The sequence below is a fragment of the Mycobacterium cajalii genome (genome assembly GCF_045809005.2).
Classification (GTDB): Bacteria; Actinomycetota; Actinomycetes; order Mycobacteriales; family Mycobacteriaceae; genus Mycobacterium.
Window position 1 is genome coordinate 2276451 of the sequence record NZ_CM141436.1, and the last position, 115343, is coordinate 2391793.

The following is a 115343-nucleotide window of genomic DNA, read 5'->3' on the forward strand; positions in this document are numbered from 1 at the left end:
GCCCCGGCGAGTGCCCCAGGCGTGCCTGCGTGCGGCTTGTCACACTGACAAGGGCAGACTGGACCCCGGGTCAACACACCGACGAAAGACGGGCGCCGCGATGGAGAGTTTGGTTCTGTTCCTGCCTTTCCTGCTCATCATGGGCGGGTTCATGTACTTTGCGTCGCGGCGCCAGAAACGCGCGATGCAGGCGACCATCGACCTGCAGGAGTCGCTGCGTCCCGGCGACCGGGTGCATACCACCTCGGGGATGGAAGCCACCATCGTCGCGATCGCCGACGACACCGTCGACCTCGAGATCGCGCCCGGCGTGGTGACCAGGTGGATGAAACTGGCCGTCCGCGACCGGATCCTGCCTGACGACGACATCGACGACCTCGACGAAGCCGAGCGGGCCGACGGGCTGCCGGCACCCGGGGAACCGGGGGACGCCGCCGATTCATCCGGTGAGAGCCGGCTGCGCAAGGATTTCTGAGTTGGAATTTCCGGGGCAGGGTGGCGGCGACCCGGACCGCTTGCGCGATGCACGGGAGCGTGACACGTAGTCTTTGTGCCGGGCAAGGAAGTCCTGGCTAACAAACCGATTCTCGAGGAGACAGAAGGAACGTGGCATCGTCTTCGGCGCCGGTGCGCCCTGCCCGCTACCTGTCGGTTTTCTTGATCTTGCTCGTGGGCCTGTACCTGCTGGTGTTCCTGACCGGCAACAAGCGGGCCGCCCCCAAGCTCGGCATCGACCTGCAGGGCGGCACGCGCGTCACCCTGACCGCGCGCACCCCGGACGGCTCGGCCCCCAGCCGGGAGGCCCTGGCGCAGGCACAGCAGATCATCAGCGCGCGGGTCAACGGGCTGGGCGTCTCCGGCTCCGAGGTCGTTGTCGACGGCGACAACCTGGTCATCACGGTCCCGGGGAAGGACGGCAGCGAGGCCCGCAACCTGGGGCAGACCGCACGGCTGTACATCCGGCCGGTGCTCAACTCGATGCCGGCGCAGAGCGTGGAACCCAAGCCACCTCAGCAGGGTGAGCCCAAGCCCCAGGGCGACAACGGCGCGCCCGCCGGGACCCCGGGCCAGCCGGCCCCCGCGCCGCCGGGGCCGAACCCGCCGCCGGGCCAGCCCGCGCCGGGCCAGCCCGCGCCGGGCGCCCAGCCCCGCCCCTACCCGCAGGACCCGCCGCCGTCACCGAGCCCGGCGCCGCCCGCGCCGGCACCCGCGCCCGGTGCCCCCGCCGAAGGGCCCGCGCCGGGGGAGCAGCCCGCGCCGGCGGACCCACGCAAAGACCTCGCCGAGCGCATCGCCGAGGAGAAGAAGTGGCGGCAGAGCACCAAGCAGGGCATCCAGTTCCTCGCCCTGCAGTTCGAGGCCACCCGCTGCGACAAGGACGACATCCTCGCCGGCAACGACGATCCCAACCTGCCGCTGGTGACCTGCTCCGCCGACCACAAGACGGCCTACCTGCTGGCGCCGTCGATCATCAGCGGTGACCAGATCGCCAACGCCACCTCGGGCATGAACCAGCACGGCATCGGCTACGTCGTGGACCTGCAGTTCAAGCCCGCCGCGGCCAGCGTCTGGGCCGACTTCACCGCGTCCCACATCGGCACCCAGACCGCGTTCACGCTGGACTCCCAGGTGGTCAGCGCGCCGATGATCCAGGAGGCCATCCCCGGCGGCCGCACCCAGATCACCGGCGGCGACCCCCCGTTCACCGCCGCGTCGGCGCGCCAGCTGGCCAACGTCCTCAAGTACGGGTCGCTGCCGCTGTCCTTCGAGTCGTCGGAGGCCCAGACCGTGTCGGCCACCCTGGGGCTGACCTCGCTGCGGGCGGGCCTGATCGCGGGTGCCATCGGCCTGATCCTGGTGCTGCTGTACTCGCTGCTCTACTACCGGGTGCTGGGGTTGCTGACGGCGTTGTCGCTGATCGCCTCGGGCGCAATGGTGTTCGCGATCCTGGTGCTGCTGGGGCGGTATATCAACTACACCCTGGACCTGGCCGGCATCGCGGGTCTGATCATCGGTATCGGCACCACCGCCGACTCGTTCGTGGTGTTCTTCGAGCGGATCAAGGACGAGATCCGGGAGGGCCGCTCGTTCCGGTCGGCGGTGCCGCGAGGCTGGGTGCGGGCCCGCAAGACCATCGTGTCGGGCAACGCCGTCACGTTCCTGGCCGCGGCGGTGCTCTACTTCCTGGCGATCGGCCAGGTGAAGGGATTCGCGTTCACGTTGGGCCTGACCACAATCCTCGACCTGGTGGTGGTGTTCCTGGTGACCTGGCCGCTGGTGTACCTGGCCTCCAAGTCCCCGACGCTGGCCAAGCCGGCCTACAACGGCCTGGGCGCGGTCCAGCAGGTCGCCCGCGAACGCCGGGCCGCCACGCAGGTGAAGACGGGACGGGCGTAACGCGATGGCTTCCCGGGACAAGACCGAAACGACCGAGGCGTCCACGAGTGCGGTCGAGCCGACCGGCGGCACCTCCGGGCCGGCCCGCCGCGGCTTCGTCACGCGGCTCTACACCGGCACCGGGGCGTTCGAGGTGGTGGGCCGGCGCCGGCTGTGGTTCGGCATCAGCGGCGCGATCGTCGCGGTGGCGATCGTCAGCATCCTGGTGCGCGGGTTCACCTTCGGCATCGACTTCAACGGCGGCACGACGGTGTCTTTTCCCGCGGCAGGTGGGAAAGGCACGGCGCAGACCTCCCAGGTCGCCGAGGTCTTCAACAAGGCCATCGGCAAGGACCCCGAGTCGGTGGTGACCGTCGGCAGCGGCGCCGGCGCGACGGTGCAGATCCGCTCGGAGACGCTGTCCAACGACCAGACCAGCCGGCTGCGCAACGCGCTGTTCGACGCCTTCGGACCGAAGGGCGCCGACGGCAAGCCCAGCAAGCAGGCCATCAGCGACTCCGCGGTGTCGGAGACCTGGGGCGGCCAGATCACCAACAAGGCGCTGATCGCGCTGGTGGTGTTCCTGGCCCTGGTCTCGCTCTACATCACCGTGCGCTACGAGCGCTACATGACGCTGTCGGCGATCGCGGCCATGTTCTTCGACCTGACCGTCACCGCGGGCGTGTACTCCCTGGTCGGCTTCGAGGTCACCCCCGCCACGGTCATCGGCCTGCTGACGATCCTCGGGTTCTCCCTCTACGACACCGTCATCGTGTTCGACAAGGTCGAGGAGAACACCCACGGCTTCCAGCACACCACCCGGCGCACCTTCGCCGAGCAGGCCAACCTGGCGATCAACCAGACCTTCATGCGCTCGATCAACACCAGCCTGATCGGCGTGCTGCCCGTCCTGTCGCTGATGGTGGTCGCGGTGTGGCTGCTGGGCGTGGGCACCCTGAAGGACCTGGCGCTGGTGCAGCTGATCGGCATCGTGATCGGCACCTACTCCTCGATCTTCTTCGCGACGCCGCTGCTGGTCACCCTGCGGGAGCGCACGGAGCTGGTGCGCACCCACACCCGCCGGGTGATGCGCCGCCGCGGCGGCGCCGTGGACGAAGCCGAGACGACCGAGCAGGCGGAGTCCGCCGGCGACACCGAACCCGCGCAGGACGCCACCCAAGCCGGCACCGAGGCCGCCACCGAAGCCGACGCGTCCGGCAAGCCGGCCCCGAGCAAGCCCGCCCCGGGCGCCCGGCCCGTGCGGCCCACCGGCACCAGGCGTCCGAGCGGCAAGCGAAACGCCGGCCGGCGGTAGTCGGCATGGCCGGCTGGCGCGGATGGGCGATCGTCGCTCTGGCCGCGGTGCTGGCGGGGGCAGCCACCCTCACCGGGTGCTCCGGCAGCGCGGCCTCGCAGGTGGACTACGTCGTCGACGGCCCGCTGGTCACCTACAACGCCAACACCGTCGTGGGCGCCGCGTCGGCCGGCGCGCAGGCCTTCGCCCGCACCCTCACCGGCTTCGGCTACCACGGGCCGGACGGGCAGGTCGTCGCCGACCACGACTTCGGCACCGTCTCGGTCGTGGACGGGGCGCCGCTGGTGCTCGACTATCAGATCGCCGACAAGGCCGTCTACTCCGACGGCAAGCCGGTGACCTGCGACGACCTCGTCCTGGCCTGGGCGGCCCAGTCCGGCCGGTTTCCGGGCTTCGACGCGGCCACCCGGGGCGGCTACGTCGACATCGCCAACGTCGAGTGCAAGCCGGGCCAGAAGAAGGCGCGCGTGTCCTTCGCCCCCGACCGCGGCGTCGTCGACTACACGCAGCTGTTCACCGCGACCTCGATGATGCCGTCGCACGTCATCGCCGACCAGTTGCACGCCGACGTGACCGCGGCCCTGCTGAACAACGACGAGCCCGTGGTGGAACAGATCGCGCGGCTGTGGAACACCACCTGGGATCTCAAGCCGGGGCTCGATCTCCGGCGTTTCCCGGCGTCGGGGCCGTACAAGATCGAATCGGTGCTGGACCGCGGCGCGGTGGTGCTCGTCGCCAACGACCGGTGGTGGGGGTCCCGGGCGATCACCAAGCGGGTCATCGTGCGGCCGCAGGGCGCCGACATCCAGGATCGGGTCAACAGCCGCAGCGTCGACGTGGTCGACGTAGCGGCCGGTTCGGCCGGGGCGCTGGTCACCCCGGACGACTACGAGCGCGACGACTCGCCGTCCGACGGCATCGAGCAGCTCATCTTCGCGCCGGCGGGGCCGCTCGCGCTGACCAGCGTGCGCCGCGCGTTCGCGCTGTGCACGCCGCGCGACACGATCGCGCGCGACGCGGGGGTGCCGATCGCCAACTCGCGGCTGCAGCCGGCCACCGACGACGCGGTCGCCCGGGGCGAGGCCGGTGCCGACGCCGAGCGCTTCAGCAGGGCCGATCCCGGCGCCGCCCGCGACGAGCTGCACGGGGCCGGCCCCGTGACGGTGCGGATCGGCTACCACGGGCCCAACGCGCGGCTCGCGGTCACCGTCGGGACGATCACCAAATCGTGCGCCGCGGCCGGTATCACCGTCACGAACGTCACCCTGGACTCGCCGGGGCCGCAGGCGCTGCGGGACGGCAAGATCGACGTACTGCTTGCCGGCACCGGCGGGGCCAGCGGCAGCGGATCGACCGGGTCGTCGGCGATGGACGCCTACGACCTGCACAGCGGTAACGGCAACAACCTGTCCGGGTTCGCGAACGATCAGGTCGACGGCATCATCGGCGCGCTGGCCGTGTCGGCCGACCCCGCCGAGCGGGTCAGGCTGGTGGGGGAGGCGGCGCCGGTACTCTGGAGGGACATGCCGACTCTGCCCCTCTATCGACAGCAACGCACGCTGCTGAGGTCGAAGAAGATGTACGCGGTGACCAGGAATCCAACCCGCTGGGGCGCGGGGTGGAACATGGACCGATGGGCCCTAGTGCAATGAGGTTTCAGTGACTCGTGCCGGTACGACCGCTTCCCTGGGTTCCCAGGCTTCCCTGGCCGACCTCATCGCGTCGCTGACCCGTAAGGTGGCCGATTTTCCCAAGCTCGGGGTGCAGTTCAAGGACCTCACCCCGCTGTTCGCCGACCGGGCCGCGCTGGTGGCGGTGACGGACGCGCTGGCGGGCATGGCGTCGGGCGCAGACCTGGTCGCGGGCCTCGACTCGAGGGGCTTCCTGGTGGGGGCGGCCGTGGCCACCCGGCTGGGGACCGGCGTGCTGGCGATCCGCAAGAGCGGCAAGCTGCCGCCACCGGTGCTCAGCGAGAGCTACACCAGGGAGTACGGTGACGCCTGCATCGAAATCCCCGCCGACGGGCTCCACCTGCGGGACCGCAGCGTCTTCCTCGTCGACGACGTGCTGGCCACCGGCGGCACGCTCGCCGCGGCGGCCCGGCTGATGGAACGCGCCGGGGCCCGCGTGACCGGCGCGGGGGTGGTGGTGGAACTTGCCGCGCTGGGCGGGCGCGCGGCGGTGGCGCCGCTGCCGGTGCACAGCCTGAGCTGCGCCTAGCGGGACCACCGTGGCGATATCCTCGGAACCGGAGGTGACCACCGTGGCCGAAGACCACACGGCGCAGGCCGTCGCGCCGCCGGCCGACGACCCGTTGGCCGTGCCGGCCGAGGGCCCGGCTGCGCCGACGCCGACGCCGGGGGGGCCGATCGAAGCCCCGAAGACCGGCAGCCGCGCGTCGCGCCGGGTCCGGGCCCGGCTGGCCCGCCGGATGACCGCCCAGCGCAGCACCCTCAACCCCGTGCTGGAGCCGCTGGTGGCGGTGCACCGGGAGGTCTATCCCAAGGCGAACATTCAGCTGCTGCAGCGGGCCTTCGAGGTGGCCGACCAGCGGCACGCCACGCAGTTCCGGCATTCCGGTGACCCGTACATCACCCACCCGCTGGCCGTCGCCAACATCCTGGCCGAGCTGGGCATGGACACCACGACGTTGGTGGCCGCGCTGTTGCACGACACCGTCGAGGACACCGGTTACGCGATCGAGGCCCTCAGCGAGGAATTCGGTGACGAGGTCGGCCACCTCGTCGACGGCGTGACCAAGCTGGACCGGGTGGTGCTGGGCAGCGCCGCCGAGGGCGAGACCATCCGCAAGATGATCACCGCGATGGCCCGCGATCCGCGGGTGCTGGTGATCAAGGTCGCCGACCGGCTGCACAACATGCGCACGATGCGTTTCCTGCCGCCGGAAAAGCAGGCGCGCAAGGCCCGCGAGACGCTGGAAGTGATTGCGCCGCTTGCCCATCGGCTGGGTATGGCCAGCGTCAAGTGGGAGCTGGAAGACCTGGCGTTCGCGATCCTGCATCCCAAGAAGTACGAGGAGATCGTCCGTCTCGTCGCCGGCCGCGCGCCGTCCCGCGACACCTACCTGGCCAAGGTGCGCGCCGAGATCACCAACACGCTCAATGCCTCGAAGATCAAGGCGACGGTGGAAGGACGCCCCAAGCACTACTGGTCGATCTACCAGAAGATGATCGTCAAGGGTCGCGACTTCGACGACATCCACGACCTGGTCGGCATCCGCATCCTGTGTGACGAGATCCGCGACTGCTACGCCGCGGTGGGCGTGGTCCACTCGCTGTGGCAGCCGATGGCCGGTCGTTTCAAGGACTACATCGCCCAGCCGCGCTACGGGGTCTACCAGTCGTTGCACACCACCGTCGTCGGGCCGGAGGGCAAGCCGCTGGAGGTGCAGATCCGCACCCGCGACATGCACCGCACCGCCGAATACGGCATCGCCGCGCACTGGCGCTACAAGGAAGCCAAGGGCCGCAACGGCGTTCCGCATCCGCACGCGGCCGCCGAGATCGACGACATGGCCTGGATGCGTCAGTTGCTCGACTGGCAGCGTGAGGCCGCGGACCCGGGCGAGTTCCTGGAGTCCTTGCGTTACGACCTTGCGGTGCAGGAGATCTTCGTCTTCACCCCCAAGGGCGACGTCATCACGCTGCCGACGGGGTCGACACCGGTGGACTTCGCCTACGCCGTGCACACCGAGGTCGGTCACCGCTGCATCGGCGCCAGGGTCAACGGGCGACTGGTGGCGCTGGAACGCAAGCTCGAAAACGGCGAGGTCGTCGAGGTTTTCACCTCCAAGGCGCCCAACGCGGGGCCGTCGCGAGACTGGCAGCAGTTCGTGGTGTCGCCGCGGGCCAAGGCGAAGATCCGGCAGTGGTTCGCCAAGGAGCGCCGCGAGGAAGCCCTGGAGGCCGGCAAGGAGGCCATCGCCCGCGAGGTGCGCCGGGGTGGACTTCCGTTGCAGCGCTTGGTGAACGGCGGCTCCATGGCGGCGGTGGCCCGCGAGCTGCATTACGCCGACGTGTCCGCGCTGTACACGGCGATCGGCGAGGGGCACTTATCGGCCAAGCACGCGACGCAGCGGCTGCTGGCCGAACTCGGCGGCATCGACCAGGCCGAAGAGGACCTCGCCGAACGGTCCACACCGGCGACCATGCTGTGCCGCCCGCGCAGCAACGACGACGTCGGCGTCTCGGTCCCGGGCGCCCCGGGCGTGCTGACCAAGCTGGCCAAGTGCTGCACCCCGGTGCCGGGCGACGCGATCATGGGCTTCGTCACCCGCGGCGGCGGGGTCAGCGTGCACCGCACCGACTGCACCAACGCCGCCTCGCTGCAGCAGCAGTCCGAGCGCATCATCGAGGTGCTGTGGGCGCCGTCGGCGTCGTCGGTGTTTTTGGTGGCCATCCAGGTCGAGGCGCTCGACCGGCACCGGTTGCTCTCCGACATCACGCGGGTGCTGGCCGACGAGAAGGTCAACATCCTCTCGGCGTCGGTCACCACCTCGTCGGGCGACCGGGTGGCGATCAGCCGGTTCACCTTCGAGATGGGCGACCCCAAGCATCTCGGGCACCTGCTCAACGTCGTGCGCAACGTCGAGGGTGTGTACGACGTATACCGGGTGACGTCCGCGGCCTGAGGTCGGCGCCTCAGTCGAGCATGATCGACTTGATCGTGACCTCGGTGGCCGGTGGCCCGTCCTCGCCGCCGCCGGCGACGCCGTCCTTGGCGATCTTGTCCAGCGTGGCCAGCCCGTCGGACTGGATCGTGCCGAACACGGTGTACTGGGGCGGCAGCTCGGAGTCCTTGTAGACCAGGAAGAACTGGCTGCCGTTGGTGCCCGGGCCGGCGTTGGCCATCGCCAGCGTGCCGCGCGGATACAGCACCGGCTCGTCGAGCTTGGGGTCGTTGGGCGGGTACTGGTCGGTGGGGTACTCGTTGGCGAACTGATAGCCGGGGCCGCCGGTGCCCTTGGCCGTCGGGTCGCCGCACTGCAGGACGCCCAGCGTCGGGGACGTGGTCAGCCGGTGGCACCGGGTCCCGTCGAAGTACTTCTGGCCGGCCAGGCTGGCGAAGCTGTTGACGGTGCAGGGGGATTCGTTGTTGGCCAGCAGCAGGCCGACGGGCCCCTGGTTGGTCATCATGCTGGCGCTCACCTGGGCGGGGTCGGTGGGCACTTTGCCGGTGCGCGGCGCCTTGACCGGCTTGGCGGCGGCTTCCTTCGTCGCCGGGTACTGGCAGTCGGCGCCCAGGTTGGCCGACGGTTTGAACGGCGGCAGCGGCGGAACCGCCCCGGGCTGCGGAGCCGCGGCCGTCGTCGTCTGCGGCGAGCTGCTGCTGGTGGTGGTCGTGGCCGGTGTGGCGGTGTTGCCCGCGTGGTCATGGCGGTTGTTCATGACCGCGATGGCGACCGCGGCGATCACGGCCACCGCCACGATCGCGCCGGCGGCGATCACGAAGATCCGGCGCATTCGGGCCTGCTTCGCGCGGCGCTCGAGTTGCCGCTCCAATTTGCGTTTGGCTGTGGCACGTCGCTGTTCGTTGGTCGGCACGACCGGTTTGCCTCCGTGGTTGGTGATGAGCGGCCCAGTAGAAAGCTCAGGCTAATGTGGGCGCCGCGACCGGTGACACGCGGCCCCATGGGAAACTGGGAACCGTGTTGGTCACCGGATTTCCCGCCGGGATGTTGCAGTGCAACTGCTACGTCCTGGCCGAGCGGCCCGGAAGCGACGCCGTCGTCGTGGATCCGGGGCAGCGTGCGATGGGCCCGTTGCGCCGCATCCTCGACAAGCATCGGCTGACGCCGTCGGCGGTGCTGCTCACCCACGGGCACATCGACCACATGTGGTCGGCGCAGAAGGTCTCCGACACCTTCGGCTGCCCCACCTACATCCATCCCGAGGACCGGTTCATGCTCAAGGACCCGATCTACGGCCTGGGGCCGCGGGTGGCGCAGGTGGTCGCGGGGGCGTTCTTCCGCGAGCCCAGGCAGGTGGTCGAGCTGGACCGCGACGGCGACAAGCTCGATTTGGGCGGCGTCAGCGTCAACGTCGACCACACCCCCGGGCACACCCGCGGCTCGGTCGTCTTCCGGGTCCCGCGGGCGGGCGCCTCCGATGCCGACGTGGTGTTCACCGGCGACACGCTGTTCGAGCGCTCCGTGGGCCGCACCGACCTGCACGGCGGCAGCGGTCGCGACCTGCTGACCTCCATCGCCGGCAAGCTGCTGGTGCTCGACGACAAGACCGTGGTGCTGCCCGGGCACGGCAACGCCACCACGATCGGCGCCGAACGCCGGCACAACCCGTTCATCGAGGGCCTGAGCCCGTGACGGAATTCTCGGCGTTCTCCGCGCCCAAGGGGGTGCCCGACTATCTCCCGCCGGAGTCGGCGCAGTTCGTGGCCGTGCGTTCCGGCCTGCTCGGCGCCGCGCGCCGGGCCGGGTACGGCGACATCGAGCTGCCCATCTTCGAGGACACCGCCCTGTTCGCGCGCGGCGTCGGGGAGTCCACCGACGTGGTGTCCAAGGAGATGTACACCTTCGCCGACCGCGGTGACCGCTCGGTGACGCTGCGGCCCGAGGGGACCGCCGGGGTGGTGCGCGCGGTGATCGAGCACGGTCTGGACCGCGGCGCGCTGCCGGTCAAGCTCTGTTACGCCGGGCCGTTCTTCCGCTACGAGCGCCCGCAGGCCGGCCGCTACCGGCAACTGCAGCAGGTCGGCGTGGAGGCGATCGGCGTCGACGACCCGGCGCTGGACGCCGAGGTGATCGCCGTCGCCGACGCCGGCTTCCGCGCGCTGGGCCTGGACGGGTTCCGGCTGGAGATCACCTCCCTGGGCGATGAGACCTGCCGCCCGCAGTACCGGGAATTGTTGCAGGAGTTCCTGTTCGGGCTCGACCTCGACGAGGACACCCGCAGGCGCGCCGAGATCAACCCGCTGCGCGTGCTCGACGACAAACGCCCCGAGGTGCGGGCGATGACGGCCGACGCCCCGGTGCTGCTCGACCATCTGTCCGACGTCGCCAAGGCGCACTTCGAGACCGTGCTGGCCCACCTGGACGCGCTCGGGGTGCCCTACGTGATCAGCCCGCGCATGGTGCGCGGGCTGGACTACTACACCAAGACCACCTTCGAGTTCGTGCACGACGGGCTGGGCGCGCAGTCGGGCATCGGCGGCGGCGGTCGCTACGACGGCCTGATGCACCGGCTCGGCGGCCAGGGCCTGTCCGGCATCGGCTTCGGGCTCGGTGTCGACCGGACCCTGCTGGCGCTGCGCGCCGAGGGCAAGAGCGCGGGGGAGACGACGCGCTGCGACGTGTTCGGTGTGCCGTTGAGCGAGGCCGCCAAGTTGCGGCTGGCGGTGCTGGCGGCACGGCTGCGCGCCTGCGGTGTGCGCGTCGACCTGGCCTACGGCGACCGGGGGCTCAAGGGCGCGATGCGCGCGGCCGACCGTTCCGGTGCGCGTTTCGCGCTGGTCGCCGGGGACCGCGACCTCGAGGCCGGCACGGTCGGGGTGAAGGACCTGACGACCGGCGAGCAGGTGCCGGTGGCCACGGATTCGGTCGTCGACGAGGTGCTTTCCGGGCTGCGCGCCGTTTAGTCGGGCCGCCACCGACACGCGCCTGCCGACCGGTCATGCCCACGGGCCTCAGCGATCCGGCTGCAAAACGTTACAGGCGCCGGTAACTGGTACGGCTGTTACGCGTCGCAGCGTTGGTTGTCCGGTGATACTCGAGTTGTTGACTGCAAGCAAGCGCAACATGTGCATGGCATGCGCATGTGATAGTTTGTGGCCATGGCAGTTGCGATTCAGATCAAAGATGTCCCAGAAGAAGTTCGCGACGCGCTGGCGGCCCGCGCCGAGGCGCGCGGCCAGTCCACCCAAACGTATCTGCGATCACTGTTGGAACGGGAGTACCAGGCGGGGCGCAACCGGCAGCTCTTGGAGGCGTTGGCCAGTCATCGCAGCCTCACCATGACAGCCGAGGAAGTGGCGACCGTCATCCGCGCCGACCGCGACGGGTGAGTTTCCTCCTGTGATCGTGGTGGACGCAGGCGTGCTGGTGTTGGCGCTCACGAGCAGCACTCCCAAAGGCCACGCGGCACGCGCAGTCCTGAACGGCGACGACGGCTGGCTCGCGCCGGCCCACATGCCGGGCGAGGTGCTACGCACCCTGCACAAGGCCGTATCGCGCAAGCAATTGGAACCCGAGGACGCCGAGGCCGCCGCCGACGCCGTCACCGCACTCGCCATCGAATACGTGATTCCTGATGCACTGCTCCTGCGCACCGCCTGGGCCTGGCGGCACACCATCTCGATCTACGACGGCTTGTATGTGGCTGTCGCCGCCGAACACTCCGCCGCCGTGATCACCGTCGACAGCCGCTTGGCCAGTGCCACTGATCAGCTCGGTATATCTGTCGCGATCACTCTGCTCTAGAGATCAGTCCGCCGTTTCGCTGACTGTCGGCAACAAAAGGGCTGGTAGGAGGCTGGCTTACCGGTTTGAGCTTTGCGGAATCGCTGAGACAGACCGGCGATGCTGTTTGCGAACGAACAATGTAGACAAAAGTAGATAATTCGCTGGTATCGTGGCTGCATGAAGTCGATCTCCGTCGGTGAACTGCGCCAGAATCCTGCCCCAATGATCGCCGGCCTCGAAGGGGGCGAGCCATACGCGCTGACCCGCCATAACCGCCGGATCGGCACGATACTTCCCGCGGTCTCATCGGCAGCCCTTATTCCCCGGAAGGCAACCGGACCCGCACGTACCCGCACAATCGCCCGGCACGACCTCACCACGGCATCGACAATCGATGAGCTTCTCGACGAAGAAAAGGGCCTGTGGTGACTTACCACTACCTCGACAGCTCGGTCGCGGTACGCATCATGTTCGCCCATTCGCCGTCAGCGGCCCGATGGTTCGACAGCACGACCGGCAGGGACGATGATCGCGTCGTTTCCTCACGCATCCTCCGCACCGAGATCACTCGCGTATTGCGACGGGAGAGCTTGCCGGTCGCCGACCGCGACCAGATTCTGGACTACATCGACACGATCCCGCTCGACCACGCCGTTTTGCAGGAAGCGGAAGCAATCATCCCTCACATTCGCACGCTCGACGCCATTCATCTCGCGTCGGCGTTGCGTTCCGGCCTCGATGACCTCGTTATCACCACGCACGACATGACCATGAAATCAGTGGCGGTGAGGCTTGGGTTCCGTATCACCGATCCGGTGGAATAGCGATCGCCAAGTCATGACCAGACCACCCGCGCCACCGGGTCGCACAGCCTAATCGGCTCGCGGCAGGCTCGACGCACGTCGCGGGTTAGATTACTGGCGTGTCACCAAGGTGAGGTGTCTATGCCGCTCCGCTTGACTGGTCGGCAACAAAAGGGCTGGTAAACGCCGCCGATGCGGCCTGGGGTGTTTGTTTGCGACATCTGAGACAGTCCACATCGGTGGGCCGGACAGTGATCGCCAGGCATGGGCTCGGAGGCGACGATCGTCCGTTTCCCCGCGCGCCCGAGGCGGTGGCGGCGCCGGTGCAGCCGACCCTGTTCTAAGTCCTGTCGCCGCGGGGCTTGGTGAGGGTGAACTCGTCGACGACGGTCATCGCGCCGAACGGCCCGCTCAGCGCGTAATGCGTCGCCTTGATCGAGGTGTTGCCGCCGGGACGGCCGGGATCGACCTGGAAGGCCGCGAAGCCGTGCGGGTAGTCGCGGTCGCGAAACGCCGACCACGGCGCCTCCTCGGTCACATAGATCGGCGCCTTGCGCCCGATCGCGGGATCGAACGGGCCGACGCCCATCACCACCCGGCACCGCCGGTCGGGAAAGAACATCCCGTTGGACGGCAGCGAGGTGCCGCCCCCGCCGATGACGACGTGCACCGTGCCCTTGGTCGCGTCGATCACCCCGTCGCCGGTTTCGACCGGCTTGGGCGTGCGGGTGTCGGTGCCGAGCGTGCCGCGCACCGGGTGCGACCGTTCGTAGTGGTGCTCGTGGCCGCACACCACCAGGTCGACCCCGTACTGGTCGAACAACGGCAGCCACTGCTCGCGGATGCCCAGGTCGGCGCCGTTGGTGTGGTCGGCGGTCGAGATCGCGGTCTGGTGCATGCACACCACCACCCAGTCGACATCCGGGTCGTGCCGCGCGGCGGCCAATTCGCTTGCGAGCCAGCGCTTCTGCTCCCCGCCCGAATAGCCGTGCACGTAGGAGTTGCCGCCGTCCTGAAAGCACACGTCGTCGTTGCTGAGGCTGATCACCCGCACCGAGCCCGCGGTGAACGAGTACCACAGGCCGCGCAGTTCCCCGGTGGCGCCCGACTCGGGCACCGCGAAGTACGTCTGGTAGGCGGCGTAGCCGACGGGCCCGTTGCCCAGTTCGTTCTCGTGGTTGCCCGCCGCGGGCATCCACGGCCGGTAGCGCGCCGAGCGGGTGTTGTTCTCGAACCAGTTCGACCAGGTGCGGATGCGGTCGTGGGCGAGGTTGGCATAGCACAGGTCGCCGTTGACCAGGTTGAACAGCGGCCCGACCCGCTCGATCGCCAGCGTGGTGTCGGCCGCCGCCGGCGAACCGATGTTGTCCGTCCCGTAGCCGCCGTCGGCCAACTTGTCCAGCGCCGGAGTCGACTGGTCACCGAAGCTGGTGAAACACAACGGCTTTCGCCCGGACGGCGCCGTTCGCACCGTCCCGGTGACCGGATCGGCGCCGTCGTGCACCGCGGCGTAGACGTAGTCGGAATCCGGGGTCAGGCCGGTCAGGCGGGCGTGGTTGACCCGCACCTCGGTGCCGGACTTGGCGTCGCGGTAGGTGCGGGTCTCGGCCGCCACGGTGCGCCCGAGGCCCGCAGCCGGGGTGCCCAGCAGCACGCGCGGATTGCGGACGGCCTCGGTGGTGTGCCAGGACACCACCACCTCCGTGCCGGCGTTCCTGCCGAACTGCAGGTGCAGCCCGGACACCGGCGGCGCGCCGGTGCGGTCCGGCTGATACCAGACGCCCGGTCCGTGCGGGTGCGACCACAACAGCGCGCCGGCTCCCAGCCCGACGCCCGCGCCGACACCGGCCCCGGCCGCCGCGACGGCGCTCGTCGTCAACAACCTGCGGCGGCTGATGGTGCGGGGCCGCTCCGCTGCGTCGGTCATGCATGCTTCATACCGGACGCGGGCGACGGTGGGCATATCCACCGGTGAACACCGGTTTCGGCGGAGCCGTCCGTAACGGATTCGGTACCGTCTCCGACATGATCAACGTGCGAGAAGCGATCAGCGTATTCGGGGCGGCGGTGGCCGCGGTGGCTTTCGCCGCAGCCGTCACGCCCGCGACTTCCCAGGCGGACCCGGCCGCCGGCCATCAGGTGACCTACACGGTCAGCGCCACCGGCAACCTGACCGGCCAGGTGCGGTACATGAACAGCGACCCGCCCAGCCAGTCCGCCTTCGACGACAACTCGTCGAAGTACATGAACACCGTGCAGGCGACGTTCAGCGCGGACCAGCCGCTGGTGTACACGACCACGTTGGCGAACCCGAACCAGTGGGCGTTCGTCAACGCCAGCGGCGGGTGTCACTGGCCGGACTGCGGCTCCGGGTCCACCCCGCAGCTGCACTGCGAGATCGCCGTGGACGGCAAGGTCGTGGTGACCCAGAACGCCACCACCGGCGTCACCTGCTCGACGCGTCCCTGGTAGCGACCACGACGACCTCGGCCGGTTCGCCGCCCACCGCCCGGAGGGTGTGGCCGATCGCCGCGTCGAAGTAGGCGCTGTCGCCGGTGCCGAGCGCGAGGGTCGTGTCCCCGTATTCGAGTTCGACGGCCCCGGAGTGCACGAACACGAACTCCTGACCCGCGTGCACGGGATGTGGATCGTCGGCGGCGTGCTCGCTCGGGCGAACGACGAAGGGCGACATCGATTTTCCGAGCAGCGCGGCCCCCAGCGCCCGATAGCGCTCGCCGGGCTGACGCCCGGCCCGGTCGACGGCGATCTTCTCGGAGGCCGCCTCGTCGGAGAACAGCCGCCCGACGTCGACGTCGAGCGCCCGCGCGACCTTGAGCGCCACCGCGATCGACGGCGTGCTGAGCCCGCGCTCGACCTTGGACAGGTAGCTCTTGGTCAGTCCGGCGGCGGCGGCGAGCCCCTCGAGGGTGAGGCCGCGTTCCCGGCGGACCGCGCGCAGCAGTGCCGTCATCGGCGCCCCTTTCATGACACCAAGTTTCCTATGGTGCTACATTGTGTCAGATGGCGAGTACGTTCACCGACTCCAAATCCGACCTGATGCGCCGGGCCGCCGAACAGCTCAGCGCCCACGTCGACGATCCGCAGTTGACCACCCGCCAGAAGCTGGCGCTGACGTGCCGCGCGCTGTTCGACGCCGGGCACGACTCGGGGCTGACCGGGCAGATCACCGCGCGGGCCGAAGCGGCGGGAACCTACTACACCCAGCGGCTCGGACTCGGGTTCGACGAGATCACCGACGACAACCTGCTGCTGGTCGACGAAGACCTCAACGTCCTCGATGGGGACGGAATACCCAACCCCGCCAACCGTTTTCACAGCTGGATCTATCGTGCGCGACCCGACGTCCACTGCATCGTGCACACCCACGCCTTCCACGTCGCCGCGCTGTCGATGCTCGGGGTGCCGCTGGTCGTCTCCCACATGGACACCACGCCCCTCTACGACGACTGCGCGTTCCTGGCCGACTGGCCCGGCGTGCCGGTGGGCAACGAGGAGGGCGAGATCATCACCGCCGCCCTCGGCGCCAAGAAGGCGGTCCTGCTGGCCCATCACGGCCAGGTGGTGGCCGGGGCCAGCGTCGAGGAGGCGTGCTCGTTGGGCATCCTGATCGAGCGCGCCGCCAGGCTGCAGCTGGCCGCCATGGCCGCCGGCAGCGTCCGGCAACTGCCCGAGCAACTCGCCCGCGAGGCCCACGACTGGACGCTGACCCCGCAGCGCAGCCGCGCCAACTTCGCCTACTACGCCCGCCGCGCGCTTTCCCGGCATCCCGACGCGCTGACCACCTCGGGGGTCCGGCGGTGATCCACGGCATCATCGCCTACCCGGTGACCCCGTTCGCCGACACCGGGGTCGACACGGCGCGGCTGGCCGCACTGGTCGACAAGCTGGTCGCCGACGGCGTGCATGCGATCGCCCCGCTGGGCAGCACCGGTGAGTTGGCGTACCTCGAGGAACCCGAGTTCGACAGCGTGGTCGACACCACCCTCGCCACCGTCGCCGGCCGGGTGCCCGTGGTCGTGGGCGTGTCGGACGTGACGACCGCCAAGACCGTCCGGCGCGCCGCGTACGCGCAACGCGCCGGCGCCGCCGCGGTGATGGTCCTGCCGGTCTCCTACTGGAAGCTCACCGAACGCGAGATCGTCGAACACTACCGCCGCATCGGCGAGGCCATCGAGATCCCGATCATGGCCTACAACAACCCGGCCACCAGCGGGGTGGACATGCGCCCCGAGTTGCTGGTGGCCATGTTCGAGGCCATCGAAAACCTCACGATGGTCAAGGAATCCACCGGCGACCTGTCCCGGATGCGGCGAATCGCCGAACTGTCGGACGGCCGGCTGCCGTTCTACAACGGCAGCAACCCCCTGGTGCTCGACGCGCTGGTGGCCGGCGCGTCCGGATGGTGCACGGCCGCACCGAATCTGCGGCCGCAGCCGTGCATAGACCTCTACGACGCGGTGCGCGCAGGCGATCTCGACACGGCGCGGGCCCGCTACGACGAGCTCAAGGGACTGCTGGAGTTCATCGTCGCCGGGGGCCTGGCCACCACGGTCAAGGCGGGGCTGGAACTGCTCGGCTTCCCGGCCGGTGACCCGCGCCCGCCGTTGCTGCCGCTCGACGGCCAGGGCCGCGCGGCGCTACGGGAGTTGCTGCCCGGCTCCTGAGCGCGACGGGTACGGTGGATTCGTGAGCGGCGGTACGCAAAAACTCTACGTTTTCCCGCACGCCGGCGGATCGGCACAGTACTACGTCCCGTTCGCCAAGACGTTCTCGGACGTCAAATGCGTTGCGGTGCAATATCCCGGACGGCGCGGCGCGCAGGATCTCGCGTCCTTCACCGGCATCGGTGACCTGGCCGACCAGGTCTGCCGGATGCTGCCCCCGGCCGAGCATTCCGAGGACAAGGTCGCGTTCTTCGGTCACAGCATGGGGGCGCTGGTCGCGTTCGAGGTGGCGTGCCGGTTCGAGGCGGCGGGCAATCCCATCGCCGCGCTGTTCGTGTCGGCGTGTGCAGCGCCCGGCCGCAGCGGCTACGACTACATTCCCGACTCCGATCGCGGGCTGCTCGACGCGGTCAGCGAAATGACCGGTGCGAACCCGGAATTTCTGGCCGACGAGCAATTCGCGGCGAAAATCCTGCCGACATTGCGCGGCTTCAAGGCCATCACCAATTACGAATGCGCACCCGACGCGAGCGTGTCGTGTCCGATTTTCGCGTTCCTGGGTGATACCGACGAAGTCGCCACCCCGGAGAAAGTCGCTCCGTGGGCCGAGCGCACCTCGTCGGAGTTCAGTGCGCGGGTGTTTCCCGGCCATCACTTCTATCTCGACGAGCACCTGCCGGAGCTGGTGGGCGACATCGAGGACAAGATGGCCTCGTGGTGCCGGGGCTGACGCCCATCACTCCCGGATGAACGGTGAATTAATTTACGCCGCAACGGCTTAGGAATCAGCTGTGGCTTGCCTGAGTCTTTGCGATGTGTGGAATTCCACAGTGCGCGCCGCGGCGGCGAGATCCCGCCCGCGGGTGGGCGGAGGCCGTCCCGGCGCGGAATCGGATGCGCCGCGGCCGGGCAAATACCGGCAGCAAACCGACGTGGGCGGCAAGCGCCGCGGCGGGGGCGGGTGCGGCGGGCGCCGGTTGGCCTCGCCGTAAACCGGGCGCCACACCGCGGGGTTGGTTTGGGCACTCCGGGGCGGTGTGCCGCGGCCAAAACGGTACGGAAGTACCAGCGGTGCTCGTGGTCGCACGCACGGCCGCAGGGTGGCTGCGGCTATCCCGGCCGCCGCGGCGGGCAAACATACAAAAAGGTCTGTCTCCGTTCGCATTCGTGACGCTGAAAGTCTTTCGGCGCAAAGCGATTAGGTACCGGCCAAACGGGGTAGTGCTCCGGAACCGAGGGGTTTGGTCCGAACGGGCCACGTATGCTCAATTCTGGGTCGGGAAAAAGCAAATCTGTACAGCTGTATTACTGGGGGTTGTTAGTGGGGGATTGGTCCATACCTGCCATCTTGCGCGAGAATGCCTCGCGTGAGCCTGATAAGGCCGCGTTCACGTTCATCGACTACGAACTCGATCCGAGCGGCTATTCGGAGACCCTGACGAGGTCCGAGGTGCAGCGGCGCGTGCAGGCGCTGGCCGGGGAGCTGGCATCCTGCGGATCGCCGGGTGACCGCATCGCGATATGCGCTCCCCAGGGTCTCGACTACATCGTCGGGTTCCTCGGCGCCATGGCGGCCGGCTACATCGCGGTGCCGCTGCCCGTGCCGCAGTTCGGCACGCACGACGAGCGGGTCGCCGCGGCGGTCAACGACAGCGCGCCGGTGGCGGTCCTGACGACGTCGGACTCCGTCGACGACGTCGTTCCCTGTGCGCGCGGCGTCGCGGGCCGTGCGCCGGCCGTGATCGAACTCGACGCCCTGGACCTCGACATGGTCGCCGGCGCCACCACCGGTGAGAGCGCGATGCCGCAGACGAAAGCGGCGCTGCTGCAATACACCTCGGGTTCCACCCGGGCACCGGCCGCGGTCGTGGTGACGCACCGTAACGTCATCGCGAACCTCGACCAGGTGGTCGACGACTACTTCGAGGACAACGGGAAGGTGCCACCGCCGGACATCACGATGGTGTCGTGGCTGCCCTTCTACCACGACATGGGTCTGCTGCTCGGCGTGGTGGCCCCCGTGCTGCGGGGGTTCCCCGCGGTGCTGACCAGCCCGACGGCATTCCTGCAGAAGCCGTCGCGGTGGATGCAGATGCTGGCCGCCCACCACTCCTTTTCCGCCGCACCGAACTTCGCGTTCGAGCTGGCCGCGCGGCGGACCAAGGACGAGGACATGGCCGGCCTCGACCTGGGCAACGTGCACACGATCCTGAGCGGTGCCGAGCGGATTCACGCCGCGACGATCCGGCGCTTCACGCAACGCTTCTCGTCGTTCAACCTGCCGGGCACCGCGCTGAAGCCCTCCTACGGGCTGGCCGAGGCGATGGTGTACGTGGCGTCGTCCACCCCGGGGCGGGCCCCGGTGACGGCCCGATTCGACTACGAGAAGCTGTCGAGCGGCTACGCCGAGCGTCTCGAGAGCGGCGGGGGCTCCGAGCTCGTCGGCCACGGCCGCTCGCGCGCCTGCACAGCGCGGATCGTCGACCCCGAGACGTGCCAGGAGAACCCGGCCGGCAAGGTCGGCGAGATCTGGGTGCACGGTGAGAACGTCGCCGACGGCTACTGGCGCAACCCGGAGCTGACGGAAAGGACTTTCGGGGGACGGATCGCCGATCCGTCGCCGGACACACCGGAGGGTCCCTGGCTGCGCACCGGCGACCTGGGGGTCATCTCCGACGACGAGTTGTTCATCGTGGGCCGCATCAAGGATTTGCTGATCGTGGACGGGCGCAACCATTACCCCGACGACATCGAGGCGACCATCCAGGAGATCACGGCCGGGCGTGCGGCGGCGATCTCGGTGCCCGACGGCCAGCGCGAGCAACTGGTCACGATCATCGAGTTCAAGAAGAAGGGCAATGCGGGCGGCGGCGCGGTGGACATCCGCAGCGTCAAACAACGGGTCAAGACGGCCGTCTCGGAGTCGCACAGCCTGCGGGTCGCCGACGTGGTCGTGGTGCCGCCCGGCTCCATCCCGATCACCACCAGCGGCAAGATCCGCCGCTCCGCCTGCGCCGAGCAATACCTGCAGGACAAGTTCGCCGAAATGCAAATTCCGGCCTGACGTCGTCGTTCGACGGCACCGAATCCTAGGGAAGTCCGAACTATCTGCTGTATGGGGGCGTGGGCATGACGACGACAACCGACCGGGGGGCCTCGGCCGAATCAATCCAGCACCACTATGACGTCAGCGACGCGTTCTACTCGTTGTGGCTGGACGAGTCCATGACATACTCGTGCGGCTTGTGGCAGGCCGACGGCGACTCTTTGTCGGCGGCGCAGACCCGCAAGATCGACTACCTGGCGTCGCTGGCCGGTGCCGGCGCGCGGAAACGTGTGCTGGACATCGGGTGTGGCTGGGGCTCGGCCATGCAAAGGCTGGTCGCCGCGCACGACGTGGAACACGTCACGGGCCTGACCCTGAGCGAGGCGCAGGCCCGCCACATCGAGGAACTCGACGATTCGCGCCTGCAGGTGCGGGTGCAGGACTGGGCCGACTTCGTTCCCGACGAGCCCTACGACGCGCTGATCAGCGTCGGCGCCATGGAACACTTCGTCAAGTTCGGGTGGGAACGGTCGCGCAAGGTCGCCGCGTACCGGGCGTTCTTCGAGAAATGCCACGAGGCGCTCAAGCCGGGAGCGGGCATGGCGTTGCAGACCATCGGCAAGGGCAGCGTCGCGCTCGACGAGCAGGGGCTGAAAGACACCCTGTTCATCGTGCAGCACATATTCCCGGAGTCGGACCTGCCCAGGCTCGCCGAGATCGTGCACGCCTCCGAGAAGCTCTTCGAGGTCAGATCGGTGGTCAACCATCGCGAACACTACGCGCGCACGTGCGCGGCCTGGCTCGACAAACTGCAGGCGAACATGGACGAGGCGGTCGAGATCACCGGCCGCGAGAAGGCGGAGGCCTACGAGACGTACCTCAAGGCATGCATTCGCCAGTTCGTACTGGGCCACGCCAACCTTTACCGTCTCTCTCTCCGAAGGGTGTGAAGCCTTGGGATATACATGCATTCCCGAAGCGCTGCGCGACCAGGCGCGGCAGCAGCCGGATGCGCCGGCCTACACGTTCGTCGACTACGACATCGACCCGGCCGGGCAGTCGCAGACGCTGACGTGGCGCCAGGTGCACGAGCGCGCCCAGATCGTCGCCGCGGAACTCGCATCCTGCGGGTCGCCCGGTGACCGTGCCGCGATCCTCGCCCCGCAGGGCCTGGAGTACGTGATCGCGGTCCTCGGCGCGATGGAGGCCGGTTTCATCGCCGTCCCGCTGTCGGTGCCGATGCTGGGCGCGCACGACGAGCGGGTTTCCAGCGCGCTGAAAGACAGTGCGCCGGCGGCGATCCTGACCACCTCGGTGGCCGCCGGCGACGTCGACGCCTGCGTCCAGGCGCTTCCCGGCCCGCCCCCGGCGGTGATCGAGATCGACGCGCTCGACCTCTACGGCGCGCCGGCCGACCGGCCCGGCGGTACGCCGCAGACCAAATCGGTTCTGCTGCAATACACGTCGGGTTCGACACGGGCGCCGGCCGGTGTCGAGGTGACGCACCAGAACGTCATGGCGAACCTCGAGCAGATCATGTCCGACTACTTCGAGGACCAGGGCGGAATCCCGCCGCGCGACGCCACGCTCGTGTCGTGGCTGCCGTTCTACCACGACATGGGCCTGATGTTCGGCATCTTCATCCCGGTCAGGTTCGGCTTGCAGTCGGTGTTGACCAGCCCGATCGCCTTCCTGCAGAAGCCCGCCCGGTGGATCAAGCTGGTGGCCGGCGCCGGCAAGGCGGTCACGCCCGCTCCCAACTTCGCCTACGAACTCGCGGCGCGGCGCACGTCCGACGACGACATGGCGGGCCTGGACCTGGGCGGCGTGCACACGTTCATCAGCGGCGCCGAACGGGTGAACCCCGCGACGGTCACCCGCTTCCTCGAGCGTTTCTCCCGCTTCAACCTTCCCGCAACGGGTTTGCGGGCGGCATACGGGCTGGCCGAGGCGACGGTCTACGTGACGACGTCGAACCCGGGCCGGCCCGCGCCGATCATCCGGCTCGACTACGAGAAGCTGTCGGCCGGCTACGCGCAGCGTTGCGGGGACGAGGAAGCCGGTTCGGAGCTGGTCAGCCACGGCACCCCGCGCGCGTGCACCGTGCGCATCGTCGATCCCGAGACGTGCACCGAGAACCCGGCCGGCAAGGTGGGCGAGATCTGGGTGCACGGCGACAACGTCGCCAACGGCTACTGGCGCAACCCGCAACTGTCGGAGCCAACCTTCGGCGCCCGGCTCGTCAACGCCTCGCCCGGCACGCCCGAGGACCGTTGGCTGCGCAGCGGAGACCTGGGCGTGATCTTCGAGGGCGAGCTGTTCATCATCGGCCGCATCAAGGACGTCCTGATCGTGGACGGCCGTAACCACTACCCCGACGACATCGAGGCGACCGTCCAGGAGATCACCCGCAGCCGGGTCGCGGCGATCACCGTCGCCGACGAGCGCAGCGAGCAGCTGGTCGTGATCATCGAGCACAAGGCGAGGGGCGGCTCCGACGAGGAGCGGGACAGGGTACGCGGCGTCAAGCGCGAAGTGACATCGACGATTTCGAAGGTGCACGGCCTGCAGGTGAGTGACCTGATGCTGGTCGCGCCGGGATCCATCCCGATCACCACCAGCGGCAAGGTCCGTCGTTCGGCGTGCGTCGAGAACTACCGCCAGGGCGCGTTCCCCCGGCTGGACGGGGACGCATGACGGTTCACGACGAGTCGGCGCTGCGCAACTGGCTGGTCGACTATCTCGTCACCAACGTCGGCTGCAGCCCCGACGACATCGACCTCGACGCCTCGATGAAGGATCTGGGCGTCGGGTCGCGGGACGCGGTGGTGCTGTGCGGCGAGTTGTCCGAGCTGGTCGACCGACCGGTCTCGCCAGTCGAGTTCTGGCAGCACCCGAGCATCAACGCGATGGCCAGATTCCTGACCAGCCCGGAATCCGAGCTGCCCGCGGAGCCCGAGGCTGCGGCGGTGGGTGGTGACGAGCCGATCGCGGTGGTGGGTATGGGGTGTCGGTTGCCCGGTGGGGTGGACGGGCCGGAGGCGTTGTGGCGGTTGCTGGGTGAGGGTCGTTCGGCGGTGGGTGAGGTGCCCGCGGAGCGGTGGGGCTGGTTTGACGATGGTTCGCCGGTGTCGGCGGCGGCGCTGGCGGGCACGACGCGCTTCGGTGGGTTTTTGGACGACATCGAGGGTTTCGACGCGGAGTTCTTCGAGATCTCCCCGCGCGAGGCCGCCAAGATGGATCCCCAGCAGCGGTTGCTGCTGGAGGTGGCCCACGAGGCCCTCGAACATGCCGGCATCCCCGCCGAGTCGTTACGGCAAACGCAGACCGGGGTTTTCGCTGGTGCGTGTGCGGGTGAGTACGGGTATTTGGCGTCGTCGGATTTGAGTCGGGTGGATGCGTGGTCGGGGACGGGTGGTGCGTTGAGCATCATCGCGAATCGGTTGTCGTATTTTCTGGATTTGCGGGGTCCGTCGGTGACGGTGGATACGGCGTGTTCGTCGTCGTTGGTGGCGGTGCATCTGGCGTGTCAGAGTTTGCGCAGTGGTGAGTCGGCGGTGGCGTTGGCCGCGGGGGTGAATCTGTTGTTGTCGCCGGCGATCACGCGCAGTTTCGATGCGGCCGAGGCGATGTCGGCGTCGGGGCGGTGTCATGCCTTTGATGCGGCTGCGGATGGTTTTGTCCGTGGTGAGGGCTGTGGGGTGGTGGTGCTCAAGCGCTTGGGGGATGCGCTGCGTGATGGTGATCGGGTGTGGGCGCTGGTGCGGGGTTCGGCGGTCAATTCCGATGGTCGTTCCAACGGGTTGATGGCGCCGAATCCGGCCGCGCAGATGGCGGTGTTGCGGGCGGCGTATGCCAACGCCGGGGTGCAGGCGCGCGAGGTCGACTACGTCGAAGCCCATGGCACCGGCACGTTGCTCGGCGACCCGATCGAGGCCCGCGCCCTGGGCAAGGTCCTGGGCCGCGGACGGCCCAAAGACGCCCCACTTCTGGTGGGAGCGGTGAAAACCAACCTCGGCCACCTCGAGGCCGCGGCGGGTGTGGCGGGGTTGGTCAAGGCGGTGCTGGCGGTGCAGCGGGGTCGGATTCCGGCGAATTTGGGTTTTGCCGAGCCTAATCCGCATATTCCGTTCGAGCAGTTGGGGTTGCAGGTTGTCGGCGAGCCGCTGGGGTGGCCGGTGACGGGTCGGCCGCGGCGGGCGGGGGTGTCTTCGTTCGGGTTTGGTGGGACCAATGCGCATGTGGTGCTCGAGCAGGGTCCCGAGCCGGTTGCGTTGCCCGAGGTCGCCGAGCCGGTGGTGAGCACGTTGGTGGTTTCGGGGAAGTCCGCGCAGCGGGTGGCGGCCACGGCTGCGGTGTTGGCCGAGTGGATGGATGGTGCCGGCGCCGAGGTGGGGTTGGCGCAGGTGGCGCACGGGCTCAATCATCATCGGGCCCGTTACCCGGTGTTCGCCACGGTGGCTGCGCGTGATCGCCGGGAGGCGGTGGCGGGGTTGGCGGCGTTGGCGGCGGGGCGTTCGGCGCCGGGTGTGGTGGGTCCGCATGCGGGGTCGTGTCGGGCCGGGACGGTGTTTGTGTATTCGGGGCAGGGTTCGCAGTGGCCGGGGATGGGTCGGCGGTTGTTGGCCGATGAGCCGGCGTTTGCGGCTGCGGTGGCCGAGTTGGAGCCGGTGTTCGTTGAGGTGGCGGGGTTTTCGCTGCAGCGGGTGCTGGCCGGTGGTGAGTCGGTGGCCGGTATCGAGCGGATTCAGCCGGTGCTGGTGGGGGTGCAGTTGGCGTTGACCGCGTTGTGGCGGTCCTACGGGATCGAGCCCGATGCGGTGATCGGTCATTCGATGGGGGAGGTCAGCGCGGCGGTGGTCGCCGGCGCCCTGAGCCCCCGCGACGGACTGCGCGTCATCACCACCCGCTCGCGGCTGATGGCCCGGCTGTCAGGGCAGGGCGCGATGGCGCTGCTCGAGCTGGACCCCGACGGCGCCGCCGAACTGATCGCCGAGCACCCGGACCTCACGCTGGCGGTGTACGCCTCGCCCCGGCAGACCGTGATCGCCGGCCCACCCGAACAGGTCGACGCGGTGATCGCCACGGTCGCCGCGCAAGACCGGTTGGCGCGCCGCATCGAGGTGGACGTGGCGTCACACCACCCGATCATCGACCCGGTTCTCCCCGAATTGCGTTCGGCACTGGCCGATCTGGCGCCGCGCCGGCCCGGCATCCCGATCATCACCACGACGGGCGAGACGCCGACGTTCGACGCCGACCACTGGGCGGCCAACCTGCGCAACCCGGTGCGGTTCACCCAGGCGGTGGCCGAGGCGGGAGCCGAGCACGGCACCTTCGTCGAAGTCAGCCCGCACCCGGTGCTGACCTACGCGATCAGCGACACGCTGGCCGACGTCCATCACCACAGCCTGGGGACCCTGGCCCGCGACACCCACGACACGCTGACCTTCCACACCAACCTCAACGCCGCCCACACCGCCGCACCGCCGCGCACCGAGCATCCGGGCGGGCCGGCCCCGGTGCTGCCGACCACCCCCTGGCACCACACCCGGCACTGGGTGACCGCCACCCAACGCGCGGCCAGCGGCGGATCGGCGCCGGCGCCCGGCACCCTGCTCGGGGCGCGCACCGACGTCGCCGCGACCGCGGCCTGCCTGTGGCAGGCGAACCTGGCGCCCGAGGTCAAGCCGTACCCCGGCTGCCACCGCCTGCACGGGGTGGATGTGGTCCCGTTGTCGGTTCTGCTGCAGACGCTTACGGCCGCGGCCCGCGAAGCGGGCGCGGCGGCGGTGTCCGACGTCCGGTTCGAGCACCCGATCGTCGTGGACCGCCCGCGGGCGATCCAGGTGCTCGCCGCCGACGGGTCGGTCACCGTGTCGTCGCGTGCGGGGAGCGACGCGCCCTGGATCAGGCACGCCGGCGGGCGGCTGGCGCCGTGCGCGCCGGACGGCGACCACCCGGCCCCCGCCGCCACCGGCGAGGCGGAAACCCGCTCGATCACCGAGCTCTTCGAGGAGTGGGGCGTCGAGGGGCAGCCGTTCCCCTGGTCGATCGACGCGTTGCGGCACACGCCCGGCGGCGCCGTCGCCGACCTCGCCCTGGCCGGGCCCGCCGAACCGTCGGTGGTGGCGCTGCTGGACGCCGCCGTGCACGCCGCCCGGCTGGTGGATCGCGACAACCCGCGGCTCCTGGTGCCCTCCGGGGTCGGCAGCGCTTGGCTGGCAAGCACTTGCGCCGACCGGCGGGCCGTGGCCGAGCTGCGCCGGCTGCCCGGTGACGCCGGCGAGGTCGTCGTCGACCTCGTCGTCAGGACACCCGACGGCGCAGTCTGCGCGGACGTCCGCGCGCTGCGGTACACCGATGTGGAGTCCGGCGCCGCGCAGGCCGCCGCCCCCGACAGCGACCCCGCATCGGCGTCGCATGCGATCGATTGGGGCCCTTGGCGCGCCGACGGGGAGCAGGCGGGCGCCGCGCCCGGACCGCTCGCCGTCGTCGGCGGCGACGGCGCCGACACGGCGGGGCTGGCCGGCCGGCTCGCCGACGCCGGGTACACCCCGGCCGGGATCGCCGAGGCCCGCTACGTCGTCTACCTCGCCGGCCCGGCGGCCGACGACGCCGACGTCGACGGCGCGGCGCGGCTCACGTCGCAGGTGGCCGAGTTGGTCGGAGAGTTGGCCGGCCGCGACGACCACGCGCCGGTGACGCTGTGGATCGTCACCCGCGGCGTCCGCGAGGCCGACTCCGGCGAGGCGCGGCGCCACAGCGGCCTGTGGGGTCTGGCCGGGGTCATCGGCGCCGAGCATCCCGAACTGTGGGGCGGGCTGGTCGACATCGCGGCCGGCGACGACCTCGGCGCCTGCGCGGCGCGGCTCCCGGAGGTGCTGCCCCATGCGGCCAAGCAGATCCTGGCGCTGCGTGATAGCGCATTCCTCTGTCCCACCATGTGTCCCATCGCCGGGGAACCGGTGCGCGAACCGCTGCGGTGCCGGCCCGACGCGGCCTACCTGATCACCGGCGGCATGGGCGCGCTCGGCCTGCTGATGGCCGACTGGCTCGCGGACCGCGGCGCGCGCCGCCTGGTGCTGGCGGGCCGCACCCCACTGCCGCCCCGGCGTGACTGGGACGGCGCCGACGACCCGGCCGCGCAACACAAGATCACCGCGATCCGGGCCCTGGAGCGCCGCGGCGTCTCGGTCGAGGCCGTCGCGCTCGACGTCGGCTCCCCGGAGGCGGTCCGGGAGTTGCTGGACAGGCGCGACCGGGCCGGGGCGCCCCCGATCCGCGGCATCATCCACGCCGCGGGCATCACCGAGAACAGGCTGCTGACCGAGACGGCACAGGACACGCTGCGGCGGGTCATGTGGCCCAAGATCGCCGGCGCGCAGGCGCTGCATCGGGCCTTCCCGCCGGGACGGCTCGACTTCTTCTTCCTGACCGCCTCGGCCGGAACCGTTTTCGGCGTCCCGGGGCAGGGCGCCTACGCGGCGGCCAACGCCTACCTGGATTGCCTGGCGCGCAGCCGGAGTCGGCAGGGCTGCCACACCGTCAGCCTGGACTGGGTGGCCTGGGAAGGGCTCGGCTTCGCCGCCGACGCGGCGATCACCATCGGAGAGCTCGAACGGCTGGGCTCACGACCGCTGCGCCCGGCCGAGGCCTTCGCCGCGTGGGAATACGTCTCGGCCCACGACATCGCGCAGGCGGTGATCGCGCCGATGACGCCGGCCGAAACCGACGGTGAATCCCCGCCCGCGCCGGCCGCGGCATGGTCGCAGCTGAGCGGCGACGACCTGCTGCGCGAACTCGAGACCGCACTGCGCGCGGTCCTGGCCCGCGAGCTTCGGCTCCCGGAGGCCGAACTCGAACCGGACCGGCCGTTCGCGGAACTGGGGCTCAACTCGGTGATGGCGATGTCGATCCGGCGCGAGGTCGAGCGGGTCGCGGGTATGGAACTTTCGGCGACCATGCTGTGGAACCACCCGACGATCGCGTCGCTTTCGGCATTTCTTGCCAAAAAGGTCGCACCGCAAACTGATTCGACCGAGAGAACGGAGGAGACGGCCGCACCGGCCGACGGCGTGCTCGACGCGCTGTTCGACAGTGTGGAGTCCGCGTGATGACAAGTACTCATTCTGCCGACGAACTGCGGCACTGGCTGGTCGACTATCTCGTCACCAACATCGGCTGCGACCGCGGCGACGTCGACCTGAACGCGTCGTTCGCCGACCTGGGGGTCGGGTCGCGGGACGCGGTGGTGTTGTCGGGCGAACTCGCCGAACTGGCCGGTCGCGCGATATCCCCGGTGGAGATGTGGCAGCACCCGACGATCAACGACCTCGTCGAGTACCTGACCGACCCGGAAGCCCAGAACCGCGCCGCGGAGCCCGAGGCTGCGGCGGTGGGTGGTGACGAGCCGATCGCGGTGGTGGGTATGGGGTGTCGGTTGCCCGGTGGGGTGGACGGGCCGGAGGCGTTGTGGCGGTTGCTGGGTGAGGGTCGTTCGGCGGTGGGTGAGGTGCCCGCGGAGCGGTGGGGCTGGTTTGACGATGGTTCGCCGGTGTCGGCGGCGGCGCTGGCGGGCACGACGCGCTTCGGTGGGTTTTTGGACGACATCGAGGGTTTCGACGCGGAGTTCTTCGAGATCTCCCCGCGCGAGGCCGCCACGATGGATCCCCAGCAGCGGTTGCTGCTGGAGGTGGCCCACGAGGCCCTCGAGCACGCCGGGATCAGGACGGACGCCCTGCGCCGCACCCAGACCGGGGTTTTCGCTGGTGCGTGTGCGGGTGAGTACGGGTATTTGGCGTCGTCGGATTTGAGTCGGGTGGATGCGTGGTCGGGGACTGGTGGTGCGTTGAGCATCATCGCGAATCGGTTGTCGTATTTTCTGGATTTGCGGGGTCCGTCGGTGACGGTGGATACGGCGTGTTCGTCGTCGTTGGTGGCGGTGCATCTGGCGTGTCAGAGTTTGCGCAGTGGTGAGTCGGCGGTGGCGTTGGCCGCGGGGGTGAATCTGTTGTTGTCGCCGGCGATCACGCGCAGTTTCGATGCGGCCGAGGCGATGTCGGCGTCGGGGCGGTGTCATGCCTTTGATGCGGCTGCGGATGGTTTTGTCCGTGGTGAGGGCTGTGGGGTGGTGGTGCTCAAGCGCTTGGGGGATGCGCTGCGTGATGGTGATCGGGTGTGGGCGCTGGTGCGGGGTTCGGCGGTCAATTCCGATGGTCGTTCCAACGGGTTGATGGCGCCGAATCCGGCCGCGCAGATGGCGGTGTTACGGGCGGCGTATGCCAATGCCGGGGTGCAGGCGCGCGAGGTCGACTACGTCGAAGCCAACGCCACGGGCACGTTGCTCGGCGACCCGATCGAGGCCCGCGCGCTGGGGACGGTGCTGGGCCGGGGGCGCCGACCGGAGGAACCGCTGCTGCTCGGCTCCGTCAAGCCCGTCCTCGGCCACCTGGACGCGGCCGCGGGCGTGGCGGGGTTGGTCAAGGCGGTGCTGGCGGTGCAGCGGGGTCGGATTCCGGCGAATTTGGGTTTTGCCGAGCCTAATCCGCATATTCCGTTCGAGCAGTTGGGGTTGCAGGTTGTCGGCGAGCCGCTGGGGTGGCCGGTGACGGGTCGGCCGCGGCGGGCGGGGGTGTCTTCGTTCGGGTTTGGTGGGACCAATGCGCATGTGGTGCTCGAGCAGGGTCCCGAGCCGGTTGCGTTGCCCGAGGTCGCCGAGCCGGTGGTGAGCACGTTGGTGGTTTCGGGGAAGTCCGCGCAGCGGGTGGCGGCCACGGCTGCGGTGTTGGCCGAGTGGATGGATGGTGCCGGCGCCGAGGTGGGGTTGGCGCAGGTGGCGCACGGGCTCAATCATCATCGGGCCCGTTACCCGGTGTTCGCCACGGTGGCTGCGCGTGATCGCCGGGAGGCGGTGGCGGGGTTGGCGGCGTTGGCGGCGGGGCGTTCGGCGCCGGGTGTGGTGGGTCCGCATGCGGGGTCGTGTCGGGCCGGGACGGTGTTTGTGTATTCGGGGCAGGGTTCGCAGTGGCCGGGGATGGGTCGGCGGTTGTTGGCCGATGAGCCGGCGTTTGCGGCTGCGGTGGCCGAGTTGGAGCCGGTGTTCGTTGAGGTGGCGGGGTTTTCGCTGCAGCGGGTGCTGGCCGGTGGTGAGTCGGTGGCCGGTATCGAGCGGATTCAGCCGGTGCTGGTGGGGGTGCAGTTGGCGTTGACCGCGTTGTGGCGGTCCTACGGGATCGAGCCCGATGCGGTGATCGGTCATTCGATGGGGGAGGTCAGCGCGGCGGTGGTCGCCGGCGCCCTGAGCCCCCGCGACGGACTGCGCGTCATCACCACCCTGTCCGGATCCGCTGCCGATTCGGGTGCACCGGATGTCCTTGCGGCGCTTGCGGACCTGACCCCGCGCCGGCCGGTCATCCCGGTCGTCACCGCCGGCGGCACGTCGCCGGACTTCGACGCCGACCACTGGGCAGCCGACCGGCCCGACCTGGTGCAGGTCACCGACGCGGTGGCCGCGGCGGGAGCCGAGCACGGCACGTTCGTCGAAGTCAGCCCGCACCCGCTGCTGACCGACGCCATCAGCGACACGCTGGCCGACGTCCATCACCACAGCCTGGGGACCCTGGCCCGCGACACCCACGACACGCTGACCTTCCACACCAACCTCAACGCCGCCCACACGGCCAAGGCGCCCGACACCGAACACCCGGCCGGGCCCCCGCCGTTGCTGCCGAGCACCCCGTGGCAGCACACCCGCCACTGGGTGAGCCCGCCGAAAACTCGGGCACGCCAAGCGGACCCCGCACCGCACTGGGCCGCGATCCGCGACCGCCTGGAGGCCGCGGTGGCACCACCGCGCCCCGGAACCCTGCTGGGCGAACACGTCACCGTCGCGACCACCCCGCCGGTGCATCTGTGGCAGGCCCGGCTGACACCGGACGGTGCGGCACCCACCGTCCCGGAATCGGTGCTGCTGCAGACGCTGGTGACCGCGGCCACCGAATGCGGTGCATCGGCCGTGTGCGACGTCCGCTTCGAGGAACCCGTCGTCGTCGACGAGCCGCGGGTGATCCACGTGACGGCCGACGGCGAATCCGTCACCGTGTCGTCGGATTCGGCGGTGCACGCCGGTGCCCGGCTCGTCCACGACCCCGACGCCGCGGCCGGGCCGGCTCCCCAGGAACCACCGGTCGACGTCGACCTGCCGGAGGCCTCGACGCTCGCGCTGCTCGACGCCGCCCTCGGCGTCGCGCGCGCCGGTGCGCTGCCGGTGCGCGCCGTTGGCGCCGAAAGTGCCCGGTTCATAGGCGAACTCGCCGAGCCGCGCGGCAGCGTCAGGGTCCGCCGGCGCGGCGGTGGCGCCGCCGGCGACCTAATCGTCGACCTCGTCGCGACGGCGCCCGACGGCGGCGTCTGCATCGACATCCGCGCCCTTCGCTACGCGGCGGCGGAGCCGGCCGCCGGGCAGGAACTGACCGCGCCGGCCTGGGCGGAGCTCTCCGCCGAGGAGGTTGCCGCCGAACTGGGGTCCCGGCTGCGGTCGATCCTGGCCCGGGAGCTCGGGATGCCGGTCTCGGCGCTCGACGTGGAACTGCCGTTCCCCGAACTGGGCCTCGACTCGATGATGGCGATGGCCGTGCTGAAAGACGCTAAGCGCCTGGTCGGCTTCGACGTTTCGGCGACGAAGATGTGGGACCACCCGACTATCGCGGCGATGACCGGATATCTGACGGAACTGATTGTCGCACAACATGGGTTGAAGCGTGACCCGACGGAGCGCGACGGCGGGGCCGGCGCGGACGGCTCGGCGGGCGGCGTGCTGGACGCGCTGTTCGAGAGCGTGGAAAGCGGTATGTGATGAAGACGATCTTCGACAGAGTGGCGGGCATGACCGCCGAGCAGCGCACGGCGCTGGGCGACCAGTTCGACAAGGCGTCCCGGCTGGCGACCGCGGAGCCGGTGGCGGTGGTGGGGATCGGGTGCCGCTTCCCCGGCGCCTCGGCCGGGCCCGAGGCCTACTGGGAGTTCCTGTCCGGCGGCGGGGACGCGATCGGCGAGGTCCCGCCCGACCGCTGGGACGCCGACGCCTACTACGACCCCGACCCGTTCGCGCCCGGCCGGATGGCCTCCAAATGGGGCGGTTTCCTGCCCGACGTGGCCGGCTTCGACGCGGAGTTTTTCGGAATCTCCCCGCGCGAGGCCGAAGCGATGGACCCGCAGCAGCGGGTGCTGCTGGAGGTCGCCTGGGAGGCGCTCGAGAACGCCGGCATGACAGCGGAATCCGTGGGGGAGACCCGCGCCGCGGTGATGATGGGCGTGTACTACAACGAGTACCAGAACTCCTCGGCCGCCGACCCGGACAGCATCGACGCCTACTCGGCGACGGGCAACGCCCACAGCGTCACGGTGGGGCGGATCGCGTACTCGCTCGGGCTGCGCGGGCCCGCGGTGGCGGTGGACACGGCGTGTTCGTCGTCGCTGGTCACCGTGCATCTGGCGTGCCAGAGCCTGCGGCTGCGGGAGAGCGACCTCGCGCTGGCCGGCGGGGTGAACCTCATCTTGCGCCCGGAAACCCAACTCGCGCTGTCCAAGTGGGGCATGTTGTCGCCGCGCGGCCGGTGCCACGCGTTCGACGCGGGCGCCGACGGGTTCGTCCGCGGCGAGGGCGCCGGCGTCGTGGTGCTCAAGCGGCTGACCGACGCGGTCCGCGACGGCGACCGGGTCCTGGCGGTGGTGCGTGGCTCGGCGGTCAACTCCGACGGCCGCTCCAACGGCCTGACCGCGCCCAACGCGCTGGCACAGTCCGACGTGCTCACTCGGGCGCTGCGCAATGCGGATGTGACCGCGGACTCGGTGAACTTCGTCGAGACGCACGGCACCGGAACCTCGCTGGGCGACCCCATCGAGTTCGACGCGCTGGCCGAGGTCTACGGGGGCGGCGGCGGCCCCTGCGCGCTGGGCGCGGTGAAGACCAACATGGGCCACCTGGAGGCGGCCGCCGGGATCGCGGGATTCATCAAGACCGCGTTGGCGGTGCAGCACGGCAAGATCCCCCCCAATCTGCACTTCTCGCAGTGGAATCCGGCGATCGACGCCGCCGCCACCCGCATGTTCATCCCCGGGGAGCTGACCCCGTGGCCGCGCAGCGAGGGGCCGCGGCGGGCCGCGGTGTCCTCGTTCGGGCTGGGCGGCACCAACGCGCACGTGGTGCTGGAGCAGGGCCCGGACCCGGAGCCGGCGGCCCCGGAGCCGGCGGTGGCGACGCTGGTGATCGCGGGCAAGACCGACCAGCGGGTGGCCGCCCGCGCGGCGGCGCTGGCCGATTGGCTGCAGGGCCGCGGCGCCGGGGCGCCGCTGGCCGATGTCGCCCACACCCTGACCCGGCAGCACGGCCGGCACGGCAAGGTCGCCGTCGTGTGCGCGCGCGACCGCGCACAGGCGGTGGCGGGGCTGCGCGCGGTGGCCGCGGGCCGGACGGAACCGGGAGTGGTCCTGCCCGCCGGCAGGCCGTCGGGTCCCGGCACGGTGTTCGTGTACTCCGGTCAGGGCTCCCAATGGCCCGGCATGGGCAAGCGGCTGCTGGCCGACGAGCCGGCGTTCGCCGCCGCGGTGGCCGAGCTGGACCCGGTCTTCGTCGAGCAGGCCGGCTTCTCGCTGCGCGAGGTGCTCGAGGCCGGCGAACCGCTGGCCGGCATCGCCCGCATCCAGCCCACGCTGGTGGGCGTGCAGTTGGCCCTCACCGCGCTGTGGCGCGCGCACGGCGTGGAACCCGATGCGGTCATCGGACATTCGATGGGGGAGGTCACCGCCGCCGTCGTGGCGGGCGCGCTGAGCGCCGTGGACGGCATCCGCGTGATCGCCACCCGCTCCAGGTTGATGTCGGCGCTGTCCGGGCAGGGCGCGATGGCGCTGCTGGAGCTGAGCGCGGCCGCCGCCGAGGAGCTGATCGCCGACTACCCCGGCACCACCGTGGCGGTGTACGCCTCCCCGCAGCAGACGGTGATCGCCGGCCCGCCCGAGCAGGTCGACGCGGCGATCGCCGCGGTCGACGCGCAGGGGCGGCTGGCGCGGCGCGTCGAGGTCGACGTGGCCTCCCACCATCCGACCATCGACCCGATCCTGCCCGAACTGCGCAGCGCCCTGGCGGACCTGGCGCCGCGCACTCCGACGATTCCCGTGCTCAGCACCACCGGCGACGCCGGAGCGGAGCCGGCGTTCGACGCCGACCACTGGGTGGCCAACCTGCGCAACCCGGTCCGGTTCGGCCAGGCGGTGGCCGGCGCCGGCGCCCGGCACGGCACGTTCGTCGAGATCAGCCCGCACCCGTTGCTCACCCACGCCATCGCCGGGAGCCTGGCCGCCGCCGAGTCCGCCGCCCGGACGATGGGCACCGTCACCCGCGACAGCGACGAAACCGTGTCATTCCGAACGCAACTGGCCGCGATCCGGCCGACCGACGGTGCGGGACGGCTGGTGGACCTGCCGCCGACACCGTGGCTGCACTCGCCGTTCTGGGCCGCCCGGCGCGGCGCGAGCCCGGCACCGGCGGGCTCCCACCCGCTGCTGGGGCTGCACGTCGAGATCCCCTCGGGCCGCGACCACGTGTGGCAGGCCGACGTGGGCACCGGTGCGGTCCCGTGGCTGGCCGACCACCGGGTGTACGGACAGGCCGTCATGCCGGCCGCGGCGTTCGCCGAGATCGCGCTCGCTGCGGGCAGCGAGGCCCTGGGACTGCCGGCCGACGGGCTCGCGGTGCATCGACTCGAGGTCGAGCAGATGCTGGCCCTCGACGAACGGACCACGCTGACCACCCAGCTGACCCGGACCGACGAGGGCTCCCGGGTCGAGATCTACACGCGCTCGGCCGAGGGCGACTGGAACCGGCACGCGGTCGCGCGGGTCGACGTCGCCGACCGGGACGGCGCGCCCGAGCCCCCGGGCACCCCGGCCGGGGCGGGCGCACCCTTGGCGCCGGCGGAACTGTACGCGACGCTGCGGCGCAACGGCGCCCACCACGGGCAGGCTTTCGCCGCGCTGACGCGAATCGTCCGCCGGCCCAGCGGTTCCTCGGAGAGCGAGATCGCCCTCCCCGACGAGGCCGCCGCCCATCGCGGCTACCGGATCCATCCCGTCATGCTGGACGCCGCGCTGCAGGGCCTGGCCGCCGCGATGCCCGCCGACCCCGGCGACGACGCCGGCGAAGCCACCTACCTGCCGGTCTCACTGGAGACGGTCCGCGTGTTCGGGGACCCGGGCCGCCGCGCCCGGTGCCACGCCGAGCTGGAGAGCCTGGACGACGACGGCGCCGGCAAGCTCGGGCGGATCACGCTGACCGACGACGCGGGCAACCCGTGTGCGCAGATCACCGGCGTCTACCTGCGCCGCATCGACCGGCGCACGGTGCCGCTGCCGTTGGCGCAGAAGGTGTTCGACACGACGTGGACCGAGAGCGCCGTCGGTGCCGCGCCCGCCGAACCGCCCGCGGGCAGCTGGCTGCTGCTGTCCGCCGGCGAAAGCCCGGACCTGGTCGGCGGTTTCACCGAGCGGTTCGCCGCACCGGCGCGGCGGGTGGTCGGCGCGGACCTCGCCGACGAGCCGGCGCTGCCGGAGGCGTTCGCGAAGACCGCCGCGGACCCCGACCTCCCGCCGCGCGGCGTGGTCGTCTTCCTCGGCCGGCGTCCCGGCGACGGCCTCGACACCGACGCCGCCCTGCGGCGCGGCGAAGACCTGGTCGCGGCCGTCGCGGGCGCCGTGCGCGCAATCGTCGGCGGCTGGCACGGCGCGCTGCCGCGGCTGTGGCTGGTCAGCCGCGACGGCCTGGCGGTCGCCGACGGCGAGGGCGGCGACCCCGCGGTCGGCGCCCTGCGCGGGCTCGTCCGGGTCCTGGCCTACGAGCATCCCGAACTGCGGGCCACCCTCGTCGACCTGGGCACCGCGGAGGAGGCGCCCGCCAGGCTGGTGGCCGAACTGGGCCTGCCGCACGGGGACGACGTGATCGCCTGGCGCGACGGTCGCCGCCACGTGGAGCGGCTCAGGCGGGCCCCCCTGCCCGCGGCGGGCGACTCCGAACCCGTTGTGCGAAAAGACGGTTCGTACATCGTCAGCGGTGGGCTCGGCGGCATCGGGCTGGTGGTCGCGCGCTGGCTGGCCGACCGGGGCGCGGGCCGCATCGTGCTCAACGGGCGCTCGGCGCAACGGCGGGAAGGCCTGTCCGATCTGGAGGGCCGCGCCGACATCGCCGACATCGCCGTCGTGGCCGGCGACATCTCCGCGCCCGGCGTGGCGGAGCGGCTCGTGACGGCCGCCGAGGAGACCGGGCTGCCACTGCGCGGGGTCATCCACTCGGCCGCGGTGATCGCCGACAGCCTCGTGGCCACCCTCGACCGGGACAGCCTGGAACGGGTGTGGGCGCCCAAGGCCGGCGGCGCGCTACGCCTGCACCAGGCCACCTCCGAATGCCGGCTCGACTGGTGGGTCGGCTTCTCGTCGGTGGCGTCGCTGCTCGGCTCGCCGGGTCAGGGCGCGTACGCGGCGGCCAACGCATGGCTCGACGCCCTGGTCGCCTGGCGGCGGGCGGCGGGGCTGCCCGCCACCACGATCAACTGGGGACAGTGGTCGCAGGTGGGCGTCGCGCGCTCCCTGAGCATGGGTGTGCTCGACCCCATCACCCCCGACGAGGGCATCGAGGCGCTGGAGTCCCTGATCGGGGGCGCGGCCACCCAGACCGGTGTGGCGCGCTTGCGGCTCGACCGGGCCGCGGCCGCCTTCCCCGAGATCAGCCGGCTCGGCTACTTCGCCGAACTCGTCGAGGAACTGGGCACGGCCGGCGACAGCGGTGACTGGGCGGGCCCGGAGGCGCTGCGGGAACTCGACCCGGCGGAGGCGAACCGGATCGTCACCGCGCGGCTGCGCCAGCGCATCTCGGCGATCATGGGTCACGCCGGCGACGCCGCCGTCCCGCCCACCCGGCCGTTGACCGAGCTGGGCATGGATTCGCTGATGGCCGTGCGGATCAGGAACACCGTGCGCGGCGACTTCGGCGTGGAGCCGCCGGTGGCGCTGCTGCTGCAGGGGGCCGCGGTCGCCGACCTGGCGGCCGAGCTCATCGAACAACTCGGCCTCACCGGCCAGGACAGCCCCGAGCCCGCGAACGAGCTGCGCGACCGGGCCCAGCGACGCGCCGCGGCGCGCCGGCGGGCCGCCGACCGGCGCCAGCCGCGACAAAGAGTATGACAGGACAACACGTGACAAACAGTACGGAAAGCACCTCGAACACGTTGCCGCCCAACGCGATCGCCGTTGTCGGGATGGCCGGGAGATTCCCCGGCGCCGACTCGGTGTCGCAGTTCTGGGACAACCTGCGCCGCGGCGAGGAGTCGATCGTCTCCTTGTCCGACGACGAGCTCAGCGCCGCCGGCGTCGGTGAGAAGGCGCTGGCCGGCCACGGCTACGTCAAGCGTGCGCCGGTCATGAACGGGATCGAGGAGTTCGACGCCGAGTTCTTCGGCTTCACCCCGCAGAACGCGTCGATGACGGACCCGCAGCACCGCCTCATGCTGCAGTGCGCGTTTCACGCGCTGGAGGACGCCGGCTATGACCCCGAGGGGATCGACGCCTCGGTCGGGATGTTCGGGACCAGTTCGGCCAGCGGCTATCTGCTGCACAACCTGATGTCGCATCACGACCCGCACGCGATCATCGGTCAGGGCGCCACCTTCGAGATGGTCAACCTGTCGCTGCAGAACGACAAGGACCACCTGGCCACGCGGGTCGCGCACCAGCTGAACCTGCGCGGGCCCGCGCTGTCGGTGCAGACGGCGTGCTCGTCCTCGCTGGTGGCGGTCCACCTGGCGTGCCAGAGCATCCTGAACGGGGAGTGCGACATGGCGCTGGCCGGCGGCGCCTCGATCCGCGTCCCGCACCGCGTCGGCTATTGGTACCAGCCCGGTTCGATGGTGTCGCCGACCGGCCGCTGCCGGCCGTTCGACTCCCGCGCCGACGGCACCCTGTTCGGCAGCGGCGTCGGCGTCGTGGTGCTCAAGCCGCTGCAGGACGCCCTGGCCGACGGCGACCGCGTGCACGCGGTCATCAGGGGCTCGGCGATCAACAACGACGGCTCGACGAAGATGACGTACGCCGCGCCCAACGCGGCCGGTCAGGCCGAGGTGATCGCCGAAGCGCACGCGGTGTCCGACGTCGACGCGTCGAGCATCAGCTACGTCGAAACCCACGGCACCGGAACGCCGCTGGGCGATCCCATCGAGATCGAAGGCCTGCGGCAGGCGTTCGGCCTGTCCGAGTCCGCCAGGCCCGGCCCGTGCCAGGTCGGCTCGGTGAAATCCAACATCGGCCACCTGGAGACGGCGGCCGGCATGGCCGGCCTGATCAAGACGATCCTGTGCCTGCAGCACCGGGCGATCCCGGCGACCCTGCATTTCACCCATCCCAACCCCGAATTGCACCTGGAGCGTGGGCCTTTCGCCGTGCGCGGCGAATACGGCCCCTGGGACTGGGACGGCGTGCGGCGCGCGGGGGTCAGCGCGTTCGGCGTGGGCGGCACCAACGCCCACGTCGTCCTCGAGGAGGCGCCGGCGGTGCCCGCCGCGCCGGCCGGCACCGGGCCCGCCCCGCAGGTGCTGGTGCTGTCCGCCCGGACCGGCGAGGCGCTCGCGGACGCGCGCGAGGCCCTGGCCGCCGAGTTGTCCGGCCCGGACGCGCCCGACCTGGCCGACGTCGCCTACACCCTGGCCCGCCGCCGCACGGAGAACGTGCGCATGGCCGCGGTGGTCGACGGCGGCGGGCACGCCGCGGAGGTGCTGCGGACCCCCGAGCACGACAACGTCTTCGTCGCCGAGTCGGCCGGCCCGCCGGCGAGCACCGAAAGCGACTCGGAGCGCGTCGCTTTCCTGTTCCCCGGCCAGGGTTCCCAGCACGTCGGCATGGCGCGGGGCCTGTACGAGACCGAGCCCGTGTTCGCCGAGCACTTCGACCGCTGCGTCGCGGCGTTCGACGCGGAAATGGGCATCGACCTGCGCGCCGAGGTGTTCGACGGCTCCGGGCGCAGCCTGGAGCGCACGGACCGGACCCAGCCCGCCCTGTTCTCCGTGGAATACGCGCTGGCGAAACTGGCCGATTCCCACGGGATCCGGCCGGCCGCCCTGGCCGGTCACAGCATCGGGGAGTACGCGGCGGCGACCATCGCCGGCGTGTTCGACCTGCCGACGGCGGTCAAGGCGGTGTCGATGCGGGCCCGGCTGATGCACGCCGCGCCGCGCGGCGTGATGGTCGCGGTGGCCGCCGGCCCCGACACCGTCGCCGAGCACTTGTCGGCGGACGTCGACCTCGCCGCGGTCAACGAGCCCGGCGGCTGCGTCGTGGCCGGATCCGAGGAGAGCATCCGCGCGTTCACCGAACGCCTCGCGCAACAACAGCTCACGGCACGCCGGGTCCGCACCTCGCACGCATTCCACTCGCGGCTGATGGATTCGGTGGTCCCGGAGTTCCAGAGTTTCCTGGCCCGCCTGACGCTGCGGGAACCGCAGATTCCGCTGCTGTCCAACGTCACCGGGACCTGGATGTCGGCCGCGGAGGCGACCGACCCGGCGACGTGGGCCCGCCAGATCCGCTCCACGGTGCGTTTCGCCGACGAGATCGCCGCGCTGCTGGCCGAACCGGGCCGCGTCCTCGTCGAGGTCGGTCCCGGCGGCACGCTGACGTCCTCGGCGGCGCGACATCCGAGATGGACCGGCGGTCACCGCGCCGTCCGGCTGATGCGCCACCCGGTGCAGAACCGCGACGACCGCGACGCCTTCCTGCTCGGTCTCGGTCAGCTGTGGTCGGCGGGCGTCGACGTCGACTGGACGCCGCGCGCGGCGGGACGCCGGCCGACCCTGGTTTCGCTGCCGGGCTATCCGTTCGTGCGGCAACGGCATTGGGTCGATGCCGCGCAGCGCAGCGCGGCGGCGTACCCGATGAACGGGAACGGCGCCGCGCCCGCGCCGACGTCGGCGAACGGCGCCGGTGCTGCCCGGCCGGCCACCGGCGCCGCGCAGCTGGAAGACGCGCTGCGCGACATCTGGGCGCAGTGCCTGGGCGGCGGACCGGTCGACCGCAACGCCGACTTCTTCGAGCTCGGCGGTGACTCGCTGATCGCGATCAGCGTCGCGATGACCGCCGCCAACCGGGGCCTGGACCTCACCCCGCAGGACCTGTACGAGAACCCCAGCGTGGCCAAGCTCTCGAAGACGCTGAGCGCCCGTTACGAGGCCGGCGGGCTGGCCCGGTTGTCCCCGGACGACGTCGCCCACCCGCCGGTGCCGCCGAACATCGAACACTTCCTGGCGCACGGCCTTTCCGACGGCGGGCACTGGCGGATCCCCCTGATCCTGCGGCTGCGCCCGGACGTGCAAGCCGAGGACATCACGGCGGTGCTGACCGCCGTCACCAACCAGCACGACGCGCTGCGGATGCGCCTGGTGCACCGCGGCGGCACCTGGGAGCAGGACCTCGGCGAACCCGTCGAGACCGTCGAGCTGGGCGCCGAGCCGTTGCCCGGCGGGTTGGCGCCCGGCGGGCCCGAGGAGCGGGAAGCCCTGCTGCAGATCCTGCGCGCGCAAATCCGCGACCAGGACCTGGCCGGCCCGCCCCTGGTGGCCACGCACGTGCGCGGCGGGGACGGCGGGCCGTGCTACCTGGTGCTCAGCGTGCACGGGACGGCCGCCGACACCATGTCCCGCGACATCCTGCTCACCGACGTCTTCACCGCGTTCGGCCAGCGGCTGGCCGGCGAGGAGATCACCTTGGGGCCGGTGACCACGCCGTGGCGGGACTGGTGCCAGCGCTGCGCGGGGCTCGCCGCCCACCCGGCGGTGCTGGAAAGCCGCGAGTACTGGCTCGAAACCGCGGCCAAGGCGAACCTGCGTGTCGCGGAGCCGGCCACCGAACCGCCCACGGTCGACGACCTGGTGCGGCTGCCCTCGGCGCTGACCGTCGCGGAGACCACCGAGATCGACGACGCGCGGCGGCGGCTCGGGGTGCCGCTCGAGCACGTCGTGGTGGCCGCGCTGACGCGGACGGTCGCGGCGGCGGTCGGGGACGGCTGCCTGGCGCTCGACCTCGGCGGGCCGGGGCGCTCGGTGCTCAAACCCGACGTCGACCTGCACCGCACGGTCGGCTCGTTCACCACCGTCCATCCCGTCGCCCTGCCGTGCGCCCAAGACGGAGGCGGCGGCGTGCGGCAACTGTTCGAGGACGTGCACGACACGCTGAAGTCGGTGCCGCACTACGGAATCGGATACGGGCTGCTGCGGTACGTGTACGCGCGCACCGCCGGCCGGCTCGCCGCCACACCACCCGCGGACATCTTCTTCTCGTACGCGGGCACCATCCCCGACCTGCCGTCGGCCGCCGCCGACGAGGCCCCGGTCCAGTTCGACTCCGACACGGCGCTGCCCGTGCGCGAGGCCTACCCGGGCCTCGGTCACGCCGTCGAACTGCGCGTGTACCGCAGCGCCGGGGCCGTGCACCTGGACTGGTGGTACGACTCCCGCCGCATCGACGCGGCGCGGGCGCGGTCGCTGGCCGACGCGTTGTCCGCGACGCTGCTGGACCTCGCCCGCGCGGCGGTGGCCGAGGACGAAAGCGCCTCGGCGGACGAGGAGTTGACCCTCGTGGACTTGTCGTCGAGCGATTCGACCTAGGAGAGAAAGCAATGCCGATAACTGAGAACGCGGTCGTCGTCAACGGGATCAAGAAGTCGTTCGGTTCCGTTGTCGCACTGACCGACATCAGCTTCAAGGTCGGCCGCGGGGAGGTGCTCGGGCTGCTCGGGCCCAACGGAGCCGGCAAGACCACGACGGTCGACATCCTCTCGACGCTGACCCGGCCGGACGGCGGCCACGCGGAGGTTGCCGGGCACGACGTCGTGTCCGACCCGGCCGGCGTGCGCCGCTCGATCATGCTGACCGGCCAGCACGTGGCGCTCGACGAGATGCTGACCGGCCGGGAGAACCTGCTGATGTTCGGCCGCCTGCAGGGCCTGAAGAAATCCCGGGCGCGCTCGCGGGCCACCGAACTGCTGGCCCAGTTCGACCTCGTCGACGCGGCGGACCGCCGGGTCAGCACCTATTCGGGCGGGATGCGCCGCCGGATCGACATCGCCTGCGGCCTGGTGGTGCAGCCCGAGGTGGTGTTCCTCGACGAACCCACCACCGGGCTCGATCCCCGCAGCCGCCAAAGCATCTGGAAACTGGTGTCCGACTTCAAGGAATCGGGCATCGCCACGTTGCTGACCACCCAGTACCTGGAGGAGGCCGACGCGCTGTCCGACCGCATCATCGTGATCAACCACGGCACGATCATCGCGGAGGGCACGGCCGACGAGCTCAAGGAGCGCACCGGGGGGACCTACTGCGAGGTCGTGCCGCGCGACCTGGCGGACCTGCCCGCCGCGGCGCGGGCGCTCGGATCCCTGCTGCCCGAGAAGAACCGGGACGCGCTCACCGGCGCATCCGACCGCATCGCGATGCCCGCCCCCGACGGACCCAACACCCTCACCCAGGTGCTGAGCCGGCTGAACGAGGCGAACATCGACCTGGCCGACATCGCGCTGCGGCGGCCCTCGCTCGACGAGGTGTTCCTCGCGCTGACCAGCCAGGACGCCGGCGAGCGACATCGGGTGGGTGTCTCGTGACCGCCGCCGCGGTCGCCGCCCGCCCGGCGACGTCGCCCGTCCAGCAGTGGTGGGTGCTGACGGCCCGCGTGGTCCGGCCCACGCTGCGCAACGGGGAGCTGGCCACCCAGGTCGCCGCGCCGATCATGTTCACCGTGAACTTCTACCTGCCGCTCAAGCACATCATGGGCGCCTTCACCCAGGGCATGAGCAGCTATGCGCAGTATCTGATGCCGCTGATCGCCCTGGTGGCGATCGCGTTCGCCGCCATCTCGGCCGCCTTCCGGGCGGCGACCGACGCGGTGCTGGGCATCGACCGGCGGTTCAAGGCGATGCCGATCGGCGGGCTGACACCGCTGGCCGCTCGCATGTCGGCCAGCATGTACCGCTGCGGCATCGCGCTGGTGGTCTCGCTGGCGTGCGGTTACGTCATCGGCTTCCGGTTCTACGGCGGCTGGGCTCATGTCCTGGGCTTCTGCGTGCTGGTGCTCGTGATCGGTGCGGCGCTGGCGTTGCTCGGCGACGTGATCGGCGCCTGGAACAAGAACCCGGAGGCCACCATGCCGCTGCTGCTGCCGCCCCTGTTCGTGCTGGGCCTGTTGTCGGTCGGTCTGCAGCCGGTCGAGCGGTTCCCCGGCTGGATACAGGGTTTCGTCCGCGACCAGCCGGCGTCCCAGTTCGTCAACGCGCTACGCGTGCTCGCCGGGGACAGCACGCCGGCGGCCGGGGCGGTGAGCTGGTCCACGATCGGTCCCGCCGTCATCTGGTGCGCCGCCGTCTTCGCGACCCTGCTGCCACTGCACGCGCGCGTGTCGTCGGGGAGGCGATGATGACCGCAGCCGCGCATCGCAAGGCGACGGAGAACTCGCCGCGGGGGCTCGCCCCGCAGACCTGGATCCTGGCCGCGCGTCTGCTGCTGCGGTGGCGCCGCGACCCGGCGACGGTGCTGGAGTCGCTGATCATGCCCGTTGCCCTGCTGGTGACCGTGAACACCGTGCTGGGCAACGGGGTTCAGCAACTCACCGGTCACAGCGCCCTCTACGGCAGCGTCCCCCTCATCGCGATGGTCGGGGCCATGTCTGGGTCGATGGTCGGCGGCATCAACCTGATGCGCGAACGCGGCGAGGGCCTGCTGTCGCGGCTGTGGGTGGTGCCCGTGCACCGTGCGTCGGGCATGCTGTCGCGCCTGATGGCCGACATCGTGCGGATCGTGGTTACCACCGCGGTCATCATGGGCACCGGGTTCGCGCTGGGTTTCCGCTTCCACCAAGGGATTGCGGCGGCGGTGGCCTGGCTGCTGGTCCCGATCGCGTTCGGGGTGGCCTTCACGATGGCCGTGATGACCCTGGCCCTGTACACGGCGAACACCATCGTGGTGGAGGCGACCGAGATCGTCTGGGGACTGATGATGTTCTTCTCCACCGGCTTCGTGCCGGCCGACCAGTACCCGGGCTGGTTGCAGCCGATCGTGCGCCACCAGCCGATCAGCTACGCCGTCGAGACCATGCGCGGCCTGTCGCTCGGCGGGCCGGTGCGGGCGCCGCTGGTCGACATGCTGCTGTGGTCGGCGGGCCTGGCCGCGGCGTGCGCGGTGCCGATGGCGATCGGTTTCCGACGGGCCAGCACCCGCGGTTGAGAGGCTAGGAGTTCGAAAAGTGTTCACCTCATCGATAATTCGCAAGCTGTCGCGCAGCGAGGAGATCTTCGCCGAGACGCAGAGTTACGTGGGTCTCGGCGCGGACGTACGGGGACGGGTCGACCTCGACGCCCTGTCGGCGGCCTTCGACGCGCTGCTGGAGGCCCACCCGGTGCTCGGCGGCCATCTCGAACAGGACCCCGACGGGCGTCACCAGTTCGCCGTCGACGACCTCCTGCATCCGGGGATCGAGGTGCTGGAGAACACCGGCCCGGCAGCCGAAGTCCCGCCCGTGCACCTGGACCAGACCGCGTCGCTGGTGCACCTGCGCGTGGTCTCCCACGCCGGCGGTGTGCAGCTGACCCTGTACGTGCACCACGCCCTCGCCGACGGTCACCACGAGTTCAGCCTCGTCGAGGAGATGTTCTCCTATTACACCGACCTGGTCTGCACCGGCAGCGTCGGCCAGGTCGAGGTGCGGCCCGCACCGGATTCGCTGGAAACCGTGCTGGCCCAACGCGGTATCGGCAAGCAGCAGCGGTCAGGGCTCGAGCGGTTCATGCCCGCCGTGTTCGCCTACGACCTGCCGCCGTCGCGGCGGACCGCCTCCGATGTCACGCCGGCCTCGCCGCTGCGCGTCCCCATGGCGGGGTGCCGGCTGAGCGAGCGCGAGACGCAGGACCTGATCGCCTTCGGCCGGTCCCGGAAGGTCAACCTGAACGGACTCCTGTCGGCGGCCGTCCTGATCGCGGAGTGGAAGCTTCGCGGCGAGACCAACATCCCGGTGCCCTACCTCTACCCGGTCGACCTGCGCTACGTCCTCTCGCCGCCGCTGTCGGCGACCGCGTGCACCAACCCGCTGGGCGTGGCCACCTATCTGGCCGAGATCGACCGCAACACCGACGTGGTGAGCCTGGCCCGCGACATCGCCGAGACGTTCCGGGCGGACCTGGCCGCCGGGGTGGTCCAGCAGTCACTGCTGCACTTCACTCCCCAATACGTCGGCAACCCGCCCGGCATGCCCGACGTCGTCATGCTGACCGACAGCGGGCTGGTGCCCCCGGTGCGCACGCCGCCGGAGGTGGAACTCGTCGCGGCCCACAGCGAGTTCTACTTCGCCGTCAGCGCCGGCATCGACATGTACCTGAGCAAGATCTTCGCCGGCCAACTGGTGGTCGAGTACCACACGCACGCGCCGGGACCGGAGAAGTTCGTCGAGGAGATACATACGGTGCTGCGCAGCGTCGCCGAACAACACGCCGCCAGTGGCGTCAGCTGACGGGCCCGAAGGCATAGCGATGGTACTGCAGGGTGCGGCGCAGCGGCGGGGCGATGCGGCTCAGCCGGCCCGCCACCTGGAAGCCCCTGGGCGCGCCGCGAAAGGTGCTGGCGTCGAACAACGTCGCGGCGATCAGCAGGCGGATGCCGGGCACCCGGCTCAGAACGTCCTGCGGGCTGTCGACCCCCCAGAACAGCTTCGACCCGGTGCGCCGCACCAGCGTGTGCCCCTTCTGCGACCTGATCGCCAACCGGTTGTAGAAGTCGATCTGCAGCTCGCCGGATCCGAAGCGGTCGACGAAGCCGCTCAGCAGCGCCACGCCCTCGTCCTCGGTCAGATACATGCTGATGCCCTCGGCCAGCAGCAGCACGGGCCCGTCCGCGGGGATCTGGTCGAGCCAGGACATGTCGGTCGCCGACGTGGGCAGCAGGCGGTATCCCGGCCGGGACGGAAAAACCTTCTCCCGCAAGGCAATAACCTCGGGGTAGTCCACGTCGAACCACCGCACGTCCGGGCCGGGGTCGAGCCGGAACACCCGGCTGTCCATGCCGCAGCCCAGGTGCACCACCGTGCAGCGCGGGTGGACCGCCAGGAACTGGCGCGCCCAGATGTCGTACTGCGCGGTGCGCACGGTGATCAGCGGGGCCCACTTCGCGGTGATGCCGATGTCGGTGAAGTCGTAGTCGAGGCGTGCGGCCGCGTCCTTGGCGAACCGGTCGCCGAGGATCGGGCGAGCGAAATCGGCGTCCAGCGCCTTGAGGTAGAGCGTCGCCAGCATGGTCTGCGGGGCGCCGCTGAGATCGACCGAAACCTTCTGCGTCACCTCTCCGAGGTTACGGGCCGGTTCGGGGTTCGTGGGCGCGCGGGTCACCCGAGGGCCCCCAGGGTCCCGAGAGTCGCAGCCACACCGCACGCACCTGCCGTCGCCCCCGGAAAGGAGGAACGCCGATGACCGCCATCCGCACCCCGGCGTATCTGGCAGACCAGGCCCGTCGCCGGCTCACGCCGACGCTCAACAACATTCCCGCCATGGGACTGGTGGAGCGCAAGGTGCGCGACCATCCGTGGAAGACCAAGGTGCTGGCCGCACCGCCCGCCGGCAGCGGCCTCGCGCCGGCGCTGGGCGACTCGGGCCTGCCGGTTTTCGGCCACAGCATCGAGATGTTCCGCGGGGGACCCGACTTCGCGCTGCACATGTACCGCAAATACGGTCCGGTGTTCTTCTCCGACGTGCGGATCCTGCGCTCGGTCAACGCGCTGGGGCCCGACGCCACCCGGGCGGTGTTCGCCAACAAGGACAAGGCCTTCTCCCAGAAAGGGTGGTACCCGATCTGCGGGCCGTTCTTCAACCGCGGCCTGATGCTGCTGGACTTCGACGAGCACCTGTATCACCGGCGCATCATGCATGACGCGTTCACCCGCACCCGGTTGTCCGGCTACGTCGAGCACATCGACCGGGTGGTCACCGGCGTCGTCGCCGACTGGCCGACCGACGACGCCCGGTTCCTGTTTCACCCCGCGATGAAGAAGCTCACCCTCGACATCGCGTCGATGGTGTTCATGGGCCACCAACCCGGCACCGACCGTCGACTGGTCACCAAGGTGAACGACGCCTTCACGATCACCACCCGCGCCGGTGGGGCGTTCATCCGCTATCCGGTGCCGCCGTTCAAGTGGTGGCGCGGCCTGCGGGGCCGCAAAATCCTGGAGGACTACTTCACCGAGCGGGTCAGGGAACGCCGCGACACCGACGGCAGCGACCTGCTCACCGTGTTGTGCCACAGCACCGACGAGGACGGCAACAGCTTCACCGACTCCGACATCGTCAACCACATGATCTTCCTGCTGATGGCCGGCCACGACACCTCCACGACGGCCACGACCAACATCGCCTACAACCTTGCCGCGCAACCGGAATGGCAGGAACGATGCCGTGACGAGTCGGCGCGGCTGGGTGACGCACCGCTGGACATCGAGGCGCTGGAGAAGCTGGAGGCGCTGGACCTGGTGATGAACGAGTCGCTGCGGATGGTGACCCCGCTGCCGTTCGTCATGCGCCAGACCGTGCGCGACACCGATCTGGTGGGCCACTACCTGCCGGCCGGCACCCTCATGCTGGTCTGGCCGTCGATGAACCACCGGCTGCCCGAGCTGTGGACGGAACCGGAGAGGTTCGATCCCGCGCGGTTCGCCGAGCCGCGGGCCGAGCACAAGAACCACCACTACGCTTTCGTCCCGTACGGCGGTGGCGCGCACAAGTGCATCGGGCTGGTGTTCGCCCAGCTCGAGGTCAAAGCCGTGATCCACCGGTTGCTGCGCCGCTACCGCCTCGAGCTGGCCCACCCCGGCTACCGGTCGCGCTGGGACTACGGCGGCATGCCCATCCCGGTCGACGGCATGCCCATCGTGCTGCGGCCCCTCGGCGAGGCCGGGCGTTGAACCACAAGGAGACTCACTGATGCGCCCACGGGTCCTGCTGCTGTACTACACCTACACGGGGCAGTCGCTCAAAGTTCTCGAGGCCGCGGCGGAGGTGTTCCGCGAGCGTGGGTGCGAGGTGCGCAAGGCGCAGATCGAGTTCACCGACCCGCGCTTCGCCGAACCGTTCACCCGCTTCCCGATGCGGCGCGTGTGGCCCGACATACTCAGCGTGCTCCCGGCCCAGCTGCGCCGCGCGAGCGGGGAGATCCGCACGCCGGATGCGGTCCGCGACGGGGACTACGACCTGATCTGCATCGGCTCGCCGACCTGGTGGCGCACGGCGAGCATGCCGATGCGGTCGTTCCTGAAGTCCGACGAGGCGCGACAACTGATGGCGGGCAAACCGTTCGCCGTGTTCGTGGTGTGCCGGCGGTACTGGCGGGAGAACCTCACCGCGGTGCGCAAGCTGGCCACCAAGCGGGGCGGCCGCTACGTCGACGGAGTACATTTCGCCTATCCCGGCGACCAGCTCCGCTCCATGCTCTCGCTGACCAGCTACCTGGGCACCGGGGAGTACCGGGACCGGTACCTGGGCGTGCCCATCCCGGCGACCAACGTCGGACCGCAGCAGCTGGAGCAGGCGCGAAAGTTCGCGTCCGCCCTGGCGGACCGCTTGTTCGCCGCCACCCGATAAGGAATCGTCTGCCACATGCCACGCACATTCGACATCGTGACCGAGTCGTCGGCCAGCGTCGGGCAGGTCCATGCGGCGTTCAGCCGCAAGGACTACTGGCTGGCCCGGCACGAGGCTTTCGACGCCTCCACCTCGATGGATTCGCTGACCGTCGACCCCGACGGGACGGTGACGATGCACGCCACCCAGTACCTGGGCCGGCAGCTGTTACCCGGCGCGGTCGCCAAACTGGTCCCGGGGGACATCAAGATCCTGCACAGCGAGACGTGGACGCCCGTCGCGCACGACGAGGTACGCGGCGAGGTCCGGGTCTCGGCCCCCGGCGGATTGGGGTCGGGGCTTGCGAACGCGCGGCTGGTGCCCGCGGGCCCGCCCGGCCACAACGGTTCGCAACTGATCTTCGCGGCGTCGGTCGAGGTCAGGATCCCGTTGTTGGGCGGCAAACTCGAGAACGCCATCGGCGCCAATCTGACCGAGAACATCCCCGTCATCCAGCACTTCACCACGGCGTGGATCGCCGAGCATTCCTAGGGCTTGCCGTCCGCAATCAACGAGTAGACCAGGGGGGACATCGTGGTCACAGTTCCGCGTCGCATACAGGAAGAAACCACCGGGGCGCGGCTGCGCCGCTGGGCCGACGAGTGCCGGCGCACGGCCCGCGTCCTGCTGTCGCACACCGACGGGTCGAAGACCGGCCAGATATACGACATCATCGGCACCCAGAACCTGTTCGGCGAGGAGTCGCTGTTCATCAACTTCGGGTACTGGGAGAACGACCCCGCGACGCTGGACGAGGCGAGCCGGGACCTGGCCCGCCTCGTCGCGCGTAGCGCCGAATTCGCCGCATCCGACGTGGTCGTGGACTGCGGGCCCGGCTACGGCGACCAGGACATCCTGTGGGCCAACGAGTTCGGCGTCAAACACATCACCGGGATCAACGTGGCGACCGAGCAGATCGCCATCTCGGAACGTCGGGTGCGGGAAGCGGGCCTGGCGGAGCGGATCGACTACGTCCACGCGTCCGCCTGCGCGCTGCCCCAGGCAGACGAGTCGGTCGACAAGGTCGTCGCGATGGAGTCGGCCTTCCACTTCCCGTCCCGCGTCGACTTCTTCTCCGAGGCGTTGCGCGTGCTCAAGCCGGGCGGCCTGTTGGTGACCGCCGACATCGTGCCCCGCAAGACGTGCCTCAACGCCCGGCACCGCCGCAAGGTCGCCCGGCTCGGGTGGCGGGGCGCACCGCCGTTGGCGGTGCGCAAGGCGGCGAACGTCGACTCCTATCGGGACCTGTTGCTGCACGTCGGTTTTGCCGAAGCCGAAACGCGCTCCATCGCCGACGAGATCTTCCGGCCGCTGGCCAGGTTCCTGTCCAAGAGCCTGTTCGCGCCCGAACGCAGGTCCGTGAATCCCGTCCTGCGGTGGACGGTGCAGCCCGACAACTTCTGGATCCACGAATGGCACGTCGACTACATCCTGGCGGTCGCCAAAAAAGCCAAGCAGGCGTAGTCCCGCAACGTCAGCCGCCCGCCGTGTGCACCGCCCGCACCTGCTTGAGCATCGTCATCCTGACCGCCCACATCGACAGGGCGGGGGAGAGGCGCTCCAAGTAGCACAACGCCTTCCACCACGCCGGCACCACGATGATCGCGTCGTCGCGCAGCACGGCGCGCAGCGCCCGCTCGGCGAAGGCGTCCGGGGACATCGGCCGCACCCTCTCGGCCAGCCGCAGCAGGTCGGCGTCGCTGACGCCCTCGTTGCGACCGTAGGCGCCGCCGGTGAGGATCGGGGTGCGGATCACCCCCGGGCACAGCACCGACACGCGCACGCCGTGGCGCCGGGCCTCGAGCCGCAACGTCTTGGACAGCGCGACGACGGCGTGCTTGCTCGCGGTGTAGCCGGCCTGGCTGACCGTGGTGACCAGCCCGGCCATCGAGGCGGCGTTGACGATGTGCCCGGAGCGCTGCCGGATCATCGTCGGGTACATCGCCTGGATGCCGTGTACCACCCCGCGCAGGTTCACGTCGAAGACGTCGTACCAGTCGTCGAGCGTGTAGCCGTCCACCTCGCCGCCGACCCCGATGCCGGCGTTGTTGAAGAGGAAGTCGATCCGCCCGGACCGGCGCAGCACGTCGGCGGCGACGCGCTCGAACGAGGAGTGGCTTGCGTTGCACCTCCAGAATCGTCGCGTGCCGCAATTCGGAGCCGCCGGCGTCGGCTTCGTCGGTCAGCCGGGACAGCAACCGCGGATGGCGGCGCACGCGTTCCACGATCCACGCCAACGTCGTCGGCGTCGACTCGTGACCGGCCATCAGCAGGGTCAGCAACTCGTCGGAGATGTGCCGGTCCGGCATCGGCTCGCCGTTGCCGCCGCGGGCCCGCAGCAGCAGCGCCAGCACGTCGTCGCGCCGGCCGGACGCGAGATCGGAACGCGCGTCCGCGATGAGCGACCCGATCACGGCGTCGAGCTGGCGCCGGTACCGCGCAAACCGCCCACCGGGGCTCCACCGGCCGTAGTCGCGCCGTATCGCCGACGGCAGCAGGCCGATACGCGAACCGATCCCCACCGCCGGCGGTATCAGCTCGCAGAGCCGGTCGAGCGCGGCGCCCTCGGCGTCGAACACCGCACGCCGTGTGATGCGTCTCATCGAGGGCAGCGTCGCGAACTCCCGGCCCTGCGGCCAGTCCGCGATCTCGCGCACCACCTCTTCGTCGACGGTCTGCTCGTAGGTCCTTATCCGCTTGCCGTGCAACGGCGGAGCCAGCAGTCTGCGGCGCTCGACGAACGCCTGCCCGTCCAGGCCCCATGTCGATCCGGGACCGATCACCTCGCCGAAGGTGTGCCGGGGCCGCCCGAGCACATCGATGCCGGTGCCGAACAGTTCCTTGACCAGGACGGGGTCGCCCACCACGACCGTCCGGCCGAATATCGGCAACTGCACGGTAAACGCGCCGCCGTGCCGGCGGCAGAGCCGCCCGATGACCTGCTGCCGCGCGGCCAGGAGAGCGACCCCCTGCAATGCGGCCGGTAGTCGCGGTCCCGGCGGCAGGCGCACCGGCTCGGTCGTCAGTGTCCCCATAAATAACCCCGGCAATATCCTTCCCGAAATGTGCGCCGCGAAACGTTCTCCCGCCACTAAGCGGGGTGAACTTCTCGGGTGCTACGTTGCAATGGGTCCTGAAACCGACTGAACCAACGGGGGCTTCGAGTTGCCTAGCTACACCGGCGCGGGCGCGCTCGAGGTGATCGACAAGGGAAGCGTCAGCCAATCCCATCCCGTCCCGCTGCTTTTCGTCCACGGCGCCTGGCACGCGGCCTGGTGCTGGGACGAGCACTTCCTCGACTTCTTCGCCGGCCGGGGCTATCGGGCGCTGGCGGTGAGCCTGCGCGGTCACGGAAAAAGTCCGACGGCGAAGCCGCTGCGCAGCTGTTCGATCGCCGACTACGTCGCGGACGTGGACGCGGTCGCCGGCGGTTTGGCCACCAGCCCCGTCGTGGTCGGCCACTCCCTGGGCGGCTTCATCGTCCAGAAGTACCTGGAGCGCCGCGACGCTCCCGCGGGCGTGCTGCTGTCGTCCATGCCGCCGCGGGGAAATCTCGGTTCCGGACTGCGCTGGCTGCGCCGCCATCCGTGGCACTTCGCGAAGATGGCCGTCACCGGTAGGTCGTTGGCGTACGTCAACACCCTCGAGCTCGCGCGCGAGCGGTTCTTCGCCGCCGGGTTGACCGACGCCGAGGTCCTCGGCTACGCGGCGCGCCTGCAGGAGGAGAGCGCCCGCATCGGGACGGACTGCCTGGTGCTCAACCTGGTTCGGCCGACACGGGTGAGCGCTCCGCTGCTCGTGCTGGGCGCTCGGGAGGACGGCGCCCATACTCGCAGCGAAGTGCACGCCACGGCGCGCGCCTACGGCACCGAGGCGGAGTTCTTCCCCGGCATGGGCCATAACATGATGCTGGAGCCCGGCTGGGCGGCGGTGGCTGAAAGGATCGACGAATGGCTTGGTGGACAAGGCCTTTGAGGTGCACGACATGACGGGGCAGATCCCCAGCGCTGCCGAGGCGCTGGGCCGTCTCGACATGCCGCTCGCCGACGCGATGATGACCCAGCGGGCGGTGCGCCGCGTCCTGCCCGACCCCGTCGACGACGCGGTGGTGCTCAAGTGCATCGAGCTGGCGCTGCGCGCCCCGACCGGCGCCAACGGGCAGAACTGGGAATTCGTCGTCGTCAAGGACCAGCGCGTCAAGGACAGACTGGCCCGGCGCTACCGGCAGGCGTGGTGGATCTACCAAAACGCGATGATCCGGCGGGTGGCCGCCCGCGACGAGTCGATGGCGAAGATCACCCGCGCGGTGCAGTGGCAGGTCGACCACTTCACCGAGATCCCGGTGCTGGTGGTCGCGTGTCTGCGGCTGGGGGTGCGGGACGGCAAGCTGCCGTTGGTGCCGCTGCCGCACGCCGCCGAATCGGGGTACTACGGGTCGATCTACCCGAGCGTGCAGAACCTGTTGCTGGCGGCGCGCGCAATGGGTTTGGGGGCCTCGCTGATCACCCTGCCGCTGTGGAGCGTGGCGTCGGCCCGCCGCGCGCTGGGGTTGCCGCACTCGGTGACGCCGTGCTGCGTCGTCCCGCTGGGGTGGCCGCGCGGGCGCTACGGACCCACGACGCGGCGGCCGGTCGGCGAGGTGACCCACCTCGACACCTACGGCAACCGGGCGTGGCAGGACGGCTGAGGCCCGCGGGTCACAGCTTCTTCAGCCGGCGAAGCAGCTTGAGGTACGGGGCGTTCGACGCCAGGCTCTTGCGAAAGCTCGGGTTCAGCGGTCCGGCGTTGATGATCAGCGCGTAGCGCAGCCCGTGGTCGCGCCACTGCGCCACCTGGTCGACGACTTCCCCGGGCGTGCCGTTGAACGTCAGCTCTTTCATCAGGGACAGCGGGACTTTCGCGGTGTAGGACAACGCCGTCCGCGCGTCGATGGTCTGCGGCACCAGGTCCTGCACCCCGGAGAACCCGGCACCCAGCGGGTGTTCGGCGCCGTGGCGCGCCCAGGCTTCGGCGGGGGCGGCCAGCGCCGAGGCCTTCATGATCACCGAGTCCAGCGCCTCGTCCACGTCGTCGCGACTGCGACCGGTGACCAGGGCGCGGTTCACCGCGGGCACGATCGACATCGGGTCGCGGCCGGCGTCGGACGCCGAGGAGCGCACGGCCTCCAGTGCGCGCGAGTAGTCGTCGGGCCGGGAGATGACGAAGGGCACCCAGGCGTCGGCGTAGCGCCCGGTGATGCGCAGCATCCGCGGCCCGTGGGCCGCCACCCAGATCTCCGGCCACTTCCCGAGATAGGGCGGCAGCGCGAACATGGCGTTGCGCAAAGGGAAATAGGGGGAGTCGCGGGTGACCAGCTCGCCGGCCGAATCCCACAACGCGCGGATCGTGGCCAGGGCCTCCTCGAGTTCGGCCACGGGTTTGCTCCGCCGCACGCCGTAGGGCTCGTTGCCCTCGCGCTCCCCGACGCCGATGCCCAGCATGGCGCGGCCCCGGGTGAGCAGGTGCAGGCTCGCCGCGGCCTGCGCCGTCACCGCCGGGTTGCGGCGGCTGGCGTCGGTCACGCAGATCCCGAGCCGAAGCCGGCGAATGCGGTTGCGGGCAGCCAGGTTTCCCAGCATGGTCCACGGTTCGAGGACCGCGTCGACGTCGGGCACGACCGTGGCTGCCACGCCGAGGTGCTCGCGCGTGGCCAGCGAGCGCGGGATGAACGCGTTCAGGTGATCGCCGACCCAGAACGAGTCGGCTCCCGTGGCCGCGGCGGTCAGGTAACTCGCCTGCGTCAGCGCGGTCGGCGACAGCCGCGAGTTCACGATCCCGTCGAGAATCCCGAACCGGAACCCGTGCTTGTCGACCGAGCGGTTCCCGTTCAGCAGCAGCGCCATGATCTCGACGCTACCCGTGCACTGAGAATGGTTGCCGGAGCACCGATCTCGACTAGCCGAGTCCCAGGTAGCCGGTCAGCGGGGCATCGGCGACCAGGATGCCCGGGTGGGTCAGCACGGTGAGGTCGGTGTTGAGGGCCTGGCCGTAGATCTCGGGGTTGAGGTAGTCGAACAGGCCCTGCTGCAGGTACTGGCCGCCTTCCTGCAGGCCGGGCAGCAGCGACGACGGGCCCGTGGTGTAGCCCGAGATGGGCTCGGCGCCGTAGTTGGCCAGCGGGAACTGGTTCGGGATGTTCGTGAAGTCCTGCAGCGTGCCGCCGAGCGCGGACGGGACGCTGTAGAGGTTCGGGGCCCCCCAGTACAGGAAGCTGCCGGTCTCGAACGGATTGAAATCGTTGATCTCGTCGAACTCGAGCTGGATCGCGCTGGTGGCGACGTTGCCGAGGTTGGGCAGCATGATCGGGTCCTGAGCCGGGGTTGCCGTCAGGTTGGCGCCGATGGCGTTCAGCGGCGCCATCGGCTCCAGGTGCGCCGGCTGGCCCGCCCAGTTGACCAGGTCGCCGTTGGGGCCGACGTTGACGACCCCGGTCGGGCTGTTCATGCCGATGGTGTTCGCAACGGTGTTGGGGAAGGTGGTGCCGGCCAGCAGCGACGAGATCGGGGTGGCGCCGTGCAGCCAGCCCCCCAGGTACGCCAGCGGGTCGGCGGTCATGAACTGGGAACTGACGGCGGTGCCGTCGATGAACTCGGCCTGCGCGAAGGTCTCGAATTGGTAGGCGAGGGATTCGGTGAACGGGAAGGGCAGCGCGAAGTGCAGCAGCGCGTCGACCTGCGGCCAGTTGCCGTCGTCCCAGCCCCACGTGTTGCCCATGGATTCGTACTCCCAGCTGCCGGTCCCGCCCAGGGCGTAGTAGGGCAGCCCGTCGATCATCTTGACCCCGCCGTTCGCGATGGTGGCGCCCGGCGGGATCCAGCCCGGAACGCCGCCGACCGAGCCGGCCGGGCCCAGGGCGTACGCGTACTCCTGCAGCGCCAGCGACTCGTAGTAGGGGATGTTCGCGACGTCGGCGAACAGGTTGTACGGAACGTTGGCCAGGCGGCTGAGGTCGCCGCCGACGTTGAGATTGGCCAGGCCCCCGGTCAGGCCGCCGAGGTTGGCGAGGCCGGCGGGATTGGTCAGGCCGCCCAGATTGGTGATGCCACCGAGATTTCCCAGCCCCCCGAGATTGGTGAGATTTCCGACATTCGCGAGCCCGCCGAGATTGGTCAGGCCACCCAGGCCGGTGAGTCCGACCAGATTTCCGAGGCTCGCTGCACTGCCCAGGCCCGCGAGGTTTCCCAACCCACTCGTGAGGCCCCGGGTGAGACCGCCCAGGTTTGCTCCGGCCAGCGCGCTCCCGAGCTGCGTGGGCGCGTTGACCGCCGCCGAAAGCTCCTGCTGCACGGTCTGCAGCGGGGCGATGTTGGCCGCCTCGGCGGCGGCGTAGGTGCCCCCCGCGGCGGTCATCAGCTGCACGAACTGCTGGTGAAATGCCTCGGCCTGCGCGCTGAGCGCCTGGTAGGCCTGGCCGTATTCGGAGAAGACGGCCGACACCGCGGCCGACACCTCGTCCGCGCCGGCGGCCACCATCGCCGTCGTCGGGCCCGACGCCGACGCGTTGGCCGCCCTGATCGTCGAGCCGATGTTCGCCAGATCCGTTGCCGCTGCCGACACATACTCCGGTGTCGTCACCAAATACGACATGAAAAACCCCCCAAAATTCGGTCTTTTCCGACCCCCCGGAACCGACTGAAAATCGACTTTACCGCAAACCGGTGCGTCCACGAGCAGGAGTCCTGTCGGCAATCGCCGACCGCCGTGCGGCGGCGCCGTCGGGTACGGTTTGGAAAGTATGGGCGTGCAGCAATTCGACGCCGTCATCGTGGGGGCGGGTTTCGGGGGCATCGGTGCGGCGATTCAGCTCAACCGGCTGGGCTACGACAACATCCTGATCGTCGACCGCGAGAGCGACCTGGGCGGGACGTGGCATGTCAACCACTACCCGGGCCTCACCGTCGACGTCCCGTCGACCACCTATTCCTACTGGTTCGAACCCAACCCGTACTGGTCGCGGCTGTTCGCGCCGGGCGCGGAGGTCAAACGGTATGCCGAGCATGTCGCCGACAAGTACGACGTGCGCCGCTACATGCGGTTCAACAGCACCGTCGAGGGCGCGCGCTGGGACGACGAGGCCCGGCGCTGGGAGGTTGCCCTCGCCGGCGGCGAAACGCTCAGTGCGCAGTTCCTGATCGCGGCGACCGGCTTCCTGTGCCAGCCGCGCACCCCGGACATCCCGGGCATCGAGACGTTCGGCGGGCGCATCGTGCACACCGCCGACTGGGACGACGCCTACTCCTTCGCCGGGCGCCGCGCCGCGGTCATCGGAACCGGGTCCACCGGGGTGCAGGTGATCCCGGAGTTGGCCAAGGAGGCCTCCGAGCTGACCGTGTACCAGCGCACCCCGATCTGGGTCATGCCCAAGCTCGACGTCGGGTTCCCGCCCCCGGTGCAGCGGCTGTTCGCCCGGGTGCCGGCCGCGCAGCGCGTCGTGCGGTGGTTCACCGACATGGCCATGGACCTGATGATGGTGATCGCGATGTGGCGGTTCCGCACGTTCCGGTGGGTCAACAAGGCCGCGTCGGATGTCTCGAAGCTGCACCGGCTGCTGGCGGTGCGCAACAGGGACGTGTGGCGAAAGCTGAACCCCGAGTACGACTTCGGATGCAAGCGGCCGACGATCTCCAACTCGTATTACCGGGCCTTCACCAAGCCGCACGTGCACCTGGAGACCAGCGGCATCGAACGCATCGAACCCGACGGCATCGTGGGCCGCGACGGCACCAAACGCACCATCGACACGCTGGTCCTGGCCACCGGGTACGACGTCTGGGAAGCCAACCTGCCCGCGATCGAGGTGATCGGCCGGGACGGCCGCAACCTCGGAAAATGGTGGCGGGAAAACAGGTTTCAGGCCTACGAAGGTATCTCGGTGCCCAACTTCCCGAACTTTCTGACCATGGCCAGCCCCTACGCGTGGGTCGGCCTGTCGTGGTTCAACACCGTCGAATACCAGATGCGGCACATGAACCGGTTGTTCGGGGAACTGCAGCGGCGCGGCGCGGGCACCTTCGAGGTCACCGAGCAGGCCAACGCCCGCTTCCTGGACCGGATGACCGAGCTGCTCGACGACTCGGTCTTCTACGCCGGCAACTGCGCGAACTCGCGGTCGTACTGGTTCTGCCCCAGCGGGGAGGCGCCGCTGTTCCGGCCGACGTCGGTGTACGAGGCCGTCGCCGAGCAGGACCGGTTCCCGTTGAGCGACTACGCGATCGCCTGACGCGCCGCCGGGGTTCTATCCGGTCGTGGCCGCGCAGGCTCCCAGAACGGTGGTGGAGGCGTAGGTCGCGGCGTTGGCCAGATGGTTGTCCGCCGGACTGTAGGTCGGTATCGCCACGACGAACGCGCGCCGGTACTGCGCCGAGAGCACCGCGAAGTCCTGCAGCGTCGGGTTCCCGGCGCGCCGGCCGAGCAGTTCCAGCTTGCCGGCATAGGCGTTCATCACCGGAGCGACGGCGAAATTGGTCGCCTTCTGCTCTTTGTTCCACCACAGGGCGGGGAGGTTGGGGTTGATCTTCTGCCAGTCGGTGGTTTGTTCGCCGAATTCGTCCAGCGCGGATTTCCATTCGGCGCATACGGGATTGGGCTTGGTGAGGAAGCGCTGCGGCTTGGCGATGTTGCCCACCGGTGCGACCTGTGACGGCGGGGCCGGCGGCGGCACGACCGGCCCGCGCTCCGCTGCCGAGCCGTCGGCGACCGCCGCGCAGATCGCCCCGAGCGCCGAGGAGACGCTGTTCGCGGTGCCCGCCAGGGTGTCGTCGGCCGGGGTGTAGTGCGGGATGTGCTCGGCGTAGTCGCGAGCGTAGGCGATGAACTGCTCGTAGAGTTCTCGCACCACCCGATGCGGCGTCAGCTTGACCAGTCCGACGGTCTGCGCGGCGGCGTTGCCCATGGCCTGGCCCGCGGCGAGGAACTGGATGCGTTGTTTGTCGTTCCAGGCCGAAGCCGGAACGGACCGGTCCCGGTCGTTCCACAGGCCCTGCCCGCCGTTCGCGAGGCTGTTGTTGATGGCTGTCCACGCCGGACACGTGGGATCGTCGACGACCACGGTGACCGGGCCGGCGTCCCGCGCGCTGGCGACCTCCGACGTTGTGGCGGGCGCCGGTGCCGACGAAGGAGGCGACGACGAATCGTTGGCCCCGGTGCGGCCGAGCAGCGTCGAGGTGGCCAAAGCGGCGGCCAGCACCGCGACCGCCGTCAGCGCTATCAAGGCCCACTTCGGGCGGTTGCTGCGCCTCGACGCACCGTCATCCGAAGTCATGGGGGCCAAGCCTAGCCAGCGCGTCAGCCGCGGATGGCCGAAACGGCGTCGGTCAGCAGGCGGCGCGCGCGGTCGACGTCGATCGGCGACGGCGGCTGGTTGGGCGCCGCCAGCGGGGCCGCGGTGACCACCACCAACGACCGCCCGAGGTAGGCGGCGAAGTGGTAGACCTCCTGGGACTGCTCCTTCTCGCCGACTTTGGCCTCGACCTGGCGGTACGTGCCCAGCGTGTGGGCGCCCTCGATCTGTGGTGCATCCACCGCGTCGACGACACCGTTGAGGTTGGGACCGCTGAACGTCACGTGTTTGCACTGGTCGGGGATGGCTTCGAAGGGCAACTCGTCGGCGGTCTGGAAGGCGACCGTGACGAACCGGTTGCCCTTGCCGTCGGCGAACACGGCGGCCATCTTGCCCTGCGTGCCCAGCGGCAGCCGCTGTCCGGTGGTGTACTTGCCGCAGTCCGCCGGCTCGAACGTCACGTTGGGCGGGAGGCCCTGCGATCCCTCCAGCTGCGGGTCGATCCCCGAGGGGCCCTTGCCCTTGACGCGGAATTCCGGACCGAACGTCGACTCGACGGTGAAGACCTTCTTGATGTCCGCCGGGTGGGCTGACTCGCCCGACGAGCAGGCCGCGACCAGGCCGGCGCAGGCCAGGCCGAGCAATGCCTTGAGAACGGACACCCAGGCAATGTATCGAAGTGCCGCCGTCGTGCCCAGCCCACCCGCCGAAGAGCCGCCCGATATGGCCGCTGGCCGTGGCTTCCCGCACCCCACCATCGCTGGTCGTATCTCGCGGCGAATGAACGCTATTCGGCTCGCAGACTCTTGCGGCAGCCGGCGTGCAGGCATCGGGGGTGAGCGCGGCCCGTCAGCCGAGATTGGCGGCGGAGAAGGTGTCGCACTTGTTGGGGTTGCCGGTTTGGTAGCCGGTGGTGAACCACTTCTGGCGCTGGGCCGAGGATCCGTGCGTCCACGACTCGGGGTTGATGTGTCCGGTCGCGGCCTTCTGGATCCGGTCGTCGCCCACCGACGCCGCGGCCGACAGGGCGTCACGGATGTCTTTGTCACTCAACGGCTCCAGGTAGGGCACGCCGGTGCTCTCCTGCTTGACGGTGGACGCGTAGTGGGCCCAGACGCCGGCGTAGCAGTCCGCCTGCAACTCGGTGCGCACACCGTTGCCGAGGGCGCCCTGGGCGCCCTGTTGGGCGCGGCCGATGATGCCCTGCAATTGCTGCACGTGATGGCCGTACTCGTGGGCTACCACGTATTCCTGCGCGAACGGCCCTCCGCTGGAACCGAACTGCGTGACGAGGACCTGGAAGAAGTCGGTGTCGAAGTAGGCCGTCTGGTCCACCGGGCAGTAGAACGGGCCGACCGCGCTGGTGGCCGGACCGCAGCCGGTGTCGACGCTGCCGGTGAACAGGCGCATGCGCGGGCGGGTGTAGTCGCGCATCAGCTGATGCCAGACCGCGTCCACCGAATTGCCGGTCGCCACCACGCGGCACTGCACGTACTTGTTGGCGTCGGCCCCGGTGCGGCACTGGCTCAAGTCGAAGCCGCTGGCCACGTCGTCGCGGGTGTCCATCGGCTGCTGGCTGGTGATGCCGCCGGGGTCGACGCCGAAGAACAACGCCGCGAACAGGATCAGCAACCCGCCGATGCCCCCGCCCAGGGCGATCCGCATCCCGCCGACGCCCCCGGACGTGGACGCGGCGCTGGTGTCGATCTGCATCCCCTCGTTGAAGGTCATCGCGCGCTCCTAGCTCGGCCGGGCCGCGTGGGCGTCGGTGTACCGGCGCAGGTTGCTCAGGAACCGGCGCAGGCCCAGGTTCAGCAGCGGGGCGACCGCGAACATCGCCAGCCGCGCCGCCCCGGCGGGCTTCTGCGCCATCGTCCACGTCAGCCGGCAGCCGCCGGGGACGGCCTCGACGCGGTAGTCCTCGGCGAACGCCGCCACCGCCTTTGTCGAGCATTCGTTGAACCGGAATGCCACGTGGGTGAACGGTTCCCACGCGAGGAACTCCTCGTTGCCCACGATGCCGCCGCGCATGTGGACGGTGCGGGTGGTGCCGGCACCGCGCGGCTCGGGGCTGGTCCAGGTCACCTTGGTGATCACCGGCGCCCAGCGCGGCCAGGCCTCGGCGTCGCCGAGCACGTCGAACAGTTGCTCGGGCGTGATGGCCAGGTCGACGCTGTTGCGGAAACGGAACGGTGCGGTGTCGATGAAGGTCAGGTCGACGGGCTCGCAGCGGAACATGGCGATCAATCTAGCCGGGGCCGTCGCTGGCCGCGGCCAGCAGCGGCACCAGCACGTCGCTGATCGGTGTGGCCAGGCCGTGCGCACGCGCCCTGCGCACGACCACGCCGTTGCGGATGTCCCATTCCAACCGCCGACGCTGCTCCCGGTCGGCCAGCATCGAGGTGCCCATGTCCTCGGGGCCGCGACGGAACAGGTCCACCAGCTCCTCGACCACGTCGTCGGCGAGCCGGGCCCCCTCGGCCCGGGCCACGGCGAGGCATTCGGTGACGTAGCGGCGCGACAGCGCGGCGACGTCGTCGCGGCGGTACATGCCCGACCGGCGCCCGGACAGCACCATCAACCCCGCCAGCGCGTTGACGAGCAGCTTGCGCCACGCCGCGGTGAGGAAGTCGGGTTCGCAGTCCACCCGGCAGCCGGCGCCGCGCAACAGCCCGGCGACCGTCTCCGCCGAGGGCCCGCTGGGCAGCACCAGCGCGGGCTCGCCGCGCAGCCGCACCCAGCCGTCGGGCTGGGTCTCGGAGCCGAACCACACGATTCCCGGCACCACCGGCGAGGCCGGGCAGTGCGGCTGCACCTGCTCGACCTGTTCGACGCCGTTCTGCAGCACCGCCACAATGGTGTGTTCGGCGCACAGCCGGGCCAGCCAGCCCGCGGCGACGTCGGTCTGGGTGGCCTTGACCGCCAGGATCAGCACGTCGACCGGGCCGTCGACGTCGGACGGATCGGTGTGCACCGGGCCGGGAACCACGATCGGTTCCGCGCCGTCGGGCCGCAGTTCGATGCGGTCCCGGGTCGTGTGACCGCACAACAGGACCCGGTGCCCGGCCGCATGGAGCAGCGCGGCGACCGTCGTGCCGACGGCGCCGGGACCGACGAGGGCGATGTTGGTGGCGATAGGACAGAAATTACCTCCTCTAGACTGGGCATTCGTTCCAGCCCTTGAAAGCCTTTTGAAAGCCCTTTGAAAGCCCTTGAAAGGCCATCGCAAGAGGAGTGTTTGTGCTGCGCAGCCACGCCGCCGGTTCGCTGCGGAAGACCGATGCCGGCCAGCAGGTGACGCTGGCGGGCTGGGTGGCCCGCCGCCGCGACCACGGCGGCGTCATCTTCATCGACCTGCGCGACGCGTCGGGCGTCGCCCAGGTGGTCTTCCGCGACCCGGCCGTCCTGGAGCAGGCGCACCGGCTGCGCGCCGAGTTCTGCGTCGCGGTCTCCGGGGTCGTCGAGATCCGCCCGGAGGGCAACGCCAACCCGGAGATCGCCACCGGCGACATCGAGGTCAACGCCGCGGAGCTGACTGTGCTGGGCGAGAGCGCGCCGCTGCCCTTCCAGCTCGACGAGCCCGCCGGCGAGGAACTGCGGCTGAAGTACCGCTACCTCGACCTGCGCCGCGGCGGCCCGGCCGCCGCGATGCGGTTGCGCTCCAAGGTGAATGCGGCCGCCCGTGCGGTGCTGGCGGGGCACGACTTCGTCGAGGTCGAGACGCCGACCATCACCCGCTCGACGCCGGAGGGCGCCCGCGACTTCCTGGTTCCGGCCCGCCTGCACCCCGGTTCGTTCTATGCCCTGCCGCAGAGCCCGCAGCTGTTCAAGCAGCTGCTGATGGTGGCCGGGATGGAGCGCTACTACCAGATCGCCCGCTGCTACCGCGACGAGGACTTCCGCGCCGACCGCCAGCCCGAGTTCACCCAGCTCGACATGGAGATGAGCTTCGTCGACGCCGAGGACATCATCGCGGTCTCCGAGGAGATCCTGTCCGCGCTGTGGGCGCTGATCGGCTACGAGCTGCCCACCCCCATCCCGCGGATCAGCTACGCCGACGCGATGCGGCGCTTCGGCTCCGACAAGCCCGACATGCGGTTCGGGCTGGAGCTCGTCGAGTGCGCGGAGTTCTTCAAAGACACCACGTTTCGGGTGTTCCAGGCCCCGTATGTCGGCGCGGTGGTGATGCCCGGCGGGGCGTCGCAGCCGCGGCGCACCCTGGACGGCTGGCAGGAGTGGGCCAAGCAGCGCGGGCACAAGGGGCTGGCCTACGTGCTGGTCGGCGAGGACGGCACCCTGGGCGGCCCGGTGGCCAAGAACCTGACCGACGCCGAACGCGACGGCCTGCCCGCGCACGTCGGGGCGAAGCCGGGGGACTGCGTCTTCTTCTCCGCGGGCCCGGCCAAGCCCTCGCGGGCCCTGCTGGGCGCGGCCCGCGGCGAGATCGCCCACCGGCTGGGCCTGATCGACCCCGACGCCTGGGCGTTCGTCTGGGTGGTGGACCCGCCGCTGTTCGAGCCCGCCGCCGACGCGACCGCAGCCGGGGACGTGGCCGTCGGCTCGGGGACGTGGACCGCTGTGCACCACGCGTTCACCTCGCCCAAGCCCGAGCACGCCGACGCGATCGACTCCGACCCCGGCGCCGTGCTCGCCGACGCCTACGACATCGTCTGCAACGGCAACGAGATCGGCGGCGGCTCAATCCGTATCCACCGCCGTGACATCCAGGAGAAGGTGTTCGCGGTGATGGGCCTGGACCGGGCCGAGGCCGAGGAGAAGTTCGGCTTCCTGTTGGAGGCGTTCACCTTCGGCGCGCCGCCGCACGGCGGCATCGCGTTCGGCTGGGACCGGATCAACGCCCTGCTGTCCGGGGTGGACTCCATCCGCGAGGTGATCGCCTTCCCGAAGACCGGCGGCGGGGTGGACCCGCTGACCGACGCGCCGGCGCCGATCACCGCCCAGCAGCGCAAGGAGTCCGGAATAGACGTCCGGCCCGAGCAGGTTGACCGGGCATGAGCCAAATCCCGGACGCCGAGACGCTCAACGCGTTCAACACGAGCATCATCGACGAGTTCCGCGCCAACGGCGGCAAGGTCGGCGGTGAGTTCGCCGAGGCCGACCTGTTGCTGCTCACCACCACCGGCGCCAAGTCCGGTCGGCCGCGGGTTTCGCCGCTGGCGTACTTCCGCATCGACGGCAGGCTGCTCATCGTCGGATCCTTCGCCGGCGCCCCGGTCAGCCCGGCGTGGGTGCACAACCTGCGGGCCAATCCCGGCGCCCATGTCGAGATCGGCAGCCCCGCCGGCGTGCAGGCGTTCGACGTGACCGCGCGCGAACTGCCGCCCGCCGAACGCGACGAGTTCTTCCCCAGAATCACCGCCGCGTCGACGCGGTTCGCCGAGTACCAGTCCAAGACCAGCCGGGTGATTCCGTTGTTCGAGCTGCACCGCACCTGACCTTCGGCCGTGCGCGCAGGCATCGATCGGCTCCGCGCGGTGTGGTTCACACTGGTGCAGACGTCGGTCGCCGCGGGCCTGTCCTGGTGGCTCGCGCACGACGTGCTCCGCCATCCCCAGCCGTTCTTCGCGCCCATCGCCGCGGCGGTGTCGGTGTCGACCGCGACCCCTCCGGGGCGTGCGCCTACCTGGCCGCCGGACGCCGCTACGCCGCCCGGCTGCCCTCCGACGCCCGCGCCGGCGCCGGGCTGGTGATCACCGACGCCGTCACTTCCTGCATCGACGACCTGCAGACGGTGATCGACCTGCGCCCGGTGTGACGGTCGTCAGGACGAATCGGCCAGGAACTCCTGGACCAGCTTGCGGGGCGCCTGCGTCAGCCAGGCCTCGGTGATCACTTCCTCGAGGTCGCCGGCGTCGATCGCGGCCAGCCTGACCAGCACCGCCGGGTAGCCGTCGAAGTGCGGGGTGGAGAAGTACACCCCCGGCTCGTCGGCGATCAACGCGAACTTCACCCCCTCGTCGGAGACCCGCACCCCCAGGATGTCGCCGTCCGGGGGGTCGATCCCGGCGCGGGCCAGCGCCTCGCGGTCGGACTGGCGCAGCGGACGCTCCCACGCCAGCAGTTTCTTGCCGACGCGCCAGTCGTGCGGCGCCGGCTCAGAGGTCAACGCCAGCCGCCCGACGATGCGGGCGACGTCGTCCCACGTGGCCACGCCCCCGATTGTGCTCCCGGCGCGGCGCGCTTGGCCGCCGGAGTCGCGCGGCATGTGATGTGATCAGCCGTGAGGAGGAGGGGTCTTGCCAGCAGCCGAGGACGGGGTCGCCCGCCGCCATCGCGTCACGCACCGCACCGAGTATCGCTACTCGGACGTGGTGACGAGCTCCTACGGCCGCGGCTTCCTCACGCCGCGGGACTCGCCGCGGCAGCGCTGCGTGGCGCACCGGCTGCTCATCGAGCCGGCGCCCGCCGACGTCTCCACCAGCCAGGACGGCTACGGCAACACCAGCTCCTACTTCCACGTCACCGAGCCGCACCGCACCCTGACGATCACCGGCGACTCCATCGTCGACGTGTACCCGCCGGCGCCGGCGCTCTACAGCAGCGGTCCGGCGCTGCGACCGTGGGAGGCCGCCCGGCCGGCGGCGCCCGCGGGGGCGCTCGCGGCGGAGTTCACCCTCGACCTGGACCCGCCGGAGATCACCGACGAGGTGCGCCGCTACGCCGCACCCAGCTTCGCGCCCGGGCGTCCGCTGGTGGAGGTGCTGCGCGACCTGGCGTCGCGCATCTTCACCGACTTCACCTACCGCTCGGGCTCGACGACGATATCCACCGGGGTGGGTGAGGTTCTGGCCGCCCGGGAAGGGGTATGCCAGGACTTTGCCAGGCTGGCGATCGCCTGCCTGCGAGCCAACGGTTTGGCGGCCTGCTATGTCTCCGGATACCTGGCCACCGACCCGCCCCCGGGGAAGGACCGGATGATCGGAATCGACGCCACACACGCCTGGGCGGCGGTGTGGACTCCGCAGGAGCCCGGCCACCACGAGTGGCTGGGCCTGGACCCCACCAACGACCAGATGGTCGACGAGCGCTACATCGTCGTCGGCCGCGGCCGCGACTACGCGGACGTGCCGCCGCTGCGCGGCATCATCTACACCAACTCCGAGCACAGCGTCATCGACGTCGCGGTCGACGTGGTGCCCTACTCCGGCCCCGTCGAAGGCGACTTCTCACATGCGTGACTTCCACTGCCCCAACTGCGGTCAGCGCCTGACGTTCGAGAACTCCGCGTGCCTGGCGTGCGGCAGCGCGCTGGGGTTCTCCCTCAACCAGATGGCCCTGCTGGTGATCGCCACGGGCAAGCAGGGCGAGCACGCCGGCGCCGTGGACGCCGACGAGTATCAGCTGTGCGCCAATCTTTATCTGGCCGAATGCAATTGGCTGGTATCCAAGAGGTCCGGCGGGCTCTGCGAGTCGTGCGCGCTGACCGTCGAGCGGCCCAACGACGCCGACGCCGACGGCCTGGCCGCGTTCGCCCGCGCCGAGGCGGCCAAGCGGCGGCTCGTCGTCGAGTTGCACGAGCTCAAGCTGCCGATCATCGGGCGTGACCTGGACCCCGACTACGGCCTGGCCTTCCGCCTGCTGTCCAGCGCGCACGAGAAGGTGTTCACCGGGCACGAGAACGGGGTCATCACGCTGGATCTGGCCGAGGGCGACGACGTGCACCGCGAGCGGCTGCGGGTCGAGATGGAGGAGCCGTACCGCACCCTGCTCGGGCATTTCCGCCACGAGGTCGGCCACTACTACTTCTACCGGCTGATCTCCCCGTCCGGCGACCACCTGGCGCGGTTCAACGAGCTGTTCGGCGATCCCGACGCCGACTACTCCGAGGCGCTGGACCGCCATTACAGCGAGGGCGCGCCCGACGGCTGGCAGGAGCGGTTCGTGTCGTCGTATGCGACGATGCATCCCGCCGAGGACTGGGCCGAGACCTTCGCCCACTACCTGCACATCCGCGACACCCTGGACACCTCGGCGTGGTGCGGCTTCGCACCGGCGACGGCGACCTTCGACCGGACCATGTTGGGGCCCAGCGCCTTTCAGACGATCATCGACATGTGGCTGCCGCTGTCGTGGTCGCTGAACATGGTGAACCGGTCGATGGGCCACGACGACCTGTACCCGTTCGTGCTGCCCGCGGCGGTGCTGGAGAAGATGCGGTTCATCCACACCGTGGTCGACGAGGTGGCGTCGGAGTCGGGGGGAGCCGCCGCGATCGCGGGTTAACCCGGTTGGCGGCGCCGGAAAGTGGGCACACTCCCGGCGATGTGCTTCTCGATGACGGCCGATCTGGTGGTGGGCACCGCCCTCGTGCCGGTCGCGGTGTTGACCCTGCGCGAGGTCAAGCAATGGCGCGAAGTGCCGTTCGCGGTGCTCGGCGCCGTCGTCGCGGGCTACCTGGCCGTCGTCGTCCTCACCGAACCCATCGGGGTGACGAGGTGCCCCCACGCGCTGCGCTACCAGACCGGCGTTCACGACGGCTACGTGTGGGCGGTGCTCTACGTGATCGCCGTCATCGGTCCGGCGGTGCTGTCGGGCTATCGCTCCATCGTGGTGTTCGGATGGGCGAACCTGGTGGGGCTGGTCGTGGTCGCCGTCCTCTACGTGCAGGCGTTCGCGTCGCTGTGGTGCGTCTACGCCGCGGTGCTGTCGGTCCTGGTGCTGGTGCACATGGTGCGTCGCCGGCGACTGCCCGACCCGCACCGCTACCACGGTGTCGCCGGCGAGCGGTCGGTGTCGAGCGCCGTCTAGGTGGCTGGTGTTTTGCATCGCTAACGATCTTGCACGGCCAAATATCTCGATTTCCGGCAGAGTGATTTGGTCGGCGGGTAGCTGAAAGTCGCTCAGCGTCCGTTCTGGCGGTGCCGGTTTTGACCGATTTCGTCTTGCCGCATGAAAATGCCCGTTCGACACCAGCCTCCTAGGCCGGCATCACCCGGCGCTCGTCGGGACCCCACAGCGGCTGCATGTGGCCGGGCAGCGCCAGTTGCGTCGCGGTGATCGCCTCGGCCAGGTCGCGTAGCCCGGCGTGTATCCCGGCCAGCAGGCCGGCCAGCTCCGTGCGGCGCCCGTCGTCGCTGACCTGCTCGAGCTCGGCGGGATGGGACCGGCGCAGCAGGGTGCTGACCTCGTCGACCAGCCGCTCCGGGCGCGACGAACCCGACGACCCGGGCAGGGCGCGCAGGTTGGCCCGCAGCCGCTCCACCTGGTGCAGCAACGACCGCGGATTGGTGGCGTCGAACAGCATCAGCTCGGCCATCGCGGCCACGCTCACCGCGCCGGCCGTCCGGCGTCGGTAGATCACCGCCGACTCGCAGGCCACCAGCGCCGCCTCGATGATGATCTGTTCGGCCGCGGCGGGCCGGACAACGGTCAGCGTGGCCCGCAGCAGGGCGGTGAGCCACAGGCCCCGTTCGATGCGCTTGCCGATGTCCATGATCGTCCAGCCCGCGTCGCGCACCATGGACTCGGCGGCCACCCCCGACAGCGTCAGCATCCCGGCCAGCGTCTGCGCCTGCGCAGCCGCCAGCAGCGCGTCGGCCTCGGTCAGCGAGTCCGGCGGCTCGGCGGGGTGGGCGAGCGCGCGCTCCACCCCGGCCAGCACCATCCACGTGTCGTTGGACAGCTGGTCGCGGACCGCCCGGGCGGCCAGCGCCAGGCCCTCCACCGACTGCACCAGCGACCCGGACAGGTCCGGATCCACGGTCAGCGACCACAGCGTCGAGGGCGCGACGGCGATCATCTCGGCCTGGTCGCCGCCGGTTCCGGTGTCGGCCCCGGTGATCGCGCCCAGCGCGGCCATCAGCACCGGCACGCACGCGCTTTCCTCGCTGTCCTGATGATGGCGGTAGACGTGGAAGCGGTCGCGGGTCACGATCAGCAGCCTGGCCATGCTCTCGGCGCGCTCGCCGTAGCGCCCGATCCAGAACAGGTCGGACAGCACCCGCGGCGAGCTGACCGCCCAGGTGCCCGCGCCGGTCTTCGCCGGCTGGACCGCCGGGGCCGTCGGCAACGTCACCGCCTCGGCCCGCGCGCGTTCGGTGGGCCGCACCCAGACATCTTTGGCCGCAACGGTGTTCAGCGTGTACGCCGCGGGCCCGGAAGCCAGCACGTAACCCACGCCGCCGATCATCGGCGCGTAGCCGCTGCGCTGGGCCACCGTGAACAGGCGCATCCCGACACCGGCCGAGGCCATCACCCCGGCATGGTCGGTGGGCGCCGACGAGAACTGCGGCAGCTCCTGGCCCACCCACTGCCAGGGCATGCTCTCGATGCGCGCGGCCAGCTCGGCCAGTTGCTGCGACGAAAGCGTCGGTCCGACAAGGGTTTTCCCGCCGACCGTCGACTTCACCAGCAGCGACGACAGGTTGGCCAGCAGGTGCGAGCGTTCGGCGGCGATGCCGCCCCAGTACACCGGCGCGGTGTCCAGCAACGGGTCCTCGGCGAGCAGCCGCCCGGCCAGCCCGGGCAGGAAGCGCAGCAGCCCGGGGTTTTCCAGGATGCCGCTGCCCAGCGTGTTGACCACGGTCACCGCCCCGCGGTGCTGCGCCTCGACCAGGCCCACCACTCCCAGGCGGGAGTCGGCGCGCAGGTCCAGCGGGTCGCTGTAGAGCGCGTCGACGCGGCGGAGCACCACGTCGACGCGTTTCAGGGTGCCCAGCGAGCGCATCCACAGCTTGCCGTCGCGCACCACCAGGTCCGCGTTCTCCACCAGCGGAAAACCCAGCAGTGTCGCCAGATACGCCTGGTCGAACGCGGTCTCGGAGTAGATGCCCGGGCTGAGCACCACGACCACGGGATCCTGCGCGACGTCGGGTGCCGCGTCGATCAGCGCCAGCCGCAGCGCCTGGGCGAACGGGGTGGTCGGCCGCGGCGCGATCCGCTCGTAGAGGTCCGGAAGCGCGTGCGCGACCACGCGCCGGTCGGCCAGCGCATAGCCGGCGCCCGACGGCGCCTGCGTCCAGTCGGCGTTGACCCGGAAGCTGCCGTCGGGCAGCCGGCTGAGGTCGCACGCGTGCATGAACAGCTGGTGGTGCCCGGGGATCTCGATCCCGTTGGCGGCGCGCACGTAACCGGGATGGGCGAACAGCAGCTCCGGGGGCAGCAGGCCCTCGGTGAGCAGGCGGCGCGGCCCGTAGAGGTCGGCGAGCACCGCGTTGAGCAGGCGCGAGCGCTGCACCAGCCCGGCCTCCAGCGTTTCCCAGTCGGCCGCGGACAGCACGATCGGCAGCGTGTCCAGATGCCAGGGCCGCGGCTCCAGTCCGTGACCGCCCGGGCCCACCTCGGTGTAGGTGATGCCGTCGTTGTCGATCAGGGTGCGCACCACCGAGCGCAGCCGGTCCAGCCCGGCGCGCCCGCGCTCCGTGACCGCGTCGGCCAGCTCGTGCCAGGCCGGGCGCACGGTCCCGTCGGGTTCGACGAATTCGTCGAACCCGATCGCCGGGCCCGTCCCGGGGCCCTCCCGCAGGTCGAACAGCGCCTCCTGGGCGCGGGTGGCGCGGTACCCGTCCAGCAGCCGGTCGGCGTCGTGTCGGCCGCCCGGCGCGGCGGAAGCCGTCGCCGGCCGGCCGTGGGTGCCGAGTGCCATCGCCGTGTCGTCCGCAGCTGCCATTACAGCTGCACGGTACGCACGCGGCGCAGGTCGAGGATGCCGGGCGCGCCGACGTCGGTGAATATGCGGGCCTGCTTCTCCCGCAGGCCGGACAGGTCCAGCTTGCCCGGGGTGAAGCCGGTCGCCTCGAAGCGGCGGGCCCGGCGGGCCTCGGCCTCGACGGCGTTGACGGGTGGCTCGTCGTAGGCGCGCCCGCCCGGGTGCGTGACGTGATAGGTGCAGCCCCCGCGTGACGTCCCGGTGGTCAGGTCGACCAGCTCGAACTGCAGCGGGCCGTCGGCCGAGATGGTCGGGTGCAGCGCGCTGGGCGGCTGCCAGGCCTTGAACCGCACCCCGCCGACGTGCACGTCCGGGTTGTCGGTCGCCAGCAGCGGCACCGGGTAGCCGTTGCAGGTGACCACGTAGCGGTGCCGGTCGGCGCCGATGACGCGGACCTGCAGACGCTCGACCGAGGAGTCGACGTAGCGGGCGGTGCCCGTCGCGCCGGCCTCCTCACCCAGGGTGGTCCACGGCTCGATCGCGCCGCGCAGCTCGATCTCCACGCCGTCGAACACGGCGGTGCCGACGCGCGGGAAGCGGAACTCGGTGAACGGATCCAGCCAGCTGGTCTCGAAGTCGACGCCGTGTGCGCGCAGGTCGGAGGCGACGTCGGCGATATCGTGAATGATGAAGTGTGGCAACAGGTACCGCCCGTGCAGGTTGGCGCCGTGGCGGATCAGGGGGGCGCGCAGCGGTTGCTCCCAGAACCACGCCACCAGCGAGCGCACCAGCAGCGACTGGACCATCGCCATGCGCAGATGCGGCGGCATCTCGAACCCGCGCAGCTCCAGCAGCCCGAGCCGGCCGCGGGGGCTGTCGGGGTTGTAGAGCTTGTCGATGCAGAACTCGGCGCGGTGGGTGTTGCCGGTGATGTCGGTCAGCAGGTGGCGCAGCGCGCGGTCGGCCAGCCACGGTTTGGCGCCGCCGCCGCCGCTCACCCGCGCGATCTCGGCGAAGGCGATCTCGAGTTCGTAGAGCGCCTCGGCGCGGCCCTCGTCGACGCGCGGGGCCTGCGACGTGGTGCCGACGAAGCGCCCGGCGAACAGGTAGGACAGCGCCGGGTGGCGCTGCCAGTACGTCAGCAGCGAGACCAGCAGATCCGGGCGGCGCAGCAGCGGCGAGTCCGCCGGCGTGACCCCGCCCAGCGTGATGTGGTTGCCCCCGCCGGTGCCGCCGTGGGTGCCGTCGACGTCGAACGACTCCGTGGAAAGGCGGGCCAGCCGGGCGTTCTCGTACAGCGATTCCAGCAGCCGGCATTGTTCGGCGAAGCCGGCGGTCGGTGTGACGTTGACCTCGATCACGCCCGGGTCGGGGGTGATCGTGGTCGAGCGCAGGCGGGGATCCGGCGGCGGGCCGTAGCCCTCGATCACGACCGCGCGGCCGGCGCCCGCCGCCGCGGCCTCGACGCGGGCGACGAGGTCGGTGAAGTGTTCCAGCGCCTCGGTGGGCGGCAGGAAGATGTGCACCAGCCCGTCGCGGACCTCGGCGACCATCGCGGTCGGCGGCGCCCCGTCGGGGTCGGTGACCACCGCGCGGGCCGAGTCCGTGGGCGGCGCTCCGGCCACGGTCAGGGGATCGGCGTCGAAGGTGGGGCGCGGCGGTTCCCAGCTGATCGAGTCCAGCGGCAGCCGCAGGCCCGCCAGCGAGTCGCCGTCGACCAGCACGATGCGCCCGCGGCGCAGCCGCCAGTCCGCGCTGGCCCACCCGAGGTCGTCGTCGCGCCGGTGCAGCGGCAGCACGAAAGCCGCAGGCTCGGTGAGGGTTTCGTCGAGTCGGGCCAGCAGCGCGGCCCGCCCGGCGGGGGAGTCGTCGGCGAGGTCGTCGGCCGCTTCCACCGGATCCCCTTCCGGCAGGAGCACTTTGGCCGCCAGCCGGTGCAGCGGGTCCTCGTAGGCGGGTCGCACCTGGGCGGCCGGAAGCCCCAGGCCGTCGGCGACCGCGGCGAGCACCGCGCGGGCCGCGTCGGTCTCGGCGGGCCGGGCGGGCTGGTCTCCCCAGGGATCGGCCAGCAGCGCCGGGTCGGCCCACAGCGGCCGGCCGTCGGTGCGCCAGTAGAGCGCGATCTCCCAGCGCGGCAACGGCTCTCCGGGATACCACCGGCCCTGCTTGTGCTGGATCAGCCCCGCTGGGGCCCACGCCGCCTTCAGCCGGGCGGCCAGGTCGGATGCCCGCAGCCGCTTGTGCGGGCCGTCGGCGGCCGTCGTCCATTCCTCGCTGACCTGGTCGTCGATCGAGACGAACGTCGGTTCCCCGCCCACGGTGAGCCGCACATCGGCGGCGGCCAGCCGCTCGTCGACCCGGCGGCCGACCTCGCAGATCGACCGCCACGCCGCGTCGGTGTAGGGCAGCGTGACGCGCGGGTCCTCGTGCACGCGGGTGACGGTGTTGGAGAACTCCAGCACCGATTCGCACGGTTCGGTGCCGCCGCTGATCGGCGCCGCGCTCGCCGGATGCGGCGTGGCCGCCAGCGGGATGTGCCCCTCGCCGGCGAACAGTCCCGACGTCGGGTCCAGGCCGATCCAGCCCGCACCGGGGATGTACACCTCGGTCCAGGCGTGCAGGTCGGTGAAGTCGGCGGCGGGTCCCGACGGCCCGTCCAGTGCCTCCACGTCGGACGTCAGCTGCACCAGGTAGCCCGACACGAACCGGGCGGCCAGCCCGAACCGGCGCAGGATCGACACCAGCAGCCACGCCGAGTCCCGGCACGAGCCGACCCCGCTGCGCAGCGTGAAATCCGGTGTCTGGACGCCGGGTTCCATGCGCACGTTGTAGGCGACGCGGGCGTTGACCGCGCGGTTGAGGGCGACCAGGAAGTCGATGGTGCGGGTGCCGTCCGGCACCGAGAAGTCGCGCACCCAGGCGCGGACGAGCTCGCCCGGCCCCGACCCTTCGCCGTCCTCGTCGACCGGCCGCAGATAGGGCTCGAGGTCGTCGGCCAGCGCCTTGGGGTAGGCCGGCCCGGCCCCGTGATTCAAGGGCCATGTCTCGGCCCAGTCCTCGATGAAGAAGTCGAACGGGTTGATCACCTTCAGGTCGGCGATCAGCCCGACAGTGATGGTCAGCCGGGTCGTGGGGTTCGGGAACACCAGCCGGGCCAGGAAGTTGCCCACGGCATCCTGCTGCCAGTTGATGAAGTGGTCGTCGGGTTCGACGCGCAGCGAGTAGGCCTCGATCGGTGTTCGGGAGTGGGGCGCCGGGCGCAGCCGCACCACGTGCGGATACACCCGGACCAGCCGGTCAAAGGTGTAGCTGGTGCGGTGCTCCAGCGCAACTTTGATGCTCATAACCGCTGATTGCATCACAGGCGCCACAGCGCCGCAGCGCACCGCGGCGGCGCCCCGCGCGGTTAGCAGTCGCGCGTCAGGACGGCTGGTAGCCCGGTGGCGGCCCCTGCTGGTAGCCCTGGTCGAGCGGCACGACCCGCCCACCGGACAGGGTGCGGTAGGCGTAGATCAGGATCAGCGCCGCGACGGGGACCGCCACCAGCACGCCGACGCCGCACAGCAGCGCGCCGACGACGACCACCGCCACCTGCACCAGCCACGCGAGCAGGGCGTTGCCGAAGTTCGACCAGACCGTCGACATGCTCGACGTCAGTGCGGCGACGGGCGGTAGCGCGCGGTCGATGGCGAACGGGACCGTGAACATCGCGAAGATGCCGAAGATCAGGCCTGGCAGGAAGCACAGGGCCGAGGCCAGCGTGCTGAGGACGCCGACGAGCAGCGCCGCCAGGATCACCGGGCCGAAGTTGCGCGGCTTGAAGAACGAGCCGATGGTCACCGGCCGCCCGTCGGCGATGTCGAGGCATCCGGTCAGGAACGCGGCTTGCGCGAACACCCCCACCGCGAAGACCAGCAGATAGCCGACGGCCATGATGACCCATTCACCCGGGCCGAGGCTGGTTGTGGCGCTGGTGTAGTCGTCGGACGTGGTGATCGTGGTCCCCATGCCGCTGCCCGCGGCGATCAGAGCGTAGGCGGCGCCGAGCAGCAGCGCGTAGACGAGGGCGGCGACGATCAGCGCCACGGCGTTCTGCGTGAACTTCTTCCACGCCCAGCCGAACGCCTCGCCGATGCCGAACGCGGGCTTGGCCGGGCCCCCGAAGCCGGGCCCCCCGCCGTATCCGGGCGGCGGGCCGCCGTAGCCGGGCGGCGGGCCGCCGTAGCCGGGCGGCGGGCCGCCGTAGCCGGGCGGCGGGCCGCCGTAACCCGGTGGCGGGCCGTATCCGGGGGGCGGTCCCGGCGGCGGGCCGTATCCGGGCGGCGGGCCGTAGCCGGGTGGCGGTCCCGGCGGGGGGCCGTATCCGGGCGGTGGTCCGCCGTAGCCGGGTGGTGGGCCGTAGCCGGGCGGCGGGGGAGGAGGTCCGCCATAACCGGGCGGGGGGCCGGGCGGGGGGCCGGCCGGGCCGCCCGCCTGCCCCGGCTCGCCTCGATACTCCGGATTGCCTGGATGCTCTGGGGGCTGGCTCATTTCCGTCCTAGCTGTAGGGGCTCTACGGGCACGCCACACGGACCTTGGCAAACCGGAACTTAGCAAAGATGTGGGCAGGGCGCGCGCATTGGCGGCGCCGGGGCGGGCCCGGCGCACCCGGCCCCGGGGCGTGGTATGCCTGAAGCCGTGTCCGACGGTCTTTTCGACCTTCCCGGCGACCCCCCGACGACCACCCATGACCCGGGCGTGTCGGCCGGCGCGCCGCTGGCGGTGCGGATGCGCCCGGCCACGCTGGACGAGGTGGTGGGGCAGGGCCACCTGCTGGCGCCGGGATCGCCGCTGCGCCGCCTCGTCGAGGGCTCGGGTGTGGCCTCGGCGATCCTCTACGGTCCGCCCGGCAGCGGCAAGACCACGCTGGCGGCGCTGATCTCGCGGGCGACGGGACGCCGGTTCGAGGCGCTGTCGGCGTTGTCGGCCGGTGTCAAGGACGTCCGGGCCGTCATCGACCAGGCGCGCCGGGCGCTCCTGCACGGCGAGCAGACCGTGCTGTTCATCGACGAGGTGCACCGGTTCTCCAAGACCCAGCAGGACGCCCTGCTCTCCGCCGTGGAGAACCGGGTGGTGCTGCTCGTGGCGGCGACCACCGAGAACCCGTCCTTCTCCGTGGTGGCGCCGTTGCTGTCGCGGTCGCTGATTCTGCAGTTGCGGCCGCTGAGCGGCGACGACATCCGCGCGGTGGTGCGGCGCGCCGTCGACGACCCCCGCGGCCTGGGCGGGCGGGTCGGGGTGCACCCCGACGCCGTCGACCTGCTGGTGCGACTGGCGGCCGGCGACGCCCGCCGCGCCCTGACCGCGCTCGAGGTCGCCTCCGAAGGGGCCGCGGCGGCCGGCGACGAGGTCACCGTCGAGACCATCGAGCAGTCGCTGGACAAGGCCGCGGTGCGCTACGACCGCGACGGCGACCAGCACTACGACGTCGTCAGCGCCTTCATCAAGTCGGTGCGCGGCTCCGACGTCGACGCCGCGCTGCACTACCTGGCCCGCATGCTCGTCGCCGGGGAGGACCCGCGCTTCATCGCGCGCCGGCTGGTGATCCTGGCCAGCGAGGACGTCGGCATGGCCGACCCCACCGCGCTGCAGACCGCGGTCGCCGCCGCGCAGACCGTGGCGCTGATCGGCATGCCCGAGGCCCAGCTGACGCTGGCGCACGCCACCGTGTACCTGGCCACCGCGCCCAAGTCGAACGCGGTGACCACCGCGCTGGGCGCGGCGATGGCCGACGTCCGGGCCGGCAAGGCGGGCCTGGTCCCGCCGCACCTGCGCGACGGGCACTACTCCGGCGCGGCGGCCCTGGGCAACGCCCAGGGCTACAAGTACGCGCACGACGCCCCGGACGGTGTTGTGGCCCAGCAATATCCGCCCGACGAACTGGTGGGGGTGGACTACTACCGGCCCAGCGGCCGGGGCGGCGAGCGCGACATGGCGGGCCGGCTGGAGCGGCTGCGCGCGATCATCCGCCGCCGGGGCTGACGGATCCCCAAGCGGCGTCATTCGGCTACGACGCCGAGATCGACGTTTGGCAGAGAAAGCGCGAGTAGAACCCGGCAAAACGTCGATCCCGGCGAACGGCGACCGTCGCGGCGCGCCTCAGACCAGCTCGGGCACCCTCAGGTGGGCGAGCGCCAGCTCGAACTCGGCCACGTCGACGACCTCGGCACCCAGTTCGCGCACCCGACTGCTGCGCAGCTCGGTGGCCCGGTCGCGGTTGCGGGCCATCGCCTCCATGCTGTCGAACGTCGAGCACGACACGGCCCGCCGGCATGCGGGGTGATCGACCAGCAGGCTGGCGCTGCAGAAGCCGTCGAGGGCCTCCATCTCCGGGAGCAGCGACGTGCGGTAGAAGTCCAGGGACCGGCCGAGCTGGTCCGGCACCACCTTGAGCCAGGTCGCCCGCACGCAGGCCCCCTCGCCGGAGCGGTGGTGGCGGTGCAGCGAGGCGATCTCCCACTCCTCGACACGGGCGCTTCCGTCGAACATCAGCGCCGCCCGGTCCCGGATGGGGGCCACCCGCCCGGCCCCGGCGCGCATGGCCTGCACGCTCTCCCAGGAGCTGGTGGCGATGCACTTGCCGGACTGCCGGTCGACCAGCAGCGACAAGCCGACGAACCCGCCGATCTCCGTCAGCGCGGGCATGACGACATCGCGGACGTGCGCGATTCCGATGTCGATGGACAGGGGTTGCGCCTGAATGGTGGTTGAGCGTGCGTACATGACCGACCTCCCATGCCGGGACTTGTCCTGAACCGGGCCCCGGTGGCGCCACCGGGGCCCACCAGCCACTTTCCTCCTGCATGCGAGGGTGTGGCAACCGTCACACGGAATTGGCCGCGTCCTGCGGCCCCGCCGTAGGCTGGACCGGGTGCATACCGATGTGCTGGACGTGGACACCTCCCGGCGCCGCACCGTCGATCTGACCGATGCCGTCCGCAGGTTCTGCTTCAGCTGCGGCGACGGGCTGTGCAACGTGTTCGTCCCCCACGCGACGGCCGGGGTCGCGATCATCGAGACCGGTGCCGGCTCCGACGACGACCTGGTCGACACGCTGGAGCGGCTGTTGCCCCGCGACGACCGGTACCGGCACTCGCACGGCTCCCCGGGCCACGGCGCCGACCATGTGCTGCCGGCGATCGTGGCGCCGTCGGTGACGCTCCCGGTCGCCGGCGGCGAACTGCAGCTGGGCACCTGGCAGAGCATCGTGCTGGTCGACCTCAACCGCGACAACCCGCGGCGGTCGGTGCGGCTGAGCTTTGTGGAGGGCTAGCGGGCCGGTGGCGGAAGCGGCGGACGAGGTACTGTTTGGGCGGTCAAGCCAGTCGTTAGACAGTCTCCCCAAAACCCGGCGAATAAGCTGGTTGACGACTTGAAGGGCCGCAGCGCGCCCATCCCGTCCGGGCCGCGGCAATGCGAGGAAAACAGGAAGAACGGAACACCAGTGCAGACACACGAGATCAGGAAGAGGTTCCTCGATCATTTCGTGAAGGCGGGTCACACCGAGGTGCCGAGTGCGTCGGTGATCCTCGAGGACCCCAACCTGCTGTTCGTCAACGCCGGCATGGTCCAGTTCGTGCCGTTCTTCCTGGGGCAGCGCACGCCGCCCTACTCGAAGGCCACCAGCATCCAGAAGTGCATCCGCACACCCGATATCGATGAGGTCGGGATCACCACCCGGCACAACACGTTCTTCCAGATGGCCGGGAACTTCTCGTTCGGCGACTACTTCAAGCGCGAGGCCATCGAACTGGCGTGGAGCCTGCTGACCGCCGGCGTCGACGCGGGCGGCTACGGCCTGGATCCCGAAAGGATCTGGACGACAGTCTATTTCGATGACGACGAGGCCGTGCGGCTGTGGCAGGAGATCGCCGGGCTGCCGGTCGACCGCATCCAGCGCCGCGGCATGGAAGACAACTACTGGTCGATGGGCATCCCCGGGCCGTGCGGGCCGTCCTCGGAGATCTACTACGACCGCGGCGAGGAGTTCGGCGTGGGCGGCGGGCCGATCGCCAACGAGGACCGCTACATCGAGATCTGGAACCTCGTGTTCATGCAGAACGAGCGCGGCCAGGGCACTTCCAAGACCGACTTCGAGATTCTCGGGCCGTTGCCCCGCAAGAACATCGACACCGGCATGGGCGTCGAGCGGGTCGCGTTCATCCTGCAGGGCGTGCACAACGTCTACGAGACCGACCTGCTGCGGCCGGTCATAGACAAGGTGGCCACCGTGGCCGCGCGCCCGTACGACGTCGGCAACCACGACGACGACGTGCGCTACCGGGTCATCGCCGACCACAGCCGCACGGCGGCCATCCTGATCGGTGACGGGGTGAGCCCCGGCAACGACGGACGCGGCTACGTGTTGCGCAGGCTGCTGCGCCGCGTGATCCGCTCGGCGCGGCTGCTGGACATCGCCGGCCCGATCGTCGGCGACCTGATGGCCACCGTGCGCGACGCGATGGGCCCGTCCTACCCGGAGCTGGTCGCCGATTTCGACCGGATCGCGCGCATCGCCGTCGCCGAGGAGACCGCGTTCAACCGCACCCTGGTCTCGGGCTCCAGGCTGTTCGACGAGGTGGTGGGTGCCACCAAAGCCAAGGACGCCGAGGTGGTTTCCGGTTCGGACGCCTTCACCCTGCACGACACCTACGGCTTCCCGATCGAGTTGACGCTGGAGATGGCAGCCGAGGCCGGCCTGCGGGTCGACGAGATCGGCTTCCGCGAACTGATGGCCGAGCAGCGCCGCCGCGCCAAGGCCGACGCCGCCGCGCGCAAACATGCCCACGCCGACCTGAGCGCCTACCGGGAACTGGTCGACGCCGGTCCCACCGAGTTCACCGGCTTCACCGAGTTGACCTCGGAGGCAAGGATTCTGGGCATCTTCGTCGACGGCAAGCGGGTGCCGGTGGTCGCGCACGACGCGCACCGCGAGCGCGACGGCGCCCACCAGGCCGAGCTCGTGCTGGATCGCACCCCGCTCTACGCCGAGTCCGGCGGGCAGATCGCCGACGAGGGCACCATCAGCGGCACCGGGGCCGGGCAGAGCGCCCGGGCCGCGGTCACCGACGTCCAGAAGATCGCGAAAACCCTGTGGGTGCACCGGGTCAACGTGGAATCCGGGGAGTTCGTCGAGGGCGACACCGTCGTGGCGGCGGTGGACCCGGGCTGGCGCCGGGGCGCCACCCAGGGCCACTCGGGCACCCACATGGTGCACGCCGCGCTGCGACAAGTGCTGGGCCCCAACGCCGTCCAGGCCGGGTCGCTGAACCGCCCGGGGTACCTGCGGTTCGACTTCAACTGGCAGGGGTCGCTGACCGACGAGCAGCGCACCCAGATCGAAGAGGTGACCAACGAGGCGGTGCAGGCCGACTTCGCGGTGCACACCTTCACCGAGCGGCTCGAGAAGGCCAAGGCGATGGGCGCGTTGGCGCTGTTCGGCGAGGCCTACCCCGACGAGGTCCGGGTCGTCGAGATCGGTGGGCCGTTCTCGCTGGAGCTGTGCGGGGGAACCCACGTGCACAACTCGGCGCAGATCGGGCCGGTGACCATCCTGGGTGAATCGTCGGTGGGCTCCGGGGTGCGCCGCGTGGAGGCCTACGTCGGCCTCGAGTCGTTCCGGCACCTGGCCAAGGAGCGGGCGCTGATGGCCGGGCTGGCGTCGTCGCTGAAGGTGCCGTCCGACGAGGTTCCCGCCCGGGTGGCCACCCTGGTGGACCGGCTCAAGGCCGCGGAGAAGGAACTGGAACGGGCCCGGCTGGCGGGCACGCGGGCCGCCGCGGCCAACGCCGCGGCCGGTGCGGAGCGCATCGGTGACGTCCGGCTGGTGGCGCAGCGGATGTCGGCGGGGACGACGGCGGCCGACCTGCGCTCGCTGGTCGGCGACATCCGCGGCAAGCTGGGCAGCGACCCCGCGGTCGTGGCGCTCATCGCCGAGGGTGACGGGGGGACGGTGCCGTACGCGGTCGCCGCCAACCCCGCCGCCCAGGACCTCGGGGTGCGCGCCAACGACCTGGTCAAGCGCCTCGCCGTGGCCGTCGACGGCCGCGGCGGCGGCAAGCCGGACCTGGCGCAGGGCTCGGGCAAGAATCCCGGCGGCATCGACGCGGCGCTCGACGCGGTGCGCGCGGAGATAGCCGAGATCGCGCGGGTCGGTTGAGTGGTCCCCACCCAGCACCGCCTGCCCGATCGGCCCGGGGATCCCGACCAGGATCCGGGCCGGGGCCGGCGGCTCGGCGTCGACGTGGGCAGCGTGCGCATCGGTGTGGCCGCCAGCGACCCCGACGGCATCCTGGCGACCCCGGTGGAGACGGTGCGCCGGGACCGCTCGGACAGGCACGTGCGCCGGCTCGCCCGGCTCGTCGCCGAACTCGGGGCGGTGGAGGTGGTCGTCGGGTTGCCGCGGACCCTCGCCGACCGCACCGGCCCGTCCGCGCTGGACGCGATCGAACTGGCCGACACGCTGGCCGGCCGGATCGCCCCCACGCCGGTGCGCCTCGCCGACGAACGCCTGACCACGGTCAGCGCCCAGCGCTCGCTGCGTGCGGCCGGGGTGCGCGCCCGCGAGCAGCGGGCGGTGATCGACCAGGCGGCGGCGGTGGCGATCCTGCAGAGCTGGCTCGACCAGCGCCGCGCCGCCCGCACCGGGCCGGCCACCGAGGGCGCCGATGGTTGACAGCCAACGGGCCGAGCCCGAAACGATCGGGCCGCCCCGGCACCGGATGAGCCGTTCGGCCCGCAAGCGCGCCGAACGCGGCCGTCGCCGGCGCCGCACGGTCGGCAGGTTCGTACTCGCCGCCCTCGTGGTGGTGGTGGCGGCCGTGTTCGCCGGCACCAGGCTCTGGCACAGCATGTTCGGGTCGGGGGACGACTACACCGGGCACGGCAAGCGCGACATCGTCATCCACGTTCAGGCCGGCGACTCGACCACGATGGTCGGGGAGACGCTGCAGAGCCAGCACGTCGTCAAGACGGTCCGGGCCTTCGTCAACGCCGCGCACGGCAACGCCGCGATCAACGCGATCCAGCCGGGCTACTACCAGATGCGCACCGAGATCCCGGCGGCCGACGCCGTCGCGCGGCTGACCGATCCGCAGAACCGGGTGGGCCGCCTGGTCATCCCGGAGGGTCGTCAGCTCGACGACACCACTGACATGAAGACCGACAAGGTCACCCCCGGCATCTTCAGCCTGATCTCGCAGGCCACCTGCGTGGACCTCGACGGCAACCGGCGCTGCGTCGCGGTGGGCGACCTGCGGGCGGCGGCGGCCAACAGCTCGCCGGCGGTGCTCGCGGTGCCGCCGTGGGCCATGGAACCGGTGACCGAACTCGGCAACGACCACCGCCGCATCGAGGGCCTCATCGCGCCGGGAACCTTCAACGTCGACCCCGCGGCCTCGCCGGCCAACATCCTGGCCGGCCTGATCAGCGCGGGGGCGGTGGAGTACATGAAGTCCGGCCTGACCGACACCGCCGCGTCGCTGCACCTCTCGCCCTACGACATCCTGGTGGTGGCCTCGCTGGTGCAGCAGGAGAGCAACACGCAGGATTTCCCGAAGGTGGCGCGGGTGATCTACAACCGCCTGCACGAACACCGCACGCTCGAGTTCGACTCCACCGTGAACTACCCCCTGGACCGCCGCGAGGTGGCCACCAGCGACGCCGACCGTGCCCAGCGGACGCCGTGGAACACCTACGTGTCGCCGGGGCTGCCCGCCACCGCGATCTGTTCGCCCGGTGTCGACGCGCTGCAAGCCGCCGAGCATCCCGTGCCGGGGGACTGGTTGTACTTCGTCACCATCGACGCCCAGGGGACGACCCTGTTCACCCGCGACTATCAACAGCATCTGGCCAACATCGAGCTGGCTAAGCGCAACGGTGTCCTCGACTCCGCGCGCTAGAAAGGCCGGGGTTCTCGGCAAGCCGATCGCCCATTCGAAGTCCCCGCAACTGCACCTGGCCGCCTACCGCGCGCTGGGCCTTCACGACTGGACCTACGAGCGCATCGAGTGCGGCGCCGAGGAACTGCCGGGGGTGGTCGGCGGGTTCGGGCCCGAGTGGGTAGGCGTGTCGGTGACCATGCCCGGCAAGTTTGCCGCGCTGCGGTTCGCCGACGAGCACACCGAGCGCGCCGCGCTGGTGGGTTCGGCCAACACCCTGGTGCGCACCCCGGCGGGCTGGCGCGCCGACAACACCGACGTCGACGGCGTCGCGGGGGCGCTCGGGGCCGCGTCGGGCCCGGCGCTGGTGTGCGGGTCCGGCGGCACCGCACCGGCGGCCGTGGTGGGACTGGCGCTGCTGGGCGTCACCGACATCACCGTCGTGGCGCGCGACGCCGCCAAGGCGGCCCGGCTGGTGGACCTGGGTGCGCGTGCCGGCGTCACGACGCGGATCTGCGGCCTGGACGACGGCGACGAGCTGGCCGGTCGGGTGGCGGCCGCGGAAGTGCTGGTCAGCACCATCCCGGCGGACGCGGCGTCGCGCCACGCCAACACCTTCGCCGCGATCCCGGTGCTGCTGGACGCCGTCTACGACCCGTGGCCCACGCCGCTGGCCGCGGCGGTCGCCGCCGCGGGCGGGAGGGTGATCGGCGGCCTGCAGATGCTGCTGCATCAGGCGTTCGCGCAGGTCGAACAATTCACAGGGCTGCCCGCCCCGCGCGAGGCCATGGCCGCCGCGCTGGGTTAGCGTGCCCGGCATGTTGGTCGCGGCGGCGCTGCTGTGGATGGCCGCGCTCAGCGGCTACGACCTCGCGCAGCGACGACTGCCCAACTGGCTCACACTGCCGGGCGCGGTTGTGGTGCTGACGGCCGCCGGCGTTGCCGGGTACCCGCTGCCGGCGATGGCGGGTGCGACCGCCCTGGTCGCGGTGTACCTGCTCGTGCATCTGGGCGCGCCGGCGGCGATGGGCGCCGGGGACGTCAAGCTCGCTCTGGGCCTGGGCGGGCTGACCGGCTGCTTCGGCGTCGGCGTGTGGTTCCTGGCGGCGGCGGGCGCGCCCCTGCTGACGGCGCTGTGGTCGGCCTTGCGTGGCGGGCGCGCCGTGCCGCACGGCCCGTCGATGTGCGCGGCCACCGCAGCGGCGGTGGGCCTGGCCGTCTGGTAGACCGGGGCCGTCGCCGAGCGTGCAGTGGTTGCGATTTTTCGACCGTTTTCTCGCCGCAGTTTCACGCTCGGCGCGCTTTGGGCGATGCCTGGACCACATGGGAGAATGGTCCGGTGTTGCGCTGGATCACCGCCGGGGAGTCGCACGGTCGTGCGCTGGTGGCCGTGCTCGAAGGCATGGTCGCCGGCGTGGAGGTCACCTCCACCGACATCGCCGATCAACTCGCCCGCCGCCGCCTGGGCTACGGCCGCGGCGCCCGCATGGCCTTCGAGCGCGACGCGGTGACCGTGCTGTCCGGGGTGCGCCACGGCATCACCCTGGGCGGGCCCATTGCCGTCGAGATCGGCAACACCGAATGGCCGAAATGGGAAACCGTGATGGCGACCGACCCGGTCGACGCCGCCGAGCTGGAGACCTCGGCGCGCAACGCGCCGCTGACCCGGCCGCGGCCCGGCCACGCCGACTACGCGGGCATGCTCAAGTACGGCTTCGACGACGCCCGGCCGGTGCTGGAGCGGGCCAGCGCCCGCGAGACCGCCGCCCGCGTCGCGGCCGGGACCATCGCCCGGTCGTTCCTGCGCCAGGCGATGGGCGTCGAGGTGCTGTCCCACGTCGTCGCGATCGGGCCGTCGGAACCCTACGACGGCCCGCCGCCGCGCGCCGAGGACCTGCCCGCGATCGACGCGAGTCCGGTCCGCGCCTACGACAAGGCCGCCGAGGAGTCGATGATCGCCGAGATCGAGGCCGCCAAGAAGGACGGCGACACCCTCGGCGGCGTGGTCGAGGTCGTGGCGTTGGGCCTGCCGGTCGGGCTGGGCTCGTTCACCAGCGGCGACAACCGGCTCGACGGGCAGCTGGCCGCCGCCGTCATGGGCATCCAGGCGATCAAGGGCGTCGAGATCGGCGACGGCTTTGCGACCGCGCGGCGCCGAGGCAGCCGCGCCCACGACGAGATGTACCCCGGGCCCGACGGCGTCGTCCGGTCGACCAACCGCGCCGGCGGGCTCGAGGGCGGCATGACCAACGGCCAGCCGCTGCGGGTGCGCGCCGCGATGAAACCCATCTCCACGGTGCCGCGGGCGCTGGCGACGGTCGACATGGCCACCGGCGACGAGGCCGTCGCCATCCACCAGCGCTCCGACGTGTGCGCCGTGCCGGCCGCCGGGGTGGTGGCCGAGACCATGGTGGCGCTGGTGCTGGCCCGCGCGGCGCTGCAGAAGTTCGGCGGCGACTCGCTGACCGAGACCCGCCGCAACATCGACTCCTACCGCCGGGCCGTCGCCGACCGGGAGGCGCCGGCGGCCCGGGGGACCGCGTAATGGCGCCCAAGGCGGTGCTCGTGGGGCTGCCCGGCTCCGGCAAGTCCACGATCGGGCGGCGGCTGGCCAGGGCGCTCGACGTAGAACTGCTCGACACCGACGCGGCGATCGAGCGGCGGACGGGCCGCAGCATCGCCGACATCTTCGCCACCGACGGCGAGCCGGAGTTCCGGCGCATCGAGGAGGACGTGGTGCGCGCGGCGCTGGCCGACCACGACGGGGTCGTCTCACTCGGCGGGGGCGCGGTCACCAGCCCCGGGGTGCGCGAGGCGCTGGCCGGCCACACCGTCGTCTACCTGGAGATCAGCGCCAGGGAAGGGGTACGGCGCACCGCCGGCTCCACCGCGCGGCCCCTGCTGGCCGGCCCCGACCGCGCCGAGAGATACCGCGACCTGATGGCCCAGCGCATCCCGCTGTACCGGCGCGTCGCGACGATCCGGGTGGACACCAACCGCCGCAACCCCGGGGCGGTGGTCCGCCACATCGTGGCGCGGCTGCAGGAAACCGAGCCCAGCGGGGCGGCCACGTGACCGGAACCATCGCGCCGGTCACCATCGAGGTGGCCGTCGATCCGCCCTACCCGGTGATCATCGGCACCGATCTGGGAGCCGAGCTGGACGGGCTGCTGTCCGGCCGGCACCGCGTCGCGATCCTGCACCAGCCGGTGCTGGCGGCCGGCGCCGAGGAGATCCGCGCCCGGCTGGCCGGCCACGGCGTCGACGCGCACCGCATCGAAATCCCCGACGCCGAAGCCGGCAAGGACCTGCCCGTCGTGGGCTTCATCTGGGAGGTGCTGGGCCGCATCGGCATCGACCGCAAGGACGCCCTGGTCAGCCTGGGCGGCGGCGCGGCCACCGACGTCGCCGGCTTCGCGGCGGCCACCTGGCTGCGCGGCGTGTCGATCGTGCACATGCCCACCAGCCTGCTCGGCATGGTGGACGCCGCCGTCGGCGGCAAGACCGGCATCAACACCGAGGCGGGCAAGAACCTGGTCGGCGCGTTCCACCAGCCGCTGGCCGTGCTGGTCGACCTGGCGACCCTCGAAACGCTGCCGCGCAACGAGCTGGTCTCCGGGATGGCCGAGGTCGTCAAGGCGGGGTTTATCGCCGACCCGGTGATCCTGGACCTCATCGAGGCCGACCCGCAGGCCGCCCTGGACCCGGCCGGTGGGGTGCTGCCGGAGCTGGTGCGCCGCGCGATCGCGGTGAAGGCGCAGGTCGTGGCCGCCGACGAGAAGGAGTCGGAGCTGCGCGAGATCCTGAACTACGGCCACACCCTGGGCCATGCCATCGAGCGCCGCGAGCGCTACCGGTGGCGGCACGGCGCAGCGGTGTCGGTCGGCCTGGTGTTCGCCGCCGAACTGGGCCGGCTGACCGGGCGGCTGGACGACGCCACCGCCGACCGGCACCGGGCCGTCCTGACGTCGCTGGGCCTGCCGGTCGGCTACGACGCCGACGCGCTGCCGGAGTTGCTCGAATACATGGCCGGGGACAAGAAAACCCGGGCCGGGGTGCTGCGGTTCGTCGTGCTCGACGGGCTGGCCGAACCCGGCCGGCTGGAGGGGCCGGATCCCGCGCTGCTGGCGGCCGCCTACGCGGGAGTGTGCGCCCCGTGATCGTCAACGTCCTCAACGGCCCGAACCTGGGCCGGCTGGGCCGGCGCGAGCCCGGCGTGTACGGACACACCACGCACGACGAGCTGGCCGCGCTGGTCGAGGCCGAGGCCGCCGCGCTGGGGCTGACCGCCGTGGTGCGGCAAAGCGACAGCGAAGCCGACCTGCTGGAGTGGATTCACGCGGCGGCCGATGCGGGGGAGCCGGTGATTCTCAACGCCGGCGGCCTCACCCACACGTCGGTCGCGCTGCGCGATGCATGTGCCGAGCTGCGGGCCCCGCTGATCGAGGTGCACATCTCGAATGTGCACGCGCGCGAGGAGTTCCGGCGCCACTCCTACCTCAGCCCGGTCGCGACCGGGGTGATCGTGGGCCTGGGCGTGCAGGGTTACCTGCTGGCCCTGCGCTTCTTGGCCGGCGCGCAGCGGGACTGAGCCGGCCGGCCCGGCTCAGCCGCGGTCCGGCTCCTCGGACGGCGGCTCGGAGGCCGCCTCGGTCGCCTCGGTCGCCTCGATGGCCTCCGCGGCGGGGACCGGCTTGATCACCTCGGTCTTCGCGTCGTCCGCGGCCGCGGGCGTGGCCTCGGTGGTGCCGCCCCAGGTGCTCGTCGGGAGCGTCTCGGTGGGGGCCTCGCGCTCGGCGGTGGCCACCGCAGCCGGCGCGGCCGCGGCTGCCGCGGCCGCCGGCACGGCCATCTCCCCGGTGGGGGTGTCGTCGCCGCGCACCGCGGAGAACACGTCGGTGTCGGCCCGCTCCCCGTCGGTGCCCGCCCCGCGCGGCGGCGGATTGCGGTCCACCCGCCAGCGGCCGACCGTCGCACCGACGATCGCCGCCAGGAACGCGATGAGCGCGGTGAACGCCGCGAACGTCGTCAGCTCGTTGATCAGGCCCCCGGTGTAGAGGCCCTTGTAGACCAGCGCGATGACCCAGGACACCGCGCCGCTGAGGACGCCGGCCACCAGGCCGGCCAGCAGCCAGGTCATCGCCAGGTCCCGGCGCCGGTCCGGGTCGGGGTTGGCCGTGGCGTCGGCGCGGCCGTCGAGTACGCCCCACACGAACGCGGCGGCGGTGAACAGGAGCAGCAGCACGATGCTGACCAGCCCGGCCTGCGTCGGCCAGGCGTTGACGATCGTCCCCTGAATCAGGCGGACGACGACCATCACCCCGGCGAACACCAGTCCACGCAGCATCCAGTTAGTCATGGGCCCTCAGCGTAGCGAGTACCGTCAAGGGGCGTGACACATTCGCAGCGTCGAGACAACTTGAAGGCGCAAATCGCCGCCGGCGGGCTGGAAGCCATGCTGGTCACGGACCTGATCAACGTCCGCTATCTCTCCGGATTCACCGGGTCCAACGGCGCGTTGCTCGTGTTCGCCGACGATCGCGGGCCCGTGCTGGCCACCGACGGCCGCTACCGCACCCAGGCCGCCGAGCAGGCGGCCGGGATCGAGGTCGCCATCGAGCGGGCCGTCGGCCGCCACCTGGTCGGACGAGCCGCCGACGCCGGGGTGGGCAAGCTGGGCTTCGAAAGCAACGTCGTCACGGTCGACGGCTTCGACGCGCTGACCGCCGAGCTGCAGGAACGTAAGGCGGCCACCGAGCTGGTGCGGGCCGCGGGAACCGTGGAGGCGCTGCGCGAGATCAAGGACGAGGGCGAGGTGGCGTTGCTGCGGCTGGCCTGCGAGGCGGCCGACGCCGCGCTGACCGACCTGGTGCAGCGCGGCGGCCTGCGGCCCGGGCGAACCGAGCGCGAGGTCAGCCGCGAGCTGGAAGCGCTGATGCTCGACCACGGCGCCGACGCGATCTCGTTCGAGACGATCGTGGCGGCCGGCGCCAACTCGGCGATCCCGCACCACCGCCCGACCGACGCGGAGCTCGCCGACGGCGATTTCGTCAAGATCGACTTCGGCGCGCTGGTCGCCGGATATCACTCCGACATGACCCGCACCTTCGTGCTGGGCAAGGCTGCCGACTGGCAGCTGGAGATCTATCGGCTGGTCGCCGACGCGCAGCGGGCCGGCCGGGAGGCGCTGGTGCCCGGCGCCGCGCTGCGCGACGTGGACGGCGCGGCCCGCAAGCTGATCGTCGACGCCGGCTTCGGCGAGCAGTTCGGCCACGGACTGGGTCACGGGGTCGGCCTGCAGATCCACGAAGCGCCGGGGATCGGCGCCACCTCCGCCGGTACACTACTGGCGGGCTCCGTGGTGACCGTGGAGCCCGGCGTCTATTTACCCGGCCGCGGCGGTGTCCGCATCGAGGACACGTTGGTCGTCCCTGACGAGACCGCCGGGCACGGCCCGGAATTGCTGACCCAGTTCCCCAAGGAACTGACCATCCTCTAGGAGATACACCGACCGTGGCATCGACCGCCGACTTCAAGAACGGACTGGTGCTGGTGATCGACGGCCAGCTGTGGCAGATCGTCGAGTTCCAGCACGTCAAACCCGGCAAGGGGCCGGCCTTCGTGCGCACCAAGCTCAAGAACGTGGTCTCCGGCAAGGTCGTCGACAAGACCTACAACGCCGGGGTGAAGGTGGAGACCGCGACCGTCGACCGGCGCGACACCACCTACCTGTACCGCGACGGCTCGGATTTCGTGTTCATGGACAGCCAGGACTACGAGCAGCACCCGCTGCCGGAGTCGCTGGTCGGCGCCGCGGCCAATTTCCTGCTCGAGGGCATGCCGGTGCAGATCGCATTCCACAACGGGGCGGCGCTGTACCTCGAGCTGCCGGTGACCGTCGAACTCGAGGTCACCCACACCGAGCCGGGCCTGCAGGGCGACCGCTCCAGCGCCGGCACCAAGCCGGCCACGCTGGAAACCGGGGCCGAGATCCAGGTGCCGCTGTTCATCAACACCGGCGACAAGCTGAAGGTCGATTCGCGCGACGGCAGCTACCTGGGGCGCGTCAACGCGTGAGCAGACCCGCGCGCCCCGCGCGTCCCGTCAAAGGACGCCATCACGCCCGCAAACGCGCCGTCGACCTGCTGTTCGAGGCCGAGGCGCGCGGGATGACCCCCGGGGAGCTCGTCGACGTGCGGACCGCGCTGGCCGAGTCCCAGCCCGACGTGAAGCCGCTGCACCCCTACACGGTGACGGTGGCGCGCGGCGTCGGCGAGAACAGCGCGCACATCGACGACCTGATCAGTGCGCACCTGCAGGGCTGGACGCTGGACCGGCTGCCCGCGGTGGACCGGGCGATCCTGCGGGTGTCGGTGTGGGAGCTGCTCTGTGCCGACGACGTGCCGGCGCCGGTCGCCGTGGACGAGGCCGTGCAGCTGGCCAAGGAGCTGTCCACCGACGAGTCGCCCGGCTTCCTCAACGGGGTGCTCGGTCACGTGATGCTGGTGACGCCGCAGATCCGGGCCGCCGCCGAGGCGGTCCGCAACCCGGGGCCCGATTCGTGAGCCGACCGGAGAACGACGTCGTGGTGCTGGGCGGGGCCGGCGGGGAACAATAACTATCCGCACCAAAGGACAGGTGAGGTTATGAGTCGACACAGGGGCCGGCCGCGACGACTGCACGTGTCCGCGCTGGCGGCGGTGGCGAACCCGTCGTACACCCGGCTGGACACGTGGAACCTGCTCGACGACGCGTGCCGCCACCTGGCCGAGGTCGACCTGAGCAAACAAGACATCCACCACGACGTGGCCAAGGTGCGGCGGCTGATGGACCGGCTGGCCGCCTACGAGCGGTACTGGCTGTACCCGGGTGCGGCGAACCTGGCGACCTTCCGCGCCCACCTGGAGGTGCTCTCGACGGTGCGGCTCGCCGAGGAGGTGTCGCTGGCGGTGCGGCTGCTGTCCGAATACGGCGACCGCGCAGGGCTTTTCGACACCGCGGCGTCGCTGGCCGAGCAGGAGCTGGTGGCCCAGGCCAAACAGCAGCAGTTCTACACCGTGCTGCTCGCCGACGATGCCCCGATGACGGCTCCCGACAGCCTGGCCGAGTGCTTGCGGGCGCTGCGCCACTCCTCCGACGAGATCCAGTACGAGCTGCTGGTGGTGGCCAGCATCGAGGACGCGATCACCGCGGTCGCGCTCAACGGCGAGATCCAGGCGGCGGTCATCCGCGACGACCTGCCGCTGCGGTCCCGCGACCGGGTGCCGCTGATGACCACGCTGCTCGGTGGTGACGGGGACAACCCGATGACCACCGAAACCCACGCCTGGATCGAGTGCGCCGAATGGATCCGTGAGCTGCGGCCGCACATCGACCTGTACCTGCTCACCGACGAGTCGATCGCCGCGGAGACCGAGGACGAACCCGACGTCTACGACCGCGCGTTCTACCGGCTCAACGACGTCACCGACCTGCACAGCACGGTGCTCGCGGGTTTGCGGAACCGTTTCGCCACACCGTTTTTCGACGCCCTGCGGGCGTACGCCGCCGCGCCGGTCGGCCAGTTCCACGCGCTGCCGGTGGCGCGGGGTGCCAGCATCTTCAACTCCAAGTCGCTGCAGGACATGGGCGAGTTCTACGGCCGCAACATCTTCATGGCCGAGACGTCCTCGACGTCGGGCGGTTTGGACTCGTTGCTGGACCCGCACGGCAACATCAAGGCGGCGATGGACAAGGCCGCGGTGACCTGGAACTCGAATCGCACCTACTTCAGCACCAACGGGACGTCGACGGCCAACAAGATCGTCGTGCAGGCCCTGACCCGGCCGGGCGACATCGTGCTCATCGACCGCAACTGCCACAAGTCCCACCACTACGGCCTGGTCCTGGCCGGGGCCTACCCGCTGTACCTGGACGCGTATCCGCTGCCGCAGTACGCGATCTACGGGGCCGTGTCGCTGCACACCATCAAGAAGACGCTGCTGGACCTGGAGGCCGCCGGGCAGTTGCACCGGGTGCGCATGCTGCTGCTGACCAACTGCACCTTCGACGGCGTCGTCTACAACCCCCGCCGGGTGATGGAGGAGGTGCTGGCGATCAAGCCCGACATCTGCTTCCTGTGGGACGAGGCGTGGTACGCGTTCGCCACCGCGGTGCCGTGGGCCCGGCAGCGCACCGCGATGATCTCGGCCGAGCGCCTCGAGCAGATGCTGGCGTCCCCGGAATACGCGGCCGAGTACCGGCAGTGGAGTGCGGAGATGGACGGCGTGGACCGGTCGGAGTGGGTGAGCCGACGGCTGCTGCCCGACCCCGCCCGCGCCCGGGTGCGGGTCTATGCGACGCACTCCACGCACAAGTCGCTGTCGGCGTTCCGGCAGGCGTCGATGATCCACGTGCGCGACCAGGACTTCAAGGCGCTGACCCGCGATGCCTTCGACGAGGCGTTCCTCACCCACACCTCCACCTCGCCGAACCAGCAACTGCTCGCGTCGCTGGACCTGGCCCGCCGGCAGGTCGACATCGAGGGCTTCGAGCTGGTCCGCCACGTCTACAACATGGCACTGGTCTTTCGCCACCGGGTCCGCAAGGACGCGCTGATCAGCCGCTGGTTCCGCATCCTCGACGAGTCCGACCTGGTGCCCGACGAGTTCCGCGCCTCGACGGTCAGCTCCTACCGGCAGGTCCGGCAGGGGGCGCTGGCCGAGTGGAACGAGGCGTGGCGGTCGGATCAGTTCGTGCTGGACCCGACGCGGGTCACCCTGTTCGTCGGCCGGACCGGGATGAACGGGTACGACTTCCGCGAGAAGATCCTGATGAAGCGGTTCGGTATCCAGATCAACAAGACCTCGATCAACAGCGTGCTGCTGATCTTCACCATCGGCGTCACCTGGTCGAGCGTGCACTACCTGCTCGACGTGCTGCACCGCATCGCCACCGATCTGGATCGCCGGCAGCTCGAGCGGGGCAAGGACGACCGCGCCCTGCAGGCGCGCCGCGTCGAGGAGATCACCGAGGACCTGCCGCACCTGCCCGACTTCAGCGAGTTCGACATCGCGTTCCGCCCCGTGGACGCGTGCTCGTTCGGCGACATGCGGTCGGCCTTCTACGCCGGCTACGAGGAGTCCGACCGCGAGCACGTGCTGATCGGGATGGCCGGTCGGCGGCTCGCCGAGGGCAGGACGCTGGTGTCGACGACGTTCGTGGTGCCCTACCCGCCGGGATTCCCGGTGCTGGTGCCCGGCCAGGTGGTGTCCAAGGAGATCGTCTACTTCCTCGCCCAGCTCGACGTCAAGGAGATCCACGGCTACAACCCCGAGCTCGGGCTGTCGGTGTACACCGAGGCGGCACTGGCACGCATGGAGGCCCAGCGCAACGCGGCGACGGCCGCGGTGGGTTCCGCGTTGCCGGTCTTCGCGCTGCCCGCCGACGCCCGGAGCAACGGCGACGGCGCGGTGCGGACGGTCGCCGACGAGGCCTGAGCGGCTACCGCAGGATCTTGGCGTAGAGCAGGCTGTCCTGCGGCTCGGGCCCCATGGTCGGGTAGACGACGTGACGGGCGAGGCGGCCCTCCAGGAAGAAACCGGCGCGCTCGAGCAGGCGGGTGGACCGCTGGTTGTCGGGACTGCAGGTGGCCCACACCCGGTAGATCTGCGGGTCGGATTCCAGGGCGTGCAGCAGCATGTCGAGCGCCTCGGACAGCAAACCCTTGCCCCACCAGCGCTTGCCGAGGCAGTAACCGATCTCCACCGAGTGCGGCGCCGTTTGCCGGCAGCTGACCATCCCGACGACCTCGCCGCTGTGCCGCAGCTCGATGACCCAGGTCCGCTCGTCGCCGCCGACGTTGAGCTTCTCGGTGATCACCCGCCGCGTCGCCGCCACGTCCGGATGGGGCGACCACAGCAGATACCGGGTGACGTCGGGATCGCGGGCCACCCGCTGGAAGAGGGCGCCCGCGTCGTCGAGGACGGGCAGCCGCAGCAGCAGCCGGGGCCCGGCGATGCGGTCAGGCGGGTAGCCGGGCATTCACAGGCCGAGCGCTTGATAGGTGCGGCGGACGAATTTCGGCTGCGCCGTGCGCAGTTGGGCCAGCGACGTGTTGCCCGCGACGGCCGTGGCGGCGTCCGCGGTCATGTCGGGCATGTTCTGGATCAGGTACAGCAGGACCAGGTCGTCGGCGGACGGGTCGGCCTGCCACCAGGTGCCGTAGGCGCCGGGCCAGCTGAACGTGCCCAGCCCGCCCGGCCCGAACAGCGGGACGGAGCGCGCCGGATCGGTCACCACCGACAGGTTCAGCCCGAATCCGCGGCCGACCCAGTACGGCGCTCCCAGGAAGTCGTGGCGCTTCAGTTCGGGGGTCAGCCGGTCGGTGCGCATGAGCCGTGCCGACTCGGCGGAGAGCACGCGCACGCCGTCGATGGTTCCGTCGCCGAGCAGCATCCGCACGAACCGCAGGTAATCACCGGCGGTCGACCACAGCCCGCCGCCGGCGTTGCAGAACGCCGGCGGTTTGATGTGCGGGGTCCCCATGACGTCGTGGCGCAGGGCGCCCTGCTCGTCGATGCGGTACATCGTGGCGGCGCGCCGCCGCGCCTCGGGGGTCACGAAGAAGCCGGTGTCGGGCATGCCCACCGGGCCCAGCACCCGTTCGTCGAGAACCTGGTGGAACGGCTTGCCCTCGACGCGGGCGGCGAGGACCCCCAACAGGTCGATGGAGTGGCTGTAGGTGAGGCGCTCACCGGGCTGGTGCACCAGCGGCAGTTTGGCCAGCTCGGCCAGCCACGCGTCGGGCCCCTGGTTGAACGGCAGCCGCACGTAGGCCCGCGAGATCGGCCCGGTCACCGAGAAGCCGTAGGCCAGGCCGCTGGTGTGGGTGAGCAGGTCCTCGATCAGGATGGCGCGCCGCGCCGGGTGGGTGCGGTCCAGCGGCCCACGCGGGTCGTCGAGCACCCGCACGTCGGCCAGTTCCGGCGCCCAGCGCACGATCGGGTCCTTCAGCGCGAGTTTTCCCTCGTCGACGAGGCTCATCACCGCGGCGACGGTGACGGGTTTGGTCATCGACGCGATGCGAAACAGGGTGTCCTGCTGCATCGGCAGCCCCGCCTCGACGTCGCGGTAGCCGATCTCGTTGACCTGCAACACTTCTCCGCGCTGCCAGACCAGCGTCACCGCGCCGGAGAGCAGCCCCGCGTCGCACACCTCGCGGATGGAGGCCGCGTTGCCCTGCAAATTCACGAGCGCTTCGCGCGCACGTACCAGAACGACATCTCGGCCTCGGCGCCCTCGTGCTCGCGCCGCATCGTGGCGGGCTCCAGCGATTCGATGTCCCAGCCCGCGCCGCCGAGGACGTCGCGCAGCGTCTGCTCGGAGACCATCGGGCGGGGCCATTGGTCGTCGACGGGGTTGGCATCGGAGAAGCAACTGATCAGCAGCGTGGCCCCGGGCCTGGTTGCGCGGTGCACCGCGGCGGCGTAGCGGCGCTTGCCGTCGTCGTCGAGGCAGTGGAACATGCCGCTGTCGACGACGGTGTCGAAGGCGCCGGTGTAGCCGTCGAGCCTGGTGGCGTCGGCCACCGCGAACCGCACGTCGACTCCTGCGTCGGCGGCCCGCCGTTCGGCGGTGATCAGCGCCGTCGGCGAGATGTCCAGCCCCGTCACCCGGTAGCCGTTCGCGGCCAGATAGACGGCGTTGTCGCCGAGCCCGCAGCCGATGTCGAGGACGTCGCCGTGCACCCAGCCTTTGGAGTGCCAGGCGATGACGTTGTCCTTGGGCGCCCTGGTGTCCCAGGGTGGCGTGGTCATGGGCGGGATGCCCTCGCCGGGGCTCTCGCCGCGGTAGAGCGCGTCGAAGTCCATGCGCTGCAACCCCGAGAACCCGGACGATGAATTCGAGTCGGTCATTGGTGCCAGCTTAGGTCTTAGGCGGCGTGCCGTTGCGCCAGTGTGATGCCGATGCGGGTTTCGAGTTCGCTGCGGTCGATGGTGCGTGCGCGCGCTAAGGCTTCTGAGCGGTAGGTGTGGCCGGTGGGGGCGGGGCGGATGGTGACGGTGCGGTCGTGTTCGGCCTTGGCGGCGCGTTCGACGACGGCGCCCGCGCCGGGCGGGCTCGGCGGCCACGCCGCGCCCGCGCCGGGCGGCGGGCACCCCGGCGGCGCCCTCGTCCGCGCGGCGGGTGGCATCCAGGACGGCGGCCGCCCGCGCCTGGCCTGCCGCGGCGGCCGATTTGTCGTTCCAGCTCGGCGATGCGCCCGATCAGCGTGGCTTCGTCGGCCGCGGGATCCACCGCCACCAATTCCTCGAACATGCGTTCGATGCTAGCGCGCACCCCGGACAAGTTTGCGGGCCGTGTCGGTGCTGCCGCGACCGGCGATGCTAGGCTGCCGGACAGTCGACATCCTTTAACGATCCGTCCCGCGAGGCGGAGAAGGAGGTCAAGTCACGCATGGGTGCAGCGGACGACCCCGCCACCGGCCGCGAATTGATGTCGGCGGCCGACGTGGGCCGCACCATTTCCCGCATCGCGCACCAGATCATCGAAAAGACCGCACTCGACGGCACCGACGCGCCGCGCGTCGTGCTGCTCGGGATCCCGACCCGCGGCGTGATCCTGGCCGAACGCCTGGCCGCCAACATCGGCGAATACAGCGGGGTCGACGTCGCCCGCGGCGCCCTGGACATCACCCTCTACCGCGACGACTTGAGGAACAAGCCGCCCCGGGCGCTGGAGCCAACCTCGATCCCGGCCGGCGGCGTCGACGAAGCCCTGGTGATCCTGGTCGACGACGTGCTGTTCTCCGGACGCACGGTGGCCGCCGCCCTGGACGCGCTGCGCGACGTGGGCCGCCCCCGCGCGGTGCAACTGGCCGTGCTGGTGGATCGCGGCCACCGCGAACTGCCGCTGCGCGCCGACTACGTCGGCAAGAACGTACCGACCTCACGCAGCGAGAGCGTGCACGTCCTGCTCACCGAGCACGACGGGCGCGACGGCGTGGTGATCTCGAGGGATGACATCTGATGACCAGGCACCTGCTGGCCGCCGGCGATCTGAGCCGCGACGAGGCCACCGCGATCCTCGACGACGCCGACCGCTTCGCGCAGGCGCTGGTGGGCCGCGAGATCAAGAAACTGCCGACGCTGCGCGGCCGCACCGTGATCACGATGTTCTACGAGAACTCGACCCGCACCCGGGTGTCGTTCGAGGTGGCCGGCAAGTGGATGAGCGCCGACGTCATCAACGTCAGCGCGGCCGGATCCTCGGTGGGCAAAGGGGAGTCGTTGCGCGACACCGCGCTGACGCTGCGCGCGGCCGGGGCCGACGCACTGATCGTGCGGCATCCCGCCTCCGGTGCCGCGCACCTGCTGGCCGAGTGGAGTTCGTCCGCGGGCCTGCAGGAGGGCGGCCCGTCGGTGATCAACGCCGGTGACGGCACCCACGAACACCCCACGCAGGCGCTGCTGGACGCGCTGACCCTGCGCCAGCGGCTCGGCGGCATCGAGGGCCGGCGCGTCGTGATCGTCGGCGACATTCTGCACAGCCGCGTCGCCCGCTCCAACGTCATGCTGCTGGCCACCCTGGGCGCCGAGGTGGTGCTGGTGGCGCCGCCGACGCTGTTTCCGGCCGGCGTCGAAGGCTGGCCCGCCACGGTCTCCTACGACCTGGACGCCGAGCTGCCCGCCGCCGACGCGGTGCTGATGCTGCGGGTGCAGGCCGAGCGGATGACCGGCGGCTTCTTCCCGTCGGTGCGCGAGTACTCGGTCCGCTACGGCCTGTCCGACCGGCGCCAGGCCATGCTGCCCGGCCACGCCGTGGTGCTGCACCCCGGGCCGATGGTGCGCGGCATGGAGATCGCGTCGTCGGTGGCCGACTCGACGCAATCGGCTGTGCTGCAACAGGTGTCAAATGGGGTACACGTGCGGATGGCCGTCTTGTTCCATGTGCTGGTCGGCACCGAGCCGGCCGGGGAAGAGGGTGCGGCGTGAGCGTGCTGCTTCGCGGGGTCCGGCTCTACGGCGAGGGTGACCGGGTCGACGTGCTGGTCGAGGATGGCCAGATCGCCCAGATCGGCGCGGGTCTGCCGATCCGCGCCGACGCCGACGTCATCGACGCCACGGGCCACGTGCTGCTGCCCGGATTCGTCGACCTGCACACCCACCTGCGCGAGCCCGGCCGCGAATACGCCGAGGATATCGAAACAGGCTCGGCCGCAGCGGCTTTGGGTGGATTCACCGCGGTGTTCGCGATGGCCAACACCAACCCGGTCGCCGACAGCCCGGTGGTCACCGATCACGTCTGGCACCGCGGCCAGCAGGTCGGACTGGTCGACGTGCACCCCGTCGGGGCCGTCACCGTCGGGCTGGCCGGGGTCGAGCTCACCGAGATGGGCATGATGGCCGCCGGCGCCGCGCAGGTGCGGATGTTCTCCGACGACGGTGTGTGCGTGCACGACCCGCTGGTGATGCGCCGCGCCCTGGAATACGCGACCGGGCTGGGGGCGCTGATCGCCCAGCACGCCGAGGAGCCGCGGCTGACGGCGGGCGCCGTCGCCCACGAGGGGCCCACCGCCGGGCGGCTGGGGCTGGCGGGATGGCCCAGGGCCGCCGAGGAATCGATCGTCGCCCGCGACGCGCTGCTGGCCCGCGACGCCGGCGCCCGGGTGCACATCTGCCACGCCTCCACCGCGGGCACTGTGGAGCTCCTGAAATGGGCCAAGGGGCAAGGTATCTCGATCACCGCCGAGGTGACCCCGCATCACCTGCTGCTCGACGACACCAGACTGGCCAGCTACGACGGCGTGAACCGGGTCAATCCGCCGCTGCGGGAGGCCTCCGATGCGCTGGCTTTGCGTCAAGCGCTCGCCGACGGGGTAATCGAATGTGTGGCCACCGATCACGCGCCCCACGCCGAGCACGAGAAATGCGTCGAGTTCTCCGCGGCGCGCCCCGGGATGCTGGGGCTGCAGACGGCGCTTTCGGTGGTGGTGCAGACCATGGTCGCGCCGGGGTTGCTGACCTGGCGCGACGTCGCCAGGGTGATGAGCGAGAACCCGGCCCGCATCGCGCGCCTGCCCGACCACGGCCGCCCGCTGGAGGTGGGGGAGCCGGCGAATTTGACCGTGGTGGACCCCGACGCCACCTGGACGGTCACCGGGTCGCATCTGGCCAGCCGGTCGGCCAACACGCCGTACGAGTCGATGACCCTGCCCGCCACCGTGACCGCGACCCTGCTGCGCGGCAAGATCACCGCCCGAGACGGGAAGAGCCCGGCATGAACTCCGGCACGCTGGTGGGGTCGCTCATCTTCGCGGCCGTGCTGGTGGTGGTGATCGCGGTGCTGATCCAGCTGATGATGCGCGGCTGGCGGCGCCGCGCCGAGCGACAGGCCGAGCTGATCGGAAATCTGCCCCAGATGCCCGCCGAGGTGGGCGCTGCGACCAGCACCATCCGCGGTGCCTATGTCGGGTGCACACTGTCGCCCGCCTGGAACGACCGCGTCACGGCCGGCGACCTGGGCTACCGCAGCAAGGCCGTGCTGACCCGCTATCCGGAGGGGATCCTGCTGGAACGCAGCCACGCCAATCCGATTTGGATTCCCCAGGAGTCGATCGCCGCCGTCCGCACCGAGCGGGGCATGGCCGGAAAGGTCGGCGCCCGCAACGGGATACTGGCGATCCGGTGGCGGCTGCCGTCGGGCGCCGAGATCGACACCGGGTTCCGCGCCGGAAACCGTGACGAATACGACGACGTGCTGGGGGCGGGCTCACCCGGCCCGCGGCAGCGCGAGGAGGGAGCAGCGTGACCAAGGCCCTGCTGGTACTCGAGGACGGCCGCGTCTTCACCGGCACGCCGTACGGCGAGGTCGGCCAAACGCTGGGGGAGGCCGTGTTCTCCACCGGCATGTCCGGCTATCAGGAGACGCTGACCGATCCGAGTTATCACCGCCAGATCGTGGTGGCCACCGCCCCGCAGATCGGCAACACCGGCTGGAACACCGAGGACGCCGAGAGCCGCGGCGACAAGATCTGGGTGGCCGGGTACGCGGTGCGCGACCCGTCGCCGCGGGCGTCCAACTGGCGGGCCACCGGCACCCTGGAGGACGAGCTGGTCCGCCAGCACATCGTCGGGATCGCCGGCATCGACACCCGCGCGGTGGTGCGGCATCTGCGCAGCCGCGGATCGATGAAGGCCGGCGTGTTCTCCGGCGACGCCCTGGCCGAACCGGCCGAACTGCTCGAGCGGGTCGTCGGCCAGCCCTGCATGCTGGGCGCCGACCTGGCGGGCGAGGTCAGCACGCCGCAGCCCTACGTCGTCGAGGCGGAGGGCACCCGCCGGTTCACGGTGGCCGCGCTGGACCTCGGGATCAAGACCAACACCCCGCGCAATTTCGCGCGGCGCGGCATCCGCAGCCACGTCCTGCCGTCGTCGGCCACCTTCGAGCAGATCAGCGAGCTGCAGCCCGACGGCGTCTTCCTGTCCAACGGGCCCGGCGACCCGGCCACCGCCGACCACGTCGTCGGGCTCACCCGCGAGGTGCTGGGCGCCGGAATCCCGCTGTTCGGCATTTGTTTCGGCAACCAGATCCTCGGGCGGGCGCTGGGGCTGTCCACCTACAAGATGGTGTTCGGTCACCGGGGCATCAACATCCCGGTCATCGACCACGCCACCGGCCGGGTCGCGATCACCGCCCAGAACCACGGCTTCGCGCTGGAAGGGGAGGCGGGCCAGACCTTCGACACGCCGTTCGGCGCGGCGGTGGTCAGCCACACCTGCGCCAACGACGGCGTGGTGGAGGGCGTCAAACTCGCCGACGGGCGGGCGTTCTCGGTGCAGTACCACCCCGAGGCCGCCGCGGGTCCGCACGACGCGGAATACCTGTTCGACCAATTCATCGACCTGATGGCGGGGCAGCAATGACAGCGAGCGTGCGCAGTTGCACGCCACTGACGGCGTGTCGGCGTGCACACACGCACGCCCGCGCCGAGACCGGAAGGAAGCGCTAGTGCCGCGTCGCACCGACCTCAACCACGTGCTGGTGATCGGCTCGGGTCCGATCGTGATCGGACAGGCCTGCGAGTTCGACTACTCCGGCACGCAGGCGTGCCGGGTGCTGCGGGCCGAGGGCCTGCAGGTGAGCCTGGTCAACTCCAACCCGGCCACCATCATGACCGACCCCGAGTACGCCGACTTCACCTACATCGAGCCCATCACCCCGGCCTTCGTCGAGCGGGTGATCGCCCAGCAGGCCGAGCGCGGCAACCGCATCGACGCGCTGCTGGCCACCCTGGGCGGGCAGACCGCGCTCAACACCGCGGTCGCCCTGCACGAGAACGGGGCGCTGGAACGGTACGGCATCGAACTCATCGGGGCCGACTTCGACGCCATCCAGCGCGGCGAGGACCGGCAGATGTTCAAGGACATCGTCGCCAAGGTCGGCGGCGAATCCGCCCGCAGCCGTGTGTGTTTCACGATGGAGGAGGTCCGCGAGACGGTCGCCGAGCTGGGGCTGCCGGTGGTCGTGCGGCCCAGCTTCACCATGGGCGGGCTGGGCTCGGGGATGGCAAACTCCACCGAGGAGATCGAGCGGATGGCCGGCGCGGGGTTGGCCGCCTCGCCCAGCGCCAACGTGCTGATCGAGGAATCCATCTACGGCTGGAAGGAATTCGAGCTCGAGCTGATGCGCGACGGCCACGACAACGTGGTCGTGGTGTGCTCCATCGAGAACGTCGACCCGATGGGCGTGCACACCGGCGACTCGGTCACCGTCGCGCCGGCGATGACGCTGACCGACCGCGAATACCAGCGGATGCGCGATTTGGGCATCGCGATCCTGCGCGAGGTCGGCGTCGACACCGGCGGCTGCAACATCCAGTTCGCGGTCGACCCCGCCGACGGCCGGCTGATCGTCGTCGAGATGAACCCGCGGGTGTCCCGGTCGAGCGCGCTGGCGTCCAAGGCCACCGGCTTCCCGATCGCCAAGATCGCCGCGAAGCTCGCCATCGGCTACACCCTCGACGAGATCGTCAACGACATCACCAAGGAGACCCCGGCCGCCTTCGAACCCACGCTGGACTACGTCGTCGTCAAGGCCCCGCGGTTCGCGTTCGAGAAGTTCCCCGGCGCCGACCCCACCCTGACCACCACGATGCAATCCGTGGGCGAGGCGATGTCGTTGGGGCGCAACTTCGTCGAGGCGCTGGGCAAGGTGATGCGGTCGCTGGAAACCACCCGCGCCGGGTTCTGGACCAAGCCGGACCCCGACGGTGACGCCGAGGAGGTGCTGACCCGGCTGCGGACCCCGACCGAAGGTCGGCTCTACGACCTGGAACTGGCGCTGCGGCTGGGCGCGTCGGTGGAGCGGGTCGCCGAGGCCAGCGGCGTGGACGCGTGGTTCGTCGCGCAGGTCGGCGAGCTGGTCGCGTTGCGCGCCGAGCTGGCCGCGGCCCCGGTGCTCGACGCGGAGCTGCTGCGCCGCGGCAAGCACAACGGGCTGTCGGACGGCCAGATCGCCGCGCTGCGACCCGAACTGGCCGGCGAGGACGGGGTGCGCTCGCTGCGCGAGCGTCTCGGCATCCACCCGGTGTACAAGACGGTCGACACCTGCGCCGCGGAGTTCGAGGCCAAGACGCCCTACCACTACAGCAGCTACGAGCTCGACCCCGCCGCCGAGACGGAGGTGGCCCCGCAGACCGAGAAGCCCAAGGTGCTCATCCTGGGCTCCGGCCCGAACCGGATCGGGCAGGGCATCGAATTCGACTACAGCTGTGTGCACGCGGCAACCACGTTGAGCCAGGCGGGTTTCGAGACCGTGATGGTCAACTGCAACCCGGAGACGGTGTCCACCGACTACGACACCGCCGACCGGCTCTACTTCGAGCCCCTGACGTTCGAGGACGTCCTCGAGGTGTTCCGCGCCGAAACGGAGTCGGCCGGCGACGGCCCCGGGGTCGCCGGCGTCATCGTGCAGCTCGGCGGCCAGACCCCGCTCGGGCTCGCGCAACGCCTCGCCGACGCCGGGGTTCCCATCGTCGGCACCCCGCCGGAGGCCATCGACCTGGCCGAGGACCGCGGCGCGTTCGGCGACCTGCTGGGCGCCGCCGGCCTGCCCGCGCCCCGCTACGGCATGGCGACGACCTTCGCGCAGGCGCGCCGGATCGCCGAGGACATCGGCTATCCGGTGCTGGTGCGGCCGTCCTACGTGCTGGGCGGGCGCGGCATGGAGATCGTCTACGACGAGGAGACGCTCAAGAGCTACATCAGCCGCGCCACCGAGCTCTCGCCCGAGCATCCCGTGCTCGTCGACCGCTTCCTCGAGGACGCGGTCGAGATCGACGTCGACGCCCTGTGCGACGGCACCGAGGTCTACATCGGCGGCATCATGGAGCACATCGAGGAGGCCGGCATCCACTCCGGCGACTCGGCGTGCGCGCTGCCGCCGGTCACGCTGGGCCGCAGCGACATCGAGAAGGTCCGTCGCGCCACCGAGGCCATCGCCCACGGCATCGGCGTGGTCGGCCTGCTCAACGTGCAGTACGCCCTCAAGGACGACGTGCTCTACGTCCTGGAGGCCAACCCGCGCGCCAGCCGCACCGTTCCTTTCGTGTCCAAGGCCACCGCGATTCCGCTGGCCAAGGCCTGCGCGCGGATCATGCTGGGCGCCAAGATCTCCCAGCTTCGCGACGAGGGCATCCTGGCCGCGTCCGGGGACGGCGGCCACGCGGCCCCGACGGCCCCGATCGCGGTCAAGGAGGCGGTGCTGCCGTTCCATCGGTTCCACAGCGCCGACGGGGCGGCGATCGACTCGCTGCTGGGCCCGGAGATGAAGTCGACCGGCGAGGTCATGGGCATCGACCGCGACTTCGGCAGCGCCTTCGCCAAGAGCCAGACCGCCGCCTACGGCTCGCTGCCGGACCGGGGCACCGTGTTCGTCTCGGTCGCCAACCGCGACAAGCGCTCGCTGGTGTTCCCCGTCAAGCGGCTGGCCGATTTGGGCTTTCGCGTGCTGGCCACCGAGGGGACCGCGGAGATGTTGCGCCGCAACGGCATTCCGTGCGACGAGGTGCGCAAGCACTTCGAGCCGCCGCAACCGGGCCGCCCCGAGATGTCCGCGGTGGACGCCATCAAGGCCCGCGAGGTCGACATGGTGATCAACACGCCCTACGGCAACTCCGGCCCGCGCATCGACGGCTACGAGATCCGGTCCGTCGCGGTCGGGGTCAACATCCCCTGCGTCACCACGGTGCAGGGCGCGTCGGCGGCGGTGCAGGGCATCGAGGCGGGCATCCGCGGCGACATCGGGGTGCGGTGCCTGCAGGAACTGCACAGCATGCTCGGGCCGGGCAGCGACCAGTGACCGGGTTCGGCGTCCGGCTGGCCGACGCGAAGGCACAACGCGGGCCCCTGTGCCTGGGCATCGACCCGCACCCGGAACTGCTGCGGGCATGGGACCTGCCGGCGACCGCCGACGGGCTGGCCGCGTTCTGCGACACCTGCGTGGAGGCGTTCGCCGGCTTCGCCGTCGTCAAACCGCAGGTGGCGTTCTTCGAGACCTACGGCGCGGCCGGCTACGCGGTGCTGGAACGTACCATCGCCGCGTTGCGGTCGGCGGGGGTACTGGTGCTGGCCGACGCCAAGCGCGGCGACATCGGGACGACCATGGCGGCCTACGCCGCCGCCTGGGCGGGGGACTCGCCCCTGGCCGCCGACGCGGTGACGGCCTCGCCCTATCTGGGGTTCGGCTCGCTGCGGCCGCTGCTGGAGGCCGCCGCCGCCAACGACCGGGGCGTGTTCGTCCTGGCGGCGACGTCCAACCCGGAGGGCGCCACGGTGCAGCGCGCGGTGTTCGACGGCCGCACCGTGGCCCAGCTGGTCGTCGACCAGGCGGCCGTGCTGAACCGGGCCGCCGCGCCCTACGGCCCGGGCTACGTCGGCGTGGTGGTGGGGGCCACGGTCTTCGAGGCGCCCGATCTCAGCGCGCTGGGCGGGCCGGTGCTGGTGCCGGGAATCGGGGCGCAGGGCGGGCGTCCGGAGGCGCTGGCCGGGCTGGGCGGGGCGCAACCGGGTCAGTTGCTGCCGGCGGTGTCGCGGGAGGTGTTGCGGGCCGGGCCGGACGCGGCGGACCTGCGGGCGGCCGGCCAACGGATGCTCGACGCCGTCGCGTACCTGGCGGCGCCGTAGCCGCGTCAGTCGGACACGATCGTCGCGCCGGGATCGGCGGTCTCGACGATGACGTTGGTGGCCTTGACCACGGCCACGGTGACGGTGCCGGGCCGCAGCTGCAGCTCCTGGGCGGCTTCGGTGCTCATCAACGACACCACGGTGAACGGGCCGCACTGCATCTCGACCTGCGTCATCACCCGGTCGCTGACGACCCTGGTGACCAGCCCGACGAACCGGTTACGGGCCGAGCTGCCGATGCTGAGCGGGTCCGGTGGCGGGGCGGGTGCGTTGGTGCGCGCGAACTCGGCGAGATCCTCGCTGGCGATGACCTTGCGGCCGGCCGCGTCGTGGTCGACCGCCAGCGCGCCCTGGTTGATCCATCGGCGCACGGTGTCGTCGCTGACCCCTAGCAGCTCCGCGGCCTGGCGGATCCGCAGGTTCGGCACCGCTCGATGGTAGCCGATCGCCCCGCTGCCACGGCCGCATCGCGTCGCGGCAGCGAAGCGGCGCGTGAACCCGCCGCGACACGCGCGACACGCCACCCGAATGCGTGATTCACCGCATCGGTCGTTCGCCCGCCCGCCGAGGTGGTCACGGCGGGGCGGCCGGGCCGGGGCGCCGCGCCGCCGGGACGCAGTCGCCGGGGGCAAAAGCCCAGCTAGAGGGCTTGGAAGTGGTCCGGACACCGGGGTGGCCGCAACGCGCACCGACGCGGTGGCCGGGGCCCTGCCGGCCCCCTCCGGCCGCCCGCCCGACGGCCGCCGCGCCAGGTTTACGCTGGGCATTTACCCGCCTAAGCGAGGGGGCGGGTTAGATTTCGTCAGGAAGCCTGAGTACGGTCGTCTGCGCTGGTTATAGCCGGCAGAGACAAACCAGATCGATTGAGATTGATTGATCAGATACGGAGGAATCGTGGCCCTTCCCCAGTTGACCGACGAGCAGCGCGCGGCCGCGTTGGAGAAGGCGGCTGCCGCACGTCGAGCGCGCGCGGAACTCAAGGATCGGCTCAAGCGTGGCGGCACCAACCTGACCCAGGTGCTCAAGGACGCCGAGACCGATGAAGTTCTGGGCAAGATGAAGGTGTCTGCGCTGCTCGAGGCCCTGCCGAAGGTGGGCAAGGTCAAGGCGCAGGAAATCATGACCGAGCTCGAGATCGCGCCGACCCGGCGCCTGCGTGGGCTGGGTGACCGGCAGCGCAAGGCCCTGCTGGAAAAGTTCGGCTCCGCCTAGCCCGCGCCGACGATGCAGGCCGGAGGGCCTGTAGGCGCCGGCGAGGGACCGGACGCCCGGCCCGGGGTGCGCCGCGAGCCGGCGGGCCGCGTGGTCGTGCTGTCCGGTCCCTCAGCGGTCGGTAAGTCGACCGTGGTCCGGTGCCTGCGCGAGCGGATACCGGACCTGCATTTCAGCGTCTCGGCGACGACGCGAGCGCCCCGGCCCGGGGAGGTCGACGGCGTCGACTACCACTTCGTCAGCCCGGAACGCTTCCAGCGGCTGATCGACGACGGGGACCTGCTCGAATGGGCCGAGATCCACGGCGGGCTGCACCGGTCGGGCACCCCGGCCGGGCCGGTACGGGCGGCCGCCGCGGCCGGCGTCCCGGTGCTGATCGAGGTCGACCTGGCCGGCGCCAGGGCGGTCAAGAAGGCGATGCCCGAGGCCACCACCGTGTTCCTCGCCCCGCCGAGCTGGGAGGACCTGCGGGCCCGGCTGGTCGGCCGCGGCACCGAGACGCCCGAGGTGATACGGCGCCGCCTCGACACCGCGCGCGTCGAACTGGCCGCCCAAAACGACTTCGACACGGTGGTCGTGAACAGCCAATTGGAATCCGCGTGTGCGGAATTGGTATCCTTGCTGGTGGGAACCGCCCCGGGCCCGGCGTAAGCCGCCTGGCCGAACACCATCGAGCTTTCGCACCGCTCTACGCCGCCAGGAGATTTTCTTACGTGAGTATTCCGCAGTCCGACGCGTCGCTGACCGCCGTCCCCGCCGGCGATCAGTTCGATCCCTCCGCAGGCGGTCAGCGCGTCTATGACACCCCGCTGGGCATCACCAACCCGCCCATCGACGAGTTGCTGGACCGCGTCTCGAGCAAGTACGCCCTGGTGATCTACGCGGCCAAACGGGCCCGGCAGATCAACGACTACTACAACCAGCTCGGCGAGGGCATCCTCGAGTACGTCGGGCCGCTCGTCGAGCCCGGCCTGCAGGAGAAGCCGCTGTCCATCGCGTTGCGCGAGATCCACGCCGACCTGCTCGAGCACACCGAGGGCGAGTAGCTGGCAGGGCCGGGCGCGCTGTGGACCGCAAGCGGATCGTCGTCGGAGTCTCCGGTGGTATCGCCGCCTACAAGGCGTGCACCGTCGTTCGGCAGCTTTCCGAGGCGGGTCACTCCGTCCGGGTCGTCCCCACCGAGTCCGCGTTGCGTTTCGTCGGCGCCGCGACCTTCGAGGCCCTGTCCGGCCAGTCCGTGCACACCGGGGTCTTCGAGAACGTTCCCGACGTGCCGCACGTGCAGATCGGGCAGCAGGCCGACCTGGTCGTGGTGGCGCCCGCGACCGCGGACCTGCTCGCCCGGGCGGTGGCCGGACGCGCCGACGACCTGCTGACCGCGACCCTGCTCACCGCGCGCTGTCCGGTGTTGTTCGCCCCGGCGATGCACACCGAGATGTGGTTGCACCCGGCCACCGCCGACAACGTGTCCACCCTGCGTCGCCGCGGCGCCGTCGTGCTGGAACCCGCGGCCGGGCGCCTCACCGGCGCCGACAGCGGGACGGGCCGGCTGCCCGAAGCCGAAGAGATCACCACCCTGGCGCAGCTGCTGCTGGAGCGGCACGACGCGCTGCCCTACGACCTGGCCGGCCGCAAGGTGCTGGTGACGGCCGGGGGCACGCGGGAACCGATCGATCCCGTGCGCTTCATCGGTAACCGCAGCTCCGGCAAGCAGGGCTATGCCGTGGCGCGGGTCGCCGCGCAGCGCGGCGCCGAGGTCACCCTGATCGCCGGGCACACCGCGGGGCTGATCGACCCCGCCGGCGTCGAGGTCGTGCGGGTCAGCTCGGCGGAGCAGCTCGGCGACGCGGTGTCCAAGCACGCCCCCGCGGCCGACGTCCTGGTGATGGCGGCGGCCGTCGCCGACTTCCGGCCGGCGCAGGTCGCCACCGCCAAGATCAAAAAGGGCGCCGACGATGAAGCCGGGCCGCCGGCGATCGAGCTGGTGCGCAACGACGACGTGCTGGCCACGGCGGTGCGGGCGCGCGCCCACGGTGAGTTGCCCAACATGCGCGCCATCGTCGGGTTTGCCGCCGAGACCGGGGACGCCAACGGCGACGTGCTGTTCCACGCGCGGGAGAAGCTCCGGCGCAAGGGCTGTGACCTGTTGGTCGTCAACGCCGTCGGGGAGGGCAGGGCCTTCGAGGTGGACAGCAACGACGGTTGGTTGCTGGCCTCCGACGGCACCGAGTCGGCGCTGGAGCACGGGTCCAAGACGTTGATGGCGAGTCGTATCGTGGATGCGGTTGTCACGTTCCTGCGCGGCGAGGCCTGATAGCGCCCCGCGCCCTGGGCCGGGCGGGGCTTGCCCGGCGGATCGGAGTGCGGGCCGGACGATATGATTCGGTTAACTAATTAATGGAAAGGGATTGAGCATAGTGAGCGAAAAGGGTCGGCTGTTTACCAGTGAGTCGGTGACCGAGGGACACCCGGACAAGATCTGCGACGCGATCAGCGACTCGGTCCTGGACTCGCTGCTGGCCGCGGACCCCCGCTCGCGAGTGGCCGTCGAGACGCTGGTCACCACCGGGCAGGTGCACGTGGTGGGCGAGGTGACCACGACGGCAAAGGAGGCGTTCGCCGACATCACCCAAACCGTTCGCGGGCGCATCCTGGAGATCGGCTACGACTCGTCGGACAAGGGCTTCGACGGGCTGACCTGCGGGGTGAACATCGGCATCGGCGCGCAGTCACCCGACATCGCCCAGGGGGTCGACACCGCCCACGAGACGCGCGTCGAGGGTGCGGCCGACCCACTGGACGCCCAGGGCGCCGGCGACCAGGGCCTGATGTTCGGCTACGCGATCGCCGAGACGCCGGAGATGATGCCGCTGCCGATCGCGCTGGCGCACCGGCTGTCGCGCCGGCTGACCGAGGTCCGCAAGAGCGGGGTGCTGCCCTACCTGCGCCCGGACGGCAAGACCCAGGTCACCATCGCCTACGAGGGCAACACCCCGGTCCGCCTGGACACCGTGGTCATGTCGACCCAGCACGCCGCCGACATCGACCTGGAGAACACCCTGACCCCCGACCTGCGGGAGAAGGTGCTCAACACCGTGCTCAACGACCTGGCGCACGACACGCTGGACACGTCGTCGACGCGGCTGCTGATCAACCCCACGGGCAAGTTCGTGCTCGGCGGCCCGATGGGCGACGCCGGGCTGACCGGACGCAAGATCATCGTCGACACCTACGGCGGCTGGGCCCGCCACGGCGGCGGCGCGTTCTCGGGCAAGGACCCGTCGAAGGTGGACCGCTCGGCGGCGTACGCGATGCGCTGGGTCGCCAAGAACATCGTGGGCGCCGGCCTGGCGGAGCGCGTCGAGGTGCAGGTGGCCTACGCCATCGGCAAGGCCGCCCCCGTGGGCCTTTTCGTCGAGACCTTCGGCTCCGAGACGGTCGACCCGGTCAAGATCGAGAAGGCCATCGGTGAGGTGTTCGACCTGCGGCCCGGCGCGATCGTCCGCGACCTGGACCTGCTGCGCCCGATCTACGCGCAGACCGCCGCCTACGGCCACTTCGGCCGCACCGACGTCGAGCTGCCGTGGGAGCAGCTCGACAAGGTCGACGCGCTGAAGGCCGCCATCTAGTTCTCACCGCGAGCAGACGCAGAGTCGCACGAAACGCGTTGTTTGCCTGCGATTTTGCGTCTGCTGGCGCTGGCTAGGGTAGGGGATGGTCGGCGTCCAGGGCCGGCAGGCCGTCGATGCTGCGCCGGTTGCGCCCGAGCAGGCTCGAGAACTTCTCGTCGGTCGCCTTGGCGTGATGCGTGTCCAGGACCGGGCGTTCGTCGACGAGTTCGTAGTAGGGCACCGCGAACCCGCAGGCGTCGGCGATCCGCTCGACGTCGACGACGATCGCGGCCCGGACGCCCGCGTGCCCGTCGCCGAAATGTGCTATCAGGCCGTCGAATTCGGCGTCGTCGGGTCGAACGACCCGTCCGGTGCCGAACAGCCGCAGGATCCGCGAGTTGCGGGTGAACGAGCAGAACATCAGCGTGATCCGGCCGTTGTCGCGCAGGTGCGCGATGGTCTCCGCGCCGCTGCCGAACAGATCCAGGTACGCGACGGTGTGGTCGTCGAGCACCGCGAAGGTGTCCTGATATCCCTTGGGGGACAGGTTGATTCGGCCCCCCTGAGAGGGGGCGGTGGCGACGAAGAACATCGCCTGCTCGGCGATGAACTCCCGGAGCGAGGCGTCGAGGTGGGAAAACTCCTTTGCCACCCGTCGAGCGTAGCGCTAGGCCGTGAAGCGGTAGTCGTCGAGCGGGAACCGCCGGCTGCGCCAGTAGGCCTCCACGGTGGTGGCCGGGCGCAGCGGCACGTCGCCGTTCTTGTCGAAGTAGTAGCTGTTGGCCAGCCGGCAGCTGTCCTGCCAGAAGACCTGGCGGTGCCGCTTGCGCAGCATCTCGGCGAAGTAGCGGGCGTTGGCCTCCTCGGTCACCTCGACGCGGGTCGCGCCGTCGCGGCGGGCCCGCAGCAGGCACCGCGCGATGTGATGGGTCTGGGCCTCGATGAGCGCGAAGTACGACGAGCCGACGTACCCGTAGGGCCCGAACACGCTGAACAGGTTGGGAAAACGGGGGACGCTGACCCCTTCGTAGGCCTGCAGCCGGTGCTCGTCCCAGAACCGGCTCAGGGACTCCCCGCCGCTGCCGGTGACCGCGAACGTCGGAACGTTGTCGGTGTCCATGACCTTGAAGCCGGTCGCGAGCACCAGCACGTCGATGTCGTGGCTCTCGCCGTCGGTGGTGACGACCGCGCCGGCAGTGACTTTGGAGATCGGCTCGGTGACCAGGCGCACGTTGTCGCGGTTGAACGTCGCCAGGTAGCCGTTGTGGAAGCCGGGGCGTTTGCAGCCGACGGCGTAGCGCGGGGTGAGTTGCTCGCGCACCACCGGGTCGCGCACCTGCTGGCGCAGATAGCGGCGTCCGGCCGCGGCCATCCGCTTGGCCAGCGGGAACACCGTGAAGTACTGCGCCGAGATCGGGAAGGTCAGCTCCACGAACGCCTGGCTGGCCAGCCGCTGGGCGAGCCTGGCGCCGGGCACCCGCATCGCCGCGCGCACCGGCGCCGGCAGCGGGACGTCGAACTTGGGAAAGCACCAGATCGGGGTGCGCTGGAACACGGTGAGCCGCTCGATGATCGGTGCGATCTCGGGGATGACCTGCACGGCCGAGGCGCCGGTGCCGATGATCGCCACGCGCTTGCCGGTCAGGTCCTGCCCGTGGTCCCACCGCGCGGTGTGCATGGTGACGCCGGCGAAGGAGTCCACTCCGTCGATGTCGGGGAGCTGCGGCACGGTGAGTACCCCGCTCGCGCTGATCAGGAACCGGGCGGTGATCTCGCCGCCGGGGTCGGTCCGTACCCGCCACAGCGAGTGCTCGTCGTCGAACTCCGCGCAAACCACCTTGGTGGCCAATCGGATCCGTGATCGCAGGCCGTATTTGTCGACACAGTGCTCGGCGTAGGCCTTCAGCTCGCGGCCGGGCGCGTAGGTCCGCGACCAGCGTGGGCTCTGCTCGAAGGAGAACTGGTAGGAGAACGACGGGATGTCCACGGCGATGCCGGGATAGGTGTTCCAGTGCCAGGTGCCGCCCACCCCGTCGCCGGCCTCGACCACCAGGTAGTCCGGGAGGCCCGCCTTGTCGAGCTTGGTCGCGGCGCCGATCCCGGAGAATCCGGCGCCGACGATCAGCGTCTGGAAGTCGGGGCTGGTCATGAGCTCCCGCCTAGCCGTGCAGCGCCCTCTTGAGGGCGGCCAGGCCGCGGTTGGTGGCCTCGGCGGCGGCGGGGATCACCATGGCGAAGCTGACGTAGCCGTGCACCAGGGTGGGTTCGTTGCTGTGCTCGACGGGCACCCCGGCGGCGGTGAGCAACTCGGCGTAGCGGGCCCCGTCGTCGCGCAGCGGGTCGTGCTCGGCGGTCCCGATGTAGGCCGGCGGCAATCCGGACAGGTCGGTCGCGGCGGCCGGGGCGAACGTGACGGGCAGGGCCCCGGGATCGCTGATGTCGAGGTGCGGCAGGTACCACGTCAGGAAGGCGTCGATGACCTCGAGGTCCAGCACCGGCGCGGTGGCGTTCTCGGTGAACGAGGGCAGCGACATGTTGGCGCACACCGTCGGGTACCACAGCAGCTGGAAGGCCAGCTCCGGCCCGGCATTGTCGCGGGCCAGGTGCGTCATCACCGCGGAGAGGTTGCCGCCCGCCGAGTCGCCGGCCACGGCGATGCGGTCCGGGTCGCCGCCCAGCTCGGCGGCGTTGTCGGCCACCCATCGCAACGCGGCCCAGCAGTCTTCGACGCCCGCCGGGAACGGGTGCTCGGGGGCCAGCCGGTAGTCGACGGACACCACGATGGCCTCCGCGCCGACGGCGTGGGCGCGGGCGACGGGGTCGTGGGTGTCCAGGTCGCCGAGGCAGAACCCGCCGCCGTGGTAGAAGACGACGAGGGGCAGCGCGCGATCGGTGGTGTCGGCGCCCGGCGGCCAGTAGATCCGCACCGGGATCCCGTCCAGATCGCCGTAGCCGATTTTCCGCTCCTCGACGCGCAGGTCGGGAAGCATCTCCTGGGGCACTGCGAGCTGCTTCAGGCGCGAGCGTGCGACCTCCACGCCGTCGGAGGCGCTGAACGTCATCGGGAACGCGTCGAGCAACGACTTGAACGTCGGGTCGATGCCGGGTCGGGCGATGGTCGGCTCTGTCATGGGTTCACCGTACGCATTTGCCGCGGCTATGTGTGCAGCGCCCGACGCAGCGCCGCCAAGCCGCGGTCCAGCCCGGCGGTGGCGGCGGGCACCACGCCGGCGTAACCGAGGAACCCATGCACCATCGTCTCGGCGTTGTGCACCTCGACGGGGACGCCGGCGGCGGCCAGCAGTTCGCCGTAGCGGATCCCGTCGTCGCGCAGCGGGTCGTAGCCGGCGACGCCGATGTAGGCGGGCGGCAGCCCGGCCAGGTTGCCCGCACGTCCCGGCGCCATGCCCGGCGGGGGGTCGGCCATGTCGACATCGCCTGCATACCAACGGGAGAACGCGGCGACGGCCTTGACGTCGAGGATCGGGGCGGCGGCGTTCTCGGTGAACGACGGCAGCGACGCATCCCACAGCGTGGAGGGGTACCACAGCAGCTGGAACGCCATCCGCGGGCCGCCCCGGTCCCGGCTCAGCTGGGCCAGCACCGCCGCGATGTTTCCGCCGGCCGAATCCCCGGCGACGGCCATCCGGCCGCCGTCGGCGCCTATTTCGGAGCCGCGCTCGGCGACCCACAGCGTTGCGGCCCAAGCGTCTTCGATCGCGGCGGGGTAGGGGTGCTCGGGCGCCAGCCGGTAGTCGACGGACACCACGATCGCGTCGGCGCCGACCGCGTGCTGGCGCGCCGTGCCGTCATGGGTGTCCAGGTCGCCCACGACGAAACCCCCGCCGTGGAAGAACATCACGACGGGGCGGGCGCCGCCGCCGCCTTCGGTTGCCGGCCAGTAGATCCGCACGCCGACCGGGCCCGCCGGCCCCGCAATCGTCCGGTCCTCGACGCGCAGCTCCGGGTGCACCGGCCGGCGCGGCAGGTCGCGGAACCGTTGCCGGGCCGCGTCGACACCCTCCTCGGTCGATAGCCGGAACGGAACCGCATCCAGTACCTTCTGCAGGATGGGGTCGATTGCTGGTCTTTCGTCGGCTGTGTTGTCCAAGCTGGGCATGGAGGTACCGTACGCACCTCGGCTGGTGTCCGGCGGATGGGTGGTGGCGGGCTGGGCCGGCGTCGGCTACGGCGTCTATCTGACGGTGCTCGCGTTGCGCTCGCCGCCGGGGACCGAGCTGACCGGCCACTGGGTCATGCAGCCGCCGTTCAAGGCGCTGATGGCGGTGCTGCTGACCGTGGCCGCCGTCGGGCACCCCATCGTGCGGGAGCGGCGGTGGCTGATGCCGGCGCTGCTGTTGTCGGCCGTCGGCGACTGGCTGCTGGCGATCCCGTGGTGGACGCTGTCGTTCGTCGCGGGGCTGTCGGCGTTCATGTTGGCGCACTTGTGCTTTCTGGCCGCGCTGCTGCCGCTGGCGCGCGCGGCGCGCCCGACGCCGCCGCGCATCGCCGTCGCGGTCCTGGTCGGCCTGACGACGCTGGTGCTGCTGGCGTGGTTCTGGCCGCACCTGAGCCGCGACGACCTGCAGCTCCCGGTGACGGTCTACATCCTCGTCCTGACCGCGATGGTGTGCACGGCGCAGTTCGCGCGGCTGCCCACGATCTGGGCCGCGGTGGGGGCGCTGTGTTTTGCCGCGTCGGACTCGATGATCGGGATCGGCCGTTTCGTCCTGCACAACGAGGCGGTGGCGGTGCCGGTCTGGTGGTCCTACGCCGCGGCGGAGATCTTGCTCAGCGCGGGGTTCTTCTTCGGCCGGGAGGAAGCCGCCGACACCTGGACCGGCGACGCCGAGGTCGTCGACTGGCCCACCGAACGCGCTGACTAGCAACGCTTCTCAGGGCATGAGCGGCCCGTGACCCCGAGCGCGCGCACGCCCGTCCAGGTGGAGCCGATCGCCCGGGTGCTGCCGATGTTGTCGGTGCCGCACCTGGATCGCGAGTTCGACTACCTGGTGTCGGCCGAGCAGTCCGACGACGCCCAGCCCGGGGTGCGGGTTCGGGTGCGGTTCCACGGGCGGCTGGTCGACGGGTTCGTGCTGGAGCGCCGCAA

The 115343-nt window shown here is 70.8% G+C and carries 93 protein-coding genes and 4 pseudogenes (1 of these 97 only partly in view); 69 read left to right on the plus strand and 28 right to left on the minus strand.

Annotated features, from left to right (window positions below):
• Window positions 1-100 precede the first annotated feature (100 nt).
• From yajC to ACJ512_RS11060, 6 genes are all read left to right on the plus strand, one after another.
• On the plus strand, window positions 101-475 hold the full coding sequence (gene yajC, locus ACJ512_RS11035; RefSeq protein WP_407687805.1) for a preprotein translocase subunit YajC: 375 nt from the start codon (window positions 101-103) through the stop codon (window positions 473-475).
• A gap of 131 nt (window positions 476-606) precedes the next feature.
• Window positions 607-2397, plus strand: a complete 1791-nt coding sequence (gene secD / locus ACJ512_RS11040) for a protein translocase subunit SecD (RefSeq protein WP_461480053.1) — start codon at window positions 607-609, stop codon at window positions 2395-2397.
• A 4-nt stretch (window positions 2398-2401) separates the two neighbouring features.
• A complete protein-coding gene (gene secF, locus ACJ512_RS11045) occupies window positions 2402-3691 on the plus strand; it encodes a protein translocase subunit SecF (protein WP_407688345.1) in 1290 nt (429 codons plus the stop codon).
• A 5-nt stretch (window positions 3692-3696) separates the two neighbouring features.
• Window positions 3697-5343: an ABC transporter substrate-binding protein gene (locus tag ACJ512_RS11050; RefSeq protein WP_407688344.1), complete on the plus strand. Its 1647-nt coding sequence runs from the start codon at window positions 3697-3699 to the stop codon at window positions 5341-5343.
• Window positions 5344-5377: 34 nt separating this feature from the next.
• A complete protein-coding gene (locus ACJ512_RS11055; RefSeq protein WP_407688347.1) occupies window positions 5378-5911 on the plus strand; it encodes an adenine phosphoribosyltransferase in 534 nt (177 codons plus the stop codon).
• Window positions 5912-5954: 43 nt separating this feature from the next.
• Window positions 5955-8342, plus strand: a complete 2388-nt coding sequence (locus ACJ512_RS11060) for a RelA/SpoT family protein (RefSeq protein ID WP_407688343.1) — start codon at window positions 5955-5957, stop codon at window positions 8340-8342.
• A gap of 10 nt (window positions 8343-8352) precedes the next feature.
• Here the strand turns inward: ACJ512_RS11060 and ACJ512_RS11065 are convergent, their stop codons facing one another.
• Complete coding sequence (locus ACJ512_RS11065; RefSeq protein ID WP_407688342.1) at window positions 8353-9255, minus strand: peptidylprolyl isomerase; 903 nt, start codon at window positions 9253-9255, stop codon at window positions 8353-8355.
• A 104-nt stretch (window positions 9256-9359) separates the two neighbouring features.
• Between ACJ512_RS11065 and ACJ512_RS11070 the strand changes: the two genes are divergently transcribed.
• The 6 genes and pseudogenes from ACJ512_RS11070 (at window position 9360) to ACJ512_RS11095 (ending at window position 12952) form a co-directional block, all read left to right on the plus strand.
• Window positions 9360-10034: an MBL fold metallo-hydrolase gene (locus tag ACJ512_RS11070; protein WP_407688341.1), complete on the plus strand. Its 675-nt coding sequence runs from the start codon at window positions 9360-9362 to the stop codon at window positions 10032-10034.
• The gene (hisS, locus tag ACJ512_RS11075; RefSeq protein ID WP_407688340.1) at window positions 10031-11305 is read left to right on the plus strand and encodes a histidine--tRNA ligase; all 1275 of its coding nucleotides are present in this window, start codon (window positions 10031-10033) and stop codon (window positions 11303-11305) included. The genes ACJ512_RS11070 and hisS overlap by 4 nt, the downstream gene beginning before the upstream one ends.
• A 195-nt stretch (window positions 11306-11500) precedes the next feature.
• Window positions 11501-11731, plus strand: coding sequence for a FitA-like ribbon-helix-helix domain-containing protein (locus tag ACJ512_RS11080; protein WP_407688339.1), 231 nt, complete (start codon window positions 11501-11503; stop codon window positions 11729-11731).
• A gap of 10 nt (window positions 11732-11741) precedes the next feature.
• Window positions 11742-12146 (plus strand): type II toxin-antitoxin system VapC family toxin, encoded by a 405-nt coding sequence (locus ACJ512_RS11085; RefSeq protein ID WP_407688338.1) that lies wholly within the window; start codon window positions 11742-11744, stop codon window positions 12144-12146.
• Window positions 12147-12305: 159 nt separating this feature from the next.
• Window positions 12306-12461: pseudogene (locus tag ACJ512_RS11090) on the plus strand (type II toxin-antitoxin system Phd/YefM family antitoxin); the annotation flags it as partial.
• A 92-nt stretch (window positions 12462-12553) separates the two neighbouring features.
• Window positions 12554-12952, plus strand: a complete 399-nt coding sequence (locus ACJ512_RS11095) for a type II toxin-antitoxin system VapC family toxin (protein ID WP_407688337.1) — start codon at window positions 12554-12556, stop codon at window positions 12950-12952.
• 319 nt (window positions 12953-13271) lie between these two features.
• On the opposite strand, the gene ACJ512_RS11100 is transcribed toward ACJ512_RS11095, so the two are convergent.
• The gene (locus ACJ512_RS11100) at window positions 13272-14858 is read right to left on the minus strand and encodes a purple acid phosphatase family protein (protein ID WP_407688336.1); all 1587 of its coding nucleotides are present in this window, start codon (window positions 14856-14858) and stop codon (window positions 13272-13274) included.
• Between the two features lie 98 nt (window positions 14859-14956).
• Here ACJ512_RS11100 and ACJ512_RS11105 point away from each other — a divergent pair, with 98 nt between their 5' ends.
• Complete coding sequence (locus ACJ512_RS11105; protein ID WP_407688335.1) at window positions 14957-15403, plus strand: hypothetical protein; 447 nt, start codon at window positions 14957-14959, stop codon at window positions 15401-15403.
• On the opposite strand, the gene ACJ512_RS11110 is transcribed toward ACJ512_RS11105, so the two are convergent.
• Window positions 15378-15902 (minus strand): helix-turn-helix domain-containing protein, encoded by a 525-nt coding sequence (locus tag ACJ512_RS11110; RefSeq protein WP_407688334.1) that lies wholly within the window; start codon window positions 15900-15902, stop codon window positions 15378-15380. The two genes, ACJ512_RS11105 and ACJ512_RS11110, sit on opposite strands and share 26 nt — an antisense overlap.
• A 50-nt stretch (window positions 15903-15952) precedes the next feature.
• On the opposite strand from ACJ512_RS11110, the gene ACJ512_RS11115 reads away from it, so the two are divergent.
• From ACJ512_RS11115 to ACJ512_RS11180, 14 genes are all read left to right on the plus strand, one after another.
• Window positions 15953-16753 (plus strand): aldolase, encoded by an 801-nt coding sequence (locus ACJ512_RS11115; protein ID WP_407688333.1) that lies wholly within the window; start codon window positions 15953-15955, stop codon window positions 16751-16753.
• On the plus strand, window positions 16750-17616 hold the full coding sequence (locus tag ACJ512_RS11120; RefSeq protein ID WP_407688332.1) for a dihydrodipicolinate synthase family protein: 867 nt from the start codon (window positions 16750-16752) through the stop codon (window positions 17614-17616). The genes ACJ512_RS11115 and ACJ512_RS11120 overlap by 4 nt, the downstream gene beginning before the upstream one ends.
• Before the next feature lie 22 nt (window positions 17617-17638).
• Complete coding sequence (locus tag ACJ512_RS11125; RefSeq protein ID WP_407688331.1) at window positions 17639-18346, plus strand: thioesterase II family protein; 708 nt, start codon at window positions 17639-17641, stop codon at window positions 18344-18346.
• 531 nt (window positions 18347-18877) lie between these two features.
• Window positions 18878-20680: an AMP-binding protein gene (locus ACJ512_RS11130; protein WP_407688330.1), complete on the plus strand. Its 1803-nt coding sequence runs from the start codon at window positions 18878-18880 to the stop codon at window positions 20678-20680.
• A 65-nt stretch (window positions 20681-20745) separates the two neighbouring features.
• Window positions 20746-21612: a class I SAM-dependent methyltransferase gene (locus tag ACJ512_RS11135; protein WP_407688329.1), complete on the plus strand. Its 867-nt coding sequence runs from the start codon at window positions 20746-20748 to the stop codon at window positions 21610-21612.
• Window positions 21613-21616: 4 nt separating this feature from the next.
• Window positions 21617-23359 (plus strand): AMP-binding protein, encoded by a 1743-nt coding sequence (locus tag ACJ512_RS11140; protein WP_407688328.1) that lies wholly within the window; start codon window positions 21617-21619, stop codon window positions 23357-23359.
• Window positions 23356-28779: a type I polyketide synthase gene (locus tag ACJ512_RS11145; protein WP_461480054.1), complete on the plus strand. Its 5424-nt coding sequence runs from the start codon at window positions 23356-23358 to the stop codon at window positions 28777-28779. The genes ACJ512_RS11140 and ACJ512_RS11145 overlap by 4 nt, the downstream gene beginning before the upstream one ends.
• Complete coding sequence (locus ACJ512_RS11150) at window positions 28779-32519, plus strand: type I polyketide synthase (protein ID WP_461480055.1); 3741 nt, start codon at window positions 28779-28781, stop codon at window positions 32517-32519. The genes ACJ512_RS11145 and ACJ512_RS11150 overlap by 1 nt, the downstream gene beginning before the upstream one ends.
• Window positions 32519-37894, plus strand: a complete 5376-nt coding sequence (locus ACJ512_RS11155; protein ID WP_407686788.1) for a type I polyketide synthase — start codon at window positions 32519-32521, stop codon at window positions 37892-37894. The genes ACJ512_RS11150 and ACJ512_RS11155 overlap by 1 nt, the downstream gene beginning before the upstream one ends.
• Complete coding sequence (locus tag ACJ512_RS11160) at window positions 37891-42360, plus strand: type I polyketide synthase (RefSeq protein WP_407686787.1); 4470 nt, start codon at window positions 37891-37893, stop codon at window positions 42358-42360. The genes ACJ512_RS11155 and ACJ512_RS11160 overlap by 4 nt, the downstream gene beginning before the upstream one ends.
• Before the next feature lie 11 nt (window positions 42361-42371).
• Window positions 42372-43352, plus strand: a complete 981-nt coding sequence (locus ACJ512_RS11165) for an ATP-binding cassette domain-containing protein (protein ID WP_407686786.1) — start codon at window positions 42372-42374, stop codon at window positions 43350-43352.
• Window positions 43349-44161 carry an ABC transporter permease gene (locus ACJ512_RS11170; protein WP_407686785.1) on the plus strand — a complete coding sequence of 271 codons (813 nt, stop codon included), beginning with the start codon at window positions 43349-43351 and terminating at the stop codon, window positions 44159-44161. The genes ACJ512_RS11165 and ACJ512_RS11170 overlap by 4 nt, the downstream gene beginning before the upstream one ends.
• Window positions 44161-44967, plus strand: a complete 807-nt coding sequence (locus ACJ512_RS11175; protein ID WP_407686784.1) for an ABC transporter permease — start codon at window positions 44161-44163, stop codon at window positions 44965-44967. The genes ACJ512_RS11170 and ACJ512_RS11175 overlap by 1 nt, the downstream gene beginning before the upstream one ends.
• A gap of 19 nt (window positions 44968-44986) precedes the next feature.
• Complete coding sequence (locus ACJ512_RS11180) at window positions 44987-46246, plus strand: phthiocerol/phthiodiolone dimycocerosyl transferase family protein (RefSeq protein ID WP_407686783.1); 1260 nt, start codon at window positions 44987-44989, stop codon at window positions 46244-46246.
• Here the strand turns inward: ACJ512_RS11180 and ACJ512_RS11185 are convergent.
• Window positions 46239-47069: a class I SAM-dependent methyltransferase gene (locus tag ACJ512_RS11185; protein ID WP_407686782.1), complete on the minus strand. Its 831-nt coding sequence runs from the start codon at window positions 47067-47069 to the stop codon at window positions 46239-46241. The two genes, ACJ512_RS11180 and ACJ512_RS11185, sit on opposite strands and share 8 nt — an antisense overlap.
• A 125-nt stretch (window positions 47070-47194) precedes the next feature.
• Here ACJ512_RS11185 and ACJ512_RS11190 point away from each other — a divergent pair, with 125 nt between their 5' ends.
• Genes ACJ512_RS11190 through ACJ512_RS11205 form a run of 4 tightly spaced genes read left to right on the plus strand, consistent with a single transcriptional unit; the run spans window position 47195 to window position 50864 of the window.
• Window positions 47195-48685: a cytochrome P450 gene (locus ACJ512_RS11190; RefSeq protein WP_407686781.1), complete on the plus strand. Its 1491-nt coding sequence runs from the start codon at window positions 47195-47197 to the stop codon at window positions 48683-48685.
• A 19-nt stretch (window positions 48686-48704) separates the two neighbouring features.
• Window positions 48705-49361, plus strand: coding sequence for a flavodoxin family protein (locus tag ACJ512_RS11195; protein WP_407686780.1), 657 nt, complete (start codon window positions 48705-48707; stop codon window positions 49359-49361).
• 15 nt (window positions 49362-49376) lie between these two features.
• Entirely contained in the window at window positions 49377-49892 is a 516-nt protein-coding gene (locus ACJ512_RS11200) for a DUF2505 domain-containing protein (protein ID WP_407686779.1), read from the plus strand.
• A 39-nt stretch (window positions 49893-49931) separates the two neighbouring features.
• Complete coding sequence (locus ACJ512_RS11205) at window positions 49932-50864, plus strand: SAM-dependent methyltransferase (RefSeq protein WP_407686791.1); 933 nt, start codon at window positions 49932-49934, stop codon at window positions 50862-50864.
• Window positions 50865-50874: 10 nt separating this feature from the next.
• Here ACJ512_RS11205 and ACJ512_RS11210 read toward each other — a convergent pair.
• A pseudogene (locus ACJ512_RS11210) lies at window positions 50875-51492 on the minus strand (SDR family NAD(P)-dependent oxidoreductase); the annotation flags it as partial.
• Between the two features lie 133 nt (window positions 51493-51625).
• Window positions 51626-52435 (minus strand): annotated as a pseudogene (locus tag ACJ512_RS11215) (cytochrome P450); the annotation flags it as partial.
• 130 nt (window positions 52436-52565) lie between these two features.
• On the opposite strand from ACJ512_RS11215, the gene ACJ512_RS11220 reads away from it, so the two are divergent.
• Both ACJ512_RS11220 and ACJ512_RS11225 read left to right on the plus strand, forming a co-directional pair.
• On the plus strand, window positions 52566-53375 hold the full coding sequence (locus ACJ512_RS11220; protein WP_407686778.1) for an alpha/beta hydrolase: 810 nt from the start codon (window positions 52566-52568) through the stop codon (window positions 53373-53375).
• 10 nt (window positions 53376-53385) lie between these two features.
• Complete coding sequence (locus tag ACJ512_RS11225; protein WP_407686777.1) at window positions 53386-54087, plus strand: nitroreductase family protein; 702 nt, start codon at window positions 53386-53388, stop codon at window positions 54085-54087.
• A gap of 10 nt (window positions 54088-54097) precedes the next feature.
• Here ACJ512_RS11225 and ACJ512_RS11230 read toward each other — a convergent pair whose 3' ends face one another.
• Both ACJ512_RS11230 and ACJ512_RS11235 read right to left on the minus strand, forming a co-directional pair.
• Window positions 54098-55282 (minus strand): LLM class flavin-dependent oxidoreductase, encoded by a 1185-nt coding sequence (locus ACJ512_RS11230; RefSeq protein WP_407686776.1) that lies wholly within the window; start codon window positions 55280-55282, stop codon window positions 54098-54100.
• A gap of 52 nt (window positions 55283-55334) precedes the next feature.
• The gene (locus ACJ512_RS11235) at window positions 55335-57026 is read right to left on the minus strand and encodes a PE family protein (protein ID WP_407686775.1); all 1692 of its coding nucleotides are present in this window, start codon (window positions 57024-57026) and stop codon (window positions 55335-55337) included.
• A gap of 148 nt (window positions 57027-57174) precedes the next feature.
• Between ACJ512_RS11235 and ACJ512_RS11240 the strand changes: the two genes are divergently transcribed.
• Window positions 57175-58659 (plus strand): flavin-containing monooxygenase, encoded by a 1485-nt coding sequence (locus tag ACJ512_RS11240; RefSeq protein ID WP_407686774.1) that lies wholly within the window; start codon window positions 57175-57177, stop codon window positions 58657-58659.
• A gap of 15 nt (window positions 58660-58674) precedes the next feature.
• Here the strand turns inward: ACJ512_RS11240 and ACJ512_RS11245 are convergent, their stop codons facing one another.
• From ACJ512_RS11245 to ACJ512_RS11265, 5 genes are all read right to left on the minus strand, one after another.
• The gene (locus ACJ512_RS11245) at window positions 58675-59700 is read right to left on the minus strand and encodes a hypothetical protein (RefSeq protein WP_407686773.1); all 1026 of its coding nucleotides are present in this window, start codon (window positions 59698-59700) and stop codon (window positions 58675-58677) included.
• A gap of 23 nt (window positions 59701-59723) precedes the next feature.
• Window positions 59724-60380, minus strand: a complete 657-nt coding sequence (locus ACJ512_RS11250; protein WP_407686772.1) for a DUF5642 family protein — start codon at window positions 60378-60380, stop codon at window positions 59724-59726.
• A 187-nt stretch (window positions 60381-60567) separates the two neighbouring features.
• Window positions 60568-61449 (minus strand): KPN_02809 family neutral zinc metallopeptidase, encoded by an 882-nt coding sequence (ypfJ, locus tag ACJ512_RS11255; RefSeq protein WP_407686771.1) that lies wholly within the window; start codon window positions 61447-61449, stop codon window positions 60568-60570.
• Between the two features lie 9 nt (window positions 61450-61458).
• The gene (locus tag ACJ512_RS11260; RefSeq protein ID WP_407686770.1) at window positions 61459-61956 is read right to left on the minus strand and encodes an SRPBCC family protein; all 498 of its coding nucleotides are present in this window, start codon (window positions 61954-61956) and stop codon (window positions 61459-61461) included.
• Window positions 61957-61966: 10 nt separating this feature from the next.
• Entirely contained in the window at window positions 61967-62854 is an 888-nt protein-coding gene (locus tag ACJ512_RS11265; RefSeq protein WP_407686790.1) for an oxidoreductase, read from the minus strand.
• Window positions 62855-62952: 98 nt separating this feature from the next.
• Between ACJ512_RS11265 and aspS the strand changes: the two genes are divergently transcribed.
• The 3 genes and pseudogenes from aspS to ACJ512_RS11280 all read left to right on the plus strand — a co-directional run.
• Window positions 62953-64734, plus strand: a complete 1782-nt coding sequence (aspS, locus tag ACJ512_RS11270; protein WP_407686769.1) for an aspartate--tRNA ligase — start codon at window positions 62953-62955, stop codon at window positions 64732-64734.
• Window positions 64731-65174 (plus strand): nitroreductase family deazaflavin-dependent oxidoreductase, encoded by a 444-nt coding sequence (locus ACJ512_RS11275; RefSeq protein WP_407686768.1) that lies wholly within the window; start codon window positions 64731-64733, stop codon window positions 65172-65174. The genes aspS and ACJ512_RS11275 overlap by 4 nt, the downstream gene beginning before the upstream one ends.
• A gap of 9 nt (window positions 65175-65183) precedes the next feature.
• Window positions 65184-65339, plus strand: a pseudogene (locus ACJ512_RS11280) (FUSC family protein); the annotation flags it as partial.
• A 161-nt stretch (window positions 65340-65500) separates the two neighbouring features.
• On the opposite strand, the gene ACJ512_RS11285 reads toward ACJ512_RS11280, so the two are convergent.
• The gene (locus tag ACJ512_RS11285) at window positions 65501-65890 is read right to left on the minus strand and encodes an MmcQ/YjbR family DNA-binding protein (protein ID WP_407686767.1); all 390 of its coding nucleotides are present in this window, start codon (window positions 65888-65890) and stop codon (window positions 65501-65503) included.
• An 85-nt stretch (window positions 65891-65975) separates the two neighbouring features.
• Between ACJ512_RS11285 and ACJ512_RS11290 the strand changes: the two genes are divergently transcribed.
• Genes ACJ512_RS11290 through ACJ512_RS11300 form a run of 3 tightly spaced genes read left to right on the plus strand, consistent with a single transcriptional unit; the run spans window position 65976 to window position 68487 of the window.
• Window positions 65976-66917, plus strand: a complete 942-nt coding sequence (locus ACJ512_RS11290; protein ID WP_407686766.1) for a transglutaminase family protein — start codon at window positions 65976-65978, stop codon at window positions 66915-66917.
• Window positions 66910-67962 (plus strand): zinc-binding metallopeptidase family protein, encoded by a 1053-nt coding sequence (locus ACJ512_RS11295; protein WP_407686765.1) that lies wholly within the window; start codon window positions 66910-66912, stop codon window positions 67960-67962. The genes ACJ512_RS11290 and ACJ512_RS11295 overlap by 8 nt, the downstream gene beginning before the upstream one ends.
• A gap of 51 nt (window positions 67963-68013) precedes the next feature.
• Window positions 68014-68487: a DUF6629 family protein gene (locus ACJ512_RS11300; RefSeq protein ID WP_407686764.1), complete on the plus strand. Its 474-nt coding sequence runs from the start codon at window positions 68014-68016 to the stop codon at window positions 68485-68487.
• Window positions 68488-68656: 169 nt separating this feature from the next.
• Here the strand turns inward: ACJ512_RS11300 and ACJ512_RS11305 are convergent, their stop codons facing one another.
• From ACJ512_RS11305 to ACJ512_RS11315, 3 genes are all read right to left on the minus strand, one after another.
• Entirely contained in the window at window positions 68657-71347 is a 2691-nt protein-coding gene (locus tag ACJ512_RS11305) for a circularly permuted type 2 ATP-grasp protein (RefSeq protein WP_407686763.1), read from the minus strand.
• A complete protein-coding gene (locus tag ACJ512_RS11310) occupies window positions 71347-74670 on the minus strand; it encodes a transglutaminase family protein (protein ID WP_407686762.1) in 3324 nt (1107 codons plus the stop codon). Before ACJ512_RS11310 ends, ACJ512_RS11305 begins: the two co-directional genes overlap by 1 nt.
• A 76-nt stretch (window positions 74671-74746) precedes the next feature.
• Window positions 74747-75856: a hypothetical protein gene (locus ACJ512_RS11315; RefSeq protein WP_461480056.1), complete on the minus strand. Its 1110-nt coding sequence runs from the start codon at window positions 75854-75856 to the stop codon at window positions 74747-74749.
• Between the two features lie 135 nt (window positions 75857-75991).
• On the opposite strand from ACJ512_RS11315, the gene ACJ512_RS11320 reads away from it, so the two are divergent.
• Window positions 75992-77347 carry a replication-associated recombination protein A gene (locus ACJ512_RS11320; protein WP_407688424.1) on the plus strand — a complete coding sequence of 452 codons (1356 nt, stop codon included), beginning with the start codon at window positions 75992-75994 and terminating at the stop codon, window positions 77345-77347.
• A gap of 117 nt (window positions 77348-77464) precedes the next feature.
• On the opposite strand, the gene ACJ512_RS11325 is transcribed toward ACJ512_RS11320, so the two are convergent.
• Entirely contained in the window at window positions 77465-78088 is a 624-nt protein-coding gene (locus tag ACJ512_RS11325; protein ID WP_407688425.1) for a hypothetical protein, read from the minus strand.
• A 160-nt stretch (window positions 78089-78248) separates the two neighbouring features.
• On the opposite strand from ACJ512_RS11325, the gene ACJ512_RS11330 reads away from it, so the two are divergent.
• From ACJ512_RS11330 to aroQ, 10 genes are all read left to right on the plus strand, one after another.
• Window positions 78249-78638, plus strand: a complete 390-nt coding sequence (locus ACJ512_RS11330; protein ID WP_407688442.1) for a secondary thiamine-phosphate synthase enzyme YjbQ — start codon at window positions 78249-78251, stop codon at window positions 78636-78638.
• Between the two features lie 171 nt (window positions 78639-78809).
• On the plus strand, window positions 78810-81524 hold the full coding sequence (alaS, locus tag ACJ512_RS11335) for an alanine--tRNA ligase (RefSeq protein WP_407688426.1): 2715 nt from the start codon (window positions 78810-78812) through the stop codon (window positions 81522-81524).
• On the plus strand, window positions 81525-82040 hold the full coding sequence (ruvX, locus tag ACJ512_RS11340) for a Holliday junction resolvase RuvX (RefSeq protein ID WP_407688427.1): 516 nt from the start codon (window positions 81525-81527) through the stop codon (window positions 82038-82040).
• On the plus strand, window positions 82033-83265 hold the full coding sequence (locus tag ACJ512_RS11345) for an endolytic transglycosylase MltG (protein WP_407688428.1): 1233 nt from the start codon (window positions 82033-82035) through the stop codon (window positions 83263-83265). Before ruvX ends, ACJ512_RS11345 begins: the two co-directional genes overlap by 8 nt.
• Entirely contained in the window at window positions 83243-84052 is an 810-nt protein-coding gene (locus ACJ512_RS11350; RefSeq protein ID WP_407688429.1) for a shikimate dehydrogenase, read from the plus strand. Before ACJ512_RS11345 ends, ACJ512_RS11350 begins: the two co-directional genes overlap by 23 nt.
• A gap of 10 nt (window positions 84053-84062) precedes the next feature.
• On the plus strand, window positions 84063-84470 hold the full coding sequence (locus tag ACJ512_RS11355; protein WP_407688430.1) for an A24 family peptidase: 408 nt from the start codon (window positions 84063-84065) through the stop codon (window positions 84468-84470).
• A 113-nt stretch (window positions 84471-84583) separates the two neighbouring features.
• On the plus strand, window positions 84584-85789 hold the full coding sequence (gene aroC / locus ACJ512_RS11360; protein WP_407688431.1) for a chorismate synthase: 1206 nt from the start codon (window positions 84584-84586) through the stop codon (window positions 85787-85789).
• Window positions 85789-86319 carry a shikimate kinase gene (locus tag ACJ512_RS11365; RefSeq protein ID WP_407688432.1) on the plus strand — a complete coding sequence of 177 codons (531 nt, stop codon included), beginning with the start codon at window positions 85789-85791 and terminating at the stop codon, window positions 86317-86319. The genes aroC and ACJ512_RS11365 overlap by 1 nt, the downstream gene beginning before the upstream one ends.
• Window positions 86316-87404 (plus strand): 3-dehydroquinate synthase, encoded by a 1089-nt coding sequence (aroB, locus tag ACJ512_RS11370; protein WP_407688433.1) that lies wholly within the window; start codon window positions 86316-86318, stop codon window positions 87402-87404. Before ACJ512_RS11365 ends, aroB begins: the two co-directional genes overlap by 4 nt.
• A complete protein-coding gene (aroQ, locus tag ACJ512_RS11375; RefSeq protein ID WP_407688434.1) occupies window positions 87392-87835 on the plus strand; it encodes a type II 3-dehydroquinate dehydratase in 444 nt (147 codons plus the stop codon). The genes aroB and aroQ overlap by 13 nt, the downstream gene beginning before the upstream one ends.
• Before the next feature lie 15 nt (window positions 87836-87850).
• Here aroQ and ACJ512_RS11380 read toward each other — a convergent pair whose 3' ends face one another.
• Window positions 87851-88603 (minus strand): B-4DMT family transporter, encoded by a 753-nt coding sequence (locus ACJ512_RS11380; protein ID WP_407688435.1) that lies wholly within the window; start codon window positions 88601-88603, stop codon window positions 87851-87853.
• 33 nt (window positions 88604-88636) lie between these two features.
• Here ACJ512_RS11380 and ACJ512_RS11385 point away from each other — a divergent pair, with 33 nt between their 5' ends.
• From ACJ512_RS11385 to ACJ512_RS11400, 4 genes are all read left to right on the plus strand, one after another.
• A complete protein-coding gene (locus ACJ512_RS11385) occupies window positions 88637-89743 on the plus strand; it encodes a M24 family metallopeptidase (RefSeq protein WP_407688436.1) in 1107 nt (368 codons plus the stop codon).
• Between the two features lie 14 nt (window positions 89744-89757).
• Window positions 89758-90321 carry an elongation factor P gene (efp, locus tag ACJ512_RS11390; protein ID WP_407688437.1) on the plus strand — a complete coding sequence of 188 codons (564 nt, stop codon included), beginning with the start codon at window positions 89758-89760 and terminating at the stop codon, window positions 90319-90321.
• Window positions 90318-90809: a transcription antitermination factor NusB gene (gene nusB / locus ACJ512_RS11395; protein WP_407688438.1), complete on the plus strand. Its 492-nt coding sequence runs from the start codon at window positions 90318-90320 to the stop codon at window positions 90807-90809. The genes efp and nusB overlap by 4 nt, the downstream gene beginning before the upstream one ends.
• An 81-nt stretch (window positions 90810-90890) precedes the next feature.
• A complete protein-coding gene (locus ACJ512_RS11400; RefSeq protein ID WP_407688439.1) occupies window positions 90891-93722 on the plus strand; it encodes an aminotransferase class I/II-fold pyridoxal phosphate-dependent enzyme in 2832 nt (943 codons plus the stop codon).
• 4 nt (window positions 93723-93726) lie between these two features.
• Here ACJ512_RS11400 and ACJ512_RS11405 read toward each other — a convergent pair whose 3' ends face one another.
• From ACJ512_RS11405 to ACJ512_RS11420, 4 genes are read right to left on the minus strand one after another with little or no spacing between them, the layout of a single operon-like run.
• The gene (locus ACJ512_RS11405; protein ID WP_407688440.1) at window positions 93727-94266 is read right to left on the minus strand and encodes a GNAT family N-acetyltransferase; all 540 of its coding nucleotides are present in this window, start codon (window positions 94264-94266) and stop codon (window positions 93727-93729) included.
• Window positions 94267-95475: a serine hydrolase domain-containing protein gene (locus ACJ512_RS11410; protein WP_407688441.1), complete on the minus strand. Its 1209-nt coding sequence runs from the start codon at window positions 95473-95475 to the stop codon at window positions 94267-94269.
• Window positions 95472-96104, minus strand: coding sequence for a class I SAM-dependent methyltransferase (locus tag ACJ512_RS11415; protein ID WP_407688443.1), 633 nt, complete (start codon window positions 96102-96104; stop codon window positions 95472-95474). The genes ACJ512_RS11410 and ACJ512_RS11415 overlap by 4 nt, the downstream gene beginning before the upstream one ends.
• Window positions 96105-96157: 53 nt before the next feature.
• On the minus strand, window positions 96158-96418 hold the full coding sequence (locus tag ACJ512_RS11420) for a hypothetical protein (protein WP_461480057.1): 261 nt from the start codon (window positions 96416-96418) through the stop codon (window positions 96158-96160).
• 263 nt (window positions 96419-96681) lie between these two features.
• Between ACJ512_RS11420 and pyrR the strand changes: the two genes are divergently transcribed.
• The 7 genes from pyrR to pyrF all read left to right on the plus strand — a co-directional run bounded on the left by pyrR (window position 96682) and on the right by pyrF (window position 105410).
• Window positions 96682-97254 carry a bifunctional pyr operon transcriptional regulator/uracil phosphoribosyltransferase PyrR gene (gene pyrR / locus ACJ512_RS11425; RefSeq protein ID WP_407688366.1) on the plus strand — a complete coding sequence of 191 codons (573 nt, stop codon included), beginning with the start codon at window positions 96682-96684 and terminating at the stop codon, window positions 97252-97254.
• Entirely contained in the window at window positions 97251-98219 is a 969-nt protein-coding gene (locus tag ACJ512_RS11430) for an aspartate carbamoyltransferase catalytic subunit (RefSeq protein ID WP_407688367.1), read from the plus strand. Before pyrR ends, ACJ512_RS11430 begins: the two co-directional genes overlap by 4 nt.
• Window positions 98216-99508, plus strand: a complete 1293-nt coding sequence (locus ACJ512_RS11435; RefSeq protein WP_407688365.1) for a dihydroorotase — start codon at window positions 98216-98218, stop codon at window positions 99506-99508. Before ACJ512_RS11430 ends, ACJ512_RS11435 begins: the two co-directional genes overlap by 4 nt.
• A complete protein-coding gene (locus tag ACJ512_RS11440; protein WP_407688364.1) occupies window positions 99505-100035 on the plus strand; it encodes a PH-like domain-containing protein in 531 nt (176 codons plus the stop codon). The genes ACJ512_RS11435 and ACJ512_RS11440 overlap by 4 nt, the downstream gene beginning before the upstream one ends.
• Window positions 100032-101150, plus strand: coding sequence for a glutamine-hydrolyzing carbamoyl-phosphate synthase small subunit (gene carA, locus ACJ512_RS11445; protein WP_407688363.1), 1119 nt, complete (start codon window positions 100032-100034; stop codon window positions 101148-101150). Before ACJ512_RS11440 ends, carA begins: the two co-directional genes overlap by 4 nt.
• A gap of 85 nt (window positions 101151-101235) precedes the next feature.
• A complete protein-coding gene (carB, locus tag ACJ512_RS11450) occupies window positions 101236-104586 on the plus strand; it encodes a carbamoyl-phosphate synthase large subunit (RefSeq protein ID WP_407688362.1) in 3351 nt (1116 codons plus the stop codon).
• Window positions 104583-105410, plus strand: coding sequence for an orotidine-5'-phosphate decarboxylase (gene pyrF, locus ACJ512_RS11455; RefSeq protein WP_407688361.1), 828 nt, complete (start codon window positions 104583-104585; stop codon window positions 105408-105410). Before carB ends, pyrF begins: the two co-directional genes overlap by 4 nt.
• A 5-nt stretch (window positions 105411-105415) precedes the next feature.
• On the opposite strand, the gene ACJ512_RS11460 is transcribed toward pyrF, so the two are convergent.
• Window positions 105416-105838 (minus strand): TOBE domain-containing protein, encoded by a 423-nt coding sequence (locus ACJ512_RS11460; protein WP_407688360.1) that lies wholly within the window; start codon window positions 105836-105838, stop codon window positions 105416-105418.
• 466 nt (window positions 105839-106304) lie between these two features.
• On the opposite strand from ACJ512_RS11460, the gene mihF reads away from it, so the two are divergent.
• From mihF to metK, 5 genes are all read left to right on the plus strand, one after another.
• Complete coding sequence (mihF, locus tag ACJ512_RS11465) at window positions 106305-106622, plus strand: integration host factor, actinobacterial type (RefSeq protein WP_015355818.1); 318 nt, start codon at window positions 106305-106307, stop codon at window positions 106620-106622.
• A 12-nt stretch (window positions 106623-106634) separates the two neighbouring features.
• Window positions 106635-107273: a guanylate kinase gene (gmk, locus tag ACJ512_RS11470; protein WP_407688359.1), complete on the plus strand. Its 639-nt coding sequence runs from the start codon at window positions 106635-106637 to the stop codon at window positions 107271-107273.
• Window positions 107274-107335: 62 nt separating this feature from the next.
• Window positions 107336-107668 (plus strand): DNA-directed RNA polymerase subunit omega, encoded by a 333-nt coding sequence (gene rpoZ, locus ACJ512_RS11475; protein WP_407688358.1) that lies wholly within the window; start codon window positions 107336-107338, stop codon window positions 107666-107668.
• Between the two features lie 20 nt (window positions 107669-107688).
• Window positions 107689-108936, plus strand: coding sequence for a bifunctional phosphopantothenoylcysteine decarboxylase/phosphopantothenate--cysteine ligase CoaBC (gene coaBC / locus ACJ512_RS11480; RefSeq protein ID WP_407688357.1), 1248 nt, complete (start codon window positions 107689-107691; stop codon window positions 108934-108936).
• A 103-nt stretch (window positions 108937-109039) separates the two neighbouring features.
• Window positions 109040-110251: a methionine adenosyltransferase gene (gene metK, locus ACJ512_RS11485; RefSeq protein ID WP_407688356.1), complete on the plus strand. Its 1212-nt coding sequence runs from the start codon at window positions 109040-109042 to the stop codon at window positions 110249-110251.
• A gap of 73 nt (window positions 110252-110324) precedes the next feature.
• Here metK and ACJ512_RS11490 read toward each other — a convergent pair whose 3' ends face one another.
• The 4 genes from ACJ512_RS11490 to ACJ512_RS11505 are packed head-to-tail and all read right to left on the minus strand — an operon-like array spanning window position 110325 to window position 114353.
• Entirely contained in the window at window positions 110325-110885 is a 561-nt protein-coding gene (locus ACJ512_RS11490) for a pyridoxamine 5'-phosphate oxidase family protein (protein ID WP_407688355.1), read from the minus strand.
• A 15-nt stretch (window positions 110886-110900) separates the two neighbouring features.
• Complete coding sequence (locus tag ACJ512_RS11495) at window positions 110901-112382, minus strand: flavin-containing monooxygenase (protein ID WP_407688354.1); 1482 nt, start codon at window positions 112380-112382, stop codon at window positions 110901-110903.
• 10 nt (window positions 112383-112392) lie between these two features.
• On the minus strand, window positions 112393-113364 hold the full coding sequence (locus tag ACJ512_RS11500; protein WP_407688353.1) for an alpha/beta hydrolase: 972 nt from the start codon (window positions 113362-113364) through the stop codon (window positions 112393-112395).
• A 26-nt stretch (window positions 113365-113390) separates the two neighbouring features.
• Window positions 113391-114353 carry an alpha/beta hydrolase gene (locus tag ACJ512_RS11505; protein WP_407688352.1) on the minus strand — a complete coding sequence of 321 codons (963 nt, stop codon included), beginning with the start codon at window positions 114351-114353 and terminating at the stop codon, window positions 113391-113393.
• Here ACJ512_RS11505 and ACJ512_RS11510 point away from each other — a divergent pair.
• Window positions 114352-115119: a lysoplasmalogenase gene (locus ACJ512_RS11510; RefSeq protein ID WP_407688351.1), complete on the plus strand. Its 768-nt coding sequence runs from the start codon at window positions 114352-114354 to the stop codon at window positions 115117-115119. The genes ACJ512_RS11505 and ACJ512_RS11510 overlap by 2 nt on opposite strands.
• Before the next feature lie 27 nt (window positions 115120-115146).
• On the plus strand, window positions 115147-115343 hold the beginning of the coding sequence (locus ACJ512_RS11515; RefSeq protein ID WP_407688350.1) for a primosomal protein N'. 1831 nt of this gene lie beyond the right edge of the window; 197 of the gene's 2028 nt are visible here — the first part of the coding sequence; the start codon lies at window positions 115147-115149; its stop codon lies off the right edge, out of view.

Bases quoted from the DNA above. Each gene is read 5' to 3' on its own strand.
- yajC (WP_407687805.1), top strand. From the start codon at position 101: ATGGAGAGTTTGGTTCTGTTCCTGCCTTTCCTGCTCATCATGGGCGGG.
- secF (WP_407688345.1), top strand. From the start codon at position 2,402: ATGGCTTCCCGGGACAAGACCGAAACGACCGAGGCGTCCACGAGTGCG.
- ACJ512_RS11050 (WP_407688344.1), top strand. From the start codon at position 3,697: ATGGCCGGCTGGCGCGGATGGGCGATCGTCGCTCTGGCCGCGGTGCTG.
- ACJ512_RS11080 (WP_407688339.1), top strand. From the start codon at position 11,501: ATGGCAGTTGCGATTCAGATCAAAGATGTCCCAGAAGAAGTTCGCGAC.
- ACJ512_RS11100 (WP_407688336.1), bottom strand. From the start codon at position 14,858: ATGACCGACGCAGCGGAGCGGCCCCGCACCATCAGCCGCCGCAGGTTG.
- ACJ512_RS11105 (WP_407688335.1), top strand. From the start codon at position 14,957: ATGATCAACGTGCGAGAAGCGATCAGCGTATTCGGGGCGGCGGTGGCC.
- ACJ512_RS11110 (WP_407688334.1), bottom strand. From the start codon at position 15,902: ATGACGGCACTGCTGCGCGCGGTCCGCCGGGAACGCGGCCTCACCCTC.
- ACJ512_RS11115 (WP_407688333.1), top strand. From the start codon at position 15,953: ATGGCGAGTACGTTCACCGACTCCAAATCCGACCTGATGCGCCGGGCC.
- ACJ512_RS11130 (WP_407688330.1), top strand. From the start codon at position 18,878: ATGCTCAATTCTGGGTCGGGAAAAAGCAAATCTGTACAGCTGTATTAC.
- ACJ512_RS11135 (WP_407688329.1), top strand. From the start codon at position 20,746: ATGACGACGACAACCGACCGGGGGGCCTCGGCCGAATCAATCCAGCAC.
- ACJ512_RS11145 (WP_461480054.1), top strand. From the start codon at position 23,356: ATGACGGTTCACGACGAGTCGGCGCTGCGCAACTGGCTGGTCGACTAT.
- ACJ512_RS11150 (WP_461480055.1), top strand. From the start codon at position 28,779: ATGACAAGTACTCATTCTGCCGACGAACTGCGGCACTGGCTGGTCGAC.
- ACJ512_RS11155 (WP_407686788.1), top strand. From the start codon at position 32,519: ATGAAGACGATCTTCGACAGAGTGGCGGGCATGACCGCCGAGCAGCGC.
- ACJ512_RS11160 (WP_407686787.1), top strand. From the start codon at position 37,891: ATGACAGGACAACACGTGACAAACAGTACGGAAAGCACCTCGAACACG.
- ACJ512_RS11165 (WP_407686786.1), top strand. From the start codon at position 42,372: ATGCCGATAACTGAGAACGCGGTCGTCGTCAACGGGATCAAGAAGTCG.
- ACJ512_RS11175 (WP_407686784.1), top strand. From the start codon at position 44,161: ATGACCGCAGCCGCGCATCGCAAGGCGACGGAGAACTCGCCGCGGGGG.
- ACJ512_RS11190 (WP_407686781.1), top strand. From the start codon at position 47,195: ATGACCGCCATCCGCACCCCGGCGTATCTGGCAGACCAGGCCCGTCGC.
- ACJ512_RS11195 (WP_407686780.1), top strand. From the start codon at position 48,705: ATGCGCCCACGGGTCCTGCTGCTGTACTACACCTACACGGGGCAGTCG.
- ACJ512_RS11200 (WP_407686779.1), top strand. From the start codon at position 49,377: ATGCCACGCACATTCGACATCGTGACCGAGTCGTCGGCCAGCGTCGGG.
- ACJ512_RS11225 (WP_407686777.1), top strand. From the start codon at position 53,386: ATGACGGGGCAGATCCCCAGCGCTGCCGAGGCGCTGGGCCGTCTCGAC.
- ACJ512_RS11230 (WP_407686776.1), bottom strand. From the start codon at position 55,282: ATGGCGCTGCTGCTGAACGGGAACCGCTCGGTCGACAAGCACGGGTTC.
- ACJ512_RS11235 (WP_407686775.1), bottom strand. From the start codon at position 57,026: ATGTCGTATTTGGTGACGACACCGGAGTATGTGTCGGCAGCGGCAACG.
- ACJ512_RS11240 (WP_407686774.1), top strand. From the start codon at position 57,175: ATGGGCGTGCAGCAATTCGACGCCGTCATCGTGGGGGCGGGTTTCGGG.
- ACJ512_RS11245 (WP_407686773.1), bottom strand. From the start codon at position 59,700: ATGACTTCGGATGACGGTGCGTCGAGGCGCAGCAACCGCCCGAAGTGG.
- ypfJ (WP_407686771.1), bottom strand. From the start codon at position 61,449: ATGACCTTCAACGAGGGGATGCAGATCGACACCAGCGCCGCGTCCACG.
- ACJ512_RS11260 (WP_407686770.1), bottom strand. From the start codon at position 61,956: ATGTTCCGCTGCGAGCCCGTCGACCTGACCTTCATCGACACCGCACCG.
- ACJ512_RS11275 (WP_407686768.1), top strand. From the start codon at position 64,731: ATGAGCCAAATCCCGGACGCCGAGACGCTCAACGCGTTCAACACGAGC.
- ACJ512_RS11295 (WP_407686765.1), top strand. From the start codon at position 66,910: ATGCGTGACTTCCACTGCCCCAACTGCGGTCAGCGCCTGACGTTCGAG.
- ACJ512_RS11300 (WP_407686764.1), top strand. From the start codon at position 68,014: ATGACGGCCGATCTGGTGGTGGGCACCGCCCTCGTGCCGGTCGCGGTG.
- ACJ512_RS11305 (WP_407686763.1), bottom strand. From the start codon at position 71,347: ATGGCAGCTGCGGACGACACGGCGATGGCACTCGGCACCCACGGCCGG.
- ACJ512_RS11310 (WP_407686762.1), bottom strand. From the start codon at position 74,670: ATGAGCATCAAAGTTGCGCTGGAGCACCGCACCAGCTACACCTTTGAC.
- ACJ512_RS11315 (WP_461480056.1), bottom strand. From the start codon at position 75,856: ATGAGCCAGCCCCCAGAGCATCCAGGCAATCCGGAGTATCGAGGCGAG.
- ACJ512_RS11320 (WP_407688424.1), top strand. From the start codon at position 75,992: ATGCCTGAAGCCGTGTCCGACGGTCTTTTCGACCTTCCCGGCGACCCC.
- ACJ512_RS11325 (WP_407688425.1), bottom strand. From the start codon at position 78,088: ATGTACGCACGCTCAACCACCATTCAGGCGCAACCCCTGTCCATCGAC.
- ACJ512_RS11345 (WP_407688428.1), top strand. From the start codon at position 82,033: ATGGTTGACAGCCAACGGGCCGAGCCCGAAACGATCGGGCCGCCCCGG.
- ACJ512_RS11355 (WP_407688430.1), top strand. From the start codon at position 84,063: ATGTTGGTCGCGGCGGCGCTGCTGTGGATGGCCGCGCTCAGCGGCTAC.
- ACJ512_RS11365 (WP_407688432.1), top strand. From the start codon at position 85,789: ATGGCGCCCAAGGCGGTGCTCGTGGGGCTGCCCGGCTCCGGCAAGTCC.
- ACJ512_RS11380 (WP_407688435.1), bottom strand. From the start codon at position 88,603: ATGACTAACTGGATGCTGCGTGGACTGGTGTTCGCCGGGGTGATGGTC.
- ACJ512_RS11400 (WP_407688439.1), top strand. From the start codon at position 90,891: ATGAGTCGACACAGGGGCCGGCCGCGACGACTGCACGTGTCCGCGCTG.
- ACJ512_RS11405 (WP_407688440.1), bottom strand. From the start codon at position 94,266: ATGCCCGGCTACCCGCCTGACCGCATCGCCGGGCCCCGGCTGCTGCTG.
- ACJ512_RS11420 (WP_461480057.1), bottom strand. From the start codon at position 96,418: ATGCCACCCGCCGCGCGGACGAGGGCGCCGCCGGGGTGCCCGCCGCCC.
- pyrR (WP_407688366.1), top strand. From the start codon at position 96,682: ATGGGTGCAGCGGACGACCCCGCCACCGGCCGCGAATTGATGTCGGCG.
- ACJ512_RS11440 (WP_407688364.1), top strand. From the start codon at position 99,505: ATGAACTCCGGCACGCTGGTGGGGTCGCTCATCTTCGCGGCCGTGCTG.
- gmk (WP_407688359.1), top strand. From the start codon at position 106,635: ATGCAGGCCGGAGGGCCTGTAGGCGCCGGCGAGGGACCGGACGCCCGG.
- ACJ512_RS11495 (WP_407688354.1), bottom strand. From the start codon at position 112,382: ATGACCAGCCCCGACTTCCAGACGCTGATCGTCGGCGCCGGATTCTCC.
- ACJ512_RS11500 (WP_407688353.1), bottom strand. From the start codon at position 113,364: ATGACAGAGCCGACCATCGCCCGACCCGGCATCGACCCGACGTTCAAG.
- ACJ512_RS11510 (WP_407688351.1), top strand. From the start codon at position 114,352: ATGGAGGTACCGTACGCACCTCGGCTGGTGTCCGGCGGATGGGTGGTG.
- ACJ512_RS11505 (WP_407688352.1), bottom strand. From the start codon at position 114,353: ATGCCCAGCTTGGACAACACAGCCGACGAAAGACCAGCAATCGACCCC.